Below are 110,537 nucleotides of genomic sequence, written 5' to 3' on the forward strand. Positions count from 1 at the left end.
GGCGGGAGCAGCCTTCTTCGCAGCGGGCTTGGCAGCAGCCTTGGCGGGAGCAGCCTTCTTCGCGGCGGGCTTGGCAGCGGCCTTAGCGGGAGCAGCCTTCTTCGCGGCGGGCTTGGCAGCGGCCTTAGCGGGAGCAGCCTTCTTCGCGGCGGGCTTGGCAGCGGCCTTAGCGGGAGCAGCCTTCTTCGCGGCGGGCTTGGCAGCAGCCTTGGCGGGAGCAGCCTTCTTCACAGCGGGCTTGGCAGCGGCCTTAGCGGGAGCAGCCTTCTTCGCGGCGGGCTTGGCAGCAGCCTTAGCGGGAGCAGCCTTCTTCGCGGCGGGCTTGGCAGCAGCCTTGGCCGGAGCAGCCTTCTTCGCGGCGGGCTTGGCAGCAGCCTTGGCCGGAGCAGCCTTCTTCACAGCGGGTTTAGCAGCAGCCTTCGCCGGGGACTTCTTGTCCTTGGCGGCCTCGGTCTTCGTCTTCTTTGCGGTTGCCATAAATAACCTCCTTCTCCAGGATCGAAAATTGGCTTTAAGACACAACGGACAAAACGAGATCCGCCCGGGAAAAGCACGGACCATTCATCGACCTTCCGGAGGAAGCGCCGGTTGAATACGGAGCGGCAACACGCGAACGAACTGAAGACGCGTGAGCGGCAATACGCAACGACGCCAGCAGGCGTCGGCAGAATAATTCGGGGAGGAGGCTGGACGTTGCCGCAGGTCGACGGCAACGGAAAGAACCGGGGACAAACGCGATGGGATGGAAAGGGCGGGGCGTCATTCTCGGCTCTTGGCGATTCACGGTCGCGGAGGGGTGAAGAAGCCGAGTCCCGCGCCAGTCTTGGCGTTCCGGGATTTGCTTTGCAGCTGTTTTGGCGTGCTTGCGTAAGTGACCACTAGATTTAGTGTGCCCATTGTGATTTGGGCCTAATTCTAGTAATGGGGTATTTCCTATGCAAGTGTTTTTTAACTCTTTTGCATGGCTGGAAAGCGCACGGTTGCGAACTCGCAACGCAATTGCTGCCAGTCGAAATGGGGGCCGGGATCGGTCTTGCGCTGAGGGGCGATGTGGCAATGCCCGGCCACCGCACTGATGGGGTAGTGCCGGAGAATGGCTTGCAGCAAGGCTTTCAGGGCATCGTACTGGGCCGGCTCGAAGGGCATGGCATCGCATCCTTCGAGCTCGATGCCGATGGAAAAATCGTTGCAGCGCTCCCGCCCCAGCCACTCGGAGACACCTGCATGCCATGCACGCTTGTCGCAGGAAACGAACTGCACCAGCTCGCCATCGCGACGAATCAGGAAGTGGGAAGAGACACGCAGATGGTGAATGGAGGCGAAGTAGGGATGGGCCGCCGGGTCCAGGGTGTTGTCGAACAGATCGAAAATCCAGGGGCCGCCGAAGTCGTCGGGCGGCAGGCTGATGGCGTGGATGACGACCAGGCTCGGCCGCTCTCCCTCGGGCCGCTCGTCCTGATTGGGCGACTCGCGCCGCACTGCGCCGGCCAGCCAGCCCTCGGCATCGAAGCGCTCCGTCATCACTCGATCCCCAGACGGGCCATGCGATAGCGCAGGGAGCGGAAGGTGATGCCGAGCAGGCGCGCCGCCGCCGTGCGATTGCCCTGGGTCTGAACTACCGCCTCCTGAATCGCCTGGCGCTCCAGACGGTCCAGATAGGTATCGAGAGACTCGCCGCCGCGCCCTTCGGAACCGGCATCGGGATGACCGTCATCGGCAAGGGAAAGCTGCAGGTCGCCTTCGTCGATCTCGCTGCCACTGCATAGCGCCGTGGCCCGCTCCAGAATATTCTCCAGTTCGCGGACGTTGCCGGGGAAGGTGTAGCGACACAGCGCCGCTTCGGCCGCGGACGTCAGCGGCAACGCCGACGCCTGATGGGCCAGACGGTCGAGACAGGCACGAGCCAGCTGGGGAATGTCCTCGGCCCGCTCCCGCAGCGGCGGCATGCGCAACTCGATGACGTTGAGACGGTAGTACAAATCCTGGCGGAAGGTGCCGGCCTCGACGCAGGCCTTCAGGTCCTGGTGGGTGGCACAGATGAGGCGCACATCCACCGCCTCCTCCACGGTGGCGCCCACCTTGCGCACCCGCTTTTCCTGGATGGCCCGCAGCAGCTTGACCTGCATGGACAGGGGCAGGTCGGCCACCTCGTCGAGAAACAGGGTGCCGCCCCCCGCTGCCTGGAAGAATCCTTCCCGATCCTGCTCGGCACCGGTGAAGGCGCCCTTGCGATAACCGAAGAACTCGCTTTCCATGAGGTTCTCGGGGATGGCCCCGCAGTTCACCGGAACGAAAGGCGCCTGGCTGCGGTTGCTCTGCTCGTGGATGAGGCGGGCCGCCAGTTCCTTGCCGCAGCCGGATTCGCCGGAGATGTAAACCGGCGCCTGGCTGCGGGCCAGCTTGGCGATGATCTCCCGCACCGTGCTCATGGCCCGGGAATCGCCGAGCAGCTGCAGAGCCTCGCTGCGGGGCGCCCCCTCGGCCGCGGATGCCACCGGCAGATCGATGGCCGACTTGATCAGGGTACGCAGCTGATCCAGGGCCACCGGCTTGGCCAGATAGTCGAAGGCCCCGGCCTTGAGGGCCGCCACCGCGTTCTCGGTGCTGCCGAAGGCGGTGATCACGGCCACCGGCGTCTCGCTGTACTGCTCGCCGATGAGGCGCACCAGTTCCAGCCCTTCCCCATCGGGCAAACGCATGTCGGTCAGGCACAGCTGGTAAGACTCCCGGGCAAGGAACTCCCGAGCCTCGGCCACGGTGCCGGCGCAATCCGCCGCCAGCCCCATGCGGGACAGGGTGAGGTCCACCAGTTCCCGGATATCCGCTTCGTCATCCACCACCAGCACCCGGGCCAGCGCCCCCCTGGCGCGGCGTTCACTTTTGGCCTGAGCCATGCCCTCTCCTTCCCGTTATTCTGAAATGGGCTCCACCGGCCCTGGACTCGCTCAACAACTCCAGCTGCGCCCCGTTGGCTTCGCACAGTTCCCGCGCAATGTGGAGCCCCAGGCCGGTCCCCTTGCCATGGGTGGTAAAGAACGGTTCGAACACCTGCTCCCGGATGGCTTCGGGAATGCCGGGCCCATCATCCTCCACATGCAGCTCCACCATGCCGCCATTGCCGTAGGCAACGCGTAGTTGCACGCTACCGGGTTGTTGCCGGCTGTGCCGCAATGCATTGCTGAGCAGATTCCACAGCACCTGGTGCAGATGGGTACGATCAAACTCCAGTTCGGCTCCGGCCAATCCTTCCAGGCACAGCACGCCGGGAGCCGCCTCCGCCTTGGACTGCAACTCGTCCAGATAGGCCGCCAATGCAGCATTGAGATCGATGGACTCCGGATGGCAGCGGTCCCGCCGTCCCAGCTCGAGTACGTCGCGCACGATGCGCTCCAGGCGCTGGGTATTGTCCAGGATGATGCGCACCAGTCGGGCATCCCCGCCCTTCGGGTCCGCATCTTCCCGCAGCAGCTCACCGGCATGGCTGATGGCGGACAGGGGATTGCGGATTTCGTGGGCGATATTGGCGGTCAACCGCCCCAGAGCCGCCAGCTTCATCTGGCGGGACTCCTCGCGCAGGCGGTCCATGTCCTCCAGCAGAATCAGGGTGTCACCGGCACTGCTCGGGGTCTCGAGAAAACGGGCAAACAGCTGCTTGCCGTTGCGCGGGACGTGGAAGACCAGGCCGCTCTCGTCCTTGCTGCCTTCCCGCCTCCGCCAGCGGAGAAAGTGCCCTTCCAGGGCCGGCGAACAGCGCTCCAGGTTGCCAGCCTCCCCCGCCGTCAATCCCAGGAGCGCCTCGGCCCGGGGATTATGCAGGTGCACCTCGCCCAGAGGGCTGACCAGCAGGACGCCATCCTGCATTTCCTCGATCACCCGCTGACTGACACAGACCTGGTTGGCCAGCGCTTCGCCGCGCTTGCGCGCCAACTCTTCGTTGGCCACCACGCGACGGGCCAGGAGACGGGCCGAAATCGCCGAGGTAAAAAAACCCGCCCCCAGCAGGCCGACCTGGAAAAAGGCGGAGGGGTCGAATTCGCTGCTCAAGGCCAGCAGCAACTGCTGGAACAGCATGGAAAGGGTTGCCAGGGCCGCATAGAAAAGCACCAATCGCCCCTGCCCGACCAGCCCCGCCCCGGCCAGCGAGACCAGGAGCATGGCCCCCAGGCCACCACGCAGCCCCCCGCTGGCATGCATCAGGACCGTCAGGGCCACCACATCCAGGAGCACCTGGCCCGACAACTGCAGATTGAAATGACGACGCCAGAAGGCCAGCAACAACACCGAGCAGGCAGTGGCCAGGCAATAGACGAAGGCCGTCCACGTATAGAGGGACTGATCGGTGGCCGGCACCAGCTCGAAGCTGGACGGATGCAGATAGGCCGCCCCATAGAGGAGGAAGGCGGCAACCAGGCGGTAGAAATTGAAATAGCGCAGCGACTTCCAGTGCGCTTCGGAAACCTCGACAGGCGGAACATTCAGGAACGACAAGGCACGCCCTCAGCCATCGTCACGAACAACATGCTCGGCGCAGCAATAGGGATTCCCCCGAACCACCAGAGCATCGCTTTCCGGCAGATAGACGCCACAGCCACGACACACCACCATCCGCTCCACCGGCGGGTTGACGGGGGCCCCGCCGCCCAATCCACGCGATACGCCGCGCCCCCTGAACCACCACCAGGCGAGGCCGACAAAGAGAATGAACAACAGAAACTTGGACATGGCATTCCGGCTGCACAAGCAATCAGAGCGACAGCATAGCAGAGGCTCCACCACGGCCACGAGGCCCGGGGCCGGCGAAGAACAGCTGCGCTCCAAGGGCCACCGACACCCGGAAAACAAAAAAGCCACTCGGATGAGTGGCTTTTCTGAAAATTGGTCGGGGTGAGAGGATTCGAACCTCCGACTCCTGCGTCCCGAACGCAGTACTCTACCAGGCTGAGCTACACCCCGACTCGCTCACTGCAACTTTCGGGAAAAGTCAGAAACTTCTCGTCACAGCGAAGACTGACAATTCTACCAGCGAATCTTTGTATTGAGAAGCCGGAAGCGCTTGCAGTGCGCGCACCGCCACTTCCGACTCAAGCTTGGCCTGCTTCAGGGTGTGCTCCAGAGCACCGGTGGCACGAATGGCTTCCAGCACGGCAGGGAAGTCATCCCGCCCGCCCTCCTCAATGGCGCGACGCACACAGGCAGCCTGCTCCGGAGAACCGTTCTGCATCACATAAATGAGAGGCAGGGTAGGCTTGCCTTCGGCCAGGTCGTCACCCAGATGCTTGCCGGTCTCGGCCTCGTCGGCGGAATAGTCCAGGACATCGTCCACCAGCTGGAACGCGGTCCCCAGATGCATGCCGTAAGCCGCCAAACCTTCCTCGACCTCCGGCGTCGCCCCCCCCAGGATTGCCCCCAGCCGGGCCGCCGCCTGGAACAGCTTGGCCGTCTTGTAGCGGATCACCTGCAGGTAGCGCTCTTCATCCACGTCCGCATCGTGGCAGTTCATCAACTGCAGCACCTCGCCTTCGGCGATGATGTTGGTGGCATCCGCCAGCACCTGCATGATGCGCATGTTGCCCACGGACACCATCATCTGGAAGGCGCGGGAATAAAGGAAATCGCCGACCAGCACACTGGCGGCATTGCCGAACAGGTTATTGGCCGTCTCCCGGCCACGACGCAGTTCCGACTCGTCCACCACATCGTCGTGCAACAAGGTGGCGGTGTGGATGAATTCCACCACCGCCGCCAATTCATGGTGATTGACACCCTTGTAGCCCATGGCACCGGCAGCCAGCAGCACCAGCACCGGACGCAGGCGCTTGCCGCCGCTGCTGATGATGTACTCGGCCACCTGACGAACGAGCACCACATCGGAATGCAGGCGCTGACGAATGACGGCATCCACCGACTTCATGTCGGGGCCGATCAGAGCATTGATTTTTTCGAGAGCCACGGGAACGTTTCGAGAGCGTAAAGGAAAGGACGGCCACAACAGCCGGAAAAGCAACGGCGGAGGCCTTCAGCACAGGCTCCCAGCCAAGCCGCTGCATGGTAGGCGCGCGCCCGAGGATGGTCAAGCCGCCCGGCCGGCGGACGCGGCGGCCAAAGAACGGAAGTCTTTGACGCGACGTCTAAAATCCGTATAATGCACGGTTCTTTGTTACACCCTTTGTTATCGGAGTCCCTATGTACGCGGTCATAAAAACCGGCGGCAAGCAATATCGCGTCGTCGCTGGCGAAAAACTTAAAGTAGAACAGATACCGGCAGACATCGGCGCACAAATCACTCTCGACCAGATCCTCATGGTAGGCGAAGGCGAGGCTGTGAAAATTGGCGCCCCGCTGGTTCAGGGCGCCTCTGTCCAGGCTACCGTGGTTTCCCACGGCCGCCACGACAAGGTCAAGATTTTCAAGATGCGCCGTCGGAAGCACTACCAGAAGCACCAGGGCCATCGTCAGAACTACACCGAGATCCGCATCGACGGCATCTCTGCCTGATCGAGGAGTTAATACACCATGGCACACAAAAAAGCTGGCGGTAGTTCCCGCAACGGCCGCGACTCGGAATCGAAGCGACTTGGCGTAAAGCGCTACGGCGGCCAACTGGTGGCAGCCGGTAACATTCTGGTTCGTCAGCGTGGCACCGAATTCCATCCCGGCGAAAACGTCGGCATCGGCAAGGACCACACCCTGTTCGCCCTCGTTGAAGGTCGCGTGCAATTCACCATCAAGGGTGAAAAGCGCCGCCGCACCGTGAGCATCGTTCCCGCCGCCTAACCCGCGCTTTAAGGAACCAAGGAGAGCCCTATCCTCGCGGTAGGGCTTTTCTGTTTATACCCTATGAAATTCATCGACGAAGCCAAGATCCTGGTCATCGCCGGCAAGGGCGGCAACGGCGTTGCCTCCTTCCGCCGGGAAAAATACATCCCCATGGGCGGTCCGGATGGCGGCGACGGTGGTCGCGGCGGCAGCATCTATGTCATTGCCGACCGCAACATCAACACCCTCATCGACTACCGCTACACCCGCAAATTCCTCGCCCAGAACGGCGAAAGCGGGCGGGGCGCCGATTGCTACGGCAAAGGCGGCGACGACATCATCATGCACATGCCGGTTGGCACGGTCATTAGCGATGCCGTCACCGGTGACGTACTGGCCGACCTGGACAAGGACGGCAAGAAGGTCCTGCTGGCCCAAGGCGGCCGTGGCGGCCTGGGCAACATCCACTTCAAGTCCTCCACCAACCGCGCCCCCCGTCAGTGCACCAAGGGTGAGCCGGGAGAGGAAAAAGAACTCAAGCTCGAATTGAAAGTGCTCGCCGACGTAGGCCTGCTGGGCTTACCCAATGCGGGCAAGAGCACCTTCATCCGCGCCGTATCCGCCGCCCGACCCAAAGTTGCAGACTATCCCTTCACCACCCTGCACCCCAATCTTGGCGTGGTGCGGGTCGATGACAACAAGAGCTTCGTCATTGCCGACGTCCCGGGCCTCATCGAAGGCGCAGCCGATGGCGCCGGCCTCGGAATCCGCTTCCTCAAGCACCTGGCCCGCACACGTGTGCTGCTGCACATCGTCGATATTGCCCCGATGGATCCGGACGCCGATCCGGTTGCCGACGCCATCGCCATCGTCGGCGAACTGGAAAAATACAGCCCCGAACTCGCCAGCAAGCCGCGCTGGCTGATCCTCAACAAGCTTGACCTGCTCCCCGAGGAAGAGCGCCAGGAACACGTGGGCGCCTTCTTGTCCGCCTACCGGGAAAGATCCGGTTTCGACGGGCCCGTATTCCCCATTGCCGCCATCAGCGGCGAAGGCTGCCGCCCCGTGGTCTACGCCATCCAGGCCGCCCTGGAGGAAATTAGGAAACAGGACGAGGCAGCGGAGGAGTCCGGGGAAAGCCCCCTCACCCCCTCACCAAGCGTAGACGAATGAGCCCAACCACCAGTCGTACGGCCAATGCCGGGCGCCTAGTCGTCAAGGTCGGCTCGGCCCTTGTCACCAACAATGGCGCCGGGCTCGACCTAGCCGCCATTCACGAATGGGCGCGCCAGATCGCCGAGCTCCGCCACAACGGCAAACAGGTGGTCCTGGTTTCCTCAGGCGCCATTGCCTGCGGCATGCAACGACTGGGCTGGCAGAAGCGCCCCAAGGCCGTGCACGAACTCCAGGCCGCCGCCGCCGTCGGCCAGATGGGCCTGGCCCAGGTCTATGAATCGGCCTTTAGCGCCCACGGCCTGCACACCGCCCAGATTCTGCTGACCCACGACGATCTGGCCGACCGCAAACGCTATCTGAATGCCCGGGCCACGCTGACCACGCTGCTCGAACTGGGTGTCGTCCCCATCATCAATGAGAACGACACGGTCGTTACTGACGAAATCAAATTCGGCGACAACGACACCCTGGGCGCCCTGGTCGCCAACCTGGTGGAGGCAGACTGCCTCATCATCCTGACAGACCAGCCCGGCCTCTTCACCGCCGACCCGCGCAAGGACCCTTCCGCCACCTTGATCACCTCAGCCCGCGCCGGCGACCCATCCCTGGAGGCAATGGCCGGCGGTGCCGGCACCCAGATCGGCACCGGCGGCATGATTACCAAGGTCCTCGCCGCCAAGCGGGCCGCCCGCAGCGGCGCCGACACTGTCATTGCCAGTGGCAGGGAAAAAAGCCCTCTCACCCGCCTTGCTACCGGAGAATCCGTCGGCACTCTGCTGGTCGCCGACACCCTGCCGATGACCGCCCGCAAACAGTGGCTGGCAGACCATTTGCAGCTGGCAGGAAAGCTGACGCTCGACCAGGGAGCCATCCAAGCCCTGCGCCAAGGAAAGAGTCTGCTGCCTGTAGGAGTACGGGAAGTTCACGGCGACTTCGAGCGGGGAGCCGCCGTAGCCTGCCTGGACGAAAGCGGCAGGGAGATCGCCAGGGGCCTCTGCAATTACGGCAGCAGCGAAGTTCGCCTCATCGCCAAGCACTCGTCCAGCGATATCGAGGACATCCTCGGCTACATGGAAGAGCCGGAACTCATCCATCGCGACAACATGGTCTGCCTGCACGAGAAATAGCGTTCACGACCTCAACAATAAAAAAGGCGCCCTGGAAGGCGCCTTTTTTATTGTCCACTCCCGGCGGCGCCTGGAATGAGCAAAAACAAAACGGGCACCCGAAGGTGCCCGTTTTAACAACAACTGCTTCAGGTCGTCGAAAGACGATTAGAAGGAGTGGTTGATACCCAGGTTGAACTGGGATTCGTTGTTGCCGGAACCACCGGAGGCGTGAGCCACGGTGTAAGCAGCGTTGTCGTCGTTGCTGATCTTGGAGAAAGCGGTGTACAGCTTGGTACGCTTGCTCAGCAGGTAGTCGGCACCGATAGCGAACTGCTTGGCGTCGGCGTTGTCGTTCAGCTTGTCCTTCAGGTTGTTGTAGGAAGCCTTCAGGACAACCTTGGCACCGATGGGGGCGGACACGCCGATCAGCCAGTTGCGAACCTTGTCAGCGTCGTTGCCGTTGGCTTCAACCTTGTTGGAGCCGTAAGCACCGGACAGGGCCAGCACGCCGAAGTCGTACTTACCAGCCAGGGTGTAGCTGCTCAGCTTGCCGTCAGAGCCAGCGCCGCCGATCAGGGCGTTGCCGTCCAGCTTCACCTGGTGGTAGTTCAGACCGACGGTCAGAGGACCATTGGTGTAGGTGGGAGCGATGGCGAACAGACGGTTCTGGTTGGAGGTGTTAGCAGCAGACTCCTGGTTGTCCAGGGAGTTGGTGCCGTAAGCAGCGGTCACGGACAGGCCGGAGAAGGAGGGGGACACGTAAGCAACGGTGTTGTTCACGCGGATCGGATCGTACAGACCAGCAGCGAGGGAGGAGGAAGCGAACAGGTTGTTAGCGCGACCAGCGGTACCCACGCCGAACGGATCGATCTGAGCCATCAGGGTGTAGTGGGGGGTGTAGATACGGCCACCGATCACGGTACCGAAACCACCGGTCAGCCCAACGTAGGACTGACGACCGAAGGTGCGACCTTGAGCGGAAGCGCCGTCGTCCAGGGTCAGACCCATTTCGAAGTTGAACAGAGCCTTCAGGCCGTTGCCCAGATCTTCGGTGCCCTTGAAGCCCAGACGGGAGCCGGAAGCGATACCGGAATCAAAACGGGTGTTTTGGCCGGTGGTGGTGCCGTTCAGAGCGGAACCGTTCACGGCCAGACCGAAGTCAGCAACACCGTAAACTTGCACGTTGGATTGAGCGAAAGCGGCGCCGGAAGCCAGAGCGGCAACGGCCAGAGCGATGAATTTCTTTTGCATCAGGTTTTCTCCTCTTGCAATTAGGAAAGGTAGCGTTCTTCGCCTACCCCTTTTAAATACCTCTCTTACGAGAAGTTGAGACGGATTGTGGCAAACCCACCTAGGGGGAGCAACGACAACGGCAGGATGCCGACATTCCCGCCTCAAAGTTGTTGTGTTTTTACAACACAACACTAAAAGCCAACGCCATCACCTACGCCCAAAGCCATAAGGGCCAGCCCTTCAGCCCTTGGCGAAGAGTTGTTGCAGGGCTTCCCCGGGGGACGGGCAGCGCATAAAGGCTTCGCCGACCAGGAAGGCTTCGACCTGGTTGGCTCGCATGAGGGCCACGTCCGCTGCACCCAGGATGCCGCTCTCCGTCACCACGATCCGCCCGTCACCGATCTCCGGCAGGAGGCCGAGGGTGGTCTGCAGACTGACCTCGAAGGAACGCAGGTTACGATTGTTGATACCCATCAGCGGAGTCTTCAGCTGCAAGGCCTGCTCCAGCTCCTGGCCGTCGTGGGACTCGACCAGCACCCCCATGCCCAACTCCATGGCCAGGTCTTCCATCTCCCGCATCTGCGGCAGGCTGAGGGCCGCCACAATCAACAGGATGGCATCCGCCCCCATGGCCCGGGCTTCATAGACCTGATAGGGGTCCACCAGAAAATCCTTGCGCAGCACCGGCAAAGCGCACGCGCCGCGGGCCGCCTGCAGGTATTCGGGCGCGCCCTGGAAATACTGCCGGTCCGTCAGGACCGACAGGCAGGCCGCACCGTGGGCTTCATAATCCGCTGCAATGGCGGCCGGATCGAAGTTCTCCCGGATGACGCCCTTGGAAGGACTGGCCTTCTTGATTTCCGCGATCACCGCCGATTGCCCGCCGGCAATCTTGCGGCGGATGGCCCCGACAAAATCCCGGGCCGGGTCGGCCTTGACCCGGGCTTCGGCAGCGGTGCGAACGGCGGCCAGAGGCATGGCAGGCAGGGCGGCAGCCACCTCTTCCCGCTTGGTGGCGAGAATCTTGTCGAGGATGTCGCTCATGGGGCTACCTCGGTAAAGCGCACGAATTCGTCCAGCTTGGCCCGGGCGGCACCGCAGGCAATGGCATCCAGCGCCTTTTCCACCCCCTGGGCCATGGAGTCGGCCAGGCCGGCCACATACAGGCTGGCTCCGGCGTTCAGGGCCACGATATCCCGGGCCGGACCGTGACGCCCCTCCAGGGCCGCCAGCACCATGGTCTTGGACTCTTCCACATTGCCCACCCGGATCACCCGGGGATCGTGCACCGGCAGGTTGAAATCCTCCGGATGGATCTCGTACTCATGGATGCGTCCATCCTTCAGTTCGCCAATCAGGGTGCGGCCGGAATTGGAAATCTCATCCAGACCATCCACGCCGAAGACGGTGAAGGCCCGCTGGGAACCCAGGCGCTGCAGCACCCGGATGAGGATGCCCACCAGATCGGCATGGAACACCCCCAGCACCTGGCGCTCGGCGCCGGCCGGGTTGGTCAGGGGCCCGAGGATGTTGAAGATGGTGCGCACCCCCAGTTCGCGTCGCACCGGGGCCGCATGCTTCATGGCGCCATGATGGTTGGGAGCGAACATGAAGCCGATACCCACCGTATCGATACATTCGGCAATGCGCTCCGGCGGCAGGTTGAGGTTCACGCCCAGGGCTTCCAGCACGTCCGCCGAGCCGCTCTTGGAGGAAACGGAACGACCGCCGTGCTTGGCCACCTTGGCCCCGGCGGCAGCGCAGACGAACATGGAGGAGGTGGAGACATTGAAGGTATGGGCGCCGTCACCGCCGGTGCCCACGATGTCCACCACGGCGGACGGGTCCCGCACCGGCACCTTGGTGGCGAACTCGCGCATCACCTGGGCGGCGGCAGCGATTTCACCGATGGTTTCCTTCTTCACCCGCAGGGCCGTGGTGATGGCGGCGATCATCACCGGACTCATTTCGCCGGACATGATCTGGCGCATCAGCTCCAGCATTTCGTCGTGGAAGATTTCCCGGTGCTCGATGCAGCGGGTCAAGGCTTCTTGCGGGCTCATTTGGCGTGCTCCTTGAGGAAGTTCTGCAACATGTCGTGGCCGTGCTCGGTGAGGATGGATTCGGGGTGGAACTGGACCCCTTCCACCGCCAGAGTCTTGTGCCGCACCCCCATGATTTCACCGTCGTCGGTCCAGGCAGTGATCTCCAGGCAGTCCGGCAGGCTTTCCCGCTCGATGGCCAAGGAGTGGTAACGGGTGCAGGTCACCGGATTGGGCAAGCCCTTGAAAACGCCCTGATCATTGTGATGCACGGGCGAAGTCTTGCCGTGCATCAGCTTCTTGGCATGCACGATGCGCCCACCGAAGGCCTCGCCGATGGACTGGTGGCCCAGGCACACGCCCAGCAGGGGAATCTTGCCGGCGAATTCGCGGATGGCCGCCAGGGAAACCCCCGCCTGCTGGGGCGCACACGGCCCCGGGGAAATCACCAGATAGTCCGGATCGAGACGGGCGATCTCGCCCAGGGTGATGGCGTCGTTGCGATAAACGCGCACGTCCTGGCCCAGCTCGCCGAAGTACTGGACGATGTTGTAGGTGAAGCTGTCGTAGTTGTCGATCATCAGCAGCATGGCAGCGCCCTCACTCGAAACGGGTATCGAGGCCGTTCTCGGCCATTTCCGCGGCCCGCAGCACGGCCCGGGCCTTGTTCTGGGTTTCCTGCCATTCGGAAGTCGGGTCCGAATCGGCAACGATGCCGGCGCCGGCCTGGACGTGCAGCTGGCCGTCCTTGATCACCGCGGTACGGATGGCGATGGCCAGGTCCATGTCGCCGTTGAAGCCCAGATAGCCGATGGCACCGCCATAGATGCCGCGCTTCACCGGCTCCAGTTCATCGATGATTTCCATGGCCCGCACCTTGGGTGCGCCGGAGAGGGTACCGGCAGGGAAGGCCGCCTTCAGCACATCCAGGGCCGAGAGACCGGCCTGGAGTTTGCCTTCCACATTGGAAACGATGTGCATCACGTGGGAGTAACGCTCGATGGTCATGCGCTCGGTCAGCTTCACCGAGCCGGTCTGGGCCACCCGGCCCACGTCGTTGCGGCCCAGGTCCAGCAGCTGCACATGCTCGGCGATCTCCTTCTGGTCCGCCAGCAGATCCTCGGCCAGGGCCGCATCCTCCTCCGGCGTCGCCCCCCGCTTGCGGGTGCCGGCGATGGGCCGCACCGTCACGGTATCGCCTTCCAGACGGGTGAGAATTTCAGGGGAAGCGCCCACCACATGGAAATCCTCGAAGTCGAAGTAATACATGTAGGGCGAAGGATTGAGGGTGCGCAGGGCCCGGTACAGGGACAGGGGGCTGGCGGAGAAGGGTTTGGTCATGCGCTGGGACAGCACCACCTGCATGATGTCGCCTTCGGTGATGTACTCCTTGGCCTTGGCCACGGCCTGCTTGAAGGGCGCCTCGCCGAAGATGGAAACCGCCGGCTGGGAAGTGGCCGGCTTTTCCTCGGGGATGGGCGCCGGGGTGCGCAACTGGGCCAGCAGTTCCTTGAGGCGTGCCCGGGCCTTCTGGAAGGCCCCGGGGAAGCCGGGCTCGGCATAGACCACCAGGGTCAGCTTGCCGGAGAGGTTATCCACCACGGCGATCTCTTCCGAGAGCAGCAGCAGGATATCCGGCGTACCCAGTTCGTCATGCTTGGCGCTCTTGGTCAGGCGGGTTTCCACATAGCGCACCGTGTCGTAGCCGAAGCAGCCCACCAGACCGCCGCAGAAGCGGGGCAGGCCGGCGTAGGGGGCGACGCGGAAGCGTTTCTGGTAGCTCTCGATGAACTCCAGGGGATTGGTGTCGTTTTCCCGCTCGGCAATGCGCTGGCCGGTGAGCACCATGACCTGGTGGCCATAGACGGCGATGCGGGTGGGGCTGGCCAGGCCGATGATGGAGTAGCGGCCGAAGCGCTCACCGCCCTGCACCGATTCCAGCAGGTAGGTGTAGGGGCCGTTGGCCAGCTTCAGGTAGATGGAAAGGGGGGTATCGAGATCGGCAAAGGTCTCGAGGGTGACGGGGATACGGTTGTACCCCTGCGCGGCAAGCGCGTTGAATTCAGTTTCGGTCATGGGGACCTCGCAAGTACGACAGGTTGTATTTCAATGCTTGCCCGGGAGTTTGGTCTCAACTCGCCGCCCGGGCCCGGACGGGTAATATCAATAATGGCGCGGCGAGCGCCACCAGCCACGCCAGCCCCAGGCGGCGCGGTTACCCATCAGGAAAGCATTGAACTTGCGGGTCACGGTGAAGTGTCGATTCGGAGTCGGTATCGATTTAAGCGCCGGCCGCCCAACGGGCCGCTGCGACGAGGTCCGATACTAGCGCATCGCAATCGGCGCTGTCTACGGGCCGGCCTTCGTTGTAGCCGTAGGGCACGCAAATCACCGGACAGCCGGCAGCCCGGGCCGACTCGATGTCGTTGAGGGAATCGCCCACATGCAGGTTGAGGCCCGGCCCGGTAGCCAGCAGAGCGCAGGCATGGAGCAGGGGCTCGGGCCGGGGCTTCTTGAAGGCCAGGGTGTCGCCGGCGATGACCACCTCGAAATAAGCGGCCAGGCCCATGCGCTCCAGCAGCGGCGCGGTAAAGGCGGCCGGCTTGTTGGTCACCACCCCCAGGGGCAGGCCGAGGGCGCGAAAGGCCTCCAGGCCGTCCACTACGCCGGGATAGACGGTGCTGGCCCGGCCGTTGATGTCGGCGTAGTGCCGGCGGAAAGCCGCGATGCCGGCTTCCAGCAGGGACGCTTCGGGGGCGGCATCCCAGGTCAGGCAGCGCTCCACCAGCACCGCCATGCCCTTGCCGACGAAACGATGGATGTCGTCATCCGTACGGGGCGGCTGGCCCAGCTCGGCCAGCATGGCGTGGCAGGCAGCCGCCAGGTCGGGGATGGAGTCGACCAGGGTACCGTCCAGATCGAAGGTGGCGGAAAGAAGGGGCATGGCGAATTTCCGGGGCAAGGCGGCGGCAAGGAGACGGATGAGGCGGGCGAGGCTGTCTAAAAGTCACCTCACCGGAGAAGCAACAGGGACGGAAACTCCAGGCATGCCATGCCGGAGACTGGCGTCCCTATTGGCTTGCAGCCTAGGCGCTGGCGAGCTGCTGGCGCAGGGCGGCGATGACCGAGTCGTAACGGTTGGGATCGCTGTCCTGGCCGGCGCCATAGACGGCGGAGCCGGCGACGAAGGTGTCGGCCCCGGCCCGGGCGATCTCGGCGATGTTGTCCACCTTCACGCCGCCGTCGATTTCCAGGCGGATCTGGCGGCCGCTACGGGCGGTGTAGGCATCGATCCTGGCCCGGGCTTGCCGCAGCTTGTTGAGGGTCTCGGGAATGAACTTCTGGCCGCCGAAGCCCGGGTTCACGCTCATCAGCAGCACCACGTCCAGCTTGTCCATGACGTGATCCATGTAGTGCAGGGGCGTGGCCGGGTTGAAGACCAGGCCGGCCTGGCAGCCGCTGTCCCGGATCAGGCCCAGGCTGCGGTCCACGTGCTCGGAGGCCTCCGGGTGGAAGGTGATGATGTTGGCGCCGGCCTTGGCGAAATCGGGAATGATGCGATCCACCGGCTTGACCATCAGATGCACGTCGATGGGCGCCGTGGTGTGGGGGCGGATGGCTTCGCAAACCAGGGGGCCGATGGTCAGGTTGGGGACGTAATGGTTGTCCATGACGTCGAAGTGGATCCAGTCGGCCCCGGCGGCGATGACCGAGCGGACCTCCTCCCCCAGCTTGGCGAAATCGGCGGAAAGGATACTGGGAGCGATGAGATGCATGGCGGCGGCCTTGTGGGGGTTGGTGTGACAGAAAGGTGATTTTATCGTGAACCCACGCCGAGGCCGGCTTGTCAGAGTGCACACAGTGATGTGCAATGAGACTTTCCACCCCACAGACCCGAGACCATGGCCGAAAGCAAAAAATACGAAATCGCCGTGACCACCGTGCCCCAGTACCTGGCCGAGCAGTCGGACCCGGACGCGGAGCGCTACGTGTTCGCCTACACCATCACCATCCGCAACATCGGCACCGTGGCCGCCCAGCTGATCTCCCGCCACTGGCTCATCACCGACGCCAACGAGGAGGTCCAGGAGGTGCGGGGCCTCGGCGTGGTGGGGCACCAGCCCCTGCTGCAGCCCGGCGAGAGCTTCGAGTACACCAGCGGCGCCTCCCTCAGCACACCCGTCGGCACCATGCGCGGCAGCTACCAGATGGTGGCGGAGGACGGCACCCAGTTCGAAGCGGACATTGCCGAGTTCGCCCTGGCCGTGCCCCGGGTACTGCACTGAGACGCCGGTGGGCCTGCAACACAGCTACGCCCTGATCGCCCCGTTCTACGATGCGGCCCTGGCGGCGGCAACCCGGGGAGCCCGTCGCCAAAGCCTGGGCGCCCTGCCCCAGCCCCCGTCGGACGTGCTGCTGCTGGGCATCGGTACCGGCCTGGATCTCCCCCACCTGCCCCGCCAGCACCGCTACACCGGGCTGGACCTGACCCCGGCCATGCTGGCCCGGGCCTGCCGCCGCAGCGACGGTCTGGACTTCGCGCCGGTCCGCGGCGACGCCCGCCGCCTGCCCTTTGCCGATGCCGCCTTTGACGCCGTGGTGCTGCACCTGATCCTGGCTGTGGTGCCGGAACCCCGCCTCTGCCTGCAGGAAACCGCCCGGGTGCTGCGCCCCGGCGGCACGGCCCTGATTTTCGACAAGTTCCTGCAACCCGGGCAGCGGGCGCCCCTGCGCCGGCTGCTGTCGCCCCTGGCCAGCCGGCTGGCGACCCATCTGGACGTGGTTTTCGAGACCGTGCATGAAAGCGAGCCGGCCCTGCAACTGGAGTCCGACAGGCCGGCCCTGGCGGCCGGCTGGTTCCGCCTGATCCGCCTCCGCCGCCGCTGACGGCCGCTCCTAGCGCACGTGCAGGTAGCTGGGGTTGTCGATCAGGCTGACGGCCTGACACAGGGCTTCCACCGCCTTGGGCCGGGTGAAGCCGACCCGCCAGGCCAGGGCCACCCGCCGCGACGGGGCCGGGGCCTTGAAGGGCACCACGCTGATGAGGTCAGTGGAATAAGGCTTGCAGAGGGCACCGGCCGGCAGTACGGAGAGGCCGAAGCCGGAGGCCACCATGCAGCGGATGGTCTCGATGGAATGGCCCTGCCGCACTTCCGTGTCGGAACCGCTGATCTGGGGACAGGCGTCCATCACCTGGTCGCGGAAGCAGTTGCCGGCCTTGAGCAACAGCACCTCCTCCGCATCCACCTCGTCCGAGGCGATTTCCTGCTTGTCCTGCCAGGGATGGCCCTGGGGCACCACCACCTTGAACGGCTCGTCGTAAAGGGGCCGCGTCACCACGCCGGGCAGCTCGAAGGGCAGGGCCAGGATGGCCGCATCCACTTCCCCGTGGCGCAGCATGTCGGCCAGGGTGGCGGTCATGTTTTCCTCGATGGCCAGGGGCATGTCCGGGGCGATCTGGCGCAGGGAGACGATCAGTTCGGGCAGGAGGTAGGGGCCGATGGTATGGATCACGCCCAGCTTCAGTCCGCCCTCCAGCTGGTTGCGTCCCCGGTGGGCGATCTGGCGCACCCGGTCGGCCTCTTCCAGGGCCCGGGCCGCCTGGGCCACCACCTGCTCGCCCACATCGGTCAGGGTCACCTGGCCCTTGCCCCGCTCGAACAGGATCACGCCCAGGTCCTCCTCCAGGCGCTGGATGGCAACGCTCAAGGTCGGCTGGCTCACGGAGCAGCGTTCCGCCGCCCGGGAAAAGCGCCCCTCCTGCGCCAGGGCGACGATGTAACGCAATTCGGTCAATGTCATGGCTGTCCTCCCAGAACTCAGCACGTTGGTCTTGCCCGGTATGTTCCGGACTATAGGCAACCGCTATGGCGGCAATAGACAAACCCTATATAACCCATTGATTTGTCGCCGCATTATACCCAGCCAAGGATGCCGAACCGGGCTCGTCTGGGCTTTGGTTGACCTAACGCAAAGAGGCCCGGCATCCGGTGCACGACGGCCCACCACAGACAGCACGACTCAAGTCCGCGCCCCGGCGGCCGTTAAAGAAACATAAGGACAACGGCGACAGACCACGGCGATGGCAGACAACCTGGAACGACTGGAACAATTGATCGAGAGCATCCTGCGCGGCGAGCGGGAAAGCAGCATGACCATCACCCAGCTCATGGAGCGCCTCTCCCAGCCCGTGCAATGCGAACGACTGCTGGAAGAAATGCACTGACCCAGGCCAGCCCTCAGCCCCGCCCCAACGGCCCGCCCCGGCGGGTTTTTTGTTGCCTGTCGCTGACTGCCGAAGCCCCCGCAGGCCCATAAAAAAAAACCCGCCGTGAAGGGCGGGTTTCTTCGACGCTGCTACAGCTGGCGTTCAGCTGCGGTAGTCGGCGTTGATCTTGACGTAGTCGTAGGAGAAATCGCAGGAGTAGATGCAGCCCTGGGCGGTGCCCCGGGCCAGATCCACCCGCACGGTGATCTCGGCATTCTTCATGATGCGGGAGCCGTCCTCTTCCTTGTAGGCGGCAGCCCGGCCGCCCTTTTCCGCCACCAGCACGGCATCGCTGCCGCTGGCCAGCCAGACACGGATCTGGCCCACATCCAGGTCGGTGATGCCAGCATAGCCGATGGCTGCCAGGATGCGGCCCAGGTTGGGGTCGGAGGCGAAGAAGGCGGTTTTCACCAGGGGCGAATGGCCGATGGCATAGCCCACCTTGCGGCACTCTTCCAGGTCCTTGCCGCCTTCCACTGCCACGGTGATGAACTTGGTGGCACCTTCGCCGTCGCGCACGATGGCCTGGGCCAGTTCGATGGAAACGGCGACGATGGCCGCCTTCAGGGGCGCCCAGGCGGGATCGGCGCCATCCTTGATGCGCAGGCCGCTCTGGCCGGTGGCCATGACGATGAAGGAATCGTTGGTGGAAGTATCGCCATCCACGGTGATGCAGTTGAAGGACTGGTCCGCCGCCTCCTTGGCCACCTGCTCCAGCAGATGCTGGGGAATGCCCGCATCGGTGGCGAGGAAGCCCAGCATGGTGGCCATGTTGGGCTTGATCATGCCGGCACCCTTGGAGATGCCGGTGATGGTGATGCTCTTGCCGCCGATCTCGACCTTGCGGGAGGCGGCCTTGGCCACGGTGTCCGTGGTCATGATGCCGTGGGCGGCCGCATGCCAGTTGTCGGCCTTGAGGTCGGCGATGGCGGCGGGCAGGCCGGCCTGCAGACGATCGACGGGCAGGGGCTCGAGAATGACGCCGGTGGAGAACGGCAGGATCTGGCGATCCTCATCCAGGCCGAGCAGGCCGGCCAAGGTGGCGCAGGTCTGCATGGCCGCCTGCAGGCCGGTCTCGCCGGTACCCGCATTGGCGATGCCGGTATTGATCACCAGGGCCCGGATTTCCGACTCGCCGGCCAGATGCTTGCGGCACACCTGCACCGGGGCTGCACAGAAGCGGTTCTGGGTGAACACGCCGGCCACGGTGGAACCGGGGTCCAGGGCGATCACGGTCAGGTCGCGCCGATTGGCCTTGCGGATACCGGCTTCGGCAGTGCCGAGGCGGACACCGGCAACGGGGAACAGGGCTTCGGGGGCAGGCGTGGCGTAATTGACGGGCATGAATCTCTCACCGCAGGGGATAAAAGAAAACGCAGAGGGTAGCAGGTCGCCCCCTCTGCGTCAGTTCAGTTTTTATTTCAGTTGAGCTTGCCGTGGCAGTGCTTGTACTTCTTGCCGCTGCCGCAGGGGCAAGGATCGTTGCGCCCCACCTTGGGACCAGCCTGGGCCGGCTGCTGGCCGGCTTCCTCGCCCTCGCCGTCCGCGGTGCCCAGCACCTCGTCGTAGTCGGCATGGTGGTATTGCACGTTTTCCACCCCGGGCTGTTCCACTTCGCTCACGTCCTCGGGAGAACGGACCTGGACGGTGAGGAGCAGCTTGGAAACCTCGTTGCGGATACTGTTGAGCAGGCCTTCGAACAGTTCAAAGGCCTCCCGCTTGTATTCCTGCTTGGGGTTCTTCTGGGCGTAGCCACGCAGGTGGATGCCCTGGCGCAGATGGTCGAGGGCGGCCAGGTGCTCGCGCCAGTGGCTGTCCAGGCTCTGCAGCATGACGTCCCGCTCGAACTTGCGGAAGACGGAAGGATCGGAAACCAGGGCCACCTTGTCGGCATAGGCCTGGTCGGCGGCGGCGATCACCCGGTGCAGCAGGTCCTCGACGGAGAGGGATGTGTCGGCCTGCACCCATTCGGCCACCGGCAGGGTGAGCAGGAACTCGGCTTCCAAAGCCTTTTCCAGCCCGGGCAGGTCCCACTGCTCCTCGACACTGTCCGGCGGCACATAGAGGTGGAACAGATCGGCCACCACCCCCTGGCGCATGGCCTGGATGGTTTCGGAAATGTCATCCACTTCCAGCAGGTCGTTGCGCTGGGCGTAAATCACCTTGCGCTGGTCGTTGGCCACGTCGTCGTATTCCAGCAACTGCTTGCGCATGTCGAAGTTGCGGGCCTCCACCTTGCGCTGGGCGGATTCCAGGGAGCGGGTCACCAGGGGATGCTCGATGGCCTCGCCCTCGGGCATCTTCAGGCGCTCCATGATGGCCTTGAGGCGGTCGCCGGCGAAGATGCGCAGCAGCGGATCGTCCAGGGACAGGTAGAAGCGGGAGGAACCCGGATCGCCCTGACGGCCGGCCCGGCCCCGCAGCTGGTTGTCGATGCGGCGGGACTCGTGGCGTTCGGAACCGATGATGTGCAGGCCGCCGGCGGCCAGCACCTGGTCGTGCACCGGCTGCCATTCGGCCTTGAGGGCGGCGATCCTGGCTTCCTTGGCGGCATCATCCAGGGACTCGTCGAGGCGGACGGCATCGATCTGCTTCTCGATGCTGCCGCCGAGGACGATGTCCGTACCGCGGCCGGCCATGTTGGTGGCGATGGTGATCATGCCGGGACGGCCGGCCTGGGCCACGATCTCGGCCTCCTTGCCGTGCTGCTTGGCATTGAGCACCTGGTGCGGCAGCTTTTCCTGGTCCAGCAGGCGGGACAGCAACTCGGAGTTTTCGATGGAGGTGGTGCCCACCAGCACGGGCTGGCCCCGCTGGTGACAGTCCAGGATGTCCGCCTTCATGGCCGCGAACTTCTCGGCGGCGGTGCGGAACACCTGGTCGTTGTGGTCCTTGCGCTGGGCCGGGCGGTGGGTCGGGATCACCACGGTTTCCAGGCCGTAGATTTCCATGAACTCGTAGGCTTCGGTATCGGCCGTACCGGTCATGCCGGCCAGCTTGCCGTACATGCGGAAGTAGTTCTGGAAAGTGATCGACGCCAGGGTCTGGTTTTCGTTCTGGATGCGCACGCCTTCCTTGGCTTCCACCGACTGGTGCAGGCCTTCGGACCAGCGGCGGCCGGGCATCAGGCGGCCGGTGAACTCATCGACGATGATGATCTCGCCGTTCTGCACCACGTACTGCTGATCCTTGTGGAACAGGTTGTGGGCGCGCAGGGCGGCGTTGAGGTGGTGCACCAGGATAATGTTGGCGGCTTCGTAGAGGCTGCGCCCCTCTTCCAGCAGGCCGACGCGGGCGAGGATTTCCTCGGCATGTTCGTGGCCCTGCTCGGACATGTGCACCTGGTGGCCTTTTTCGTCCACCCAGTAGTCGCCTTCGGAGTTTTCGTCGGCAGCCCGGGTCAGCAGGGGCACCACCTGGTTCATGCGCTGGTACAGCTCGGTGTGGTCCTCGGCCTGACCGGAGATGATCAGGGGAGTACGGGCCTCGTCGATGAGGATGGAGTCCACCTCGTCCACGATGGCGAAATTGAGACCCCGCTGCACCCGCTCACCGGCCGCATAGACCATGTTGTCGCGCAGGTAGTCGAAGCCGAATTCATTGTTGGTGCCGTAGGTGATGTCGGCGGCGTAGGCGGCCTGCTTCTGCTCGTGGGGCATCTGGGACAGATTGACCCCGACGGACAGCCCCAGGAAACGGTGCAGCCGGCCCATCCACTCGGCGTCGCGCTGGGCCAGGTAGTCGTTTACGGTAATGACGTGCACGCCCTTGCCGGAAATGGCATTGAGATAGGACGGCAGGGTGGCCACCAGGGTCTTGCCTTCGCCGGTGCGCATTTCGGCGATCTTGCCGTAGTGCAGCACCATGCCGCCGATCATCTGCACGTCGAAGTGCCGCATGCCCAGGACGCGCTTGCCGGCCTCCCGCACCACGGCGAAAGCTTCCGGCAGCAGGTCGTCCAGGGTTTCCCCCTGGGCGTAACGCTGGCGGAACTCGTCGGTCTTGCCGCGCAGGGCATCATCGGAAAGGGCGCTGATGGCGGCCTCGAACCCGTTGATTTTCTGGACGATCTGGGAATATTGCTTGATCAGCCGATCATTGCGGCTGCCGAAGATTTTCTTGAGGAGTCCGGGGATCATCGTGAGAGACGCTTAGGCGTCCGTTAGCGGGAAAGGGGCGATTCTACCACGCTAAGGAAGGCCGCCAATTTGGGGAAAATCAAAGGAAACGGGACGAAGGACTCGTCCCGCCGGGGATGCAACTAGTGACGGGACGCCAGCTGGGAACCCTGCTGCAGGAAGCGGGCCGGATTCTGGGCCACACCCTGGAAGCGCACCTCAAAATGCAGATGGGGACCGGTGGAACGCCCGGTATTGCCGGTGGCGGCAATCAGCTGGCCACGCTTGACCAGTTGGCCAACCCGCACGTTGATCTTGGACAGATGGGCGTAGCGGGTGGAAAAGCCGTTGCCGTGGTCGATCTCGATCAGGTTGCCGTACTGGGGATGCATGCTGCCCTCCACCACCACACCGCCGGCGGCGGAAACCACGGGCGTACCGACTTCGGCGGAGAAATCCACGCCTTCGTGCATGGCATTGACCCCGGCGATGGGATCGGAGCGCACCCCGAACCCGGAGCCGATGCCGGCGCCCTGGATCGGCAAGGTGGTCGGCAGCAGCACCTTCTTGATGCGCTGGTCCATCAGCTGGTTTTCCAGAACACGCATGAAATCGACGCGCTGATCCACCAGCGCAGCCATGCGGTCCAGTTCCCGATGCAGTTCGTCCGAGGACATGATGGAGGTGTCGCGTAGGGAAGTGGGCAGCAGGGGACCGCCCTGACCGCCGCCCTTGGCCACCGGCAACAACTGCCCCTTGTCTGCCGGCTTCATGCCTGCCAGCACGGAAAGGCGCTCGCCCATGGAATCCAGGTGCAGCAGCTGCGCCTGCATCTCGCCCAGGCGGCCAGCCATGACATTCAGATTTTCCCGCATGAACTCCTGGGTTTTCTGGTTTTCCTGGCGCTGTGCTGCCAGTACCAGATCCTGTACCAGGGGCAGGCGGAAGTGTACGGTGAGCCAGGAAAAGGCCATGGCAGCCAGCAACACCAGCACCATGAAGCCAGCCCCGAGGGAAAGGATCACCTTGGGGGTCAGACTGACGGTCTTGGTGGTTGCCAGGCGGTCAGACACCAGAATAATATGCACGATGCTTCTCCTCGAAGTGATCCATGCACGAACCAGTTGAAAATTATCTTGGCAGAGCGGACGGAGCGGCCTCGGTCCTGGCCCATGCCCGACTCTTGATGCGCGCCCAGCGCGCCTACGACAGCTTTGCTCCGGGCCCGCTAGCGCGCTCGAGCAGTGTCGCGAATATCAAGTTGGGGAATGTCGTTATCCACGCCGATAACGGCGCGGTCGCTGCCAAATTGCGTCAGATGGCGCAAAGTTTGGCCGGCGAATTCTTGAAAAGGGGCTTTGAGTGTAACGGCGTGACCATCAAAGTGCAAGCACGCCCCCCCGCCGTGGCGCTCCCCTCTTCCACCCTCAAACCCCTGTCGGCAAGCACCGGCAACGAGCTCAAACAGCTGGCAGCCCAGCTGCCGGATGACTCCCCCCTGAAACGCGGCCTGGAAGGATTCCTGGCCCGGGCGGCGATCAAAGCGGAATGACGGCCACCCGCTCCAGCACCAGGAGCGCGAATATCATCAGGGCCAACATCAGGGAATAGCGGAAGACCCGCCAGGAGAAATTCAGGTATCTGGCCTGGCGGGTGAACACATAGGCCACCACGCCCGCGGCCACGGCGATGACCGTGAGGACGGCCAGGATGCGCAGGAGGAACAAGGCGGCCTCCCGCGCCGGCTCAGGCCGCCTGGACCGGCAGTTCCAGCCAGCGGGCGACGCCTGCCGGAGCCTGGGACTGGTCTTCGAAGGTGGCCCACTCCCAGGACTCGCGCTCCTGCAGCAGCTGGCGGGCCAGCATGTTGTTCAGGGCATGACCCGACTTGTGGGCGGTGAAGGCTGCCAGCAGGGGATGGCCCAGCAGGTAGAGGTCGCCCACCGCATCCAGCACCTTGTGTTTGACGAACTCGTCGCCATAACGCAGGCCGTCGCTGTTGAGCACCCGGTATTCGTCGAGAACGATGGCGTTCTCCAGGCCGCCCCCCAGGGCCAGGCCGTTTTCCCGCAGCATCTCCACATCCTGCATGAAGCCGAAGGTACGGGCCCGGGCCACTTCCCGGGTGTAGGACTGCTCGGCGAAGTCGACGCTGACGGACTGGGCCGACTTGTCGATGGCCGGGTGGTTGAAAATGATGGAGAAGGTCAGCTTGTAGCCGTCGTAAGGCTCGAAGCGGGCCCACTTGTCGCCGTCCCGCACCTCGATGGGGCGCGTGACGCGGATGAATTTCTTGGCTGCCGGCTGCTCTTCGATGCCGGCCGACTGGATAAGAAAGACGAAAGGTGCGGCGGAACCGTCGAGGATCGGCACTTCGGCCGCATCCAGGTCCACGTAGGCATTGTCGATGCCCAGGCCGGCGAAGGCCGACATCAGGTGTTCCACCGTCCCCACCTTGACCCCATCCACCTCCAGGCAGGAACACATGCGCGTATCACCCACCAGCAGGGCGTCGGCACGGATTTCCACGGGCTGGGGCAGATCCACGCGACGGAAGACGATGCCGGTATCGGGCGCGGCAGGACGCAGGGCCATGGTGACCTTGACGCCACTGTGCAGACCGACGCCGGAGGCGCGGATCAGGGATTTGAGGGTACGTTGTTTCAACATGTCGGCAATCGTTTTTCCGCTTCAAAATCAAAGCGAAGACGGAACAAGGGGGGAGCCCGCATTCTAGCACGAAGGCGGGCTCCCCCTTAAGGAGGCGTTTTGTTACAACACGTTACCGCAGGTCTGGGCGACCGCCAGACGCCGGTCACCCCGGCGGGAGGCAGCGCCGTCCGCTTGCCCGTCAGACGGGCAGGCAAAGACGCCCGGCCGGTCGCCCCCGACCCTTAGTCCGCCTGCTTGCGCAGGAAGGCCGGGATGTCGTAACGATCGACGCCGCTGTTGGCCAGGGCTTCGACGGTGGCGTTGCGGCCCTTGCGGATAACGGCAGGCACGGCGTCCAGCTGGCCGTAGTCGATGGCCATGGGAGCGTCGTCGGTACCGGTACGCACGGCGGTGTTGATCACCTCGAAGGACTGGCGGCGGGCTTCCGCCTTGCCCAGGCCGGTGGCGACCACGGTGACGCGCAGCTGCTCGCCCATGGCTTCGTCGAACACGGCGCCGAAGATGATGTGGGCGTCCTCGGCGGCGAATTCCTTGATGGTCTTCATCACCTCGTTCACTTCCTTCATCTTCAGGCTGCGGGAGGCGGTGATGTTCACCAGCACACCGCGGGCACCGGACAGGTTGATGCCTTCCAGCAGGGGGGAAGCCACGGCCTGTTCGGCAGCGATGCGGGCCCGGTCCACGCCGGAAGCGTAGGCGGAGCCCATCATGGCCATGCCCATTTCGCCCATGACGGTGCGCACGTCTTCAAAGTCCACGTTCACCAGACCGGGGAGATTGATGATTTCCGCGATACCGCCTACGGCATTGCGCAGGACGTTGTCGGCAGCCTTGAAAGCCTCTTCCATGGACACATCGTCGCCCAGGACTTCCATCAGCTTGTCGTTGAGGATCACCACCAGGGAATCGACGTGCTTCTGCAGCTCGGCGATGCCGGCCTCGGCGGCCTTCAGGCGCTTGCCTTCGAAGCCGAAGGGCTTGGTCACCACGGCCACGGTGAGGATGCCCATTTCCTTGGCCACTTCCGCCACGATGGGAGCGGCGCCGGTACCGGTGCCGCCGCCCATGCCGGCGGTGATGAAGACCATGTTGGCGCCCTTCAGCTGCTCGGCGATGCGCTCCCGCTCTTCAAGGGCAGCGGCGCGGCCGGCTTCCGGCTTGGCGCCGGCACCGAGGCCGGAGGCACCGAGCTGCATCTTGTCGGCTGCCATGTTGCGGCTCAGGGCCTGGGCATCGGTGTTGGCGGCGACGAACTGCACGCCGTTCACCCCTTCACGGATCATGTGATCCACGGCATTGCCGCCGGCACCGCCGACGCCAACCACCTTGATCACGGTTCCGCTCGATTCTTCTTTATCAATAATTTCAAACATGGATCGCCTCCTTCAATTAACCACATTCAAACTTGCGTTGAACAAAACAGCTTGCATAGAAACTTTTTAGAAATTCTTCTCGAACCAGGACTTCATGCTGGAAAACACCTGCTTGACACTGCGCGTCTCCTGCACCTTCAGACCCCGCTTGCGCTGGGTCTGGGCCTCGATCAGCAGGCCGAAGGCAGTGGAGAAGCGCGGGCTCTGCACCACATCCGCGAGGGCGCCGGCGTACTTGGGTACGCCCAGACGCACCGGCATGTGGAATATCTCTTCGCCCAGCTCGATCATGCCGGGCATCACCGAAGCGCCGCCGGTGAGGACGATGCCGGAAGACAGCACCTCGTCGAAGCCGGAACGGCGCAGCTCGGCCTGAATCAGTTCGAACAGCTCCTCCACCCGGGGCTGGATCACGTCGGCCAGGGCGCGACGGGAGAGCTTGCGGCTGGGGCGGTCGTCCACCCCTGCCACCTCCAGCACCTCTTCCGGGTCGGCCAGCTGGGACAGGGCGCAGCCGTACTTGCGCTTGATGTCCTCCGCCTCCCGGGTGGGGGTGCGCAGGGCCATGGCGATGTCGTTGGTGACCTGGTCGCCGGCGATGGGGATGACCGAGGTGTGGCGGATGGCGCCCTGGGTCCACACGGCGATGTCGGTGGTGCCGCCGCCGATATCCACCAGGCACACGCCCAGATCCTTCTCGTCCTCGGAGAGCACGGCGAAGCTGGAGGCCAGGGGCTGCAGCACCAGGTCGTTCACCTCCAGGCCGCAGCGGCGCACGCACTTGACGATGTTCTGGGCGGCGGAGACGGCGCCGGTGACGATGTGCACCTTCACTTCGAGGCGGAAGCCGCTCATGCCGATGGGCTCGCGGATGCCGTCCTGGTCGTCGATGATGAATTCCTGGGTCAGGATGTGCAGGATCTCCTGGTCGGCCGGGATGGGCATGGCGCGGGCGGTCTCGATCACCCGGTCCAGGTCCATGGTGTTCACTTCCTTGTCCTTGATGGCCACCATGCCGTTGGAGTTGAAACTCTTGATGTGGCTGCCGGCGATGCCCGTATAGACGTTGGCCACCTTGCAGTCGGCCATCAGCTCCACCTCCTGGATCACCCGGGAAATGGCACTGACGGTCTCCTCGATGTTGACCACGACGCCTTTTTTCAGCCCCTTGGAATCCTGGCTGCCCATGCCGATGACGTTGAGACGCCCCTCCGGGGTGATCTCCGCCACCAGCGCCACGATCTTCGAGGTGCCGATGTCCAGGCCGACGACCAGTTCCTTGCTATCCCTGCTCATGATGTTCCTTTGCCTTCGCTACTTTTTGCATTGCACTCATTTCCCCGCGGCCGCCAGTCGCAGGGCGAAACCGTTGGGGTACCGCAAATCCACCACCTGGGGCCGGGGCGTGCGCTCCGCCAGCACCGTGTGATAAATCTCGATGAAACGTGACAGGCGCTGGCCCACCGGCGCCTTGGGCTGCTCCCGCCCCAGCTCCAGCACCATGCCGTCGTCCAGCTTCAGCTGCCAGGCCAGCCGGGGCGACAGCACCAGCTGCAGCGGCTGCCGCCCGGTGGGCTGCAACTGCCGGGAAAACTCGTCGAAACGGCGCAGCACGTCCGGAGCCGTGCCGATGGGGCCGTTCAGCTGGGGCAGCCCTTCCCCCCGGGACTGGGGCAGGCTGGCGGCGAACACTTCGCCGTAGGTATTCACCAGCTGGCCGCTGCCCTCGCCCCAGCGCGCCGCCGGACGATGCTCCTCGACCCGCACTTCCAGGCGGGAAGGCCAGGCCCTGCGCACCTCCGCCTTGCGCACCCAGGGCAGCTTTTCCAGGGCGGTACGCAGGGCATCCAGATTGACGCTGAAGAAATTGCCCCGCACCAGACCGGACAGGGCCCGCTCCACTTCGCCCCGCTGCACTTCGCGCAGTTCCTGGGCGAACACCACTTCCTTGAGGGGGAACAGGGGCAGGCGGGCGGCGCCCAGGCCCAGCGCCACGAGCAAAGCCGCCGCGCCCGCTGCAAGCAGCAGGTCGGCTACGGCCGTCATGAGCTGGGGCTTGTGCCACATGTCGCCTCGCTGTCCTTAGCCCAGGGTGGCGAGGGCCAGGACCCTCAGCACCAGCTGTTCGTAATCCATGCCCGCCACCCGGGCCGCCATGGGCACCAGGGAGTGGTCGGTCATGCCGGGGGAGGTATTCACCTCCAGGTAGTAGTGGTTGCCGGCCTCGTCCATGAGGAAGTCCACCCGGCCCCAGCCGCGGCCGCCGATGGCCCGGAAGGCTTTCAGGGCGCCGGCCTGGATCTCGGCCTCCTTCTCGGCGGGAAGGCCGCAGGGGCACAGGTAGCGGGTGTCGTCCCGCAGGTACTTGGCTTCGTAGTCGTAGAACTCGTTGGCCGGCTCGATCTTGATGATGGGCAGGGCCCGCATGTCGTCGCCCTGGCCGATGATGGCCACGGTGTATTCGCCGCCGGTAATGCCCTGCTCCACCAGCACCAATTTGTCGTGCTCGGCGGCGGCGGCGTAGGCGGCCTGCAGGCCGCCCTCGGTCTTGACCTTGGAAATGCCGATGGAGGAGCCCTCGCAGGCCGGCTTGACGAACAGGGGCAGGCCCAGCTCCTCTTCCACCTCGGCGAAATCACTGTGTTCGTTCACCATGGCATAGGCCGGCACCGGCAGGCCCACGGCCTGCCACATCAGCTTGGTGCGCCACTTGTCCATGCCCAGGGCGGAGGCCAGGACGCCGCTGCCGGTATAGGGGATGCCCATCAGCTCCAGGGCGCCCTGGATGGTGCCGTCTTCGCCGAAGCGGCCGTGCAGGGCGATGAAGGCCCGGTCGAAGCCCTTCAATTCGTCCAGGGAACGTTCCGCCGGATCGAAGGCGTGGGCGTCCACGCCCTGGTGCTGCAGGGCCGCCAGCACGCGGGAGCCGCTGTTGAGGGAAACGGCCCGCTCGGCAGACTTGCCGCCGAAGAGAACCGCCACTTTGCCGAAATCCTTGTTCATTGCTCTCTCACACACTCACTTACTTGGCCGCCGGCTGGGCGGCTAATTTGGCCGGGATGCCGCCGATGGAACCGGCGCCCATGGTCAGCACCACATCGCCGTCCCGGACGCAATCCAGAATGGTCTGCTGCATGGCGGCGATGTCCTCCACGAACACCGGCTCCACCTTGCCGCCCACCCGCAGGGCCCGGGCCAGGGCCCGGCCGTCGGCGGCGACGATGGGTTGCTCGCCGGCCGCATAGACGTCGGCCAGGAGCAGGGTGTCCACGGTGGACAGCACTTTCACGAAATCTTCGAAGCAGTCCCGGGTGCGGCTGTAGCGGTGGGGCTGGAAGGCCAGCACCAGGCGGCGCCCGGGGAAGGCGCCGCGGGCGGCGGCCAGGGTGGCGGCCATTTCCACCGGGTGGTGGCCGTAGTCGTCCACCAGGGTGAAGCTGCCGCCGGTCGGGCAGGCCACTTCACCGTAACGCTGGAAGCGCCGGCCGACGCCCTTGAATTCGGCCAGGGCGGTGACGATGGCTTCGTCAGCCACGCCCACCTCGGTGGCCACGGCAATGGCGGCCAGGGCGTTGAGCACGTAGTGGCGGCCCGGCAGGTTGAGGGTGATGGACAGGCGGGTGGTGCTGCCATTGACCCGCACCGCATCGAACTTCATCTGGCCGCCGGCCTCGACGATGTTCTCGGCGTAGACGTTGCAGGTGGCCGGGTCCAGGCCGTAGCGGATCACCTGCTTGGGCACCTGGGGCAGGATCTCCCGCACATTGGGGTCATCCACGCACAGCACCGCCACGCCGTAGAAGGGCAGGCGGTTGAGAAAATCGACGAAGGCGCCCTTGAGCCGGCCGAAGTCGTGGCCGTAGGTTTCCATGTGGTCGGCGTCGATGTTGGTGACGATGGAAATCACCGGCGACAGCAGCAGGAAGGAGGCGTCGGACTCGTCCGCCTCGGCCACCAGGAAATCGCCGGAGCCCAGGCGGGCATTGGCGCCGGCCGCATTGAGACGACCGCCGATGACGAAGGTGGGGTCCAGGCCGCCTTCAGCCAGGATGGAGGCCACCAGGCTGGTGGTGGTGGTCTTGCCGTGGGTGCCGGCGACGGCGATGCCCTGCTTCAGGCGCATCAGCTCGGCCAGCATCTGGGCCCGGGGCACCACCGGGATGTGGGCCTCCCGGGCCGCCACCACTTCAGGGTTGTCGGCCTTGACGGCGGTGGAGACCACCACGGCGTCGGCACCGGCGATATTGGCCGCATCGTGGCCCTTGATGACCTTGGCGCCCTGGGCGGTGAGGCGGGCCGTGGCGGCGTTCTCGCCCAGGTCGGAGCCGGACACCTGGTAGCCCAGGTTGAGCATGACCTCGGCGATGCCGCTCATGCCCGAGCCGCCGATGCCGACGAAATGCAGATGTTTGATCTTGTGTTTCATTCTTTGCTCGCAGCTTCCATGCATGCCTTGGCCACCATGGCCGTGGCATTGGGCTTGGCCAGCTCCCGCGCCTTCTCGCCCATCTGGGCCAGCTGGCTGCGGGGCATTTCCTTGAGGAGCGCCAGGCGCTCCGGCGTCAGTTCGTTCTGGGGCAGGAGGATGGCGCCGCCCACCTGGGTCAGGAATTCGGCATTGCCGGTCTGGTGGTCGTCCACCGCATGGGGATAGGGCACCAGGATGGCCGGCACGCCGGCGGCGGCCAGCTCGGCCACGGTGAGGGCGCCGGCGCGGCAGATCACCAGGTCGGCCCATTCGTAGGCGCCAGCCATGTCGTCGATGAAAGGCACGCAGTGGGCGGCGACGCCGGCGGCGTCGTAGCCGGCCTTGAGGGCGTCGATCATCTTCTCGCCGGCCTGGTGCACCACCTGGGGCCGCTCGGCCTCGTCGAACAGGGCCAGAGCCTTGGGTACCGTGTCGTTGAGGGCCTGGGCGCCCAGGCTGCCGCCCACCACCAGCAGGTGCAGATTGCCTTCCCGGCCTTCGTAGCGCTTCAGGGGGTCGCCCAGGGCGGCGATTTCCGGACGCACCGGGTTGCCCACCCACTCCCCGTTCTTCATCACGTCGGGGAAGCCGGTGACCACCCGGTCGGCGACGCCGGCCAGGACCTTATTGGCCAGGCCGGCGACGGAATTCTGTTCATGCACCACCAGGGGCTTGCCCAGCAGGGCGGCCATCATGCCGCCGGGGAAGGTGATGTAGCCGCCCATGCCCAGCACCACGTCGGGCTTGACCACGCGGATGGCGCGGAAGGCCTGCCAGAAGCCCCGCAGCAGATTGAGGGGCAGCAGCAGCTTGCGCAGCAAGCCCTTGCCGCGCAGGGCGCCGAACTTCACCGGCACCAGGGGGAAGCCGCGCTGGGGCACCAGCCGGGCTTCCATGCCCGCCGGGTTGCCCATCCACACCACGTTCCAGCCGGCCTCGTGCATGTAGTCGGCCACCGCCAGGGCGGGGAAGATGTGGCCGCCGGTGCCGCCGGCCATGACCAGCAGGGTCTTCTGGCTCATACCTTGCCTCCCCGCATCAATTGTCGATTCTCCCAGTCCACCCGCAGCAGGATGGCCAGGGCCACGCAGTTGGCCAGGACGCCGGAGCCGCCGAAGCTCATCAGGGGCAGGGTCAGACCCTTGGTGGGCAGCAGGCCCATGTTCACTCCCATGTTGATGAAGGACTGCACCCCCATCCAGATGCCGATGCCCATGGCCACCAGGGCCGGGTAGAGACGTTCCAGGGCCACCGCCTGGCGGCCGATGGCGAAGGCCCGCTGCACCAGCAGGGCGAACAGGCCCACCACCACCAGGACGCCGACAAAGCCCAGTTCCTCGGCGATCACGGCGAGGAGGAAGTCGGTGTGGGCTTCGGGCAGGTAGAACAGTTTTTCCACGCTGCCGCCGAGGCCGACACCGAACAGCTCGCCGCGGCCAAAGGCAATCAGGGCATGGGACAGCTGGTAGCCCTTACCGAAGGCGTCGGACCAGGGGTCCATGAAGCCGAAGAGACGGTCGCGCCGGTAGGGAGAGACGATGATGAGGATGGCGAAGGCGGCCAGCAGCACCACGAACAGCACGGCGAAGAGCCGGGCCCGCATGCCGCCGAGGAAGAGGATGCCGATGGCGATGCTGATGATGACGACGAAGGCGCCGAAGTCCGGCTCCTTCAGCAGCAGGCCGCCGATCACCACCATGGCCCCAGCCATGGGCAGGAAGGCCTTCTTCAGGTCGTGCATGTGGGGCATCTTGCGCACCGTGTAGTCGGCGGCGTAGAGCACGGCGAACAGCTTCATCAGCTCGGACGGCTGCAGATTGGCGAAGCCCAGGGGCAGCCAGCGGCGGGCGCCGTTCACGTCCCGGCCGATGCCCGGAATCAGCACCACGGCCAACAGCACGGCACCGGTCAGGAACAGCCAGGGCGCCAGTTCCTGCCACACCTTGACCGGCACCTGGAAGGCCACGGCGGCAGCCACCATGGCGACGCAGAGAAAGACGCCGTGGCGGATGAGGAAGTAGGCCGGCTGGTAGCCGAAGGCCTTGCTGCCCTCGGCGGTAGCGATGGAGGAGGAATAGACCATCACCAGCCCCAGGGCCAGCAGGCCGAGGACGGACCAGAGCAGGAGCATGTCCACTTCCGTGGGCTCCTGGCGCGGCTGATTGAGGGCCTGGACCATGCTCATGCCCGGCCCTCCAGCTGTTGCACCGCGTCGATGAAGGCCTGGGCGCGGTGGGCGTAGTTCTTGTACATGTCCAGGCTGGCGCAGGCCGGGGACAGCAGCACTGCGTCGCCGGCCTTGGCCTGGGCGGCCAGCCAGGCGACGGCGGCGGCCATGTCGGCGAAGGATTCAGTGGGCAGGCCGCAGCCGGCAATGGCCTGGCCGATGGCCGGGCCGTCCTTGCCGATCAGGGCCACGGCACGGCCGTGCTGCTGCAGGGCAGCCTTGAGGGGCGAGAAGTCCTGACCCTTGCCGTCGCCGCCGAGGACGATGGCCAGGGGCCGGCCCAGGCCCTCGATGGCGGCCAGGGTGGCGCCCACGTTGGTGCCCTTGGAATCGTCGTAGTAATCGACGGCGCCGATGCGGGCCACGTGTTCCACCCGGTGGGGCAGACCCTTGAAGGCCTTGAGGGCGGGCAGCACGGCGGCGGGAGCGACGCCCACCGCCTCCAGCAGGGCCAGGGCGGCCATGGCATTGGCGGCGTTGTGCAGGCCGGTCAGCTGCATCTCGGCCAGGGCCAGCAGCTTGTCGTTGCCGCGCATCAAGCAGCCGTCAGCAATACCGTAATCCAGTGCCCGGCCCGGCTGGTCCAGGCCGAAGGTGACGAAATTGCGGCCGCAGCGGCCCAGGCCCAGGCTGCGGTCGTCGTCCCGGTTGAGGATCATGGCGCCCTTGCCCTGGAAGATGCGGGCCTTGGCCTCGGTGTAGCGGTCCATGGAGCCGGCGTAGCGGTCCAGGTGGTCTTCCGAGACGTTGAGCACGGTGGCGGCGTCGGCGTTGAGGCTGTGGGTGGTTTCCAGCTGGAAGCTGGACAGTTCCAGCACCCACAGCTGCGGCAGGTCGTTGCCGTCGAGGGCATCCATCAGGGCGTCCAGGGCGGCGGGGGAGATGTTGCCGGCGACCCGGGTGTTAAGGCCGGCGGCGGCACCGAGGGCGCCGGTGAGAGCCGTGGTGGTGGTCTTGCCGTTGCTGCCGGTAATGGCGATGACCTTGGCGGCGGGGCTGTAGCGGCCCAGGGCCCAGGCAAAGAGTTCGATTTCGGAAACCAGGGGCACGGCGCCGGCCACGGCGCTCACCTGCTCCACCGGCACCCCCGGGGAGATGGCGATGAAATCTGCCCCGGCGAAGGTAGCGGCCTGGAACGGGCCGGTGACAAGCTCCGCAGATGGCACGGCGCTGCGGAAGGCGTCCGCATTGGGCGGCAGGGCACGGCTGTCGGCGACGCGCACCCGCGCGCCTTCCCGGGCCAGCCATTTGGCCATGGCCAGGCCGGACTCGCCGAGTCCCACTACCACCGCCTGTTTGCCTTGGACGTTCATTTCGTTCTATTGCCTTCGCTTAACGCAGTTTCAACGCAGCTTCAGAGTGGAGAGGCCGAACAGCACCAGCATGATGGTGATGATCCAGAAGCGGACCACCACCTGGGTTTCCTTCCAGCCCTTCTGTTCGAAGTGGTGATGCAGGGGCGCCATGAGCAGGATGCGTCGCCCCTCGCCGTAGCGTTTCTTGGTGTATTTGAACCAGCTCACCTGCAGCATCACCGACAGGGTTTCGACGACGAAGACGCCGCCCATGATCAGCAGCACGATTTCCTGGCGCACGATCACCGCCACGGTGCCCAGGGCCGCGCCCAGGGCCAGGGCGCCCACGTCGCCCATGAACACCTCGGCCGGATAGGCGTTGAACCACAGGAAGCCCAGGCCGGCGCCGCACAGGGCGCCGAGGAACACGGCCAGCTCGCCGGCGCCCGGCACATAGGGCAGGAACAGGTACTTGGCGTAGCCGGCGTGGCCGGCGACGTAGGCGAACACCGCCAGGGCCGCCGCCACCATGACGGTGGGCATGATGGCCAAACCGTCCAGGCCGTCGGTGAGGTTCACCGCGTTGGAGGTGCCGACGATGACGAAGTAGGTCAGGGTGATGAAGCCGATCACACCCAGGGGATAGGAGAAGGCCTTGAAGAAGGGAATGATCACTTCGGTCTGGGCCGGGCCGGTGGCGGAAAGCCCCAGATAGACGGCGGCCGCCAGGCCGAAGACGGACTGCCAGAAGAACTTCCAGCGGGAAGCCAGGCCGTTGGGGTCCCGGTACACCACCTTCTTCCAGTCGTCGTACCAACCCACGGCGCCGAAGCCCAGGGTCACCACCAGCACCACCCAGACATAGCGGTTGGAGAGGTCGCCCCAGAGCAGGGTGGTGATGCCGATGGCGATGAGGATAAGGACGCCGCCCATGGTGGGGGTGCCGGTCTTCACCAGATGGGTCTGGGGGCCGTCGGTACGCACCGCCTGGCCGATCTTCTTCGCCGCCAGCCAGCGGATGACGCCGGGACCGGCGACAAAGGAGATGAGCAGGGAGGTCATGGCGGCCAGCACCATGCGCAGGGTGATGTAGTTGAAGACGTTGAAGGCCCGGATATCCTGGCCCAGCCATTGGGCGATCAGCAGCAGCATCAGCTGTTCTCCTTGGAATTTTGGTTGGCGGCCGGCGCCGTCAGGGCGTCCACCACCCGCTCCATCTTCATGAAGCGGGAGCCTTTCACCAGCACGGTGGTATCGCCGGTCAGTTCGGCCTGCACCGCCTGCACCAGGGCCTCGAGGTTCTTGTAGTGGTGGCCGCCGGCGCCGAAGTTGCGCGCCGCCTGGGCCGCGGCCTCGCCCAGGCAGTGGAGCTGGTCCACGCCCTGGGACTTGGCGTAGCCGCCGATTTCGTCGTGATACTGGCCGCTCATGGCGCCGATCTCACCCATGTCGCCCAGCACCAGGATCTTGCGGCCCACGGTGGCGGCCAGCACGTCGATGCCGGCCCGCACCGAATCCGGATTGGCGTTGTAGGTGTCGTCCAGGATGACGGCGCCGGCGGCGGCCTGCTTCTGCTGCAGGCGGCCCTTGACGCCACGGAAGGACTCCAGCCCGCCGACCACGGCCGCCAGGGAAATACCGCCGGCCAGGGCGGCGGCAGCAGCGGCCACGGCGTTGCGGGCGTTGTGCAGGCCGGGCACCCGCAGGCGGATGGCGGCATTGCCCTTGGGCGAGATCAGGTCGATGCGGGTTTCCAGGCCGTGCAGCTGCACCTTGCCGCCCACGTCGGCGGGCTTGTCCAGGCCGAAGGTGACGACACGGCGACGCTCGTTCACGCCCTTCCAGTAAGCGGCGAAGGCGTCGTCGGCGCTGACCAGGGCGACGCCGCCGGGCTTCAGGCCGGCATAGATGGTGGCCTTTTCCTCGGCCACCTGCTGCAGGTCGCCCATGCCTTCCAGGTGGGCGCGCTGGGCGTTGGTCACCAGGGCCACGGTGGGCTGGGCCAGGCGGGTCAGGTAGCCGATCTCGCCGGGATGGTTCATGCCCATCTCGATGACGCCGGAACGGTGGGTGGTGCGCAGCTTGAGCAGGGTCAGGGGCAGGCCGATGTCGTTGTTGAAGTTGCCCTGGGTCGCCAGCACCACCATGGCCGGATCGTAGCCATCCAGCACGGCCTGGGCCTGGAGGATGGAGGCGATCATTTCCTTGGTGCTGGTCTTGCCGTTGGAGCCGGTGACGGCGATCAGGGGCAGGGAGAACTTGGCCCGCCAATAGCCGGCCAGGGCGCCCAGGGCCAGGCGGGTGTCGGCCACCGCCACCAGGGGCAGGCTGACCTTGCCCTGCAGCTGTTCCACCGTATCCACGGCCACCACGGCGGCGCAGGCGCCCCGCTCGCCGGCCTGGGCCAGGTATTCGTGGCCGTCGAAACGCTCGCCGCGCAGGGCGACGAACAGCTCGCCGCGGCCGACGCTGCGGCTGTCGGTGGAAACGCCGCCGAACAGCACGTTGCTGCCGTAGGCGGTGCCGTTGGTGGCCCGGGCCACTTCGAATAGATCCATCATGCTGCCATGCTCCCGGCGCGCTGTTGCAGGGCCCGCGCCACGGCCTCGATGTCCGAATAGGGGCGCCGCACCAGGCCGGCGGCACCCATGATTTCCTGATAGGGCTCGTGGCCCTTGCCGGCCACCAGCACCACGTCGGCCACGTCCGCCCGCAGCACGGCGTGGGCCACGGCTACCTCCCGCTCCGCCTCCAGCGCTGCCTCCGGCGCTCCGGCGCGGATCTCGGCCAGGATGGTCAGGGGATCTTCGCTGCGCGGGTTGTCGCTGGTCAGCAGCACTTCATCGGCCAGGCGGGCGGCGACGCTGCCCATGAGGGGGCGCTTGCCCTTGTCCCGGTCGCCGCCGCAGCCGAAGACGCAGTGCAGGCGACCGCCCCGGGCCTGGGCCACTTCCCGCAGGGCGGTCAGGGCGTTTTCCAGGGCATCGGGGGAGTGGGCGTAATCCACCACCACCAGGGGCAGGCCCTTGCCGCCAAAACGCTGCATGCGGCCGGCGGGCGGGGTCAGGCGGCACAGGCGCTGGCCCACCGTTCCCAGGGGCAGGCCCAGGGCCAGCAGGGCGCCGGCCACGGCCAGCAGGTTGGCCACGTTGTAGCGACCCACCAGGCCGGTTTCCACCTCCACCCGGCCCTGGGGGGCGAACAGGGTGAAGGCCAGGCCTTCGGCGCCATGGCGCAGGTTTTCGGCAGACAGAAGCCAGTCGGCCTCGGGCGCCTGACGGCCTTCCAGGGTGTAGCCGATGCGCAGGCTGGCGGTGGTCTGGGCCAGCAGCTCCCGGCCGAAGGGATCGTCCAGGTTGATCACCGCCTCGTTCAGCTCGGGCCAGGCGAAGAGCCGCTCCTTGGCGGCGCCGTAGGCGGCCATGGTGCCGTGGTAGTCCAGGTGGTCCCGGGTCAGGTTGGTGAACACGGCGACGGAGAAGCGGGCACCGTGGCAGCGGCCCTGGTCGAGGCCGATGGAAGAGACTTCCATGGCGCAGGCGACGGCGCCGGCAGCCTTGTACTCGGCCAGCAGGCGGTGCAGGGCCAGGGCGTCGGGCGTGGTGTTGGCGGCTTCGCCCAGGGCGTCGGGAAAGCCGTTGCCGAGGGTGCCGATGACGGCGCAGGGGCGGCCAGCGCCGCCCAGGGCCTGGGCGATCCACTGGCTGCAGGTGGTCTTGCCGTTGGTGCCGGTGACGCCCACCAGGGCCAGCTGCTCCGAAGGCCGGCCATAGACCAGGTTGGCCAGATGGCCGGCGAAGGACTGCAGGTTGTCCACGCCCAGCTGGGGCACGGCGGCCCAGGCAGGATTCCAGGCAAAATCCCGGGCTTCCCAGAAGACGCCGGCAGCACCCTTCTCCAGGGCGGCGGGGATGAAGCTGCGGCCGTCGGCGGCATGGCCGGGATAGGCGACGAAGACGTCGCCGGGCTGCACCCGGCGGCTGTCGTTCTCCAGCCGGGTGACGGCGGCGCCCTGGGCGCGCAGTTGGTCGAGAAGGGCCTGTGCCACGATGGCGCCGCTCACAGGGCCTCCTTGCCGGCGTTGGAGCCGGCCACCTGCAGGGCCGCATCCTGGGGCACGCCCAGGGTGCGCAGGGCACCGCTCATGATGTTGGCAAAGGTGGGACCGGCCACGTCGCCGCCGAAGTGCTTGCCGCTGGAAGGCTCGTCGATCATCACGGCGACGATCAGGCGGGGGTCGCTGGCCGGGGCCAGGCCGACAAAAGAGGCCACGTACTTGCGGGCGTAGACGCCGCCTTCCAGCTTGTGGGCGGTACCGGTCTTGCCTGCCACCCGGTAGCCGGGGATCTGGGCCTTGGGCGCGGTACCACCGGGCTGCACCGCCATTTCCAGCATGGCCCGGACCTCGCGCACGGTCTGGGGCGAGAACACCCGCTCGCCCTTCACCGGATTGCCGTCGCCCTTGAGCAGGGTCAGGGGAATCAGCTCCCCGTCCCGGGCGAACACGGTGTAGGCCCGCACCATCTGCATCAGGGAAACGGAAATGCCATGGCCGTAGCTCATGGTGGCCTGTTCGATGGGGCGCCAGGTTTTCCACGGCCGCAGGCGGCCGCCCACTTCGCCGGGGAAGCCGAGCTTGGGCGCCTGGCCGAAGCCCAGGTTGTCGAACATGGTCCACATTTCCTCGGGCGGGAAGGTGCCGGCCACCTTGGCGATGCCCACGTTGGAGGATTTCTGGATCACCTGGGCCAGGGTCAGCAGGCCGTGGGCGTGGGAGTCGGAAATGGTGGCGGTGCCGATGGTCAGCTTGCCCGGGGCGGTGTTGATGACCGAATCGAAACGGAACTTGCCCTTCTCCAGAGCCAGGGCCGCCGAGAAGGGCTTCATGGTGGAACCGGGTTCGTAGGTGTCGGTGACGGCCCGGTTGCGCAGCTGGGCGCCGGACAGGTTGGCCCGGTTGTTGGGGTTGTAGGTGGGCCAATTGGCCAGGGCCAGGATTTCGCCGCTGCGGGCATCCACCACCACGGCACCACCGGCCTTGGCGTCGTTATCGTCCACCGCCTGCTTCAGCTGGGAGAAGGCCAGGTACTGGATCTTGGAATCCAGGGCCAGGGTGATGTCCTTGCCGTCCTGGGGCGGCTTCACCGAGCCCACGTCCTCGACGATCTGGCCGCGGCGGTCCTTGATCACGCTGCGGAAACCGGGGCGGCCCAGAAGCTGGTCCTGGAAGGCCAGCTCGACGCCCTCCAGGCCCTTGTCGTCCACGCCGGTGAAGCCGACGATGTGGGCGGTCATGTCGCCGGAGGGGTAGTAGCGGCGGTATTCCTTGTTCTGGTGGATGCCCGGCAGCTTCAGGGCGGCGATGCGCTCCCCGGTGTCCGGCGGGATCTGCCGCTTCAGGTAGACGAAGTTCTTGTCCTCGGCCAGGCGGCGGTTCAGCTCGCGGCCGTCCATTTCCAGCATCTTGGCCAGGTTCTGGGACTGCTCCGGGGTCAGTTTGACGTCCGCCGGGATGGCCCAGATGGAGCGCATGGGGGTGGACACGGCCAGCACGTCGCCGTTGCGGTCGGTGATGCGACCGCGGGAGGCGGAGATTTCCAGCTCCCGGCGATAGCGGGACTCGCCCTTTTCCTGGAGGAAATCGTTGTTGATCACCTGCAGATAGAAGGAACGGCCGGCCAGAACGGCAAAGCCCCCGAGCAAGGCGAGGGCGGCGAGGCGGGAGCGCCAGGCGGGGAAAGCCAGCTGGAGCACCGGGCTTTCGGTGTAGCGGTGGCTGCGGGCCCGGGCCATCTCAGCGGCCTCCTGCGGGCACGTTGACCACCTTCGCCGGCTCCGGCGCATGCATGTGCAGCTTGTCCCGGGCGATTTTCTCGATGCGGGGATGGGTGGCCCAGGTGGACAGTTCCAGCTGCAGCTGGCCCCACTCCACGTCCAGGCTGCGGGCCCGCTCCTGCTCCCCTTCCAGCTCCTGGAACAGCTTGCGCGCCTTGTGCTGGGAGGTGACCACTCCCAGGGCACAGATCATGGCCGCCAGCAGCAGGAACAGGTTGAGGCGCAGCATCTCAGACCACCTTCCGGCTCAGGGGCACTGCGGTGCGTTCCGCCACGCGCATGATGGCGCTGCGGGAACGGGGATTGGCCGCCACTTCCTCCTTGGAGGCCCGCACCGCCTTGCCCACCAGCACCAGGGTCGGCTGGGGCAATTGGTCGGCACGCAGGGGCAGCCCCTTGGGCAGGTGACTGGCAGGCTCGGCTTGGTCACGCAGGAAATTCTTGACGATGCGATCCTCCAGGGAATGGAAGGAAATCACCGCCAGTCGGCCGCCGGGCTTGAGCAGCGCCAGGGCCTGGGAGAGGGCTAGCGAGAGCTCCTGGAGCTCTTGATTGATATGAATCCGTATAGCTTGAAAGCTTCGCGTCGCCGGGTCCTGACCGGGCTCGCGGGTCCGCACGGCTTCAGCGACGAGCGCGGCAAGCTGCCTTGTGGTTGCAACAGGCCGCTCGGACCGAGCAGCCACAATCTTCTTTGCAATCTGCTTAGCAAACCGTTCTTCCCCATAGTCCCTTATAACCTCCGCAATTTCCGTCTCATCGGCGCGGGCCAGCCATTCCGCGGCGGTTTCGCCCCGGGTGGTGTCCATGCGCATGTCGAGAGGGGCATCGAATCTGAAGCTGAAGCCCCGCTCTCCCTCATCGATCTGGGGCGAAGACACTCCGATATCCAGGAGCACCCCGTCCACCAGCCCGATTCCCTGTTGCTGCAACACCTCCCCCATCTCGCTGAAAGGGGTGTGATGCAGCGAAAAACGCTTGTCCTGGATCGCCGCCCCGGCCGCGATGGCCCGGGGATCCCGATCGAAAGCCACCAGCCGCCCCTCGGGCCCGAGGGACTCGAGGATCAGCCGGCTGTGCCCGCCGCGGCCGAAAGTGCCGTCCACATAGACGCCCCGCTGGTCAACGCGGAGGGCCGTCACCGCTTCCTGCAGGAGCACGGTGACGTGGGTACTACGTTCGGTGGTCACAGAACAATGCCCTCGAAACTGGCGAGAGCCTCAGGATCCTGGAGCGCCGCCAGGGCCAGCTCGTTCTGCTTGGCCCAGGAGTCCTCGCTCCAGATTTCAAAGTGGTCACCCATGCCCACCAGCATCACCTGTTTATCCAGCTTGGCCAGGGAACGCAGGGCGGGAGGGAGAAGAAGACGTCCGGTGGAGTCGGCTTCCTGGACGGAAGCGGTCCCCAGGATCACCCGGCGCACCGCGGCGGTGGCGGGATTCATGGTGGCGATCTTGGACAACTTGTCGGCGATGGGCTGCCATACCGACTCGGGATAGACCTTGAGGCAACCGTGGGGGTGGTAATTGACCACCAGGCGGCCGGCGGAATTGAGGGCGAGTTCGGGCCGGTGACGTGCTGGCACAGCCAGCCGCCCCTTCGCATCCAGACTCAGCGTATCCGCCCCTTGAAACATGACTTCCCCTGGTTTCCCCCGAGGTCCTTCGGCAGGCGGGAGGATTTCGCTCACTCCACAATTCACCACCGAACACCACGTTTCACCACTTTAGTGCACTCAAACCTTAGCGTCAATGGGGAAATGGCATTTTTTTCTTTTGCGACAAGGGCTTACAGCGCTTTCTGACAAAATTTTACAGAAAAAATTTCCTTAAAAATCAATATTGATACAAATCAAACTGAAAGTACTTTATTAGGAGTTGAAGGGCGCAATCCGCCCTCCGGGCATCCCATGCCATCGGAGTGACGGGCAAAACGACGAGCGCAAGAAAGAAGGATGGGGACAAGCTGAAAGAACGACGGGCGAACGCCTGCCGGCCCCGGCCACGGGCGGGGGTCTGGGAAATACGGGAAGGGATGTGAAGCTGGCCGATAAGCCGGGTTCTGTTGGGCGTTGGAGGCGAACCTCCGCCGCCTGGCAGCCATTCCTCTAGGCGCCGTGTTACCACGGCGCTCAAGCAGCCTACCCGGGAGCAGCGCGAGCCACGCCTGATGCTCCCCTATTTGGCCTTGCTCCGGATGGGGTTTACCGTGCCGTCTGTGTCGCCACAGCCGCGGTGGGCTCTTACCCCGAACCGGCTTGCGCCGGCCCGTCCGGACCTGAGGTCCGGCCACCGTTTCACCCTTGCCTGATCCCCGGTTTGCACCGGAGCCATCGGCGGTCTGCTCTCTGTTGCACTTTCCGTCGCCTTCGCCTTGCGGCTTATAGCGCCTGGCCGTTAGCCAGCATCCCGCTCTATGGAGCCCGGACTTTCCTCTCGGTACGAATACCCAGCGGCTGCCTGGCCAGCTTCACCCCGCCATTATACGGGCTTGGCGCGCCGCCCCGGACGGAATTGCCAGGTATCGGCGTAATAGTCCGGATTTTCGTTGTCCGGGGTCACCCCGGGCAGGCCCAGCAGCGGCAGGGGCTGCAGCTCCCGGGGCCGGCCGTGGCGGCCGGCGGCCAGCTCGGTCGCCAGGCGCGCATCCAGGGCCGAGAGGTCGCCCCGGTCCACCGCCGCCAGGGCTGCCGCATCCACCTCGTAGAGAACCGCCTTGGCCGTCAGCCCGCGGAAAGGGGCCAGCAGGGACTCATAGGTGGCGTGGCCGAACACCACCACCCGCAGGGAAACGGCCAGGTCCGCCCGGCGCTGCCAGAACAGTTCCTGCCAGCGGAACTCCCGCAGCAGCTGCAACAGGGAAGGATCGCTGGACAGCACCAGGGCGCCGCACTCGTCGAAATGGGTCATGGCATCCCGGGCGCCGCCGCGCCCACTCCCCGGGGCATCGTCCCCGGCTGCCGCCAGGGCCTGCAGGTGGCGGCCGTTGATGACCTGCTTGCTCAGGGGAAAGGCGCACCACACCAGGGCGTTGAAGAAGTCATGCCAGTTGTCGGGCCGGGTTTCCACCTGGCCGCTGGCGCCGATGCGTGCCTCGTAGCCCAGGCCGTCGTCCCGGGGCGGCGGAAAACTCAGGGGATGGCCGGTGGCCGAGCGCAACGCCAGACCGGCCGCCAGCGCCGTCAGGCCGGCCAGGGCGGCGGCATCAGGCGCTGTCGGCCAGGGCGGCTGCAGCCGCGCCAGCCAGGGAGCCAGAGGCGCGAAGAGGGGATTGGCGTAGGGAGCCGGCCGGCTCACTGCTGGGTCGGCGCGGGCGCGGCAGGAGCCGCTGCGGCGGGTTCCGTGACGGGGGCCGGCGCCGCTTCCGCCGCCGCAGCCGGCGGCGTGGCGGGCTTGGGTTCCGGGGTGAAGACGAAACGGTCGCCCTTCTCCTCGAACACGCCCACCTTGTCGCCCAGACCTTCCTGGGGGGCCGCCGCCAGCTTCTGGAAGCCTTTGCAGGTCTGGGTTTCGGTGAGGAAATAGGCCTCGCCCTGCTTCAGCACGAAGGTGCCGGGACCGGGCTGCCACAGCTCGACCCTGGTGTTGCGGGGAGCCGGATTGAGCAGGTGGATGCGCTGGCAGTCCGGCAGGCGGGCGGCGATGACGGCGAACTTCACCGTCTTCTCCCAGAAGAAGTTCTGCTCCCGGGAGACGCTGATGGCGTGGTCGCGGCCATCGATGCGATAGGCGGCGGCGTCATTGATGCAGCCGGCTAGCAGGGGCAGGGGCAGCAGGGGCAGGAGCAGCAGGGGCTTCTTCATGGCAGGCATCCTCGGGGAAGCGGTGGCGCGGTCAGGTCGTCAGGCGACGAAGGTCCAGGGCAGGCTCTCGCCGGCCCGCAGGGGGGTCAGGCTGTCGCCGCTCAGGTAGGCCAGGCTGGCAGGCACGGCCTGGGCCTTCTTTTCCAGGGTGATCTTGCCGCTGTTGCGCGGCAGGCCGTAGAAGTCGGCGCCGTGGAAGCTGGCAAAGCCCTCCAGCTTGTCCAGGGCGCCCGCATTGTCGAAGGCCTCGGCATACAGTTCCATGGCATGCAGGGCGGTGTAGCAGCCGGCACAGCCGCAGGCCGCCTCCTTGGCGCCGGTGGCGTGGGGCGCCGAGTCGGTACCGAGGAAGAACTTGGGATTGCCGGAGATGGCCGCCTGCACCAGGGCCTGGCGGTGGGTCTCGCGCTTCAGCACCGGCAGGCAGTACCAGTGGGGACGCACGCCGCCCTGGAAGATGGCATTGCGGTTGTAGAGCAGGTGGTGGGCGGTGATGGTGGCGCCGATGTTGGCGCCGCTCTCGGCAACGAAGGCCGCCGCGTCGGCGGTGGTGATGTGCTCGAACACCACCTTGAGGCCAGGGAAGTCCTTCAGCAGGGGAATCATGACGGTATCGATGAAGGCCTTTTCCCGGTCGAAGAGATCGATGGCCGGATCGGTTACTTCACCGTGCACCAGCAGGGGAAGGCCCTGCTTTTCCATCTCGGCCAGGGCTGCCGAGCACTTGGCCAGGCTGGTGACACCGGCGTCGGAATTGGTGGTCGCCCCGGCGGGGTAGAGCTTGACCGCCTTGACGAAGCCAGAGGCCACGGCGGCGGCGATTTCGCCGGCCGGGGTGTTGTCCGTCAGGTACAGGGTCATCAGGGGCTCGAAGCTCATGCCGGCCGGCAGGGCCGCCAGGATGCGCTGGCGGTAGGCGGCAGCCTGCTCCACCGTGGTCACCGGCGGCTTCAGGTTGGGCATGACGATAGCCCGGGCGAACTGGCGGGCGGTATGGGGCAGCACGGCGGCCAGGGCTTCGCCGTCGCGCAGGTGCAGGTGCCAGTCGTCGGGACGGGTGATGGTGATTTGCATGGAAGTTCTTCGTCAAAGGGCCTTGCGGCTGATAAACGTAATTTTAGCTGCCGCCCTGCCCCACTGTCTGTAGGGACTTGGCGGGCAGCTGCGGTCGCCTCAGCCGGCGTCCTTGAGGGCCAGGGCCTTCTGGTACAGCTCGTTCTTGGAGGCGCCGGTGATTTCGGCGGCCAGCTTGGCGCACTGCTTCACCGGCAGGCCTTCCGCCAGCAGCAGCCTGAGCACCCGCTCGCCGGCGCCGTCGTCCGCATCCTCCGGCGCGGCTTCCACCAGCAGCACGAACTCGCCGCGCTGGCGGTTGGCGTCGGCCTGCAGCCATTCCAGGGCCTCGCCCAGGGGACAGGCGTGAATGGTCTCGAACAGCTTGGTCAGTTCCCGGGCGAAGACGATGGTGCGTTCCGGGCCGAAGGCGGCGGCCAGGGCCTCCACCGATTCCAGCACCCGGTGGGGCGCCTCGTAGAAGACCAGGGTGTAGGGCAGGGCCGCCAGGGCTTCCAGTTCCTTCTGGCGCTGGCCGGCCTTGGCCGGGAGGAAGCCGTAGAAGAGGAAATGGGGCGCCATCAGGCCGGAGGCGGAGAGGGCCGTCACCGCGGCGCAGGCGCCGGGCAGGGGCACCACCTTGAAGCCCGCCTCCCGTACCCGGGCGACGATGCGGGCGCCGGGGTCGGAAAAGGCGGGGGTGCCGGCGTCGGAGACCAGGGCCACGGCCTCGCCGGCGGCCAGCTTGTCGATGACCCCCTGGGCGGCCTGTTCCTCGTTGTGCTGGTGGGCCGGCAGCAGACGGGCGCCGCTGCCGAAGTGGCGCAGCAGGGGCTGGCTGTGGCGGGTGTCCTCGGCGGCGACCCAGGGCACCGCCTTGAGCACCTCCACGGCGCGCAGGCTCATGTCCTGGAGATTCCCCAGGGGGGTGGGGACCACATACAATGCAGATTCAATTGTCATCAATACTCGCGAGCCGGACCGTGAACACAGGCGCCAAAGATACCACGGCAGCAGCCCCCTCCCCCGCCCGGGACCCGCGGCAGGCCGACGGCAGCCTGGCCGAGGCGCGGGCCGCCGCCTGGCTGGAGGGCCGGGGATTGAAGGTGCTGGCGCGCAACTACCGGGTCAGGGGCGGCGAAATCGACCTGGTCTGCCGCGACGGCCGCACCACGGTCTTCGTCGAGGTGCGCCTGCGCCGCAACGGGGATTTCGGCGGCGCCGCCGCCAGCATTACCCGGAAAAAGCAGCAGCGCCTGATCCTGGCGGCCCGCCACTGGCTGCAGGAACAGGGCGACAGCGCCTGCCGTTTCGACTGCGTGCTGTTGCAGGGCGAGGCGGCGAGCGCGCCCTTGGAATGGCTCAAGAATGCCTTCGACGCCGATTAGGACCTTCCTGCTCTCGTGCCTGCTGCTGGCGGCGCCGGTGGGGGCCGCCGAGGTGCGCATCCTGGTGCAGAGCTCGCCCCTGGCCGGCAGCCAGTATTACGGCAGCGACACCCTGTGGCCGGCCATGGCCGTGGGCGATCCCCTGACCCTGCACCGGGAGCCGGACAATCCCCACGATCCCCGGGCGGTGCGGGTGGAGTGGCGCAAGGCCAAGCTGGGCTACCTGCCCCGGGCGGAAAACGCCGCCGTGGCCGCCGCCCTGGACCGGGGCGAAGTACTGGAAGCCCGCATCAGCCGCCTCACCCGCCACAGGAATCCCTGGCGGCGGGTGGAGGTGCAGGTGTGGGTACGCCTGTAGCTGTGGCGAAAAGAAAGTAGGCATGGCCCGGGAGGCAGCAAAGACGGCCGTCCCCGGCATGCCATGCCGCCCAAGCCCATGCCTGCTGCCTCTCCAGGCACCCCCTGAAAACGACAAGGGCACAGACCCACCTTCCCGGCGACCTCTGTGCCCTCTGTGGCCAACGCTTTTAAAGCAGCGTCAGATCCAGCTCACCAGCCCGTACTGCTTCTTGCCCCGGCGCAGGATGGTGAAGCGGCCGAAGAGGCGCTCGCCTTCGCCGATCTGGTGCTCGATGCCTTCCACCTTCTGGCCGTTGATGGCCACGCTGCCGCTCTGGATGAAGGTGCGGGCTTCGGACTTGGACTTGGCCAAGTTGGCCGCCACCAGGGCGTCGATGAGGCCGCCCTGGGCCTTGTCGATGGCGACGCCGGGCATGCCGTCCTGGGCCAGCTGCTCCAGGTCGTTTTCCGTCAAAGAGGCCAGTTCGCCGGAGAACAGGCTGTGGGAAATGCGCTGGGCCGCCTTGAGGGCCTCGTCGCCGTGCACCAGGCGGGTGGCTTCCTCGGCCAGGATGCGCTGGGCTTCGGGCTTGCCGCCGCCGGCCTTGTCCGCCGCCTCGATTTCGGCGATGCGGGTCAGGGGCAGGAAGGTGAAGAATTTGAGGAACTTGTAGACGTCCGCGTCGCTGGTGTTGAGCCAGAACTGGTAGAAGGCGTAGGGCGAGGTCTTCTTCGGGTCGAGCCAGACGGCGCCGGATTCGGTCTTGCCGAACTTGGTGCCGTCAGCCTTGGTGATCAAGGGCACGGTCATGCCGTAGACCTGCTGCTGGTGCAGGCGGCGGGTCAGGTCGGTGCCGGCGACGATGTTGCCCCACTGGTCGGAGCCGCCCACCTGCAGGATGCAGCCGAAACGCTTGTACAGCTCGGCGAAGTCGTAGCCCTGCAGCAGGCTGTAGGAGAATTCGGTGTAGGAGATGCCCTGGTCTTCCCGCACCAGGCGCTGCTGCACCGATTCCTTCTTGATCATGGCGTTCACCGAGAAGTGCTTGCCGATGTCGCGCAGGAATTCCAGGCAGTTCATGCCGCTGAACCACTCGTAGTTGTTGGCCATGCGGGCGGCGTTGGGGCCGTCGAACTTGAGGAAGGGCATGACCTGGCCGCGGATCTTCTCCACCCAGGTGGCGATCACGTCGGGGGTGTTGAGCTTGCGCTCGGTGGCCTTGAAGCTGGGGTCGCCGATCATGCCGGTGGCGCCGCCCACCAGGGCGATGGGCTTGTGGCCGGCTTCCTGGAAGCGCTTCAGGATCAGCACCGGCACCAGATGGCCCAGGTGCAGGCTGTCGGCAGTGGGATCGAAGCCGCAATAGAGGGTCACCGACTCCTGGGTCAGCAGTTGATCGAGCGCCTGGGCGTCGGTCAGCTGGGCGATGAGCCCGCGATCGTGCAGATCCTGGATGAGGGGGGACTTGTACATTGCTATTTCTCCACGGCAGAACGGCTGGCCGCCCGGTGGCGGCCGCAAAGACGGGAGATTTTACCAGAGCCGGGGCGCCAGGCTGGCGCCGCCGGGCCGGTGAGAGAGAAAAGCGGGAAGCGGCGGAGCGGCCTCAGGCCACCTTGAGGGTTTTGCGGTAGCGGCTCAGGTCCTGCACCGTCTCGAAAGTCTGGTCGAAGAGGCTGGAGAGGTTGCGCAGGATGCCGCCCACCACCCGGGCTTCCCAGGTCTTGTCGAAACAGATCTGGGTGTCGAGCCAGCGTTCCAGCCATTCCGGGTCCGGCAGGCGGCTTTGCACCGTGTCGTTGGGGAAGAGGCTCTGGTTCACGTGCAGGTTGGTGGGGTGCAGGGGCTTGCCGGAACGGCCGCTGGCGGCCATCAGCATGCCCAGCTTGGCGAAGGCGGCCCGGGCGCTGTCGCCGAACTTGTCGATGGCCCGCTTCATGTACTTGAGGTAGGCGCCGCCGTGGCGGGCCTCGTCCCGGGAGATGTGGTCGTAGATGGCCTTGATCACCGGCTCGGTGTGCCATTCGCTGGCCCGGCGGTACCACTGGGTCAGACGCACTTCGCCGCAGAAATGCAGCATCAGGGTTTCCAGGGGCGGGGCCGGGTCGAACTCGAAGCGCACGGCGTGCAGCTCCTCCTCCGTCGGCACCAGCTCGGGACGGAAGCGGCGCAGGTATTCCTGCAGCACCAGGGAATGCTTCTGCTCTTCGTAGAACCAGATGGACATGAAGGCGGAAAAGTCGGAATCGTCCTTGTTGTCCCGCAGGAACATCTCCGTGGCCGGCAGGGCGGACCATTCGGTGATGGCGTTCATCTTGATGGTGATGGCCTGCTCGTCGGAGAGCAGGCCGGCGTCGAACTGGTCCCAGGGAATGTCGTCGGCCATGTTCCAGCGGGCTTTTTCCAGGCTGGTGAAGAGTTCCGGGTAGAGCATTTTTATGCTTTCTCTGTTGGAGTTGGGGGCGCGCAGCTACAGACAGCGCCAATGCCGCCCGGTTCCCTGCTTTTTTGCAGCATCCGCCTCCGTGCGGGGGCCTGGGCCGGGAACCCGGAGCCGCCAGTTGCTGTCTTGAGTAAGCCGGGCTGCTGGCCTGGAACCATCGACCTGCCCCTGTCCGGAGGATTCATGTCCCGACTTGCCGCCCGAGTTCTGCCCGCCCTCCTCGTCCTGTTCAGCCTGATAGGAACCGCCATGCCGGCCAGCGCCGCCGATTGCCCGCCCCTGCTGCAGCACACCTTCCCCGCCCTGCAGGACGAAAAGCCCCAGCCCCTCTGCCAGTACGCCGGCAAGGTGCTGCTGGTGGTCAATACCGCCTCCTACTGCGGCTTCACCAACCAGTACGACGGTCTGGAAGACCTCTACGCCGAACTGAAGGGCCAGGGCCTGGTGGTGCTGGGCTTCCCGGCCAACGACTTCGGCCAGCAGGAACCGGGCTCCAACCAGGAGATCGCCGATTTCTGCCGTCTCACCTACGGCGTGCGCTTCCCCATGCTGGCCAAGACCTCGGTGGTGGGCAAGGACGCCAACCCCTTCTACCAGGCCCTGGCCAAGGCCACGGGCCAGGTGCCGCAATGGAATTTCCACAAATACCTGATCGACCGCAGCGGCAAGACCGTGCTGTCCTTCGGCAGCCGCACCACGCCCAACGCCCCCCAGCTGCGCCAGGCCATCCAGCGTTTCCTGGCCCAGCCCTGAACGACAAAAAGGCGCCACGCCGCCCCCAACCCCACGGAGAGACGATATGAATGCACCGGACAAGATGTTCCACCTGCCCGATGTCCAGGCCACCCCGGATCAGCGCCAGCTGGCGATCCAGAAGGTCGGCGTGAAGAGCCTGCGCTATCCCCTGGCCCTGGCCACCGCCGACGGCGCCGTGCAGCACACGGTGGCCGAGCTGACCATGGCCGTAGGCCTGGCGCCGGAGGTGAAGGGCACCCACATGTCCCGCTTCGTCGAAATTCTCGAACGCCCCCGGGGCGCCCTGCAGGCGGCGGACCTGCCGGCCCTGCTGCAGGAAATGCTGGGCCACCTGCAGGCCGAGAGCGGCAGCATCGACCTGGCCTTCCCCTACTTCATCGCCAAGGCGGCCCCGGTTTCCGGCGTTTCCAGCCTGCTCGACTACGACGTGCGCCTGCAGGTGGAGCAACAGCCCGGCGCCCCGATCCGCACCACCCTGGCGGTGACCGCCCCGGTCACCAGCCTCTGCCCCTGCTCCAAGAAAATTTCCGAGTACGGCGCCCACAACCAGCGCTCCCACATCACCATCAGTGCCGAACTGCGCCAGCCCATGGCGGTGGAGGAACTGGTGCGCCTGGCTGAGGAGGAAGCCTCCTGCGAGGTCTTCGGCCTCTTGAAGCGCCCGGACGAGAAGTGGGTCACCGAACGGGCCTACGACAATCCCAAGTTCGTCGAGGACCTGGTGCGGGACATCGCCCTGCGCCTCATGGCCGAGCCCCGCATCGGCCGCTGGTCGGTGGCTTCGGAGAATTTCGAGTCTATCCACAACCACTCGGCCTACGCCGAACTGTGCGGCGAAAATGTCTGAGACCCGGTGCCTGAAACCCGGCGCCTGAGGCCCGACCGCCAAGACCCGGCGACCTGAGGCAGGGCAAGGGACTCATCCAAGCCCTGCCCTGAAACGCAAGAGGGGCGCCATTCTCCGGCATGCATTGCCGAAGAATAGCGCCCCTTCTGCTTTCGCGGGCACCCGTTGTGAGACGACGCCTCAGAACAGGAAGGGCTGTTTTTCCTGGGCCTGAGCCGGCGCCACCGCCCCCTCGCCGTTGGCGAAGACCTTGACCTGGCGCGGCTTCAGCCACACCTGCTGGCCGGCCGTCAGGCCCAGCACCTGCTGGCGTTCCCGGGTCAGTTCCACTTCCACCAGTTCGCCCTGGTGGATCACCTCCACCCGCACCAGGGGGCCGATGGTCTGCACGTAGCTGACCTTGGCCTCCAGGGATTCGGGCGTGGCCACGGTGTCGATGTCGATGTCGTGGGGGCGGATGAAGGCCACCGCCTCCTGGCCGGCGGGCACGTCGTCCCGGGCCACCTCGGCCCAGGCGCCATGGACCCGGCTGTGGAAGACGTTCACGTTGCCGAGGAACTGATAGACGAAGGGGCTGGCCGGGTTGGAATAGACCTCGTCCGGGGAACCCACCTGTTCGATGCGGCCCTTGTTCATCACCACCACCCGGTCCGCCACTTCCAGGGCCTCTTCCTGGTCGTGGGTGACGAAGACGGAGGAGATGTGCATCTCGTCGTGCAGGCGGCGCAGCCAGCGGCGCAGTTCCTTGCGCACCTTGGTGTCGAGGGCGCCGAAGGGCTCGTCCAGCAGCAGCACCTTGGGTTCCACCGCCAGGGCCCGGGCCAGGGCGATGCGCTGGCGCTGGCCGCCGGAAAGCTGGGTCGGGTAGCGGTCCGCCAGCCAGTCCAGCTGCACCAGGGAGAGCAGGTCCATGACCCGCTTGCGGATCTCGGACTCGCTGGGGCGCTCCTTGCGCGGCTTGACCCGCAGGCCGAAGGCCACGTTCTCGAACACGTTCATGTGGCGGAACAGGGCGTAGTGCTGGAAGACGAAGCCCACCTGGCGCTCCCGGGCGTGGAGGTGGGTGGCCTCGCTGCCTTCGAACATGACCTGACCCTCGTCCGCCGTTTCCATGCCGGCGATGATGCGCAGCAGGGTGGTCTTGCCGCAGCCGGAAGGACCGAGCAGGGCCACCAGTTCGCCGGTGGGAATGGAGAGGGAGACGTCGTCGAGGGCGACGAAGTTGCCGAAACGCTTGGCGATGTTGCGGATTTCGATACTCATGGCGGCAGGCTCAGTTGGTTTTCTCGGGGGGCAGTTCGGCGGTCAGCATCGCGGTCTCGGCCCGCATGCGCCACTCCACCAGGGTCTTGGCCACCAGGGTGACCAGGGCCAGGAGGGCGAGGACGGAGGCCGAGGCGAAGGCGCCGATGGCGTTGTATTCGTTGTAGAGAATTTCCACGTGCAGGGGCAGGGTGTTGGTCTCGCCGCGGATGTGGCCGGAGACCACGGAGACGGCGCCGAACTCGCCCATGGCCCGGGCATTGGCCAGGATCACCCCGTACAGCAGGCCCCACTTGATGTTGGGCAGGGTCACCCGCCAGAACATCTGGAAGCCGGAGGCGCCGAGGGAGACGGCGGCCTCCTCCTCGTCCTTGCCCTGGGCCTGCATCAGGGGAATCATTTCCCGGGCGACGAAGGGGAAGGTGACGAAGAGGGTGGCCAGGATGATGCCGGGCACGGCGAAGACAATCTTCACGTCGTGCTCGGCGAGCCAGGGGCCGAAATAGCCCTGGGCACCGAACATCAGCACGAAGATGAGGCCGGCGATGACCGGACTGACGGCAAAGGGCAGGTCTATCAGGGTGATCAGCAGGCTCTTGCCGCGGAACTCGAACTTGGCGATGGCCCAGCTGGCGGCAATGCCGAAGGCCACATTGAGGGGCACGGCGATGGCCGCCACCGCCAGGGTCAGGGTCACGGCGCTGCGGGCCTCCGGGTCCAGGAGGCCGTTGACATAGGCTTCCCAGCCGCCCCGCAGGGCTTCGGCGAAGACCGCCGCCAGGGGCACGCCGAGGAACAGGGCGAGGAAGGCGAAGGCCAGGGTCAGCAGGGTGTAGCGCACCCAGGCCGGTTCGGTATTGGCACGGCGCACGCTCATTGCTCGCCTCCGGTATTACGGTTGTTGTGTCGGTTGGCGGCCCACCACTGCAGACCGTTGATGGCCAGCAGCAGGACGAAGGAAATGCCCAGCATCACCACCGCCAGGGCGGTGGCGCCCACGTAGTCGTACTGCTCCAGCTTGGAAATGATGAGCAGGGGCGTGATTTCGGAAATGAGGGGCATGTTGCCGGCGATGAAGATCACCGAGCCGTACTCGCCCACGGCCCGGGAGAAGGACAGGGCGAAACCGGTGAGCAGGGCCGGGAAGATGGCGGGGAAGATGATGCGGCGGAAGGTCTGCCAGCGGGAGGCGCCCAGGGTGGCGGCGGCCTCCTCCACTTCCGGCTCGATGTCCTCGATCACCGGCTGCAGGGTGCGCACCACGAAGGGCAGGCCGATGAAAGTGAGGGCCACGACGATGCCCAGGGGCGTGTACGCCACCTTCAGGCCCAGGGGCTCCAGGTACTTGCCGACCCAGCCGTTGGTGGAATAGATGGTGGCCAGGGTGATGCCGGCCACGGCGGTGGGCAGAGCGAAGGGCAGATCGACGAAGGAGTCGATCAGGCGCTTGCCGGGGAAGTCGTAGCGCACCAGCACCCAGGCCACGATGAGGCCGAAGAAGGCGTTGATGACGGCGGCCAGGGCCGAGGCGCCGAAGGTGACGCGATAGGCCGCGAGGGCCCGCTCGGTGGTGGCGATGTCCCAGAACTGGGCGAAGGTCAGGGCGGTGGACTTGAGCACCAGGCCGCCCAGGGGGATCAGCACCAGCACCGAGAGATACACCAGGGTGTAGCCCAGGGCCAGGCCGAAGCCGGGGAGGACGTTGTTTTTCTTGGCTGACATGGGTTTCTCAAACGACGGCGCCGGGGAGCCTTGCAGGCCGGCCCGGCGCCGTGGGGGTCGGGGGCGGGGGAGGATTACTTCTGCACGTAGAGCTGGTCGAAGGAACCGCCATCGACGAAGTGGGCCTTGGCCGCCTTGCTCCAGCCGCCGAACACTTCATCCACGGAGAAGGTCTTGATGTTGGGGAACTGGGCGGCATACTTCTTCAGCACTTCCGCATCCCGGGGCCGCAGGTAGTTCTGGGCGGCGTTCTCCTGGCCTTCCTTGGACCACAGGTAGTCCAGGTAGGCCTGGGCCTGCTTGCGGCTGCCCTTCTTGTCCACCACCTTGTCCACCACGGCCACCGGGAACTCGGCCAGGATGGAAACGCTGGGATAGACCACCTCGAACTCGCCGCGGCCGAATTCCTTGGCGATCAGCTCGGCCTCGGACTCGAAGGTGACCAGCACGTCGCCCAGGCGGCGCTGCATGAAGGTGGTGGTGGCATCCCGGCCGCCGGCGGCGAACAGGGGAGCGTTCTTCAGGATCTTGCCGACGAATTCCAGGGCGCTCTTGTCGTTGCCGCCGGGCTGCTTGAGGGCGTAGCCCCAGGCGGCCAGGTAGGTGTAGCGGCCGTTGCCGGTGTTCTTGGGGTGGGGCACGATCACTTCGACGCCGGACTTGGCCAGGTCGGACCAGTCCTTCAGGGCCTTGGGGTTGCCCTTGCGCACGATGAACACCATGGTGGAGGTGTAGGGCGAGGCGTTGTTGGGGAATTTCTTGGCGTAGTCCTTGGCCACCAGGCCCTTGTCGGCCAGGTAATCGACGTCGGTGGCCTGGTTCATGGTCACCACGTCCGCTTCCAGGCCATCGGCCACGGCCCGCACCTGCTTGGAGGAACCGCCGTGGGACTGCTTCACCTCCACCTTCTCACCGGCCTTGGCCTGCCAGTGCTTGGTGAACATGGGGTTGTAGTCCTTGTAGAAATCCCGGGCCACGTCATAGGAGGCGTTGAGCAGGGTGACATCGGCCAGGGCCGGGGCGACCAGGCCGCCCGCCAGGAGCAGGGCGGCGAACAGGCGGGAAACGGGGGAAACGGCGTTCTTCATGGGGGTTCCTTCCAGCGATGGCTGACTCTTCAGAAGCGAACTCTAAACAAGGTGTTTAGAACCACAAAGCTTCTTTGGCTATTTGTTTATTTGAGAAAACGCATAAAGCAAAGGCCCGTACGGCCCTTGCCCGTCACACCGGCAGGCGGCTCTCGCTGCGCTGCCAGTCGCCCTTGAGCAGGGGAATCTGGTGCGGCGGCACCGGCTTGCTGAACAGGTAGCCCTGCAGTTCATCGCAATCCAGGTCGCTCAGCACCTGCCACTGGGCCTCGGTCTCCACCCCTTCGGCGACGGTGCGCATGCCCAGGCCGTGGGCCAGGAGGATCACCGCCCGCACCACGGAGCGCGCCTCCCGGTCGTCCAGGAGGCGGGAGACGAAGCTGCGGTCGATCTTCACCTCGTCCACCGGATACCGGGAGAGATAGGAAAGGGAGGAATAGCCCGTGCCGAAATCGTCGATGGAGACCCGCACCCCGGCCTGGCGCAGGGTGCTGAAGATGGCCAGTATCTGTTCCGGGTCATCGGCCAGGGAGCTTTCCGTCAGTTCCAGTTCCAGGCCGGCCGGGTCGATGCCGCTCTGGGTCACCACCTGCAGCACCTCCTGGGCGAAGTCCCAGCGCCGCAGCTGGCGGGCCGAGACATTCACCGCCACCCGCGGCACCGGCACCCCCTGCTCCTGCCAGGCCCGCAGCTGGCGGCAGGCGGCCACCAGGCACCAGTGGCCGATGGCGTCGATGAGGCCGGCGTTTTCCGCCAGGGCGATGAAGCTGTCGGGCATGACCAGGCCCCGGGTCGGATGGCGCCAGCGCACCAGGGCCTCGACCCCGGCGATGCGGCCGCTGCTGGCACCGATCTGGGGCTGGTAGTAGAGCAGCAGCTGCTCGCCCTCGACGGCCCGGCGCAGGTCGTTCTCCAGTTCCAGCCGCTCCAGGGAACGCTCGTTGTGGCTGGCGATGAAAAAGCGGTAGGCCGCCCGGCCGCCGTCCTTGGCCGCGTACATGGCCACGTCGGCATGCTTGAGCAGGGACTCCCCGTCCTCCCCGTCGGCCGGGTAGAGGGCGATGCCGATGGAGGTGGAGGCAAAAATTTCCCGCTCCCCGAGTCGCACCGGCTGGTCGAACTGGGCCAGCAGCTTGCCGGCGACGATGCTGGCATCCTCCGCCGACAGCACTTCGGGCAGCAGCAGGACGAACTCGTCGCCGCCCAGGCGGGCCAGGGTGTCACCCTCCCGCAGGCAGAGGCTGAGGCGGGCCCCCACTTCCTTGAGCAGCAGGTCGCCCTGGTCGTGGCCCAGGGTGTCGTTCACCGCCTTGAAGCGGTCCAGGTCCAGCAGCAGCACCGCCAGCTTGCGCCGGGAGCGGTGGGCCTGGCGCAGGGCGTTTTCCAGGCGGTCGTAGAAAAGGCGGCGGTTGGGCAGGCCGGTGAGGGGGTCGTGGTAGGCCAGGTGGTGGATGTGGGCCTCGGCCTGCTTGCGGTCGGTGATATCGGTGAACAGGCCCACGTACTGGCTGACCTGGCCGGCCCCGTCCTTGATGGCGGTGATGGACAGCCACTCCGGATAGGTCTCGCCGGACTTGCGCCGGTTGATCACTTCGCCCTGCCACTTGCCCTGCTCCTGCAGGCTCTGCCACATCTGGGCATAGAAGGCCGGATCGTGCTGGCCCGAGGCCAGGATATGGCCCGGCGCCCGGCCCCGGGCGTCCGCCTCGGAATAGCCGGTGACCTCGGAGAAGGCCGGATTGACCGACTGGATGCGGCCCCGGGCATCGGTCACCACCATGGCCTCGCCCAGGCTGTCGAAGACCCGGGCCGCCAGATGCAGGCGGGCCTCGGCCTGCTTGATTTCGCTGATGTCGCGGAAGGAGGCCACGTAGCCGGCCTGGTCGGCGTCGCCCTCGCCGCCCCGCAGGGGCGCCCCCAGCACGGCCACCGGGAAGGCACTGCCGTCGCTGCGCACGAAATCGTCCTCGCCCTCGAACACGGCGCCGGTGGCCAGGGCCCGGGCCAGGCCGGAAACCTCGGCCGGCGCCGCGCCGGGCCACAGCACCGTGGCGGCATCGCGGCCGAGCAGGCCGCCCGGCGCCGCCCCCAGCAGGGCTTCGGCCCGCTGGTTGGCGAAGGTGATGCGCCCGCCCCGGTCCAGGGCCAGGATGCCTTCGGCCAGGGTATTGGCGATGTTGTCGAGGAAGGCATGGCTGTGGCCCAGCTCCAGGGCCGACTTCTTCAGCTCCACCATGATGTAGACCACGGTGGCGATGAGGAACAGGGCAAACAGGGCCAGCAGCAGGCGGTAGCTTTCTGCCTGCTTCAGGTCCTGGCGGTAGATTTCGCTGTAGTCCCGGTAGGAGGCCTCCAGGCTGCCGGCGAAGGGACTGCCGGTGAGTTCGTTGAGCAGGCTCTCCACGTCCAGGCGATGGCGCAGCACCTGCTGGCCGTGGGCCGTCATCAGCAGCACCTGGCGCCGCACCTCCAGAGGCCAGCCGACGACCTGGTCCTGCAGGGCGGAGAGGTCGGCGGCCACCGCCGGCATGTCGTCGGCCTCGCCGCGGATGAGGAACTCCATGATTTCCCGCCCCACCGTCGCCAGCAGGGCGCTGTGGGGCACGCTGCCGCGGCCGTCCGGGCTGTCGCTGGCACGCAGGAGCTGGCTGGAGAGATTGAGGAAGTGGTCCTGGGAATTGCGCAGCAGGGCATTCTGCTGCTTGAAGCGCTCCAGTCCTTCCCGCTTTTCCTGCCACAGGGCCAGCACCGGGGTCATGGCCTCGCTGCCGTGGCGCTGCAGTTCCGCCTGCAGGCGTTGCAGCAGGGCGGAAATGCGCTCGTCCGCCGCCGCCACCGCGTCGTAGTCCTGCAACTGGCGGTGGCGCAGCTTGAGCAGGTCCTGGTTGAGGCGGGCGTCCAGGGCGACGATCTCATGCACCAGGGCCTCGACCCGGGCCTGCTCGGCGACGTCGGCACCGGTGCTGCGCTGGAACAGCCCCACCAGGATGACGGTGAGGATCAGCACCAGCAGCCAGGGGGCGGCACCCTTCCAGGACGGCAGGCGGGTCATGGCCGCACGTCCCCGTTGAGGGACTGCAGGAAGGTGACGATCAGGGTTACATCCCGGGCCGGCAGTTCCACGCCCAACTGGTAGCGCCCCATGAGGGCCACCGCCTCGTCCAGGGAGGAAGTGGCGGCATCGTGGAAATAGGGGGCGGTGAGCGCCACGTTGCGCAGGGTCGGCACCTTGAACACATGCCGGTCCTCGTCCCGGCCGGTGACGTTGAAACGCCCCATGTCGGCGGCGGTCAGGGCCTTCTTGTTGGCGAAGTAGTTGTCCATGACGCCGAAGCGCTGGAACAGGTTGCCGCCCACATTCACTCCCTGGTGGCAGGAAGAGCAGCCGTGGCGCTTGAACAGGCGGTAACCGGCCTTTTCCTCGTCGGACAGGGCGGTGTCGTCGCCCCGCAGCCAGCGGTCGAAACGGGAGGGGGTGAGCAGGGAACGTTCGTACTCGGCAATGGCGTGGCGCACCGTGGCCGCCGTCAGCCCGGCCGGGTAGGCACTGGCGAAGCGGCTGCGCAATTCCTTGTCGGCCTGCAGCTTGGCCAGCACCTGGTCCCAATCCGCCGCCATTTCCAGCGGATTGTGCACCGGGCCTTCCACCTGTTCCTCCAGGGTGGCGGCGCGGCCGTCCCAGAACTGGCGGAAATTGAAGGCGGCATTGAGCACCGTGGGGGCATTGATGCCACCCTTCTTGCCGTCCACGCCGCGGGATACCGGCAACCCGTCGGCACCACCCCGCTGCAGGTCATGGCAGCCGGCACAGGCCAGGGAGTCGTCGCGGGAGAGGCGGGGATCGTTGAAGAGGAGGCGCCCCAGAGCCACCTTGGCCGGGTCCACCGGCAGGCTGTCGGGCAGGGGCAGCAGGGGCTCGCCGGGGCGGATCGGGGTGGTCGCCAGCAGGGCGGGCATGGGTTCGACCGCGGCATCGGGCGAGGCCGCCAGGCGCGGATACAGCAAGGCCCCCACCGCCGTAACGGCCAGTACGCAGATCACTGCGAACAGGCGCAAATTGGGAAGACCTGCCGGCTTCGCCATGGACGTGCTCCAACCTCGTTGAACTCGGCGCTTCCGGTCTGATGCCGGAATCCACCCTTAACCGACAGCATAAAACAAAAAAGGGACAGGCTCGCGCCTGTCCCTTTTTATCGAATCTTGGTGGTGTAGTTCCCCGTTACAGGAAACCGCCCTGCCTCATCGGCGAGGACACCGTAGGCGAGATTATATACGATGCGGAGGTCCGGGTGGACTTTGGCTGTCTCCGCGCATTTCCGACCGTCGATAGCTTGCACTGCCACGATCAGCGCCCGGGGTTCTTGACCTTCAGATGGCGGCATGAATAGCGCTGCTGGCCCCAGGACACGGCGAAGGTTTCGGAAACCTCGTACCAGTTGCCGCCTGGATGGCCACCGCCGTGGTTCTCCCCCATGCAGGAGCATTCGCAATGAAAGCCCGACGCATTCCAGCACGCCGGAGCGCATTTTTGGTGCTCCCGGTACAGCTGGATCACATAGACCTCTTGGTGTCGTCTCAGCGCAAGTTTGATCACGCTGTCAAACCACGCAGTCGGAATTTCCCAGGCCTTGAACTGCGCACACCAATCGGGCTTCGAGCGTCGGCCATCCCGCAGCCACTCCATGTTCCCCTCGGCGAACGGAATGCGCGCCAGGACCGGGAGTGGCTTATTGCGCTTGAAGATGACCGGGATTTTTCCCTGACGCCAGAGATCCTTCAGTTGCGAGTCGCTCAGATCCTGTGACATGAGGGACTCGACTCCCTGCCTCAGCGCTGCTTGTTGGCTTGGGACAGGACCGAGGCCGCCAGCTCCTTCGTCTCTTTGGCGTATCGGTCGCTGGCCAAAACGCGTGCGGCCTTGTCTTCCATCTGGGCGCCGGTCTGTTTGTCGCCACTGCGCTGAGACAGTGCCGAAGCGGCCAGACTCTTGGCCACTTGCGACGAACTGCTGCTTTGCAGCGTTTCCGACGCCAGCCGACCGATTCGTGAGGACGTCTGCTTTGTGTTCTTGGACATCGCTGTTCCTTTCACATCAGGACTTGGAGACGGGCCGGAATGGCACCACCTTATTGCCTTGGGCTGGTTGGTCATCAACCGGCTTCTGGGTTGCTTTCAGTCGCGCAAACTCCACGACATTGGTTTTGCCCTGGAAGTAGCCTTCGGGCAATCCGGCGAGTGCTTCCACGTCGCCCGCAGCCAGTCCGATGTGCCTCGGGATGGCTTCCAAAGGCATGACCTTCTCTTCGACCAACAGATCGATGGTGCGACGAAGCAGACGTGGCTGCTCTGGTCGACGATCCTCGTCTCCGGGTTCCGATTTCGCACCCCACCGAGCAGAGCGACGCTTGAAAAGCATCAGAGCGCCATCTTCATCCAGCATCTCAAGCGCCTTCAGCCGCATGATGATCGCCGCCGCCGACACGCCCCAACGGCGCTTCAGCAGCAACAAGTCATCCAGAGTCGGTGGCACGCGAACTTCGCTGGCGAACGTTTCGGCGGGCAGCAAAAAAGCGCCTGCGAAGCGGTGTGCCTGTTGCTCCATCAACTTGTGGCGTGCGCTGTCAGTCGTGCGTTGAATGTGACGATGCAGAACAAGATGCCCGATTTCGTGGGCAAGGTCGAAGCGACTGCGATAACCATTGTCCTTGTCGGCGGACAAGAGGATCAACGGTCGGCCCAGCACCTCGCTCCAAGCCGACAGCCCTTCAATCTGGGCAACGCCGGTTTCTTCCCGAACGAGGATGACCCCAGCACCTTCCACGGCCAGTGCCAAGTCTTGAATCGCCGAGCGGCCCAGACGCCACAGATCCCGGCATTCGCAGGCGGCCTTCTCGATGTCCTCGTTGGTGATCTGTTCCGGCTCGGTGTAATCGCGAGATGGCAAATTGACATCAGGGTAGTCGACGTATTCCATCAGTGCGGCGGCCACGTCCTGGGCCCACTCAAGGCGGGCCTCCAGCATGGCGCGTGCAGCGACGTGCGCTGACGCGTTGCTGCGAAAAAGCGGCAACGACAACTTCGCCCCGGGCGCACGCGTAAACCATTCCGGCGTGACGTTCACCACGCCAGCAAGGCGTTCAAGCGCGTCACGCTCGGGCGCTTGCGTTCCTGCGCGCCATTTACTGACGGTCGCCGGAGACACGTCGACCATTGAGGCCAGCTGGACTTGAGTCAGACGACGGGCCGCAAGAATTTGGCTAAGTCGATCTTTCTGAAATCCTTGTACACCACCCCTACTCATGATCCTGTTCCGTCTTTGTCTTGTTGTTTGCCAATGTTCTTCTTCAGCTTCGGCACAGCCAAATCGTCCTGGCCTGCTGTCGGCTGCTGGTCGTAGCGCTTGATGAATGCGTCAATGGGTTCCCGGAAAAGCCAGCCTTGCATGTGGCGATCAGGAACCGCGATTTCGATGGAGACGGGTGTGTCCGGCTGGCTGTGCAGCGATCCTGCAAAGCAGGCCACGACGAACACAACCGCTTGGGATGGCTCCACGTAGCCTGAAAAGAGTCCGGGTTGAACCAGTGGCTCGATGGCTGCGTTCGCCAGGGACATCTGTTTTCGGGTTTCGCTACGCCGCCCGCTGTTCCAGACCCCATACTTGGTGTTGAACCGTGCCAAGGTGAAGATCCCAGACCGGCCTGTGACGATCTGATTGCCGCGTAGCGGTGAGGGAGATGCGTCTGCAACGGCGAGAGCGCGATGGAAGGACTCGTTCATATGGAAGTGGCGCAACTGCCCCACCACGCTGGGCAAGTGCCCGTCATCCATCCCTCGCGCCGCAGCATAGGCACGTTGAGCGCCGACCAGCTTGGCTTCTTCGAGGCCCATGACAAGCTCACGCGGGATATTCCTCACAAGCAGGTCATGGATCGTTTCTTGGTTCGGCTGGGCCATTGGCAACTCCGTCATCGGATTTCGTTCAAGCGGATTCTATCATAAAATAATTTCGCTTAAAAGGTTTTCGTGTAGGAGATGCTTCGATTGAAGCGGTAACACCCCCCCGATTTGTAGCGCGCCCAGCGCATCGTCTGCCAGCAGCGATACCGGGAGAACGTGGGCTAAATGTTTCGTTTTATCTCCCAGAAGTTGCATTCGACGAAATAACGGAACATACTCCACCCATGCTCTCCAGTACCCACAATCAACGCGTCCTCGATCTGGCCAGCCAGAAGGGGCTACTGCGCGCCAGCGATCTGGACGCCATCAGTGCGCCTCGGGTCGTTCTGACGCGCCTGACCGCTGCGGGTCTACTAGAGAAGGTGGGGCGTGGCCTGTACCGTCTGCCGGATGCACAGGTTTCGGAATTCGAGAGCCTTGGCACCATCGCCACCAAGGTACCTCAAGCGGTGTTCTGCCTGCTTACAGCGCTGCAGTTTCATGAGCTGACCACACAGCTGCCGCGTCAGATCTGGATCGCCATGCCTCGGGGCAGCCACCCGCCCCGGGTCGACTACCCGCCCGTCAAGATGGTGCAGTTCACGGGTGATGCCTACTCGGCAGGGATTGAGGAAGTCGAACGCGACGGTGTCAGGCTCCGGGTGTACGGCGTGGCCAAGACCGTGGCGGACTGCTTCAAGCACCGCAACAAGATCGGGCTGGATGTGGCGCTGGAGGCGCTGAAGGACGCTCGGGCGCGCAGCAAGGCCTCCGTCGACGACATCTGGCGTTTCGCCAAGATATGCCGCGTGGCCAATGTGATGCGCCCCTACCTGGAGAGTGTCGGATGAGTGCGGCCACCCCAAATGTCGCGGCATCCGTCCGTGCGCGTCTGCTCAATGTCGCCAAGGCGCAAGGCGTCGATTTCAATCAGGTGCTGGTGCGCTTCGCCTTGGAGCGCATCCTCTATCGGCTGACCCAGTCGCCGCACGCGGACCGTTTTCTGCTCAAAGGTGCGCTGCTGTTCACGCTCTGGTACGACATGCCACACCGGGCCACACGCGACGCCGACCTGTTGGGTTTCGGTGCTAGTGATCTGGAGTCAGTGGCCCAAGTATTCCGGGACATCGCAGCTGTACCGGTCGACGACGGCATCGTGTTCGACCCAGCCTCGGTCACAGTCGAGGAGATCCGCAAGGAAGCTGGCTACGGCGGCGTTCGCGTGATGATTGCGGGCGATCTGGCCAGAGCACGTTGCAAGACCCAAATCGATGTCGGTTTCGGCGACGCCGTCACCCCGGCGCCTGTTGATTCGGTCTACCCAGTACTGCTGGAGGAAATGCCCGCGCCACGGCTGCGGGCCTACCCAACGTACACCGTCATCGCGGAAAAGCTCCACGCCATCGCATTGCTGGGCATGACCAACAGCCGCCTGAAGGACTACTTCGATCTGTCGGTGCTGTTGGAACGAGAAACTCTGGACACTGATCTGCTGGCCCAAGCGATCAAGGCCACATTCGAAAGACGCGGCATGGCGGTTCCTGACGCGCTGCCAGTCGGCCTGACGGACGAGTTTGCGCACGACGCTTCGCGCCAGGCGCTGTGGCTGGCATTTCTCAAGAAGAACGAACTTCCGCCAGAACCCTTGCCCGCCATCGTTGGCCGCTTGAGCGTGGCATTGGCCCCCGCGCTGAACGTCGTCGCTCGTTGAATACCCCTTCATAGGGCAGCCGCTTCGCGCCCTTCGCCACGGTCAGTGGCGGTCTCCATACGGACTTTGCATGGAGACCACGATGACTACTCGACTTTGCGCACACTGCGGCCACCCCTTCGAACCCCGCCCACAGGTTCCCGACCAAGCGTTCTGCTCCGCCCCTGAATGCCAGCGGGCTCGCAAGCGCGAATGGCAGCGAGCAAAACTCCAATCCGATCCTGACTACCGCATCAACCAGCAGGCGGCCCAGCGCGCGTGGTCACAGCGCAATCACGACTATTGGCGCAATCACCGAGACGCACAACAGGTCAACGGCGATCAAGGGGAGCAACCTACCACCGCCCATCGGCAGCCAGTCATCGATCCGGTAAAGATGGACGTGTCAGTGCTGCCTTCCGGTACCTCCGGCTGAATTCGCCGCCCAGCACCGCAACGCCAACCCAACAACCACCAACGCAGGATCAGTTAACCTACAAACCCCTGGACCTCTCTCCAACTGATTGGTATGGCTGGAGGGGGCAGGTCATTTCAACTCTGGAATGTATGAACGGGCGCCATGCAGAATGGCAAATCCATGGGTATCCACGTCACCCCAGTAGATGCACCTCGCACGGGCAAGCCAAGGTAGCCGGGCCAACACGTCGACGTTATAGCCTAGGCGCATGAACACGACAGCGCCCGGCATGTCGGACATTGCCAGTCCCGTTTGAAGGTTCTCAACAATGAACACATGCGAGACAGGCCACGCGATCGCATTCTCAAGCTCACCGAGCAGGAGTTCGTGGATGCCGTTTCCCGAGTGCACGCGATCCGAGACCACGCCATCAAGCAGGAAAACGAGCACTTGGGCTTGCCTGACCGACCGCAGGCCGGCGACGACAAGGTGGAAAAGTTCGGCGAGTGGCTCTGGCGGCAGCGATCCCGCGAAGGGCGGACGGTGCTTGAGCTGTTGAACTACGTTGTCTGGGGCAACGGCAGTGTTTCAGCCCGGCTCTGGAACGCGATCCGCAGCGACGACTGGGCAATTCCGCACATTGGTCTGAGCAGCCTCGGGGAAATCGTCGGCTGGGCGCGCCCGGATGAGTTTCCGCCAAGGAACATGCGGACGAGCAAGGGGCTGCGGGCGCTCGGTTACAACGTGAGGATCGGTGTGTGAATTGCTCGTACCACTTGGTTATGGCCTGTTTCCTTACCTCCGTCGGCGGTCCTCTTTCGCGCGAATGGCACACTGCGTATCGACGAGATCGATATCCGCGGCGTTCCGGAGACGAGCAAAAGCCTGGCACCGCATCGGTGTGGCGCGTCCTTAACATCGCAGGCAGTACGCCCTTGAGGCCACAGCAAGTCTAAGAGCCGCGCCTTTGCCTTCCAAGATCGACGCTGATTCCCGTCAACACCCAACCTGCCCGGGCAGGCTAGGCGGCTCTGTGAACCCCGCGCGAGCCTCGTGCGTTTCGATATCAACACCCGTCAGGGCACAGATCGGCCGTCTGGCATGTATCCGTGTGAACGGGAAGAACATCTATGCCTTGTGCCCTTGACTTTTTTGCTGTCCGGAGCAAACTTTGCAAAGACTTGCAAGATTTCCGCAATCATCGCTCAGATGAAGGAGCGTGGAGAAGATGCGATGAAAGCCGACCATCTATTGATCCTTACGCTTGATGAGTTGGCCGCCTATTTGAAGATCGGTAAGCGAACACTGTATGGACTCACCGCGAAAGGGGAGATTCCCGCTTTCAAAGTGGGTGGTGTATGGCGATTTCGGAGAGGCGAGATTGATCAGTGGATTGCCGATCAGACGCAAGCCAGCACGAAGAAGGAGGTGATGCGCAAACGTTAACAGCAGAGATCAGCCGAACCGGACTTGTCGCGGCCGCGCAATGTCCGTCTCAACAGGCGAACGAGTTAACTGAATCTTCTCTATTTGGAGGTGTGACATGGATATTGACTTCAAGAAGTTGGCACCCTGGAACTGGTTCAAGAAGGAGCAGGAGGAGCAGCAAACCGCCTCTTCCGCTCTGCCTGTGCAGCGCAATGATGTGCCGGTGACAGCTGGTGCGGTCAGTCCGATTTTGCAGTTGCATCGCGAGATTGATCGTCTGTTCGATGATGCATTTCGGGGGTTCGGATTTCCTGCACTGGCCGTGCAGCGCTTGCCAGCCGACTGGCCGGGCATGCTAATGCCGGCCCTGGACATCCAGGAAGCCGACAAACAGTACAAGATCGCTTTGGAACTTCCCGGTGTGGAGGAAAAGGATATCCAGATCACCCTCGACAGCGACGTGCTGGTAGTACGCGGCGAGAAGCGTCAGGAGCAGGAAAAGAAAGAGGGTAGCTTTCACCGCATCGAACGCTCCTATGGCAGCTTCCAGCGTGCCCTGAATCTGCCAGATGATGCCAACCAGGATTCGATCAAAGCCAATTTCAAGAATGGAGTGCTGACGATCACCATGGACAAGCGAGAGGTCAGTGCACCAAAACGGGGGCGTTCGATACCGGTCAATAGCTGACGTCCTCAACCAACTCTTTCATATCGAAAGTGATTAAACCATCGGCGCGGCACCGTGACATACGGTGCCTCGCTGCCTCTCTAAGTTAAGGAGTGTCAGCATGGCCAGAAAACAATGCCAAGTCTGCGGCCAGCCCGCCACGGTGCGGGTGGAAGCCAATCTCAATGGTCGTCACAGCACCATGCTGCTCTGTGACGATCATTACCGCCACCTCGTGCGCCAGCAGAAGCGCACCGTTTCTCCGCTGGAAGCCTTGTTTGGCGCGCGCAGCGGTCTGTTTGAGGACTTTCTGGGCAGCGACTTTTTCCGTATTGGTGACGAGTCGGCGACGGTTGCGGCCGATGCAGATGATGTGGTCGATGCCTCATTTGGCGAACCGGCTTCGGCGGGGGCAGGCGCACCGCGCCGTCGAGGCGGCGGCGGACTGGCTAGCCGTATCAGCGAGCAGTCAGAGGCGTTGCTACAGGAAGCCGCCAAGCATGCCGCCGAGTTTGGTCGTCCGGAGGTCGATACCGAACACCTGCTGCTGGCGCTGACCGACAGCGATGTGGTCAAAACCATCCTGGGTCAATTCAAGATCAAGGTTGATGACCTCAAGCGACAGATCGAATCCGAAGCCAAACGCGGTGATAAGCCGTTCGAGGGCGAGATTGGCGTGTCGCCGCGCGTCAAGGATGCACTGAGTCGTGCTTTCGTGGCGTCCAACGAACTGGGTCACTCGTATGTCGGCCCGGAGCACTTCCTGATCGGCTTGGCAGAGGAAGGCGAAGGATTGGCCGCCAACCTGCTGCGCCGATACGGCCTCACGCCGCAGGCGCTGCGTCAACAGGTGAGCAAGGTGGTCGGCAAGGGGGCCGAGGACGGGCGCGCTGAGACGCCGACCAACACACCCGAACTCGACAAGTACTCGCGTGATCTCACCAAAATGGCGCGTGACGGCAAGCTCGATCCGGTCATCGGCCGCGCACAGGAGATTGAGACCACCATCGAGGTGCTGGCCCGGCGCAAGAAGAACAATCCGGTACTAATCGGCGAGCCGGGGGTGGGCAAGACGGCCATCGTCGAGGGGCTGGCGCAGCGCATGGTAGCCGGCGAAGTGCCTGAGACATTACGCGACAAGCGCTTGGTGGAATTGAACATCAACGCCATGGTCGCGGGGGCCAAGTACCGGGGTGAATTCGAGGAGCGTGTGCAGAAGGTGCTCAAGGAAGTGACCGAGCACCAGGGCGAACTCATCTTGTTTATCGACGAGGTGCACACAATCGTTGGCGCCGGCCAGGGTGGCGGCGAAGGCGGGCTCGACGTGGCCAATGTCTTCAAGCCGATGATGGCGCGCGGCGAACTCAACTTGATCGGTGCCACCACGCTCAACGAGTACCAGAAGTACATTGAAAAGGATGCCGCGCTGGAGCGCCGCTTCCAGCCGGTGATGGTGCCCGAGCCGACGGTAGCACAGACCATGATGATCCTTCGCGGCCTGCGCGACACCTTCGAAGCGCACCACAAGGTCAGTATTACGGAGGACGCGATCATTGCGGCCGCTGAGCTCTCTGACCGGTATATCACGGCACGCTTTCTCCCCGACAAGGCCATCGACTTGTTGGATCAGGCCGCCGCGCGAGTGAAGCTGTCGGCCACGGCGCGCCCGGTGGCCGTGCAGGAGCTTGAATCCGAACTGCACCAATTGCGCCGCGAGCAAGACTATGTGGCGTCGCGCAAGCAGTACGACAAGGCTGCTGAACTTGGCAAGCGCATCGAGGCCAAGGAAGCCGAACTCAAGAAACTCATCGAAGACTGGGAGCGTGAGCGTGCTTCGGGAAGCGCCGAGGTCAAGGCCCAGCACGTAGCGCAGATCGTGTCGCGGCTCACCGGCATTCCGGTCAACGAGCTGACCGTGGAGGAGCGCGAGAAGCTGCTGCACCTGGAGCAACGGCTGCACGAGCGCCTGGTAAGCCAGGACGAGGCCGTGCGGGCTGTGGCCGACGCGGTACGCCTGTCGCGGGCGGGCCTGCGCGAAGGCAGCAAGCCGGTGGCGACCTTCCTGTTCCTGGGGCCGACAGGGGTTGGCAAGACCGAACTCGCCAAGGCTCTGGCTGAAGCCATCTACGGCGATGAGGGTGCGCTCTTGCGCATCGATATGTCTGAGTACGGCGAGCGCCATACCGTGGCACGTCTGGTCGGCGCACCTCCGGGCTACGTTGGTTACGACGAGGGTGGGCAGCTGACCGAGAAGGTGCGGCGTAAACCCTACAGCGTTTTGCTGCTTGACGAGATCGAAAAGGCACACCCCGACGTCTACAACATTCTGCTGCAGGTCTTCGACGATGGACGCCTCACCGATGGCAAAGGTCGGGTGGTGGACTTCACCAACACCATCATCATCGCAACATCCAATCTCGGCTCGGACATCATCCAGCGTCGCTTGAAGGCACGCGGTGCTGCAGGCGAGGAGTACGAAAAAACCAAGGCCGAAGTGATGGACGTGTTGCGCGGACACTTCCGTCCGGAGTTTCTCAACCGCATCGACGAGATCATCGTATTCCACGCCCTGGGCAAGGAGGAGATTCGCCATATCGTCGGCCTGCAACTTGACCGTGTGGCGCGCAACGCGGCCAGCCAAGGGGTAACGCTGACTTACGACCAGACGCTGATCGACCACTTTGCCCAAGAAGGATACAAGCCCGAGTTTGGGGCACGTGAGCTCAAGCGATTGATTCGCAGCGAGTTGGAAACCGCGCTGGCGAGGGAAATGCTCGGTGGCGGCATCGGCAAGGACGATCACGCCAATGCACGCTGGGACGAGAAAGCTGAGCGCGTGAGCTTCGAGCGCAAGGAGCCGCCGGAGGCCCAGGTCGGGACGGAGAAACCCGACGAAGCCAAGACCGCCGAGGAGCCGCAGAGCGATACGGGCAAGACGGCGCGCAAGAAGAAACCGTCGAGCGGGCAAATATGATGCATCGGGAGGCCCTCGTGGCCAACTCTAGCGCAGGGCTGGTACGGGTTGTCTCCCTTTCATCACTCGCGGCCACTGTCACCAAGGCGACGGGACATTGCACCCTCGTGCAGTGGGTGGTGCGGCTCCTTACTGGCGGGTGCTTGCGCATGGAGTCAGCCTATGCGAGCGCCTGGGAGCGCTGCGTACGCCCGCTTACGATCCGGTTGGGCAACGGATTGGCTCGTCTGTTCACACCCAATCCTTAGCGACTCGATTCTCGAGGGATACCGATTATGGAGAAGAAAGATCAATGGAATATCGGTTACTGGATCGTCGCGATCCTCTTGCTGCTGATGTTTCAGAACTATTGGCAGGCGGCGAAGACGGTCGAGCCCGTGCCGTACAGCGAGTTCGAGAAAGCGCTGGCCGAGGGGCGCGTCGCCGATGTGGTGGTGGCGGACCGCACGGTGACCGGGCGCCTGAAATCGCCGGACAGCCGGGGCAAGACCACCATCGTGGCCACCCGTGTCGAACCCGACCTGGCCGAGCGGCTGTCCAAGTACGACGTGCCCTATGCGCGGGCGGTGGAAAATACCTGGCTGCGTGATGTGCTCTCCTGGATTCTGCCGGCGGTGGCCTTCTTCGGCGTCTGGTTCTTCCTGTTCCGCCGCTTCGCCGAGAAGCAGGGCATGGGCGGCTTTCTGAGCATCGGCAAGAGCCGCGCCAAGGTATTCATGGAGAAGAACACCGGCGTGACCTTTGCCGATGTCGCGGGTGTGGATGAAGCCAAGGCCGAGCTGGTCGAGATCGTCGATTTCCTCAAGAATCCGCAGGAGTATGGACGGCTTGGGGCGCGCATTCCCAAGGGCGTGTTGCTGGTGGGCCCGCCCGGCACCGGCAAGACATTGCTGGCCAAGGCTGTTGCCGGCGAGGCGGCGGTGCCCTTCTTCTCCATCTCCGGATCAGAGTTCGTCGAGATGTTCGTCGGCGTGGGTGCAGCGCGCGTGCGCGACCTGTTCGAGCAGGCCCGCGGGCAGGCGCCGGCCATCATCTTCATCGATGAGCTCGATGCGCTGGGCCGCGCGCGCGGCGTCGGCGGCCCCATCGGCGGCCACGACGAGCGCGAGCAGACCCTCAACCAGCTGCTCACGGAGATGGACGGCTTCGACAGCTCGGTCGGGCTGATCATCCTCGCCGCCACCAACCGCCCCGAAATCCTCGACCAGGCGCTGCTGCGCGCCGGTCGCTTCGACCGTCAGGTGCTGGTGGACCGGCCCGACAAGAAGGGACGGCTGGACATCCTGAAGGTGCACGTCAAGAAGGTTACCCTGGCCAGTGATGTTGATCTCGAACAAGTCGCGGCGTTGACGACCGGCTTTTCTGGTGCCGACCTAGCCAACCTTGTTAACGAAGCGGCGCTGGCTGCCACCCGGCGCAAAGCCCGTGCGGTCAAGCTGCAGGACTTCACTGCAGCGATCGAGCGCATCGTCGCCGGCTTGGAGAAGCGCAACCGTGTCCTCAACCCGAAGGAGCGCGAGACGGTGGCCTATCACGAGATGGGCCATGCCTTGGTGGCGCTGGCGCTACCAGGCACAGACCCGGTACACAAGATATCGATCATTCCGCGCGGCATCGGCGCACTGGGCTACACGCTGCAACGCCCCACCGAGGACCGGTTCCTGATGACGCGCGCCGATCTGGAGCACAAGATCGCCGTACTGTTGGGCGGGCGCGCCGCAGAGAAGTTGGTGTTTGGCGAACTGTCGACCGGTGCCGCAGACGATCTGGCGCGAGCCACCGACATCGCGCGCGACATGATCACCCGCTTTGGCATGGACGAGGGGCTCGGCTACATCGCGTTTGAGGCGCAGCGGCCGCGTTTTCTCGACGTCCCCGAGCTGGCCCACGGCGGCTGCCGTGTGGCCGAATCGACCCAGGCGCGCATCGATCAGGCCATCCGCGACATCGTGATGGGCGTGTTCGAGCGCGCCTACCGGATCCTCGACACCAACCGCGCGGTGCTGGAGCGTTGTGCGCGCGAACTGCTGGCGCGGGAAACGCTCGACGAGAACGACATCCTTCAATTGACCCAAGGACTTGTTCTTGATGGAAACGAAAAGTAGTAGGCGCTATTCAGAGTGAGCCGGCGGCTCTGTTCGGTGCGTCATCCAATTCGCCGGCATTGTTCAAGGAGAACCGATATGTCTGCATTGACTCCGTGGGACCCCTTCCGGGAACTGGATGAATTGCAAAACCGCCTGGCGACGATGTTGGGACGGACACCCCAGCGACAGGGTGCCCGTACCGGCAACGAAGCCATGACCACGGCGGACTGGGCACCAATGGTGGACATCAGCGAGGATGAGAACGCATTCCTCCTCAAGCTGGATCTGCCGGAGGTCCCCAAGGATGCCGTGCGCGTCAGCGCGGAAAACGGCGTGCTCACCATCAGCGGCGAGCGCAAACTGGAAAAAGAGGAGCAGGGCAAGAAGTTCCACCGCATCGAACGTGCGTATGGCCGCTTTGTGCGCAGCTTTGTCTTGCCTGACAACGTTGATCCGACCAAGGTGACGGCTTCGATGAAAGACGGCGCGCTGGAAGTGCGGCTTGTCAAGGCCGAGCAAGCCAAACCGAAACAGATTGAAATCTCAGTCAACTAACTTTAATTAGGAGCCCAAGATCATGAATATCAAACAGCCCCAATCAACCTTCTCCGCACTTGCCCTGGCGGTCGTCGTCGGACTGAGCGGACCGGCCCAGGCCCAATCGGCGGCAGGTTCTAGCCCAGGTGCTGCAGCACCCTCTGCCGCATCCAAGGCGGCGCAGCCACAGGTAGATGACAAGGCCGCCCGGGAAGCCGAAAAAAAGCGTGCTGAGCTCACTCAGGACGCCATCACGGCGCTCACCAAGACCCAGGAGGCTTTGACACTTCTTGATGCAAAGAAGACCAAGGAGGCGCTCGCTGCGCTGGAACTGGCCAGCGGAAAGCTGGAACTGGTATTGGCACGCGACGCCAAACTTGCTTTGGCGCCGGTCAATGTACGCGTCATCACCCGCGATATCCACGCCAACGTGGAAACGGTGAAGAAAGCGGTCAAGTTGTCTCGGGAGTTGTTGGGTGATGGCGAGGTGCAAAAGGCCCGGCCCATCGTCGCCAATCTGGCCAGCGAAATCGTGATCGAAACCGACAACCTGCCGATGGCAACGTACCCGGCAGCGATCAAGTCGGCCGCACGGCTCATCGACAGCGGCAAGATCGACGATGCCAAGGCGGAACTCGCCCGAGCACTGAACACGCTGGTGGTGACCTCGGTCGCCTTTCCTCTGCCCGTGCTACGGGCTGAAGCCGCGATGGCAAAAGCTGAAAAGCTGGCCGAGACCGACAAGCGCGATGCCAAGCAGAACGAGGAGCTCAGCACCTTGCTGTCGTCCGCGCGCACGGAGATCGAAATGGCGCAGATCCTGGGTTATGGCAAGAAGGCGGATTTCAAACCCATCTTCGATCAGGTGAAGTCCATTGAGCAAAAGTCGGCTGGTGGCAAAAGCGGCAAGGGATGGTTCGACGAGTTGAAGACGCGCCTCCAAAAGCTGTTTTGAGGTGATGAAGGGGCCGACTGTTCGGTCGGTCAGTCTCGCGATGTTCGCAGTCAGCCCCAATAGATTCGCCTATTTTCACTAACTCATACGAGGCATATCATCATGAATGAGCAAACATCGAATCCCAATGCGACGAACAAAGAAATAAACGAACAGGCCGCGGTAAGCAGCCTTCCTGTCAGTCCACAGGCCAAGCCTGAAGTCGTCACGGAGGTACAGCCTGAGGTTCAGAAGGAAACGGACTCGCAGGCTGCAGACAAACGTAAACAAGTCCTCGATGAGGCCGTCTCGGCCTTGGCGCTGACCAAATCAGCGCTGGCCGCACTTGACGGCAAGGACGCTGCACGCGCATTGGCAACGCTGGCCGAAGTGACGGGAAAGCTGGAGCTGATCGTTGCGCGCGAACCCACGCTTGCCCTGGCCCCCGTTGATGTGCGCACCATCGTGCACGACTTGTTCGCCAACACGGAAACCATTGAGGCGATGACCGACGAGGCGCTGGATGCCCTCAAACATGGCGAGGTGCAACAGGCACGTCACGTGCTGGCTTTGCTGGCAAGTGAAATCGTGATCGCGGTCACCAACATCCCTCTGGCGTCCTATCCCGCAGCCGTGAAGTCAGTCGTGCCGCTGATCGATCAGGGCAAGATTGAAGAAGCCAAAGCCGCGCTGCAGGCAGCGCTCAGCACGCTGGTCGAGACGCGCAGCGTGCATCCGCTGCCCGCCCTGCGCGCCAGGCTGCTCCTGAAGCGCGCCGAGACCTTGGTAGAAGATGGTCAGCGGAGCGAAGCGTCCGATAAGCGCCTGGAGACATTATTGAACGAAGCGCGGCAGCAGTTGGAAATGGCAGAACTGCTGGGCTATGGAAAGAAGAAGGACTTTGAGCCCCTGTATGCTGAACTCAAGAAAGTCAAGCAAAAGACGGCTGGGGGAGGCGGCGGAAAAGGCTGGCTCGATGAAATCAAGGCAAAGCTGTCCAAGTTGTTCTGAAACCGCTGGATAGGGCGTAAGAGGGGCGCGTCGCGCCCCTCTCTTGGCTCAGGAGTGTTTGCTTTTTCACCCCATTAGATCTTTAGGAGATATAGCATGAATACAGACACCATCACCGATTCCAGTGCGGATGAGCCCACCAAAACACTGTGTTCATTGACCGAAAATTGGTGGATTTTTGCGTTGCGCGGTGTCTTGGCATTGATTTTCGCAGCCCTTGCGTTCTGGATGCCACAATCGGCTCTGTTGGCCATGACCTTAGTGTTCGGCGCATTTTCCTTGGTCAATGGCGCTTTCAACTTGGTTGCAGCGGTGCGCCATATCCAGAAAAAAGAGCGCTGGGGCTGGCTGCTGTTCAGCGGCATTGTCGGCATACTTACCGGCGTCGTCGTCCTGGTTGCTCCTTGGGTCGCCACGATGGTCATGGCTTCTTTTTTATGGGCTAGCGTGGGGTTCTGGGCGATTTTCACCGGTGTGCTGGAGATATCCGCCGCCGTTCGGCTGCGTCAAGAAATCAAGGGTGAAATCTGGCTTGCCTTCAGTGGACTGCTCTCGATTGTCCTTGGCGCTATCGTCTTGTGGATATTTTTTTCCCGTCCGGTCGAGTCATTCCTGGCCGCAGGCTGGCTGTTGGGCTTCTATGCGGCAGTCTATGGTGTCACGCTTTTGTTCTTGAGTTGGCGTCTTCGCAAAACGCGCCAGGGATAAGAGCGGGTCAAACTAAATTCTATGGATATGAGCATTTTCGGTTCGTGCCTCCATAGAAATGACATTAAAGGAGTCATACATGCAGATGCAATATAGCTATCGAGCTATCGACAAAGAGTTTCATGAACCATGGCAGAGAGCTTTGGGAAATGTGATCGAGCACGCCCTCAAGCCATTGCTCGACAAACACACTAAAGATTCAGTGCGACTTCAAATCGTCCTTGATCGCGACAAGACCAAGCGGCAATTTCTGGCCAGTGGCTATATGCACCTGCCCGGCAAAAAGATTGTCAGCGTTACTGCATCACATGACGAGCTGACGCCCCTCGCGCAGATGCTCGCACAGTCGTTGTTCCGTCAGGCCAAGAAGCATTTTGACCGGCTGCATGCTCAGGACCAAATCAAGCGCAAAGCACGACGCGAGCGCTTGCGCGAGCTCAAGGTGCGAATTGCCGCAAAACCCGCGTCAGCCGCCCATGAGGCCAAAGTGAACCGAATGCCTCTACTGTCGAAACTTGAGGCTGTCGCAAGGCGTGAGCTGGCTTATCTGCGTGCCGTCGGCGATTTACCGCGCGATTATCCGACGCTGCGCGACGTGGTGGATGAAGCGATTGTCCAAGCTGAGGTGGAATGGCAATCCGTGCCGGAAGAAAAAGCGGCTTACTTCGGTCTTCTGAAGCATCTGTTCGCCGTCCTGGATCACGAAGTGGCAAACAGCCGGCAATTTGGCGAATTCGTTTCTCTGGACGCGCCGGTCGAAGCGGATGCCCAGGACGTCGCCGAGGCCATGGTGGAAGAGGAAGTCTTCGAATTTTATCAGCCCGATGACACACTCAGGCTGGCCGATATCATCGCTGACAGTCAGCATCCCGATGCCGCAACGATCGCGGAACAGCAGGAGCTAGTTGATCGGTCGAGCGAGTTCGCTTTTGCATTCGACCTGCTGAAGGACATGCCGCGTTTGTGGCGGCGCATTTTTCTGCTTATCCGTGTGGACGGGCTGGATGCCAGCAGCGTCTCTGAAATCCTGCTGATTCCTAGTAAGGAAGATACTGTCCAAAGGTGGCTCATGCAGGCCGAAGCGTTCATCGCTGCTCATTTGGAAGAGGCCGGAGTAAGCAAAGACGGGAACGATTGGCTCCAAGGCGTTGATTGGTCGGCATTGTCTGTGACCCGAAGCGCGGCAGCCTCACTGTGGTCCAAGGAGGCGAACCATGAAGAATGATCTTCACCTCGTCTGTCCGCATTGCCAGTCCATCAACCGCGTACCGACTGCGAAGCTATCGGAACATCCCAACTGCGGCCGCTGCCAGCAGCCCTTGTTCACGGGCGAACCCATCGAGTTGACCACGGCGACGTTCTCGCGCCACGTGGAGCGCAGCGACCTGCCACTGTTGGTCGATTTCTGGGCACCTTGGTGCGGGCCGTGCAAGATGATGGCCCCGCAGTTCCAGCAAGCGGCGCGCCAGCTCGAACCCAGGGTCAGGCTGGCCAAGGTCAATACCGAGGCAGAACCCCACCTGGCCGCGCAGTTCGGCATCCGCAGCATTCCAACCCTGATTTTGTTCCGAGGGGGACATGAGGTTGCACGTCAGGCGGGCGCCATGGGCGCGCAGGACATTATGCGCTGGGTGACATCCCGCTTGCCGCAATGACCCGGCGCGAACCACCCTGCTTATCAGTTGTTCGATCCTTGAAGAAAGTGCGTAGCCGCGATGCATAGCGACCCAACCACACAATCTTTGACGAAATGCGTTCCCAGTTGCAGAAACTCTGGAACCTCTGTTTCACCCATAAGGAGCGTCACCTTTGAACGAGACTCCTCAAATCTCAGCCCGACACTGTGGCCAGATTAACCAGAATGCCCATTTTGGCAGTTGGCATCTCGATCTTGGCTCGCAACTCCTCACTTGCTCCGATGAAGCCTGCCGCGTGCTCGGCCTGGATGTTGGTGCGCCAATAGCCTTCGAGCGATTCCTGCAGTGCATTCACCCTGAAGACCGCCCCCTCTTCGATAGGGCATGGGATGCTGCCATGTGCGGAAAGTCCCTTGATCTGCGGTATCGCATCGTCAGCGGAGGGCAGGTTCGCTGGATACACCTGCGGGCAACATTCAAGGGCGACGCCTCTGGTCGGCCCAGAGCGGCAGACGGGACGGTAGAGGACATCACCGATCTCAAGAGGGTCGAGCAGGCGCTGAACTCCATGCGCCTACAGCGAGAAGAGTTGGCCAGCCACGTTCCCGGTATGCTTTACCAATACCGTCTTCGTCCGGACGGCAGCTCGCACTTCCCTTATGCCAGCGCGAGGATACAGGAAATATACGGGGTTGCACCGGAGGATGTTGTTGAAGATGCCACTCCTGCGTTCGCTGCGCTCCATCCTGAAGACCGCGACCGTGTGCATGAAACCATACAGGCGTCGGGGCAGTCACTCGCGCTTTGGCATGACGAGTACCGAGTGCAGTTTCCAGACGGTCGGGTGATCTGGGTCGAAGGCGAGGCGTCGCCTGAAGCCATGCCTGATGGGAGCATCCTCTGGCACGGCTATATCCATGATGTCACCTCACGCAGAAGATCTGCGGAAGAGCTTCGCCTTGCGGCTAAAGTTTTTGCGCACACAGGAGAGGGCATCCTCGTTACCGACGCTCAGGCCCACATTGTCAACGTCAATCGGGCGTTTTCCGTGATCACTGGTTATGCGCGGGAGGAAGTATTGGGCCAGACACCCCGTCTGCTCGAGTCCGATCGCTATGACGATGAGTTTTATCAGACCGTTTGGCAGGCTCTGCTTGAGCACGACTACTGGCACGGAGAGCTCTGGTGCCGACGCAAGAACGGCAGCCAGTTTGCCGCGCTGCTGACGATCAGTGCAGTCCCGGATATGCAGGGCCATATCGAGCATTACGCAGCCATGTTCTCCGACATCACGGCGCTGAAGGAGAACCAGCAACAGCTTGAACGCGTTGCTCATTACGACCTGCTCACCGGCTTGCCCAATCGACTATTGCTGGGAGACCGCCTTAAGCAGGCCATTCGTCAGACACGTCGGCGTGGCATGCACCTGGCGGTTGTCTTCATCGATCTGGATGGATTCAAGGAGGTCAACGACCAGCACGGCCACGCAGTCGGCGACAAATTGCTGTCCGTCCTGTCCAGGCGTATGACGCAGGTGTTGCGCGAAGAGGATACCTTGGCCCGTCTTGGTGGCGATGAGTTTGTCGCCGTTCTGGTCGACCTGCCGGAAAACTCCTTCAGCCTACCAATTCTTGATCGCCTGATCGAGGTAGCGGCACAGCCCGTACCGATTGGTGACGCACTGTGCGAGGTGAGCGCGAGTATCGGTGTGAGCTACTACCCGCAAGGCGAAGATATCGACGCCGACCAACTGCTGCGGCAGGCAGATCAGGCTATGTATCGCGCCAAGCAAGCCGGCAAGAATCGATATCACGTTTTCGATTCGGAGACGGATCATCAGCTGCGCAACCGTTATGAAGGGTTGGACAGCATAGCGAATGCCCTTGCCAATGGGCAGTTTCTGCTTTACTTCCAACCCAAGGTCAACATGCGCACCGGTGAGGTGCTGGGCGCCGAAGCCTTGATCCGCTGGCAACATCCGGCGCGTGGCTTGTTATCTCCTGCCTCCTTCATACCCATCATTGAGAACCATCCGCTCGGGATTGACGTGGGGAAATGGACCATCGAGGCTGCGCTGACCCAGATCGAAGTTTGGCGCAAGGCCGGCCTTCATGTCCCGATCAGCGTAAATATCGGTGCGCGGCACTTGCTGCAACCGGACTTCATCATGCATCTGCGGGGTATGTTGTCACGACATCCCGGCGCCCAGCCGCAAGACCTTGAACTGGAAATCCTCGAAACCAGCGCCGTGGAGGACTTCGTTCAAGTGTCTCAGTTGATGGCGCTGTGCGAGAGGATGGGATTGCGTTTTGCCCTCGACGATTTCGGCAGCGGCTATTCATCGCTGACCTATCTGAAGCGCCTGCCCGCGCACCTGCTCAAGATCGACCAAGGTTTTATACGCGACATGCTCGAGGATCCGGACGATATCGCCATCCTGGATGCGCTACTGGCACTGGCAAGGTCGTTTGGCAGGAACTGCATCGCGGAGGGAGTCGAATCCATTCAGCATGGTGAAATGCTGCTGCGTCTGGGATGCGAGTGGGGCCAGGGTTATGCCATCGGGCAACCGATGCCGGCGCATGAATTCGAGCAATGGCTACACACCTGGCAGGTACCCTTATCCTGGAAGGGATTCAAACCTGACAGTCGCTCCGCGCTGCCCGTGCCGTTCACATACGCCGACCACCGGGTCTGGATTTCCCAGATGATCGACTATCTGTCAGGCAAGACCCAAGTGCCCCCTCAATCCGAAACACTCCAATACTGGCGGGATCAAAGTGGTCGCCCTACGTTCTTCGGCAAGGATCCTGATGATCCGGTCGATGTCCTGCATCAGAGCATTCAGCAGATGGCTCACGCCCTGAGTGAAATGAAAAAAGCCGGCCGTGACGAGGCATTGAGGGCTGGCATCGACAAGTTGCAACATTTGCAGGCGGATCTGCTGGGATTGCTGCCGCCGGACCAGAAGCCGGATTGATGCCATGCATGGGACGAATGGTTGACGTGCAAGAGGCTGATCCACCCATCGGCGGCGCCACGGGCGCGCAGGACATTATGCGCTGGGTGACATCCCAATTGTCACGATGAGCCCGGAACTGATGCTCATTTTTGGAGAACCATTCAATCCTGAAGAAAGAGAAGAGTGCCCATGCAGAAAGATCCTAACCGAACAATGCTCGACGACATGCGCGATCAGTGGCGTTTGATGACCTTCTATGAACGTTTCGAACAGGTCGTTGCGCTCGTCTTGTCGGCAGTGATCGCCGTAATCATCGTGGTTTCGTTACTCCAGCTTGTCTCAATCGTATTCACCCTGCTGGTTCTGGATGCGTTCAATCCCTTGGATCACAAGGTGTTCCAGACTGTTTTCGGGATGATCATGACGCTGCTGATCGCCATGGAGTTCAAGCATTCCATTGTGCGCGTGGCGCTACGCCGTGACACCATCATCCAAGTGAAGACCGTGATTCTGATTGGACTGATCGCGTTGGCGCGCAAGTTCGTGGTCCTCGATCCCGAAGCCAGCCCGGGCAAGGTTGCAGCGCTTGCAGGCGCTACGCTGGCCTTGGGCATTACCTATTGGTTGCTGCGGGAGCGTGACGATCAGATGACCGAGAAAGCCGCGCATGACCCATCGTGACCCCGACAATCCATGCGATGCCTTTTCACGGCACCGTTGGCTAAATCGCTTGCAAACGGGGCTGCTGGGTTTGACCTTGTTAGGGATCGCCGCCGCTGCCGGCAGCCTGCTGTTCGGCGAGAACGGATTCTGGCTGGCACTGACAGTATGCGCATTGACCTTTTTGATCGAGCCGTTAGCCACCACGACGCTGACCTTGCGATTGTATGGCGCGCACGTGCTTCATCCGCACGAGGCTCCTGCGATCTGGTCGATGCTGCGAGATCTATCCACTCGCGCCGGTTTGTCAGCCACGCCAACACCTCACTATGTGCCCACCGCCGTCGTCAATGCCTTCGCTATCGGTTCGAAGCGCCATGCCGCCATCGCTCTCACAGATGGCTTGTTGCACAGCTTGAGCGAGCGCGAGCTGCGAGGTGTGCTCGCGCATGAGATCGCGCACATCGCTCAGGAAGATCTTCGTGTCATGGGGCTGGCCGATTCCATCAGCCGGCTCACGAATCTTCTGGCGCTACTGGGGCAGATATCGATCCTGTTCAGCTTACCGGCGCTGATGATCGGCGCGGTAGAGGTCAATTGGCTGGGGTTGCTGTTGCTGGCAGCCTCACCCCAACTCGCATTGCTCGCACAGCTCGGCTTGTCGCGCGTACGCGAGTTTGACGCCGACCGAATGGCCGCGGAGTTGACAGGCGATCCGCAGGGACTCGCTTCGGCGCTGGCGAAGATCGAGCGGGTGAGCCGTTCGTGGCGTGCTTGGCTGTTGCCCGGATGGGGCAACCCCGAACCTTCATGGTTGCGCACGCATCCGCCAACGGCGGAGCGCGTCGCGCGCCTGCTGGCGTTCGCGCCACAGCCTTCGTTGGCGCCACTGTTCCCCGCAGATCCATTCGCTCCGAAGCCCCTCGCCCCAATGCGCCCGCCACGTTGGCGGCCGGGCGGCCTTTGGCGCTGACCTACCCGACAGGAGACTCATCATGCCTTACCCAGACCCTCATCAGCGCAGCGTGCCGAATCAATTCGTTCGGCGCTGGCTCATCATGACCGCGTGTGTTGCCGCCCTCATGCTGTTGTGGCAGTTCCTGCCCGCAATCGAAGCTTGGCTCAGTCCGCACGAAGCCGCCGAGCGCACCATCACGCCGCGAGGTGATCTAGCCGCCGACGAAAAGAGCACCATCGAACTGTTCGAGAGATCGCGGGCCTCGGTGGTCTTCATCACCACGGCGCAGTTGGTGCGCGATGTCTGGACCCGCGATGTCTTTTCTGTTCCGCGCGGCACGGGCTCGGGTTTCATCTGGGATGATAGTGGTCACGTCGTTACCAATTTCCATGTCATCCAGGGGGCTTCGGAGGCCACGGTGAAGCTGGCCGACGGTCGCGACTACCAAGCCGCGCTGGTCGGAGCGAGCCCTGACCATGACATCGCCGTGCTCAAGATCGGCGTCGGCTTCAAGCGCCCGCCGGCCGTGCCGATCGGCATGAGTGCCGACCTCAAGGTCGGACAAAAGGTGTTCGCCATCGGCAACCCCTTCGGCTTGGACTGGACACTCACCACCGGGATCGTGTCTGCGCTCGATCGCTCACTGCCAGGGGAAACGGGCAGAGCAGCCATCGAACATCTGATTCAGACTGATGCCGCCATCAACCCCGGTAATTCGGGGGGGCCGTTGCTTGATTCGGCAGGCCGCTTGATCGGTATCAATACCGCGATTTACAGCCCTTCCGGCGCATCGGCCGGGATCGGTTTTGCAGTACCTGTGGACACCGTGATGCGCGTGGTGCCACAGCTCATCAAGACCGGCAAGTACATCCGCCCGGCACTTGGCATCGAGGTGGATGAACAGCTCAATGCTCGCCTGCAAGCGCTGACTGGCCTCCAAGGTGTGTTCGTTTTGCGCGTCACCCCTGGTTCTGCAGCGCAGAAAGCCGGTCTTAGCGGTGTTGAGGTCACTGCCCAAGGCATCTTGCCGGGAGACCGAATTTCCAGCATTGACGGCGTTGCTGTAGCTGACGTTGCCAAGTTGCTGGCACGGCTCGACGAAAGGAAGGTTGGTGATGTCGTGGTGTTGTCGGTAGAACGGGCTGGCAAATCGCGCCAAGTGCGCGTGGAGTTGCAGCCAGGCGTCTGATCTGGAGTTGGGAATACTCGGCGAGTTGCCGAATGTGGATGGGAAACGCAGGTTTTCGCCCAGGGTTGGAGTCGACATGCCCAGCGCCGGAAAAGACGTTGCCATTCGGCATCTGGTCATTGGCAAGGAATAACGATGGGATGTAGAAGAATTCGTGCCCCAGAAACTCGATGCCCTACTCTTTGGTGAGCAGTAAGGAAATCTCAGCCTCTCGTCGCGCGAAAAGGCCCGGTAGTACTTTCCCACCACCATAGACCCAGCGCCTTAGCTCCGTCGCCACACTTGCCCAGTCCCGCTGATTGACTCGCCGCCGCAACGTCGAGGTCTGCAACCGCCCCGGGCCAAGGTTAAACGTGAAATCCACGATTGCCGCGAGCCTGCTCTCGGGTTCAGTGGCCAGCACTGGGCAGTAACGTAGCGTTGCGGCGAGCGCTGTTTGCAGATCGCGCACCAAATAGACCTCGGCTTCTGCCTCCGTGATCGGCGGGTGCTTGGGATCGCAAAGGTGGCCGTACCCAATTGTCCAGAAACCTGCGGGGCAGATATAGGGAACAGCAGTGATCTCGATTCCGCGTTTCACCTTGCGCTCGAATCCCTCGAAGCGCTTGGCCAGATCAATGGCCGCTTGAGGCATTTCGATCATGGCCGTACCCGGTCAAACACGCGCCCGAGGAACCAGAAGTTCAGCACCCCGGCCCACAGCGCCTGATCGGCCTCCGTCCATGCGTGCAGGATGGCAACACCCCAGCCAGCACCTGCAGTCACTGCCGCCGCGAAAGCGGCTGTCTTGGCGGCGCAGTACAGGGCCATGAACCAGTAGGTGATGACGGGGCGCACGCTGATCGACAAGGCATCGGCCCAGCGAACCCCGGTTTTCTCGCCCTGAGTCCGAACTGCTTCCCGCAAGGTTTCGATGGCACCGACGTTCCATGCCGCGTCGGCACCCGCGCCGATTTCCGACATTCGCTGCGCGCCACGAATCTTCTCGAACTCCAGCGCCTTGTCCTGCATTGCCAGTTCGTGGCCACGCTCACCCTTGCGGTCGAGCCATTTGAGGATTTCAGGTGCGAGACGGAAGGCCCCTCCGAGGAGACCACCGAGCAGTGTCTCGATCATTGTGGGCCTCCCATCAGTTTCAACTTGATGGCAGCACCAACCAGCAGTGCGGCCAGAATGCCGGTGGTGATGACCTTGACGGTGGTCTGCCACGCGGTACGCCGGGCATCTCGCCAGGCTTCCAACAGGTCGCGTAGTTCGCGGATGTCGCGTGCTGCGTGGCCGTTTTCCAGGCCAAGGTGGGTCAGGACACGCTCGGCTCCGCGTTCAGCGGCCCGATCCAGCAGTTCGTCGAAGTCCTCGCGGCGCAAAAGGAGCATGTTCTCGACGAGCGCAGGCTGTTGTTGTTCGGGTTGGGTCATTGCAGTCTCCAGAAATGCGAAACCCGCCCAGTGCGTGAACACCTGGGCGGGTTTCTGGTGGGTACGAAGATGGGAAATCAGATGGCGATGCCTGCGCTCCAGCCGGTGGACTTGTAGGCCGAGAGCTTGGCCTCGTCCTCAATGTAGCAAAGCCAGCCGATCTTGGGCGAGTGGTACTCCCAGGCATCGGCAATGCGCACCGCGATCTGGTTGGTTTTTCCCGCCCACACACCCGTGGCAGCGGCAGGAATGAGGTAGCGGTCGCCGTTGGCGGGGCTGGCAGGTGGCGTGGTCAGGTCGCGGTCTTTCACGGACAGGCCGACCACAGCGCCGAGGCGCTTGAGGTTGGCGTCCATGCCGGTGTCCCAGCCGCTCTCGCCGAGCGTCCAGCCGTAGTTGAGTCCAAGGTTCGGGTCGGTTGATGACATGGTCTATCTCCAGAGATTCGATGCTTGGCGAATGCGCCGGACTGCTTCCGGATCGCCGGTGCGATGACTTTGTTGCGGGTGCTGCCGCCAATGACGCCCGACGATGGGCAGGTACAGCACACCGCCACGCTTGGCCACAAGCAGGGTCAGCAGCCAATCAGCAAAGTTGTTGAGGTCAGTGGTTTCCTTGAGCACGGCTTCGACGACGGAGCGTCGCATCACGATCAGGCCGTGCACGTGGCTAGCGCTGTTTGCGTGTTGCCAACGGCTGTAGGCCAGACGCCTCACGGCGATGTCCTGGCCGTTTTCGTCGGTCAGTGCTTCGTCGGTGTAAGCCATCACGGCCTGCGGGCAGGCATCCAGCGCATCGGCCAGTTGTGTGAAGGCACTGGCTTCGTACAAATCGTCGGGATCAACAAAGGACACCAGCGGCAGCGTGCCTTGTGCATAGCCTGCCGCGCGTGCCTCGCCGATACGCCCCGGAATGCCGGGCAAAACGTGCAACTGGATCGGTGCGTCCTCGAGGCTGGCGATGCAGGCCTCACGCCATTCGGCAGGCTCGTTCAGGGTGAGCAGATGAACATCGATGCGCGGCTCCATCACACACCTCCCCAATACTGTCCCCAGCGCAGGCCGTAGCCCGCGCGATCCATGACCCGCACCTGCGGCTGCCAGCTACTCAAACCATCGCGCACGGCACTGATCTCCGCCGTGATGCGGTCGCCCAGCGCACCGGCATCCAGCGCGGCCACTGCTGCCGTCCAGATGTAGGCGGTGCCGAGCAGCCCCGTCTCAGTACGAACCAGCACGTTGTTGCGATTGCGGATGTGCACCGTGTAGGTCACGCCCAGTTCTGGCCCGATATCGCCCTCGTCTTGCTGCACTAGATAGGCGGTCTGCTGTGTGCGGTCGCGATGGGCCCACGCGAAGGTGAGGTCACCGGCCACTACGACAGGCTCGGTCTGGCCATTGAGGCGGATACGACCGGGTGGATACGGCAAAGCCTGCCGACCGGCCAGCACCATCGGCTGCCCATTCGCGGCCAGCACTGGATCACCCTGATCGGTCGATGTGCGAGGAATCGCGCCCACGAACACCGATTCGCCCGGGGCCCGCTCCGCGCCTTCGGATGCCAGCCATTCGCCGACACCGATCAACCGAGTCCCCGGGGCATGTGCTTGGGGTGTGGTGTCGAGCACGCCGCGTGCGAGATCGATGGTCGCGTTGGCGGTATCGAAGGCCAGGACGACAACGGCCTCTGCAATCGCCCCATTGGCAGCCACCAGATACGCGTAGTCGCCCACGGCCAGTCTCTCCGGCTGGCTGATGGCCGTCACCGGCACACCGATGGCATCGACCTCGCTGGCAGGCAAGGCCACATCGAGCGTCAGCAGTGGTGCGTAGTCTTCGCCCACCACGGCAGTGAGGTCGCCGCCGGACGCGCCCGTAGCCAGTTGCCAATTCAACTGCCCGGTGCCACCGGCGGCGGCCAGCGCGCCGAGATAAGTGTCCGTATCGGTCAGGTAGGCCAGATCTGCGCGCGACAAGCGCCGGGCCAGTTCCCAATACGGCACCTCGACGGCCAGCACCACGGCGGGCGGCAACGGTTCGATGGTCGGCTCCTCGACGTGCGGTGGCGGGGGCGACAGCACGGTGTTGCTCATGCCGAACACATCTTCCATGGCTTCGATGCGCCACTCGGGCGCTCCCAAGGTGCCGGTGTCGATGCCGGTGACGCGCACCACCATCTGATCCACACCCAAGCGTGGCCAGTTCAGCAGGAACACATCGCCCGGCAGAGGCGCACGTTCCAGGGTGTCGCGTGCCACGGTCAGACTCATTCGGGCCAACGGCGAACCCAAGGCGCGCAGGTCACGCAAGGCCAGCCGCGCGGCCAGTGGCCCGTAGTTAACACCCGGGTAGTCGCGGCGTTGATTGATCACGCCGCCCTGCAACTGGATGGCGGCCAGGTTCTCGACCGTAACGGCGGCATCACCGCCGGTTTGCCAGTCGGTGTAGACGACGGTCAGTTCATTGGGTAGCTCGCCCCACTGGGCACGCTCGAAGCGTTCCAGCCGCACGATTTCGTCAGGCCCCAACTGTGGCAGGCTGTCGATCCAATAGTCGTCGCGCAGCAGCTTGAGCTCAAACGTGCCTTGCTCCGGGTCGGTGTAGAGGATGCCGCCAATGTGATCGATGACCTGGCCGATGAAGCTCTCGATGGGCTGCTGCCGTGTCCAGATCAGATTGAGGCCGAAGCCCTCACTCGACAAAGCCCATGCCGCGTTCCAGAAACTCCAGCCGATGGTGCTCTGCGGATAGCCCATACCCCAATGCGGATCGGTGAGGCACTGCACCAGAATGTGCGCCGGGTTCATGCCGACGCTGATCTCACGGCCTTCGTCCTCATCCCAGCTGCGGACTTCGGCATTCCATTCCATCCATGGCGCATCGAACCAACCCTCCGTGAAGCGCCGGACGCGCACTGCCCACGGTTTGATGTAGGGGTTGTTGGCTGCGAACAGGATCTTGTGTGCCACCAAGGACAGCACGCCCCGAAATGCCGGAATGGAACTGCCGAGGCGACTCATCAGGTAGTCGTTGCGTCCTTGTCCGGCATGACCAGAAAGCACATCGATGGTGCCGACCACGCCGCCTTCGCGCTCGTCGCCGCCAAACAGCGTGGGCTTGTTGATCGAGAGGCTGGTCAGCCCATGCCCGTTGGACAGCGGCGCGCGGTCGGCATCACCCCACGCGGTACGGTCGCCCATCTGGATTTCCTGCACGGCATCGACGGGCCCCTGGCACAAGGCCAGATGCAGCCCCATCCGGTAGCGATAACCGACGGTTTGCTTCTTGCTGCTGCCACCCATCAGCCTTGCCCCCGCTGGCTGGATTGATTGCGGGCGTGCTCGACCACACGCTGTGCCATTGCATCGCCGGTGGCCAGCAAGGTTTCGGCGTCACAGCCTTCACGCAGGAAAGCGCGGAAATCCAGGTCGTGACGCGCAAACCACGTACGCGTGCCGTTCACGCACAGGCCCACGGCGCGCACGTGATCGATGGTGATGACGGTCTGCGTGGTCATTTCTTGCCACCTTTCTTCTTGATCGGATCGGCTTCGAGATCGCCATACCAGACGACGTTGGAGCCGCGCAGCAGCACGGTGCCGAACACGACCGAGATCGGTCGGCCTTCTTCTGCGGTGGGGGCATCGACGTCAGACAGGGATGCCGGTTTGGGTTCGGGCGGTTTCGGCGCGAGCGCGACCGAAACCAGCGCCGCCACCACGATGACGACGAGGTACCACATGGCGATTTCTCCAAGAATTCAGAACACGCCCGTCGAGAACGGGTTTTTGCTCGGGATGGCGGGAAAGCCGCCGTAGTTGTCGAGGTTGCCGAAGCGCGACTCGCACGTGGCCGTGCTGTGATCGCAGCCGACCGTCAGCAGAACCTCGGTGCCGACTTCAATGGCCACCGGATAGAGCAACTCCACACCACCACCGTAGTCATTGACAATCATGTGGCGGGCACCTTCCGGGGTTTGCAACCAGCCACCGGCCAAGCCGCCACTGACACTGCCGGGCGTGCCACCGTCGAGATCGACGTTGCGGCCATTGCTGTTGCTCACCAAGGCGCTGGCAGAAATCGGTGAGGCACCACAGGCAGCCGAATACAGCACATGGGAACACTTGCGGCTGTAGAGCCGCCGCAACCCGATGCGCTTGAGACTGACTTGCGCCGACTCGCAGCGAACGCGAGCCACATCGTCGGCGACTTCGACACCCAGCACCCGGCCCATCCAGCGCGTTCCAGAGATCCACCAGTAGTCGCCCCAGGTGTCGCGCCGTCCGATACGCAGAGTGATCGAGGTGGTGTCACCGGTCAGAGAGTTGGCGAGCAGATGGCGCACCAAATCACAGTTCGGCGGCAGTTTCAGATCCAAGCCAGCCTTCGCAGCTTCAGCACCCAGCGCCAGTTCGTTGCGCTCCAAGGCCAGGCTCTTGTAGAGGTTGCCATCCAGATCAACATCGAATTCGTGCGGCGTCAGATAGAACTGCGCGCTGTTGCTGGCGAAGGCGTATAGCTCGACTTCCAGCAATGGGTTCTGGCTCATCGCGCTTACGCTCCCTCGTAGGTTTGACGGTCATTGCCGCGCGGTTCGGGCAACTGGCGCGCGGTCAAGGTGATCTCCAGCAGCGTCGGGCTGTGCCAGTACAGATCGACGGCGTCGTGGTCGAGGCGGCAGCGCACGAGGCGAATGACGCGGCTGCCTGCGGGCACCCAGTCGTCGAAACCCGAGCGCAGCACCAGCACACCACCTTGATCCAGATGGCAGGTCGCAGTCAGGGCGTACTGCCGATAGCCGTCTGGGTGCACGATCAAGCAAGCGGCAGGGCGATGCCAGAACGCCGAGATGTCTTTGCCATCCATGCGCAGGAAGCCATCCTCGGGATCGGCTTCGACGGTTACCCACAGGATCGGAGCCAAGCCATCGGGCAGCCAGAAGGCTTCCAGACGGCCTTGGGTGCGCCACAAGCGCGCCCGCCAGATCTCGACTTCATCGAGTGAGCTGGCCAGATAGCGCCGCTGCAAAGTTGTCGTCGCCCACGGATCGTCCCGGCGCATCCACGGATCTGCAGGCGAGAAGTCTTGGCGGGTGATCGTGGCTTGCGCGGCGGCCGTTGGATCGTCACGCCAGTTGCCATCTGGCCAGACCGGGATCTCGTCGAGCCATGGGTCATCGAGGACATCATGGTCGGGCAATGGCGCAGGCTGGATCTGTGTGGGGACGTTGCCGCCGACCATACCGGGTACCCACTGCGTGAGATCCGCCGGGTCAATGGCTTTGCCCCACACCAAGGGCATGATGGTGCCGCCCACGGCTGCGGCGCGTGCCAAGGGCTCCGTCAGCCACAGCAGATCGCTTTCCACTTCGCTGAGTTGGGCGATCTGCCAGCCATCGGCGGTGATGATCAAAATCCAGCGGCCATTGTTCTCAGTTTCCTGCCAGCCCTGCACCCCGTCGTAGGTCAGATGCACATTGGCCGAGAGTGGCCCGAACTGTCGCCCATCTGCCTCCGTCACATTGAGTGCCAGTGCGCCACGTTCGCAGGACTCGGTCAGGTGCACCGCGTACTGCGGCAGCGGCCACAGCGCCATTTGACCGAGATGATCGGCCAGCCAGTCGGCCACCAGGGCATCGGTCTGCCGGGCGTTGCCCACCTTGTAGGTGAGCCAGCGCCGAGGAACGCGTCGGCGTGCCTGCCGGGATTCGTTGCCACTGGCCAGCCGCGTGACGCTGGTCTGCCACTCCAGTCGTTCCACGAGGGGCTCTATCCAATCATGGCGGAAGGCAAACACGCCGCGCTGCGCATCCGGCCAAGGCTGGTCGCCAAAGGCATCCATACCGGTGGCGACGATGGCGCTTGAGGCCGTATCACGGCGCAACACTTCGACCAGAAAGGTTGGTGCATCGATGGGTGGCCAGGGCCCCGCCAAGGATTCCGCCAACAGGCTGGCCGCCAGATTGGGCGGCAGCGGAGCGACAGCTGTTTCCGGCGTGAAGCTGGCTGCGCTCGCCCCGAAGGTGGCGCGCGAGAGCACTTCACCCTGGAAGGCGGGCAGTTCGCTTCCAGGCGTCGGCTTGCTGGAAACCTCCGCGAGGTCTTGAACGACGACGCGATCCGTCATGCCGACTCCACGCCGAACTCAGCGGCATTGAAGGCTGCCTCCGTCCACTGCACGTTGCCGTTCGGATTACGCTCGAACAGCGTGCTCTGCCACGCCAGTTGCTCCTGCAGAACGATGTCAGTGCTGACGGCGGTCTGCGCGCCACTGACTACGAGGCCTTTGACCTTGCCCAGACCGGCGTCGGTCTTGCGGGCCAGCATCGTGAGCTGGACGCCATAGATGGCGGGCGTGGCCATCACCGGCAACGGCTCGACATCGAAGGACTGGCGCAACCCCACGTTCGGTGCATTGATCGCCGTAGCTTCGTCCTCGTCGCTCACGGCTTCCCATGCGGCGGTACCGACCGGGCTGGCCGTCCACTGGTTCAGGCTGCCATCGGCCTGTGCCTGCAAGGCATCGACGCGCACATCACCGAGGAAGGTGTTGTTGATCGTGCCGCTGGTGTCGGCGATGTAGAAGTCGTCGACGTCGATGGTGAGCGGACAGCTCTGGCCGGGCACGGCACCCACAAATGCCGTGAGCAGTTGGCCACCGCCCTGGATGGTGTTCTGCGCAGTCATCTGGATGGCCAGGATGCCGTTGATGCGCACTGACAGAATCCCGTTGCTCGTGCCCTGCGTGACCTGCAACTCGATGTAGTGCCAGCCGCGCGCCGGAGCGCTGGCAACTGAGACAGAGATCAACTGGTCATAGCCGTATTGCCAGCGGTAGAGCTTGAGCCGACCGTCCTCGCCGATTTTCACGAGATGCGCAACCTGCGAGTTGGCATCGCGCACGCCCAGGAGCAGTGGCTCGGTGTAGGTGTTTTGGTACGGCACCACACGAATGGCTGCCCCGACGATCAGGCTGGCCTTGGTGGCGTCGAGGTTCTTGACGTAGCCACCACCCGAACCTTCTGGCAATCGCAGGGCATAGGAGGACGGACGACGGCCATTGATCCGGGTGGCCTGAGGCGAGAGATACGCTGCCTTGCCACGTGCCAGCCACGGATCGCCAAAGCTGTCCACGGCCTGTGGGTCGTAGTGATCGAAACCGTCGATGAACAGAAGTGCCATTGGACTTTCCCCTGAAATTCAGCCTTGCAGCGCCGCACGGATGGCCCGTGCATTGCGCCCGATGATGTTGACGATGACTTTCTCTCCGGCAGGCGACTGCAGGTGGTCGTGGGTGACACCCGGATCGACCGCGTTGACGATGCGCACGGCCTGATTCATCTGCGGCTGCGCGGGCGGCACTTTCACCTCCGGTACCAGTCCGCCCGCTGCGAAGGCCAATTCGCCACCCTTGAAACGCGGGCCTGCCGACAAGCCGTTGAGCGAATCGAGGAAGGCCACACCGACCTGGCGCACGGCGGCAGCACGCACTACGTACTCGCCTGCTGAGAGACGCGCCGGGATCGAATCCGATGTAGCGCTGCCCGGCCCGGAGACCAGACCGCCGCCCGCGAACTTCTTGATGCCGCCCAAGAGCGCCATGACCGCGGCGACCATCGCCACCATTGCGGCAATGGCCAGTCCCGGGCCAACGATGGGAATCGAGGCTTGCGAGGCTGCCGCCCCGGCTCCTGCCTTGGCTGCATCCATCGACACCACGGCGGTGGTTTCGGTGGTCTTTTGCGCGACCTTGGCGGCGCTGGCCGCCGCATCGACGGTCTGCTCCTGCTGGATGAAGCCGAGCTTGAGCGCCAGCATCCGCGCCTGCATGGCGATCCACTGCTGGAAGGGCTGGATCACGATTTGCTGCAGGAAGGCATCGGCCACCTGCTGAAAGATGCTCGCCAAGGCACTGCGCCAGGTCTGCGCGCCGGTGATCATCCCGTTGAGCGCACCGCCGAAGCTCTCGCCGATGCGATTCCACAGCGGGGCCATTTCATCGACGGTGAGCTTGGTGCGATCCAGCTCGTTGCGCCACGCCTGCACGCGAATCACCGCATCCGGCCCGATGGCCTGCGCGGCTTGCTGCATGGTCGGCAACAGGCGCTCCATCTCGGTGGCCGATTGCTGTTGCAGGGCCACGATCTGCTGACGCGCCTGTGCTTCGGTTAGCAGCCCAGCTTGCTGCTGGGTCTGGATGGCCTCCTGCGCATTGCGCAGACGCTCGGTGACCTGCCGCCATTGGGCTTCGAGCGCCGCCAGATTGGCCTGCGCCGCCTTCACGTTGATCAGTCGATCGACTAGCGACACACCGTCGGCGTCGCTTTCTGCCGCCAGTCGTGCCCGAAGATCACGGTAGCTGCGCTCGATGGCGGCTTGTCGGTCAGCATCGGTAGCCGTGCCGGTGATCTGAGCCAGTTCCTCACGCGCCTGCGCCAAGGCATCGGCCAGCTCACGCTCGGCTTGCGCGGCCTTACGCGCATTTGCCTGCTCGATGTCCGTGCGCCGATTGTTGAGCGTGATGAGGTCGGCTTCCGCCTTGGCCACTTCGGCCTTGGCACGCAGGCGGTCGTTTTCCGATTTGCCCGTAGTGGCGACTTGCTGACTGCGGGCCAGCTCCTGCTGCTTGCGGGCAATCTCGGCATCGACCTCGCGTTGCTCGATGGCTGTTTTCTGCGTGTAGTAGTCGCGCACCGAAACCAGACGGTCTTCGAGTGCAGCGTCCAGCGCAGTTTGTTGCCGGGTCAGACCGTCCCTGAGCAGGGCGAACTCGGCGTCCAGCTGCGCTTTTATCAGCGTGGTTTGCGCGCCGGTCGTGTCCTGCGCAGGCTTGGCGGCCTTGGGCTTGGTCAGGCGTTGAAGCAGTTCCGGATCGGCCTGGATCTTGGGTGCCTTGACCTCGATGGGCTTGGGGTCGAACAGGCTGTCACGGAAGGACGCCAGTTCATCCAGCCGTTTGACCAGATTGCCTTTGAGGTCGGCAATGATGGCCTTGGCCCCATCGGTGTTGCCCTTGAGCGCCTCGACCGCCGCCGCCACACCGGCACCAATGGCCTCGCCCAAGGCGACGAAGGCCTTGCCGACGGTGGCGGCACCGAGCGCCAGGGTCTTGAGCACCAGCACCACGCCATCCAGGATCGCGCGCAGTGTGCCGCCTTGCTTGGCCGACTCGACCATGCCACCGGCCATATCGTTCAGGGCGGGCAGCAAGGACGCGATGATCTGGTTACCGATGCTGGTGGTGGCCAGTTTCAGCTTGTCGAGCGCATCGTTAAAGTTGCCCGCCTGCGCCGCAGTCTCACTACTCATCTGCACGCCGAGCGCCTGCATCTCGGCGGCGAGCTCATTGATGCCGTCGCGCCCCTGATTCAGAAACGGGATCAGCTCGGCTCCCGACTTGCCGAACAGTTGCACGGCCAGGGCGGTTTTCTCCGCGCCATCGGGCATGGCCTTGAAGCGCTCGGCCAGATCGAGCAGCACCTGATCGGTGGCTCGCAGGGTGCCGTCCTGGTTCTTGAACTCGACACCCACGGCGGAGAATCCGCGCGCGGCATCTTCCGACCCAGTCGCGGCTTCCAGCATCGTGGTGGACAGCTTGCGCAGCCCCTTCTCGAACGATTCGCCGGACACTCCGGACTGCTCGGCTGCCGGTTTCCATACCGACAGGGTCTCGACGCTGACACCGACACGTTGCGACATCTCGTCCAGCGCATCACCAGTGTCGATGGCCGATTTGACCATCGCGGTCAGACCGGCCACAGAGACAGCCACGCCGAGGTTGGCCAGCACGCCATTGACGCTCTTGGCGGTGTCGGTCAGGCCACCCAAGCCCCGCTTGATCGAGTCGAAGGCGGTCTTGGTCTGGTCGACGGCACTGATCAGGATTTGGGCACGATTGCTTGCCATCAGACTTTGTCCAGTTCTTGTTGAATCGCCCGCGCCAAGGCAGGTAGTGCGCGTTGCACGCCACCCGCCAGATTCAGTCGTCGTTTGAGATCGACGCGCTTGACCAGCACGGCGATGGGAATCTCCTGGCCACGCTTGATCTGCTTGGCCCCGGTACGACCACGCTCGGCACGCTTGAAGCGGCCCAGCTGCCCGGCGTTCTCTTTGATGTTCTCGGCCATCAGCAGCACGCGTCCGTTCTTCTCGATGAAGAAGGCATTGCCCGAGCGCATCAGGCCATCGATGACCGCCTTGAAGCGCTTGGGGCCGATGCGCCCGGGCAGCAGCGGTATCAGCAAATTGCCGCTCACCGTGCCGCCTTTTTCATGCAGACCGAGCCAAGGAATCTTGCTGCCGACCAGCAAGGCGGGCAGCAGTTCGGGCTTCTTGTCGAACACCTTCACGCCCATCGAAGAGATGAATCTGTTGCGCTTGACGGTGAAAGCACTGCGCATCTCGGATCGCGCCGCATCACGCACTTCACGCCCGCCCGATTGCATGCCCTTGGCGACAGCGGTGTGGATGGCACGACGCCGCTCGGTGCTCCACGCCGCCAACTGGCGCGGGTCCAACAAGCCGGTGGTGGTGAGCGAGAGGCGCATGGGTCAGTCCTTGAGCAGATCGCGTTGCAGTTGTTCGATGCCTCGCTTCTCGCCCTGTGCTGCCACGGCATGAATGCCGAGCAGCTGGGCAAGTTGCTGCCGTTCGATCTGTCCGTCGGCATCCAGAAAGGCTTGCGCCTGCGTGAGCGTGTAGGCCATCACGTCGCCCAGGCGGTGCCCGGTGCGGATCAGGCGGGCGACGGCACTGTCCCAGCCGAGGTCGTCAGTGAACGCAGCGTCGGCGCGAGTCGCTGGGCCGCACCCTGAATCGCCGGGACGACATGCGCCACGAAAAAATCCGCGTTCACCTCGAACACGGCGGCGGCCAGTTGCACAGCGTCCTCCAGCGACAGGTCGTTGATCCACGCGCGTTCACGCCGGGTGGTGATGGCCAGCAAATCCAACACGGCATCGCCATGCCGTCCCAGCAGCGCCATCCAGTCCGGATCACTGGTGATTTCCTCGGCCAGCGGGCGCACCACGGCCAGCAGCCGTGGCAACTCACCCAGCCGGATCGGCGTCAGTTCCAGCGCGGTGCCGGACAGCGTCACGACCACAGGCTCAGGGGGGAATGTCTTGAAGCCGTCCATCACAGCAGCACCAGACGGCCGAACTGACCGAGATCACCACCGACTGGCTTGGTCAGATCCGCCAGTACCTGGCCCGACAGCTCGAACTTCAGCAGTTCGTCCGTGATGATCGAGAGTTCCTTGGCCGGGTTGATGGCCACGCGGTAGAGGTCGATCACCACCTCGCGGTTGCCGTCGGCGGTGTTGAGCCCCTCGAAGCGAATCCAGCGCTCGGGCAGTGGCTGGGTGAACATCGCCGTGCTCTGCGCCGCGCCATAGGCGTAATCGACGGTGAACGGCTCGGTGTACGGGCCGCCCGACGTGGCATCCAGCACCACCAGTGAACCGTGTTTGGCATTGACGCTGTAGTGGCTGACCGGGAGCGTCTTGGGCGTGACGTCCGAGTCCTGGATCTGCACGGCGGACACGTTCTGCATGGCCAGCGGATACAGACTGCCCGGGGTGACCGGGTTGGGCAGCAGTTCACCGGTCACCGTACCGGGGGTGATCGTGGTCGTGGTGCCGTAGAGCGCGAGCGCAAGATTGGTGGCGATCAGTTCTTCCAGCGTGCAGGCGAATTCACCTTTCTTGGTCTTGATGAGCTGCAGGTCGGTCAGGCGCTGGCCCGACTGCGCTTCCTGGTGCTCGATGGTGTCTACTGACAGCGAGACCTTCAGCTCGGGCACGTTGCCGACGAAAGTCAGTCCAGCCGGGTTGCCGAATTCATCGCGTGCGCCGATGTAGACGCGGCCTTGTCCAGAAAAGTAAGCCATGTTCAGTCTCCTTGGGTGGCTGCAGTTGTGGAAACACCGGACGTGGCATCACGGCGGGTGGGTTTGGAATCAGTGGCGGGGGTGGCCGCTTTGGCCGTGCCTTGTGCGATCAGCCAACGGGCGCTGGCGTCATTCAGATCAAGGCGATCACCTACGAAGAGGCGCTTGCCTGCGTGGGTATGGGGTTTCAGTAGCTCGATGGAGAGGGTTTGCATAAGGTGTTCATCCTGTTTGGGTGAGATCGATGGCGTGGGTGCGGTAGCGGATTTCGTAGCGGGCGGGCAGCGCGACGGCCCCGGCGTCGGCGTCGTCGAACTCCCATTCGCAGTCGATCTCGCGCACGGCGATGGCCAGACCGCCCAGATTCGGGTCGGCGAGCATTGCCGCGTGGGCCGCGACCAGCGTCTGGTCGGCGACGTCGAAGGCATCCGCACCGCGTGCCACCACGGCAAGCCGGACGATCAGCAGCCGGTCGACCAGGTGGTTGGCGTGGGCGGTGATGCTGTCGCCATCGACGAACAGCAGCAGCGCTGGACTGGCCTCGCGGGTGACCGGTACGGCAGGCATGCGTAGCACCGGTGTCGGGGCAATCGCAGATGCCAGGCGCGTGACGATCTCCCGCAAGACGCGCTCGCGGACGGAGTTCATGGGGAGTTCCTCAGAGTTGGGAGAGCGAGGCGCGACGCTCGGTGCCGTCGCCGATGGCGCGCACGTCGCGCACCTGATAGGTATTGCCTGCCACCTCGACGGTGTCCCCGGCTGCCAGCGTCAGCCAGGACGCCGGGTAGTCGATCTGGTAGTCCCGCGACAGCGCAAAACCATCCAGCACGGTTTCGTCGGGGGCACGGAAGGCGCAGTGCACGGTGCTGCCCGCCACCGTGACGGCGGTCAGCAGTCCTGCACTTCGGGCCGCCTCGTACAACGTCGCGACATCCATCAGGCAGCAACGAGCTTGATCAGCACGCCAGGGCGATGGCACATCGGCAGCGGGTTGCTCTGCGTGTGCAGATCAGTGCCCCGGTCGAACTTGCGTGGCTCCTGCTTGGCATACAGTGGCTGGCCGATGGTGTTCACGGTCTCGTTGAAGTCCGCTGGCGCGAAGTAGGTCGCGAAGGTATCCACCGTGCCGACCGGGAAGGCATGGGCTTCCCCTGCGGCAATGAAGCGGCGCGACCCCAGCGTGCCGTCGGCCTGCACAAAGGACGCCTGGCCACGGTATTCCTCGAAGGTGATGCCGCTGTAGCTGAAGCCCGAGCGCATGTCGTTGATCAGCACTGCGCCCTGCTGCCAGTTCTGGTAGGCGGTCTTGACCTCCTTGTGGGTGGTCAGTGCCCGGAAGAACTCGGTCGAGCACAGCACATGCACGCCGGTCGAGAACTCGCCAGTGAGCCCATCTTCCATGAGGCCCAGCAACTCGAGGCAGGCAGTCTTGATTTGCCCGTTGTCGGCCGCCGTCGAAAACTCGAAGGACACCGATTGCGCAGTGATGTCGAACTCGTCGAACAGATCGACGAGCTCACTGCCATCAGCGTCGAGGATCTTGCCTTTGAGCGCACCCATGCGCAGATGCTCCAGGGTGATCGCGTGCTTGTTGCGCATGGTCTCCAGATGGCGGGCCATGACACCGCCGATGGCTTCCATTTCGGTTTCGGAACCGAAGGCGCGCAGTCCTTGCACTTCCTCGGGCAGCACCACGTCGTCGTGGGGGATGTGCGGGATCACGAAGGAGCGCAGGTTGCGCTTGCCACGCTCACCCACCGTGCCGGGCGAACCGGGCGCCCGGGTGGGCAGCAGATTCAGACGACCGGCGTACTCCTCGACGATGATCTGCCGGGTGCGCACCGGCTTGGCCGGGAACAGGTTGAGTTGCTCCAGCCGCCCATAGCGGTTGGGCAGGAGGTTGATGGCGGCCGTCAGGCTGGCCATCGAAAAGCCGGGGTTTTCAAAAGGGTTCTGCATTTGGGATCTCCAGAAATGACGAAACCCGCCAGCGGCGGGTTTTGGGGGGAGTGAAACGGAGCGTTGGAAGTGCGTCAGGCGCGGGTTTTAGGCACTCTCGCGGGCCAGGACTCCACGTTCTGCGAGTTGCTTGATGGCAGCCACTTTGTGCGCAGTGCTGATGCCGGTCGGCCAGACCAATGCGCCGCGCGCGACGATGGCGTGGCGGGCGATCAGGATCGCGTCCTCACGGTCGATCAGCGTCGCATCGACGTCATTGCCGAGCACGCCAACGGCGGTTTCCGTGCCGTCCGAGGCGCTCGGGTCGAGGGCCTTGAGCTTGGCGGTAGCCGTTTCGCGACCCACCACGGTGCCCAGCGACAGGTTCTGCGCGGCCGCGACGGTGTCCTGGTCACGCGAGTAGAGATTCGGCGCTTCGTACTTCAACAGGTCGCCGAGATTCTTGGGTTGAGAGACAGTGGGCATGGCTTACTCCTTGGCGGTGAGCTTCTTGACGGCAGCGACCACCGGACTGTTTTCCGGGCGCTGAATGGTTCCTGCCTCTGCGGTGATGCGCGAGGCGATTTCGGGTTGGTCGGCACGGGCGTCGAGCAAGGCGCGGCGCACCTGCGCTTCCGAGAAGCCTGCTGCGAGGAATTCCGCCGTGCGTTGGGATTGGCCCGCGATCAGGCACATCTCTGCAATGGCCTGAGCTTGGCCGCGCCCGCTGGCGAACGACTGCGCCAATGCGGCTTGGGCGGCAGGCGTCGGTTCAAGATCGCTGTCGGTCTGCGACTGGTCGCCCTGTGGGTCGGTGTCGGCCGGACGCTTAAGGTTTTCGTGGTCGTCTTTGGGGTCGGTCATGGTGTTCTCCAGGGTGAAAGGTTTGCTTCGGGGCGGGTTTGAAATGGATTGAGTGGACAAGCTTCGCGGCGAGGCGCGGGCCACGCCAGGCTGCGCCAACCGCTGCTTGGCCGCCAACGCGTCGGTGAACTCGGTCATCACCGCATCAAACGGCATCACCGCGTCGGCGAGGCCTGCTGCCACCGCCTGCTCGCCATAGAACAGCCCCGCCTCGGTGGCGCGCACGGCATCCGGATCGATGCCGCGCATCTGTCCGACCTGATTCACGAAGATGTCGTAGAGGCGATCCACCTCGGTCTGCAACGCGGTGGTGGCCTGGGGGGTGAGTGGCTCGTGCGGGGAGAAATCGTTCTTGTGGCTGCCCGCGAAGACAGCGGTGTAGTTCAGGCCGTCCTTGGCGTCCTTCACCGACTGGTCGACGTGTAGCGCGATCACGCCAATCGACCCAACGCCAGCGGTCTGCGACAGCGTCAGGCGTTGGCAGGCAGCCGCGATGGCAAAAGCCGCCGAGTACGCGGCATCGTTGGCGTGCGCCCAGATCGGCTTGATGGTGCTGGCGGCGCGGATGCGCTCGGCCAACTCGAACACACCCGAGGCCTCGCCCCCGGGCGAGTCCAAATCGAGCAGGATGCCCGCCACCTGCGGGTCGGCCAGCGCGGCATCCAGTCGGGCTTCGATCTCGCCGTAGGACATCAGGCCAGAGGCGGCTTCGATACCCATCGAACGTCTGACCAGCGTGCCGACCACCGGGATGACGGCAATGCCCGCCTGACCCGATGTGGCGTTCTGGCGCGGCATGGGCAGCGGCATCGCCATGTCCAGATCGGGCAAGCCGATGCGGGAACCCAGCACGGAGAGGATCACGTCGAGTTTGGGACGCGCAATGAGGAGCGGCGTCCCGTAGAGGCGGGACGCCAGATGAACGAGTTGCATGTCAGTTGTCCTGTTGGTCTTGCGGCACGGCCACTGTGGCGGCCGCATTCATGGGCGCGCCCAATGTCGATGGTTGGGGCGCTTTGTCATGGCGCGGGTCGGAGTCGAAGACCAGACCGAGCGCATCGGCACGCTGGTTGTCGGCGGCGATCTCGCGGTCGATGTCCTCGGCGTCGTAGCCGAAGGCCGAGATGGCTTCCGAGCGAGACAGCAGCCCGGCGCGAATGGCGGTCAGCATCGCGTCGAATTCCTTCTTGGGATCGACCCACTGCCAACCCTGTGGAATCCATTTGGCCGCGAAGTAGTCGCGCTTCTTCTCGGTGAACTGCGGCAGCGCCAGCGCGCCTTCAAGTAGCGCCTGCTCCATCCAGGCACGCCAGATCGGGCGGCACAGCTGGTGGACGATCACGCCGTGCTGGATGGCCTCACAGCGGCGGCGAAATTCCAGCAACCCGGCCCGGATCGACGAGTAGTTCACTTGCGTCAGGTCGCCGGTCAGCATCTCGTAGGTGATGCCCATCGCCGCTGCCACCGCCCGGAACTGCATGCGCAGGAATTCGGCGTAGCTCGCGCCAACGTCGGCAGGCTGACTGAACTTCACGTCCTCGCCGGGCTCCAGGATCTGCATCGTGCCCGGCTCCAGCCCGGCCAATGCTGCACCACTGGCATCCGGCAGTCCCTCACCCATCAGGTTGTCCTCAGGTGACAGGCGCGTGATGAAGCCCGCGAACATCGCGGCGGTTTTCTTGCGCACGAGCTCGGCGTCGTCGTACTGGTCGAGTTCGTTGAGCTTGACCAGTGCGCGCGCCAGCCACGGTTCTCCCCGGATCTGTCCGGGCCGCAAGGGACGAAACAGGTGAATGATTTCGCTGGCCGGGACACGCACTGTGTCGAGACCGCCCACCACGCCACCAGTGCCCGACATCGGAGCCAGTGAGCCATCACCCGGGTGTGAGCGATACAGGTGGTAAGCCACCCGCCGTCCGAGCTTGTCGAATTCGATGCCCGCACGGATCACATTTCCCGAAGCCAATTCCTGATTCAGCGTGGCTGGCAGGTGTTCGGGTTCGAGCAACTGCAATTGCAGGCCCACCGGCAGGCCATCTTCCGGGCGGCGATAGCGCAGCCGCACCAGACATTCCCCGCCTTCGAGCATGGCGCGACAGGCCAAGGCCTGCAGTCCGTAGAAATCAGTCAGTCCGGCGGCATCGGCCTCCTCGCACCAGTCCCACCACAGGCTATGAATGGCTTCACGCAAGGGCTGATCAGCCAGCATGCTCTGCGGCTTGATGCCGGTGCCGATGGCGTTCGAGACAAAGGCCTCGACGCCTGCCGCTGCCCAGGCATTGCGGCGTACCAGATCGCGGCTCTTGGCGCGCAATTCGTTCTGGGTGAACGCCAGCGCTGCAACCGCACCGGGATTGCCAATCTGCCACGCCAGGGCGCGACGGCCACCACCGATACCGTCATAGAACGGGGTGCCGCCAAGCAGACTCATGCCGACGCGTCTACGCATTCGGTCAAACCATCGCATGTTCAGAACCCTTTGCCGGTGGTGACCCGGATCTGGCGTGGCGCGCCAGGCCACAGTCCGGTGTCCACGGCCTGCTCGAAGAGGTCGCGCTTGACCGCCGCAATGGCAGCCTGGAGTTCATCGACGCTGCGGTACTCGACGGTCTTGTCGCCAAAGGTCACGCGCTTTTCGCCCTTGACAAGCGCCGCTTCCAGTGCGTCGAGGTGTGCTTGTGTGTAGGCCATCAGCGGAACACCGTAAGGTTGATTTCGGAGGAGTCGTCGAACGATGCGGCCGTGGTGGCGCAACTGATGTCGACGTACTGGGCGGTCTTCAGGTCGGTGCTGGATCGCACGATGGCAATGCGCTGCGTGCCACTGTTGGTGCTGCTGCGGGCGAGTGCCGTCCAGCAATAGTTGGCGTCGGGCATGGCAACGGTGAAGGTCACGCGGTAGCGACCCGCCGCCGTCCGGGTCACGCTGGCCACGTTGTGCGACGACCGCACGACGATCTGGTTGCCGACGTAGCCGAAGCACACCCACGCCCGGGCCAGACCGGGGTGGGTTGCGTCGATCTTGGTCTTGACCTCGAGCCCGACACGACTGGCCAGCGCACTGATGCGCGATGCGAGGCTCATCAGACAAGCACCCCCACAAAGACCGCGACAAAATCGGTGTCGGTGTTGCCGACATCACTGGCCGCGACGGCACCGATGTTGCTGCGCGCCTGGAGTTGTTCGGCGACGGTCAGCGACTGCGCCGCATCGAAGCGCACGCGGTTGTTCACGGCAGCGAGCAGCGCATCCAGACCACTGGTGCCGTTCTGCAGCAGTTGCTGGATTTCCACCAGCGTGTCGTACGCGGCATCGGCACCGCCCAAGATCTCGGTCTTGAGCGCATCGAGCAGCGAGACGATTTTGTTGGACGAGTACGTGGTCGTGGCCGCGACGTGCGCATCGTCGATCACCGCCGACGACACCACGGCGGCTTTCAGTTCGTTGATGGCCGCGACCAGATTCGACTTATCGGTGGTGGTGAGGTTGGCCAGGTTGCCTGCCTTGGCGCGGACGTCGTTGAACTCCTGCGCGACGCGGATGACCAGACTTTCGATACGGGTAGCAAGACTCATGTTTTCTCCTTGATGTGTCAGGACAGCCAGCGGCTTTTGATCACGCGCCGACCGGTGTTACGGTTGCCAGAAACAGCGAGGCCACCGCGTTGGGTGGCCTCGTTGATCGATTCAGTAGGTGTTTCAAGGGCTGGCGGACTAGACAGCCCCAGTTGTCGCTCCAGTTCCCGCCAGTGGCGTTCCTCGAAGCGATCCAGTCCCGCCGCCGATGCAGCCGCGCGGGCGTAGACGTAGCAGTCGAGCGCCTCATTGCGCTCACGCATCTTTTGCCACTCACGCACCGGGAAGCCGTTGCGGTCGCGGCGGGTGATCAGTTGTTCCGCGCAGAGTTGCTGGATGAACTCAGCATCGATCTTGGGCAGATGGACGAACCCGGCCGGGAACACCGTGGTCAATCCGTCCTCGCCAACATCGGCGCTCTTGCGCAGGTTGTTGTAGAACTCGAGCTTGGCGATGCTGACCGCCACCGAGTACACCTTGATGCCCCGGCGCAGCTTCTTTCCACCCTGCGAGACATCGATGGCGGTCGGCGTGCCGATCAAGGCTGCACCACGAGGTACCCCCTTGACCGCCATCACACGCGAATCGCGGCAAGCCCGCACAAAGGCGTAGGCCTCCTGCGTCGCAAAGCCGGTATCCAAGGCAAAACGCACCAGCGGCATCGCCGCGCCGGAGGCGTGTGTCCAGGTTTCGGCCAGCATTTCAGCAAGGCGCTTCCATACCGCGTCGCGGGCGGTGTCACCCATCAGCACGCGGTGCTCAACCAGCCAGGACTCCTTGCCGCGCCCAAAGGCCCAGACCGACGCCTCGATGCGATCTTTCTGCACGTCGGCCGCGCCGACCAAGAGCAGACCGCCTTGCGGCACGCTGCCGACGCGGTAGTCCTCGCGGCGTTCGACCAGTCGTTGCCAGTCCGGCGCTTCGCCTTCCTCGACCCAGGTTTCACCCAACTCGGTGTTCTTGAAGGTCTTGATGGCGGCGGCCGATCCCGACTCTTTACTGACGGCGGCCTCCCACGCAGCGGCGATCTCTCGCCACGAACGCCAGCCCACCGGGCTGTACAGCGACGACAGGTGGAAGCCTGCCGTCTTACCCGCGCCATCGGTGATCATCGCGCGCCACTCGCCGTGCTCCAGCATCCACGTCTTGTGGTGCTCGGCAATCGCGGTGTCACATGACTCGCAGATGTAGGCGGCGGTCTCCGGTTGCCCTCTGTCCCAACGCAGCTGCTCGAAACGCAGCCACTGACGGTGGGAGCAATGCGGACACGGCACAAAGTAGCGACGTTGGTCACTGGCCTCGTACTCGCGCTCGATAGCCGATGCCCCTGAGATCGTCGGCGTCGAGACGATGAAGATCTTGCGCCGCGCGAAGGTGCGTGTACGCGCCTCGGCCAGCGAGATCGCATCCCCTTCACCCTCAACGTCCAACGGATAGCCGTCGACCTCGTCGAGAAACAGATACCGCACCGGCATCGAGCGCAGTCCGACCGCGCTGTTGGCCCCAGTCATCACCAGCACGCCACCCCGGAACTCCTTGGCCAGGATGGTGTTGCCGGAATCCCGGCTGCGCGCCGGTGCAATCAGTTCGGCCAATGCCGATGACTCTTCGATCAGCGGATCAATCCGCTGCTTGGAGTTGCGCTTGGCCATCTCTACTGTTGGCCACACCGCCATCATCGGGCCCGGCGCGTGGTGGATCACGTAGCCGATCCAGTTCGATCCCATCTCCGTCGCGCCAAGCTGGGCGGCTTTCATGAACACGACGCGCTCGACCGGGGAGGTCGGCGACAGGCAATCCATGATTGCTTTCAGGTACGGCGTGCGGCTGGTGCGCCAGCGCCCCGGTTCGGCAGATGCCTTACTGGAGAGCATCCGGTGGCGATCTGACCATTCGGACACGGTGAGCAGCGGGTCTGGAGTCAGCCCTTCGCGCCACGCGCGTTCGATTTCTGCCGCGCCTTCGTAATCCATGTCCATCAATCCACCCTCGGGCGCATCTCGCCCAGTTCCTGCAGGTGCTCACGCACCGCCGCCTCCAAGGCGATGTGCATCGTGTGGGGATCGACGCCGAGCTTGGCTGCCATTTGTGCCGAGATGCGTGCGGGCCAGTTGAGCCACGCATCGCGTTCGGAGCGCGCCAGCTTGAAGACATGGGCGATGGCCTGCGGCCGATCCACCAGCTCGCCCTTGAGTCGGGCCAGACGCACCTTGTTGGTTTGCGCCTTGACCACTTCGTTGACCGTCCGCGCTTGCAACAAGGACGTGCCACCTGCTGCGGATGTTGCCAATGAGGCTGCTTGCCCGTCTCCTGTGGCCCCGCTGGATTCCTGGACGGCGACCTTGACCGCGCGGGTGGCCGTGCCATTGCGCGGTGCATCGGAATTGCGCGCCCACTCGCGGTCGACGCGCTCGGCATCAATCGTTCCGTCTGCCTCCGGCGTGATCCGCCCAGCAGCGATGGCCTTGCGCACCGCTGCATCGGACACCCCTCGGTGGCGTGCGTAGGCACGAATCGAAATACCCATATTTCCCCTTCGGGGCACCTTCAATCATTTGTTCGTCATTCATGCGAATTGAGCTTGGCTTCCATCTGGAACAGCGCGTTCATACGTTCGTCATCAACACCATGAAAGGACACGGACATGAGCAAGCTCGAACAACTCCTGACCCAGATCGCGCAAAACAAGCTGGGCATCGAAACCCTGGAAACCCGCCGCTCAGACAGCCTCGATTTCCACGATGTGGCGGTCTGGTGCCTACGCGATGCGCTTGAAGCCGCCTTCAACGCGGGTCTCGAGCAGGGGCGCAATGCCAACCCGCCAGACAAGGCCAACACCTGATTGCGAAGCGAAGAAGCCAAGCAAAAAGCGCTTGGCTTCACTTGAGAACAGCGCGTTCATCACATCACCGTCCACCACATCGAAGGAGCAAAACATGACCACCACTCAACTGACCCCTGCCCAGCACGCGATCCTGGCCCACGCGGTTGAACACACCAGCGGCAAGATCGACTGGTTCCCCGACAACATCAAAGGCGGCGCACGCAAGAAGGTGCTCGACGGACTTTTCAACCGCGCACTAATCACAACCGACGGCACCAACTGGTTTGTCGCTGCGGAGGGCTACGACGCCCTGGGCATTCCGCGTCCCGACGTGAACAGGAAGGGCATCGGTCAGTTCGAAGCCAATCTCGACCGGATCATCGCCAACGCTGAAGGCGCGCCTGCGGCCGCGAGCGATCCCGAACTGGAAGCCGCCGTAACCGCCGCAGAAGCAACGTGGGTCAAGCCGCGCACCCGCGAGAACAGCAAGCAGGCCGAAGTGATCCGGATGCTGCAACGCCCCGAGGGCGCAACCATCGGCCAGATCTGCACCGCCACCGGTTGGCAGGCGCACACGGTGCGCGGCACCTTCGCCGGAGCCTTCAAGAAAAAGCTCGGCCTGAACATCGTCTCGGACAAGCCGAAGGGTGGCGAGCGGATCTACCGCATCGCCTGAAAACGAGCACAGCGAGTTTCGGCGAAGCCAAAAAGATGGCGAGAGGAGCCATGAATAGCTTGGCTTCTCTCCCCACCAGCGCGTTCATACAGATGTCGTGATTGACGACGCCAAACCAGGAAAACCGCCATGAGCACCATGACCATCACCATCGAACGCACCCCACGCACTCTGCAGTTCGCAGGCCAAAGCCTCCAGGTCGAAGAGTTGAGCATCCGCCTACCGTTTGCACGCAAACCTGCCGACCTCGGCGAACCGGGCGGGAGCGACCAGCACAATGTCTACGTCACCGAGACCAAGGAGCTCACCCCTGCCGAATTCGACGCCTTTGGGCGCAGCCTGCTGGTGTCACGCGACTGGCTGCGTGGCAAGGGTGGCGGCACTGGCGACGGCTACCTCTGCGTCGAGGTCACTGCTCCCGGACGCCCTTACCTCTACGTCAATCCCGAGGGCGGTGATTACGCCCGCTACGTAGCCCGTCTCGGGTAAGCGAAATTGATCGAGAAAGAGGCCAGGAACAGCTTGGCTTCTCAATCGAACAGCGCGTTACTACAGGTGTCGCAACGATCAACCCGGAGAAGACACCATGACCACCAACCAGATCCCCACCACCCAGAACGAAGCCTGGGGTTTTTGGGGCACGATGAACGAACACGCCAGCGCCGCATGGCCCCTGGCCATGAACGCCATTTCGGACGCCACCCACCAGCCCCTCGAATCGGTGCGGACCTTCCTCGACAGCCGTCACGGACGCCACTTTGCCGACGACGTCCAGAACGGCTTGTACCAAGGCCAAGCCTTGCAGGATGCGATCAAGGCCGCCACCCAACGTTGGATGGGCTGGACGATTGGCCGCCAGACCAGCAAGCAGTACGGCATCCCGCGCGGCCTGCCTTACCTGACAGGCTTTGTGATCCACTGCGAAATCTGCGAAGAGCTGGCTGCCTGATGAAAACGCCCGCCACCGAACGGGAGCAGGCACTGCGTTGGCTGACTGCCAACCGGCGTCCAGACATCTCCATCGAGCAGGCTGTGCTGGTAATGTGCATTGCACTGCCCTGAGATCTCAGCGCGGTTATCCGTAATCTGCGATTGATTCGTGCTTTTGCAATGCTGTATCGAAACGGCCTAGTAGTATTGCCTGCTCCAAATGACTGCGTTCGGCCAGAAGCAGACATTCGTTTTGCTATTTATATTCTATTGAGCCTAAATCCGGAGAATGGAGAATCAAATCTGCAAGGCTTGCCACCGGACCGCTTAACGAAGTTTCTGAGCGATGTACGAGATAAAGATCTTTGTAAACATCTTCTTCAATCGGAATTGCATGTAACCATCCGCTTGCCTGTTCATGCTTGACCGCGCTTTCCATCACAAGCGAGATTCCTAGCCCTGCGTGGACCGCGTGTTTGACCGCCTCGGTGCTACCTAACTGCATACCCACTGTGAACTCTGCCGAGTCGGCACCGGCATATTGTTGTAGTAGGCGCCCAGTTCCGGTAGCCGCTTCGCCTCCAAGCAAGTTCTGGGATTTTAACCACTTAAGTGGAATGGTCGACTCGGCAGCCCAAGGATGGCCGGGGCGAACAATGACAACCATCCTCTCGCGCCGCCATACTGTTGAGACGAACCCAGGACGTGAGTCCCACCACTCCATTACCGCTACATCCACTTCAAGCGTTTCCAGCAAAGCGGCAATCTCGATATTTTTGCCGATCCTCACATCGATCTTGTTTGCTAATTTATCTTGGAGCGCCTTGATATAGGGTTGTAAAAGATAAATGCCGATATTGGAGCTTGCACCAACGACCAGGCTTTTATTGTGGAGGGCTGCCGTAGCCTTATGGCTAGTACGGAGCAATTGTTCCGCATAGGGGAAAAAAATCTTTCCCTCCAATGTCAGGCTTTGCGGCATTGTTGCGCGGTCAATCAGCCGGGCCTGCAAAGACTGCTCCAGCCGCTTGATATGCTGCGTTACTGTTGGCTGGGACAATCCAGTTTGCTTCGCCGCTTCGCGAAAGCCCCCGCATTTGACGACGGCAATGAACGTCGCCACACGCTCCAGATCTATCACGCCGCCTTTACTCCCGGATACGGCAGATTAATCGCGCCCATCGGTTTTTCACCAGCGAGTGCCTGGATGATGTTCATCGCTGCCTGCCGCTCGATTTCAAGCCGAACTTCCTTGACCGCCGATCCCAAATGCGGCGTAAAAAACGTTTGTGCCGTATTGTCGAGCAGCGCCTTGGGGATAGCCTGCGGGCGATCAGCGCGTATCCATTCTTCCATCTCGAAGACATCGGCTGCATATCCAGCTAGTTTTCCAGACGCCAGTGCTGCTATCACCGCATTCTCATCCACGACCGAGCCGCGACATGCATTGATCAGGTAGCTACCGGTTTTCATCTTGGCCAACGCGGTGGCATCGATCAGATGCAGTGTCTCTGCGGCCATCGGAACCATCGGCACGACATAATCACATTTTTCGAGCAGTTCATCGAGCGTGACGCGCTGTACGTGCCAAGCCTTTTCTTGTTCGGCATTGAGCGGAATCGGATCGCAATACAAGAGATTCATTTCAAAGCCAGCCAAGCGCTGGGCGATTGCACGGCCGACCGCCCCCATACCAATGATGCCAAGCGTTTTTCCTGTCAAACCAGAGCCATATAGTGTCGGCCGCCAGCCTTGGAAGTGTCCGCTACGGATTTGCCTATCGCCTTCCAGCATATGCCTTGTCAAACCGAGAAGAAGGCCGATAGTCAGTTCAGCGGTCGGGATCGTAAGCAAATCCGGCACAATCGTAAGCCATACACCGTGGCGTGTGCAGGCGTTGACATCGAAGTTATCATAGCCTTTAAGCGCGGCGCCGATGACACGCAGCTTTGGACATTCCTCGAGAAACGCGCTGTCGATGCTGTCCGGCATGAAAGCCATGAGTGCATCCGCATCTTTGGCTCGCGCAATTACCTCAGAACGCGGCAAGGTTTCCCGTGTGGTGTTGGGGATAACATCGGCGCTAGCGGACAACAATTCGATGATTTCCGGGTGCACCCAGTGGGTGAGGACGACTTTGGGCTTCATAAAAACCTTTGTAAGCTTTGGGAGTTATTTGAACTTGCGACGCAGGAAGGAGCTGAAGGCGTCGACGAGGGTAACCATGCCTAAAATAACCAGCAAAATAGCCGAGACATCCTGGTATTGCATGATGCGCAGAGAGCCCATCAGCTCGAACCCGATTCCACCGGCGCCGACCATGCCCATCACGGTCGAAGCACGGAAGTTGTATTCCCATCGATAGATCGCGGTATCGGCCATTTGCGGAAGCACTTGGGGAAAGATCCCATGAAAAATCACCTGCAATGGCGTGCAGCCCGCTGCATGCGCGGCTTCTACCGGTGCCGGATCGGCATGTTCGATCGATTCCGAAAAAAATTTGGCGATCATGCCAACCGAATGTAAGCCTAGGGCTAAAACACCCGGCAATGCGCCGAAGCCAACGGCTGCCACGAACAGGATGCCCATGATCAGTTCGGGTATCGATCGCAAAGCGTTTAACAGGCCGCGTGTGGCTTGATACACGAGTGGATGAGGGCTAGTATTCCGCGCGGCGAGCACTCCTAAGGGAATGGATAGCAATACCGCGATTGCCGTGCCGGCGATACTCATGGCCAAGGTATCCAGTACCGGTTTGACCCAGGTGCCAGCCTGCGAGAAGTTCGGTGGGAACATCTCGCCGGCAATTTTTACCAGGCTTGGCATGCCATCCTTCAATCGCTCGGCATCAAATAGGCCGACGTAATACCAGCAACCGATCACAATCGCCAGCACAACGGCAAACTGCAGTATCGTGCGGTTCCATACGCGCTGGCGCTCGGCCAGAATCAAACCAAAATCAGCTTGCATGCTGTCGCTCACTTAGAACTTCGACAGATCGAGCTTGAGCAGTGTGCCAAGGCTGCGCACCACGTCATAGTCTTTGTCGCTGATCGGGCCGAAACCATCGGCTTTGAAAGGTTTCAGGACTTCCGGATCTTTGAGATTCAAGAAGGCTGCACGGATCTTTTCCTTCAGTTCCGGCTTCAGATTGCTGCGCATGGTCCACGGGTATTGCGGATATGGCTTCGATTCGGCAAGAACTTTTACTTTGTTGGGATCGACCAGTCCGCGCTGAACCAGGGATTCAAAAATCGGCTTACTCAAGCCGCCAGCCTGCGCGTGACCGTTTTGCACGGCCATGGCCACCGCGTCATGCGCACCGGCAAAGTGTTCGCGATAGTTTTCGCCGGCTTTCAAACCGTTTTCCGCCAATATCGACTTCGGAATCAAATGGCTGGAGGTGGATGCCTTATCACCGTAAGCGACATTCTTGTTGACGATATCACTGATTTTGGCGATGCCGGCGCCAGTATTGGCGATCAATACGGACTGGTAGGTAGTGCTACCCTTTTGCTTCATCGCTGCGAATGGCTCGATGTCGCTCTTTTGCTTAGCCAGCACATACGACAAGGGGCCAAAATATGCCATGTCGATACGGCCGTGACGCATGGCTTCGATCATTGACGAGTAATCAGTGGTAACCACCAGCTCAATTTTCTTTCCCAGCTCTTTTTCCAGATAGATTTCGAGCGGCTTGTTGTTTTTAATTACGGTCGATGCGTTTTCGTCCGGCAGCAGCGCAACTTTGAGCGTTTCTGGATCGGGATTGGATGATGCATGGCCAATGCTGCAGACGGCGGCAAGCAAGACAGACATTAATGCGGATGCGAGTTTTTTCATAATCAATCCTTTACGGTAGCAAGTTGCATGGGAAATGAAGTATCGATAAGCCGTTCCTCTCGAGCGTCTTGTGGAACGCTCAAAGAAGAACGGGGTACTTGTTCATACAGCGTGTCGTAACTGGCTTGATCCAAAGTCTGCGGGGCGGCATCAAAAATGACTCGGCCATGGGACAGGCCAATAATACGGTCGGCATAACGTTGAGCGAGGTCTACCTGATGCAGGCTGACGACCGCCGAAATCCCGTCCTCTTTACAAATGCGGTGCAGCAGACTTAGCACTCGCTCTGCAGTAGCAGGATCGAGGCTGGCTACCGGTTCATCAGCCAACACCAGTTTAGGTTGCTGAGCCAGAGCCCGGGCAATACCGATGCGTTGCTGCTGGCCGCCGCTCAATGCGTCGACACGGCTTAAGGCTTTGTGCAATAAGCCGACTCGGTCCAGACTTTGCAGGCATATGGATTGATCCTTCGCCGGGAGGGGGAATAGACTGCGTAATGCCGTGTGGTAGCCC

At 63.6% G+C, this 110,537-nt stretch carries 116 protein-coding genes, 1 tRNA gene, 1 other RNA gene and 2 pseudogenes (1 of these 120 running past the window's edge); 34 read left to right on the top strand and 86 right to left on the bottom strand.

Annotated elements, in window-relative coordinates:
* The 7 genes and pseudogenes from OEL49_RS12390 to ispB all read right to left on the bottom strand — a co-directional run.
* Nucleotides 1-477: pseudogene (locus tag OEL49_RS12390) on the bottom strand (hypothetical protein); the annotation flags it as partial.
* A 471-nt stretch (nt 478-948) separates the two neighbouring features.
* Nucleotides 949-1,521: a 1,6-anhydro-N-acetylmuramyl-L-alanine amidase AmpD gene (gene ampD / locus OEL49_RS12395; RefSeq protein ID WP_014235259.1), complete on the bottom strand. Its 573-nt coding sequence runs from the start codon at nt 1,519-1,521 to the stop codon at nt 949-951.
* Entirely contained in the window at nt 1,521-2,894 is a 1,374-nt protein-coding gene (locus tag OEL49_RS12400; protein WP_014235260.1) for a sigma-54-dependent transcriptional regulator, read from the bottom strand. Before OEL49_RS12400 ends, ampD begins: the two co-directional genes overlap by 1 nt.
* Nucleotides 2,875-4,488: a two-component system sensor histidine kinase NtrB gene (locus OEL49_RS12405; RefSeq protein ID WP_014235261.1), complete on the bottom strand. Its 1,614-nt coding sequence runs from the start codon at nt 4,486-4,488 to the stop codon at nt 2,875-2,877. The genes OEL49_RS12400 and OEL49_RS12405 overlap by 20 nt, the downstream gene beginning before the upstream one ends.
* A gap of 9 nt (nt 4,489-4,497) precedes the next feature.
* Nucleotides 4,498-4,722, bottom strand: a complete 225-nt coding sequence (locus OEL49_RS12410) for a PP0621 family protein (protein WP_014235262.1) — start codon at nt 4,720-4,722, stop codon at nt 4,498-4,500.
* 154 nt (nt 4,723-4,876) lie between these two features.
* Nucleotides 4,877-4,953: transfer RNA gene (locus OEL49_RS12415), tRNA-Pro, on the bottom strand.
* Nucleotides 4,954-4,981: 28 nt separating this feature from the next.
* Nucleotides 4,982-5,911 carry an octaprenyl diphosphate synthase gene (ispB, locus tag OEL49_RS12420; protein ID WP_412784075.1) on the bottom strand — a complete coding sequence of 310 codons (930 nt, stop codon included), beginning with the start codon at nt 5,909-5,911 and terminating at the stop codon, nt 4,982-4,984.
* A gap of 272 nt (nt 5,912-6,183) precedes the next feature.
* Here ispB and rplU point away from each other — a divergent pair, with 272 nt between their 5' ends.
* From rplU to proB, 4 genes are all read left to right on the top strand, one after another.
* Nucleotides 6,184-6,495 (top strand): 50S ribosomal protein L21, encoded by a 312-nt coding sequence (rplU, locus tag OEL49_RS12425; RefSeq protein WP_014235285.1) that lies wholly within the window; start codon nt 6,184-6,186, stop codon nt 6,493-6,495.
* An 18-nt stretch (nt 6,496-6,513) separates the two neighbouring features.
* Nucleotides 6,514-6,774, top strand: a complete 261-nt coding sequence (gene rpmA, locus OEL49_RS12430; RefSeq protein WP_014235286.1) for a 50S ribosomal protein L27 — start codon at nt 6,514-6,516, stop codon at nt 6,772-6,774.
* Nucleotides 6,775-6,837: 63 nt separating this feature from the next.
* Entirely contained in the window at nt 6,838-7,929 is a 1,092-nt protein-coding gene (gene cgtA / locus OEL49_RS12435; RefSeq protein WP_014235287.1) for an Obg family GTPase CgtA, read from the top strand.
* Complete coding sequence (gene proB / locus OEL49_RS12440) at nt 7,926-9,059, top strand: glutamate 5-kinase (RefSeq protein WP_014235288.1); 1,134 nt, start codon at nt 7,926-7,928, stop codon at nt 9,057-9,059. The genes cgtA and proB overlap by 4 nt, the downstream gene beginning before the upstream one ends.
* A 147-nt stretch (nt 9,060-9,206) precedes the next feature.
* On the opposite strand, the gene OEL49_RS12445 is transcribed toward proB, so the two are convergent.
* The 7 genes from OEL49_RS12445 to rpe form a co-directional block, all read right to left on the bottom strand.
* Nucleotides 9,207-10,292, bottom strand: a complete 1,086-nt coding sequence (locus tag OEL49_RS12445) for a porin (protein ID WP_014235289.1) — start codon at nt 10,290-10,292, stop codon at nt 9,207-9,209.
* A gap of 222 nt (nt 10,293-10,514) precedes the next feature.
* The gene (trpC, locus tag OEL49_RS12450; RefSeq protein ID WP_014235290.1) at nt 10,515-11,318 is read right to left on the bottom strand and encodes an indole-3-glycerol phosphate synthase TrpC; all 804 of its coding nucleotides are present in this window, start codon (nt 11,316-11,318) and stop codon (nt 10,515-10,517) included.
* The gene (trpD, locus tag OEL49_RS12455; RefSeq protein WP_014235291.1) at nt 11,315-12,337 is read right to left on the bottom strand and encodes an anthranilate phosphoribosyltransferase; all 1,023 of its coding nucleotides are present in this window, start codon (nt 12,335-12,337) and stop codon (nt 11,315-11,317) included. The genes trpC and trpD overlap by 4 nt, the downstream gene beginning before the upstream one ends.
* Nucleotides 12,334-12,906, bottom strand: a complete 573-nt coding sequence (locus OEL49_RS12460; RefSeq protein WP_152089806.1) for an aminodeoxychorismate/anthranilate synthase component II — start codon at nt 12,904-12,906, stop codon at nt 12,334-12,336. Before OEL49_RS12460 ends, trpD begins: the two co-directional genes overlap by 4 nt.
* A gap of 10 nt (nt 12,907-12,916) precedes the next feature.
* A complete protein-coding gene (gene trpE / locus OEL49_RS12465; protein WP_152089807.1) occupies nt 12,917-14,392 on the bottom strand; it encodes an anthranilate synthase component I in 1,476 nt (491 codons plus the stop codon).
* Nucleotides 14,393-14,597: 205 nt separating this feature from the next.
* Nucleotides 14,598-15,260, bottom strand: a complete 663-nt coding sequence (locus OEL49_RS12470) for a phosphoglycolate phosphatase (RefSeq protein ID WP_287874902.1) — start codon at nt 15,258-15,260, stop codon at nt 14,598-14,600.
* Between the two features lie 142 nt (nt 15,261-15,402).
* Complete coding sequence (gene rpe / locus OEL49_RS12475) at nt 15,403-16,092, bottom strand: ribulose-phosphate 3-epimerase (protein ID WP_014235343.1); 690 nt, start codon at nt 16,090-16,092, stop codon at nt 15,403-15,405.
* Nucleotides 16,093-16,218: 126 nt separating this feature from the next.
* Between rpe and apaG the strand changes: the two genes are divergently transcribed.
* Nucleotides 16,219-16,602 (top strand): Co2+/Mg2+ efflux protein ApaG, encoded by a 384-nt coding sequence (apaG, locus tag OEL49_RS12480; protein ID WP_014235344.1) that lies wholly within the window; start codon nt 16,219-16,221, stop codon nt 16,600-16,602.
* A gap of 7 nt (nt 16,603-16,609) precedes the next feature.
* Nucleotides 16,610-17,203 carry a class I SAM-dependent methyltransferase gene (locus tag OEL49_RS12485; protein ID WP_014235345.1) on the top strand — a complete coding sequence of 198 codons (594 nt, stop codon included), beginning with the start codon at nt 16,610-16,612 and terminating at the stop codon, nt 17,201-17,203.
* 9 nt (nt 17,204-17,212) lie between these two features.
* Here OEL49_RS12485 and OEL49_RS12490 read toward each other — a convergent pair whose 3' ends face one another.
* Nucleotides 17,213-18,118 carry a LysR substrate-binding domain-containing protein gene (locus OEL49_RS12490; RefSeq protein WP_014235346.1) on the bottom strand — a complete coding sequence of 302 codons (906 nt, stop codon included), beginning with the start codon at nt 18,116-18,118 and terminating at the stop codon, nt 17,213-17,215.
* Between the two features lie 280 nt (nt 18,119-18,398).
* Between OEL49_RS12490 and OEL49_RS12495 the strand changes: the two genes are divergently transcribed.
* Nucleotides 18,399-18,542, top strand: coding sequence for a hypothetical protein (locus OEL49_RS12495; RefSeq protein WP_014235347.1), 144 nt, complete (start codon nt 18,399-18,401; stop codon nt 18,540-18,542).
* Between the two features lie 144 nt (nt 18,543-18,686).
* On the opposite strand, the gene argJ is transcribed toward OEL49_RS12495, so the two are convergent.
* The 3 genes from argJ to OEL49_RS12510 form a co-directional block, all read right to left on the bottom strand.
* Nucleotides 18,687-19,928, bottom strand: coding sequence for a bifunctional glutamate N-acetyltransferase/amino-acid acetyltransferase ArgJ (gene argJ / locus OEL49_RS12500; RefSeq protein ID WP_287874906.1), 1,242 nt, complete (start codon nt 19,926-19,928; stop codon nt 18,687-18,689).
* Nucleotides 19,929-20,005: 77 nt separating this feature from the next.
* Nucleotides 20,006-22,723, bottom strand: coding sequence for a preprotein translocase subunit SecA (gene secA / locus OEL49_RS12505; protein WP_287874908.1), 2,718 nt, complete (start codon nt 22,721-22,723; stop codon nt 20,006-20,008).
* 122 nt (nt 22,724-22,845) lie between these two features.
* Nucleotides 22,846-23,790 (bottom strand): M23 family metallopeptidase, encoded by a 945-nt coding sequence (locus OEL49_RS12510; protein ID WP_287874910.1) that lies wholly within the window; start codon nt 23,788-23,790, stop codon nt 22,846-22,848.
* 23 nt (nt 23,791-23,813) lie between these two features.
* On the opposite strand from OEL49_RS12510, the gene OEL49_RS12515 reads away from it, so the two are divergent.
* Nucleotides 23,814-24,254, top strand: a complete 441-nt coding sequence (locus tag OEL49_RS12515) for a DciA family protein (RefSeq protein ID WP_014235351.1) — start codon at nt 23,814-23,816, stop codon at nt 24,252-24,254.
* Here OEL49_RS12515 and OEL49_RS12520 read toward each other — a convergent pair.
* The 22 genes from OEL49_RS12520 to rsmI form a co-directional block, all read right to left on the bottom strand.
* Nucleotides 24,241-24,429, bottom strand: coding sequence for a hypothetical protein (locus OEL49_RS12520; RefSeq protein WP_287874913.1), 189 nt, complete (start codon nt 24,427-24,429; stop codon nt 24,241-24,243). The genes OEL49_RS12515 and OEL49_RS12520 overlap by 14 nt on opposite strands.
* Nucleotides 24,430-24,448: 19 nt before the next feature.
* Complete coding sequence (gene lpxC, locus OEL49_RS12525) at nt 24,449-25,372, bottom strand: UDP-3-O-acyl-N-acetylglucosamine deacetylase (protein WP_130459170.1); 924 nt, start codon at nt 25,370-25,372, stop codon at nt 24,449-24,451.
* A gap of 224 nt (nt 25,373-25,596) precedes the next feature.
* Complete coding sequence (ftsZ, locus tag OEL49_RS12530; protein ID WP_014235354.1) at nt 25,597-26,748, bottom strand: cell division protein FtsZ; 1,152 nt, start codon at nt 26,746-26,748, stop codon at nt 25,597-25,599.
* Between the two features lie 66 nt (nt 26,749-26,814).
* Entirely contained in the window at nt 26,815-28,047 is a 1,233-nt protein-coding gene (gene ftsA / locus OEL49_RS12535; protein WP_414635387.1) for a cell division protein FtsA, read from the bottom strand.
* A gap of 33 nt (nt 28,048-28,080) precedes the next feature.
* Nucleotides 28,081-28,815 carry a cell division protein FtsQ/DivIB gene (locus tag OEL49_RS12540; protein WP_014235356.1) on the bottom strand — a complete coding sequence of 245 codons (735 nt, stop codon included), beginning with the start codon at nt 28,813-28,815 and terminating at the stop codon, nt 28,081-28,083.
* Nucleotides 28,816-28,830: 15 nt separating this feature from the next.
* Nucleotides 28,831-29,751, bottom strand: coding sequence for a D-alanine--D-alanine ligase (locus OEL49_RS12545; RefSeq protein ID WP_014235357.1), 921 nt, complete (start codon nt 29,749-29,751; stop codon nt 28,831-28,833).
* A gap of 19 nt (nt 29,752-29,770) precedes the next feature.
* The gene (murC, locus tag OEL49_RS12550; RefSeq protein ID WP_287874918.1) at nt 29,771-31,174 is read right to left on the bottom strand and encodes a UDP-N-acetylmuramate--L-alanine ligase; all 1,404 of its coding nucleotides are present in this window, start codon (nt 31,172-31,174) and stop codon (nt 29,771-29,773) included.
* Nucleotides 31,171-32,238, bottom strand: coding sequence for an undecaprenyldiphospho-muramoylpentapeptide beta-N-acetylglucosaminyltransferase (gene murG, locus OEL49_RS12555; protein ID WP_287874920.1), 1,068 nt, complete (start codon nt 32,236-32,238; stop codon nt 31,171-31,173). Before murG ends, murC begins: the two co-directional genes overlap by 4 nt.
* Entirely contained in the window at nt 32,235-33,401 is a 1,167-nt protein-coding gene (ftsW, locus tag OEL49_RS12560) for a putative lipid II flippase FtsW (RefSeq protein ID WP_014235360.1), read from the bottom strand. The genes murG and ftsW overlap by 4 nt, the downstream gene beginning before the upstream one ends.
* A complete protein-coding gene (murD, locus tag OEL49_RS12565) occupies nt 33,398-34,756 on the bottom strand; it encodes a UDP-N-acetylmuramoyl-L-alanine--D-glutamate ligase (RefSeq protein ID WP_014235361.1) in 1,359 nt (452 codons plus the stop codon). Before murD ends, ftsW begins: the two co-directional genes overlap by 4 nt.
* A gap of 30 nt (nt 34,757-34,786) precedes the next feature.
* Nucleotides 34,787-35,890, bottom strand: coding sequence for a phospho-N-acetylmuramoyl-pentapeptide-transferase (gene mraY / locus OEL49_RS12570; protein ID WP_014235362.1), 1,104 nt, complete (start codon nt 35,888-35,890; stop codon nt 34,787-34,789).
* On the bottom strand, nt 35,890-37,299 hold the full coding sequence (locus tag OEL49_RS12575; RefSeq protein WP_287874924.1) for a UDP-N-acetylmuramoyl-tripeptide--D-alanyl-D-alanine ligase: 1,410 nt from the start codon (nt 37,297-37,299) through the stop codon (nt 35,890-35,892). Before OEL49_RS12575 ends, mraY begins: the two co-directional genes overlap by 1 nt.
* Nucleotides 37,296-38,801 (bottom strand): UDP-N-acetylmuramoyl-L-alanyl-D-glutamate--2,6-diaminopimelate ligase, encoded by a 1,506-nt coding sequence (locus tag OEL49_RS12580; protein ID WP_287874926.1) that lies wholly within the window; start codon nt 38,799-38,801, stop codon nt 37,296-37,298. Before OEL49_RS12580 ends, OEL49_RS12575 begins: the two co-directional genes overlap by 4 nt.
* Nucleotides 38,798-40,531: a peptidoglycan D,D-transpeptidase FtsI family protein gene (locus OEL49_RS12585; RefSeq protein ID WP_130459178.1), complete on the bottom strand. Its 1,734-nt coding sequence runs from the start codon at nt 40,529-40,531 to the stop codon at nt 38,798-38,800. The genes OEL49_RS12580 and OEL49_RS12585 overlap by 4 nt, the downstream gene beginning before the upstream one ends.
* A 1-nt stretch (nt 40,532) precedes the next feature.
* The gene (ftsL, locus tag OEL49_RS12590) at nt 40,533-40,802 is read right to left on the bottom strand and encodes a cell division protein FtsL (protein WP_287874930.1); all 270 of its coding nucleotides are present in this window, start codon (nt 40,800-40,802) and stop codon (nt 40,533-40,535) included.
* 1 nt (nt 40,803) lies between these two features.
* The gene (gene rsmH, locus OEL49_RS12595) at nt 40,804-41,763 is read right to left on the bottom strand and encodes a 16S rRNA (cytosine(1402)-N(4))-methyltransferase RsmH (RefSeq protein ID WP_287874932.1); all 960 of its coding nucleotides are present in this window, start codon (nt 41,761-41,763) and stop codon (nt 40,804-40,806) included.
* Entirely contained in the window at nt 41,760-42,209 is a 450-nt protein-coding gene (gene mraZ / locus OEL49_RS12600) for a division/cell wall cluster transcriptional repressor MraZ (RefSeq protein WP_014235368.1), read from the bottom strand. Before mraZ ends, rsmH begins: the two co-directional genes overlap by 4 nt.
* Nucleotides 42,210-42,607: 398 nt before the next feature.
* An RNA gene (gene rnpB / locus OEL49_RS12605) (RNase P RNA component class A) lies at nt 42,608-43,044 on the bottom strand.
* 9 nt (nt 43,045-43,053) lie between these two features.
* A complete protein-coding gene (locus tag OEL49_RS12610) occupies nt 43,054-43,869 on the bottom strand; it encodes a DUF3025 domain-containing protein (RefSeq protein WP_287874935.1) in 816 nt (271 codons plus the stop codon).
* Nucleotides 43,866-44,375: a hypothetical protein gene (locus tag OEL49_RS12615; RefSeq protein ID WP_287874937.1), complete on the bottom strand. Its 510-nt coding sequence runs from the start codon at nt 44,373-44,375 to the stop codon at nt 43,866-43,868. The genes OEL49_RS12610 and OEL49_RS12615 overlap by 4 nt, the downstream gene beginning before the upstream one ends.
* A 39-nt stretch (nt 44,376-44,414) precedes the next feature.
* Nucleotides 44,415-45,449: a dihydroorotase gene (gene pyrC / locus OEL49_RS12620; RefSeq protein WP_287874939.1), complete on the bottom strand. Its 1,035-nt coding sequence runs from the start codon at nt 45,447-45,449 to the stop codon at nt 44,415-44,417.
* 99 nt (nt 45,450-45,548) lie between these two features.
* Nucleotides 45,549-46,391: a 16S rRNA (cytidine(1402)-2'-O)-methyltransferase gene (rsmI, locus tag OEL49_RS12625; protein WP_287874941.1), complete on the bottom strand. Its 843-nt coding sequence runs from the start codon at nt 46,389-46,391 to the stop codon at nt 45,549-45,551.
* Nucleotides 46,392-46,411: 20 nt separating this feature from the next.
* Here rsmI and OEL49_RS12630 point away from each other — a divergent pair, with 20 nt between their 5' ends.
* The gene (locus OEL49_RS12630; protein ID WP_172974727.1) at nt 46,412-46,816 is read left to right on the top strand and encodes a YraN family protein; all 405 of its coding nucleotides are present in this window, start codon (nt 46,412-46,414) and stop codon (nt 46,814-46,816) included.
* A complete protein-coding gene (locus OEL49_RS12635; protein ID WP_152089823.1) occupies nt 46,797-47,174 on the top strand; it encodes an HIRAN domain-containing protein in 378 nt (125 codons plus the stop codon). The genes OEL49_RS12630 and OEL49_RS12635 overlap by 20 nt, the downstream gene beginning before the upstream one ends.
* Nucleotides 47,175-47,354: 180 nt before the next feature.
* On the opposite strand, the gene tyrS is transcribed toward OEL49_RS12635, so the two are convergent.
* Nucleotides 47,355-48,629, bottom strand: a complete 1,275-nt coding sequence (gene tyrS, locus OEL49_RS12640) for a tyrosine--tRNA ligase (RefSeq protein ID WP_014235375.1) — start codon at nt 48,627-48,629, stop codon at nt 47,355-47,357.
* 133 nt (nt 48,630-48,762) lie between these two features.
* A complete protein-coding gene (locus tag OEL49_RS12645; RefSeq protein ID WP_014235376.1) occupies nt 48,763-49,590 on the bottom strand; it encodes a ferritin in 828 nt (275 codons plus the stop codon).
* Between the two features lie 192 nt (nt 49,591-49,782).
* Here OEL49_RS12645 and OEL49_RS12650 point away from each other — a divergent pair, with 192 nt between their 5' ends.
* Together OEL49_RS12650 and folE2 are read left to right on the top strand one after the other, a co-directional pair.
* On the top strand, nt 49,783-50,352 hold the full coding sequence (locus tag OEL49_RS12650; RefSeq protein ID WP_287874947.1) for a glutathione peroxidase: 570 nt from the start codon (nt 49,783-49,785) through the stop codon (nt 50,350-50,352).
* A gap of 46 nt (nt 50,353-50,398) precedes the next feature.
* The gene (gene folE2 / locus OEL49_RS12655) at nt 50,399-51,202 is read left to right on the top strand and encodes a GTP cyclohydrolase FolE2 (protein ID WP_287874949.1); all 804 of its coding nucleotides are present in this window, start codon (nt 50,399-50,401) and stop codon (nt 51,200-51,202) included.
* 180 nt (nt 51,203-51,382) lie between these two features.
* Here the strand turns inward: folE2 and OEL49_RS12660 are convergent, their stop codons facing one another.
* The 10 genes from OEL49_RS12660 to OEL49_RS12705 all read right to left on the bottom strand — a co-directional run bounded on the left by OEL49_RS12660 (nt 51,383) and on the right by OEL49_RS12705 (nt 62,229).
* Nucleotides 51,383-52,465: a sulfate/molybdate ABC transporter ATP-binding protein gene (locus OEL49_RS12660; protein ID WP_130459187.1), complete on the bottom strand. Its 1,083-nt coding sequence runs from the start codon at nt 52,463-52,465 to the stop codon at nt 51,383-51,385.
* A 10-nt stretch (nt 52,466-52,475) separates the two neighbouring features.
* A complete protein-coding gene (gene cysW, locus OEL49_RS12665; protein WP_014235380.1) occupies nt 52,476-53,342 on the bottom strand; it encodes a sulfate ABC transporter permease subunit CysW in 867 nt (288 codons plus the stop codon).
* Complete coding sequence (cysT, locus tag OEL49_RS12670) at nt 53,339-54,187, bottom strand: sulfate ABC transporter permease subunit CysT (RefSeq protein ID WP_287874951.1); 849 nt, start codon at nt 54,185-54,187, stop codon at nt 53,339-53,341. Before cysT ends, cysW begins: the two co-directional genes overlap by 4 nt.
* Before the next feature lie 74 nt (nt 54,188-54,261).
* Nucleotides 54,262-55,275, bottom strand: coding sequence for a sulfate ABC transporter substrate-binding protein (locus tag OEL49_RS12675; RefSeq protein WP_014235382.1), 1,014 nt, complete (start codon nt 55,273-55,275; stop codon nt 54,262-54,264).
* A 133-nt stretch (nt 55,276-55,408) separates the two neighbouring features.
* The gene (locus OEL49_RS12680) at nt 55,409-58,327 is read right to left on the bottom strand and encodes an EAL domain-containing protein (RefSeq protein ID WP_014235383.1); all 2,919 of its coding nucleotides are present in this window, start codon (nt 58,325-58,327) and stop codon (nt 55,409-55,411) included.
* Entirely contained in the window at nt 58,324-59,358 is a 1,035-nt protein-coding gene (locus OEL49_RS12685; protein WP_287874954.1) for a cytochrome-c peroxidase, read from the bottom strand. Before OEL49_RS12685 ends, OEL49_RS12680 begins: the two co-directional genes overlap by 4 nt.
* 262 nt (nt 59,359-59,620) lie before the next feature.
* A complete protein-coding gene (locus OEL49_RS12690; RefSeq protein ID WP_150982218.1) occupies nt 59,621-60,082 on the bottom strand; it encodes a hypothetical protein in 462 nt (153 codons plus the stop codon).
* A gap of 20 nt (nt 60,083-60,102) precedes the next feature.
* Entirely contained in the window at nt 60,103-60,351 is a 249-nt protein-coding gene (locus OEL49_RS12695) for a hypothetical protein (RefSeq protein ID WP_020200504.1), read from the bottom strand.
* Between the two features lie 16 nt (nt 60,352-60,367).
* The gene (locus OEL49_RS12700; RefSeq protein WP_150982219.1) at nt 60,368-61,576 is read right to left on the bottom strand and encodes an XRE family transcriptional regulator; all 1,209 of its coding nucleotides are present in this window, start codon (nt 61,574-61,576) and stop codon (nt 60,368-60,370) included.
* Complete coding sequence (locus tag OEL49_RS12705) at nt 61,573-62,229, bottom strand: hypothetical protein (RefSeq protein WP_046432185.1); 657 nt, start codon at nt 62,227-62,229, stop codon at nt 61,573-61,575. Before OEL49_RS12705 ends, OEL49_RS12700 begins: the two co-directional genes overlap by 4 nt.
* Before the next feature lie 227 nt (nt 62,230-62,456).
* On the opposite strand from OEL49_RS12705, the gene OEL49_RS12710 reads away from it, so the two are divergent.
* The 3 genes from OEL49_RS12710 to OEL49_RS12720 all read left to right on the top strand — a co-directional run bounded on the left by OEL49_RS12710 (nt 62,457) and on the right by OEL49_RS12720 (nt 64,337).
* Nucleotides 62,457-63,062: a type IV toxin-antitoxin system AbiEi family antitoxin domain-containing protein gene (locus tag OEL49_RS12710; RefSeq protein WP_062794306.1), complete on the top strand. Its 606-nt coding sequence runs from the start codon at nt 62,457-62,459 to the stop codon at nt 63,060-63,062.
* Nucleotides 63,059-63,922 (top strand): nucleotidyl transferase AbiEii/AbiGii toxin family protein, encoded by an 864-nt coding sequence (locus tag OEL49_RS12715; protein WP_150982220.1) that lies wholly within the window; start codon nt 63,059-63,061, stop codon nt 63,920-63,922. Before OEL49_RS12710 ends, OEL49_RS12715 begins: the two co-directional genes overlap by 4 nt.
* 70 nt (nt 63,923-63,992) lie before the next feature.
* Nucleotides 63,993-64,337: a hypothetical protein gene (locus tag OEL49_RS12720; RefSeq protein ID WP_287874971.1), complete on the top strand. Its 345-nt coding sequence runs from the start codon at nt 63,993-63,995 to the stop codon at nt 64,335-64,337.
* A 111-nt stretch (nt 64,338-64,448) separates the two neighbouring features.
* Here the strand turns inward: OEL49_RS12720 and OEL49_RS17420 are convergent, their stop codons facing one another.
* Nucleotides 64,449-64,769 (bottom strand): Wadjet anti-phage system protein JetD domain-containing protein, encoded by a 321-nt coding sequence (locus tag OEL49_RS17420; protein WP_223505876.1) that lies wholly within the window; start codon nt 64,767-64,769, stop codon nt 64,449-64,451.
* Between the two features lie 39 nt (nt 64,770-64,808).
* On the opposite strand from OEL49_RS17420, the gene OEL49_RS12730 reads away from it, so the two are divergent.
* The 15 genes and pseudogenes from OEL49_RS12730 (at nt 64,809) to OEL49_RS12800 (ending at nt 82,071) form a co-directional block, all read left to right on the top strand.
* Complete coding sequence (locus OEL49_RS12730; protein ID WP_201764134.1) at nt 64,809-65,081, top strand: hypothetical protein; 273 nt, start codon at nt 64,809-64,811, stop codon at nt 65,079-65,081.
* 471 nt (nt 65,082-65,552) lie between these two features.
* A pseudogene (locus OEL49_RS17345) lies at nt 65,553-65,834 on the top strand (helix-turn-helix domain-containing protein).
* 28 nt (nt 65,835-65,862) lie between these two features.
* The gene (locus tag OEL49_RS12740; protein WP_150982221.1) at nt 65,863-66,435 is read left to right on the top strand and encodes an Hsp20/alpha crystallin family protein; all 573 of its coding nucleotides are present in this window, start codon (nt 65,863-65,865) and stop codon (nt 66,433-66,435) included.
* A gap of 100 nt (nt 66,436-66,535) precedes the next feature.
* A complete protein-coding gene (gene clpK / locus OEL49_RS12745; RefSeq protein ID WP_287874976.1) occupies nt 66,536-69,388 on the top strand; it encodes a heat shock survival AAA family ATPase ClpK in 2,853 nt (950 codons plus the stop codon).
* 275 nt (nt 69,389-69,663) lie between these two features.
* Entirely contained in the window at nt 69,664-71,493 is a 1,830-nt protein-coding gene (gene ftsH / locus OEL49_RS12750) for an ATP-dependent zinc metalloprotease FtsH (RefSeq protein WP_287874978.1), read from the top strand.
* A gap of 78 nt (nt 71,494-71,571) precedes the next feature.
* Nucleotides 71,572-72,030: a small heat shock protein sHSP20-GI gene (gene hsp20-GI / locus OEL49_RS12755; RefSeq protein ID WP_014236586.1), complete on the top strand. Its 459-nt coding sequence runs from the start codon at nt 71,572-71,574 to the stop codon at nt 72,028-72,030.
* Between the two features lie 22 nt (nt 72,031-72,052).
* Nucleotides 72,053-72,967 (top strand): heat resistance protein YfdX1, encoded by a 915-nt coding sequence (yfdX1, locus tag OEL49_RS12760; RefSeq protein WP_014236587.1) that lies wholly within the window; start codon nt 72,053-72,055, stop codon nt 72,965-72,967.
* Nucleotides 72,968-73,069: 102 nt separating this feature from the next.
* A complete protein-coding gene (gene yfdX2 / locus OEL49_RS12765) occupies nt 73,070-73,957 on the top strand; it encodes a heat resistance protein YfdX2 (RefSeq protein ID WP_014236588.1) in 888 nt (295 codons plus the stop codon).
* A gap of 96 nt (nt 73,958-74,053) precedes the next feature.
* Nucleotides 74,054-74,665, top strand: a complete 612-nt coding sequence (gene hdeD-GI / locus OEL49_RS12770) for a heat resistance membrane protein HdeD-GI (RefSeq protein ID WP_003285392.1) — start codon at nt 74,054-74,056, stop codon at nt 74,663-74,665.
* Between the two features lie 79 nt (nt 74,666-74,744).
* Complete coding sequence (locus tag OEL49_RS12775) at nt 74,745-75,890, top strand: hypothetical protein (RefSeq protein ID WP_014236589.1); 1,146 nt, start codon at nt 74,745-74,747, stop codon at nt 75,888-75,890.
* Entirely contained in the window at nt 75,880-76,320 is a 441-nt protein-coding gene (gene trx-GI / locus OEL49_RS12780; protein WP_014236590.1) for a heat resistance system thioredoxin Trx-GI, read from the top strand. Before OEL49_RS12775 ends, trx-GI begins: the two co-directional genes overlap by 11 nt.
* Before the next feature lie 154 nt (nt 76,321-76,474).
* A complete protein-coding gene (locus OEL49_RS12785) occupies nt 76,475-79,282 on the top strand; it encodes a sensor domain-containing protein (protein WP_287874999.1) in 2,808 nt (935 codons plus the stop codon).
* Nucleotides 79,283-79,453: 171 nt separating this feature from the next.
* Nucleotides 79,454-79,945, top strand: a complete 492-nt coding sequence (locus tag OEL49_RS12790; protein ID WP_150981261.1) for a phosphate-starvation-inducible PsiE family protein — start codon at nt 79,454-79,456, stop codon at nt 79,943-79,945.
* Nucleotides 79,932-80,897: a zinc metalloprotease HtpX gene (locus tag OEL49_RS12795; protein ID WP_150981262.1), complete on the top strand. Its 966-nt coding sequence runs from the start codon at nt 79,932-79,934 to the stop codon at nt 80,895-80,897. Before OEL49_RS12790 ends, OEL49_RS12795 begins: the two co-directional genes overlap by 14 nt.
* Before the next feature lie 22 nt (nt 80,898-80,919).
* Nucleotides 80,920-82,071: a S1C family serine protease gene (locus tag OEL49_RS12800; protein WP_150981263.1), complete on the top strand. Its 1,152-nt coding sequence runs from the start codon at nt 80,920-80,922 to the stop codon at nt 82,069-82,071.
* A gap of 175 nt (nt 82,072-82,246) precedes the next feature.
* Here the strand turns inward: OEL49_RS12800 and OEL49_RS12805 are convergent, their stop codons facing one another.
* From OEL49_RS12805 to OEL49_RS12940, 28 genes are all read right to left on the bottom strand, one after another.
* The gene (locus OEL49_RS12805) at nt 82,247-82,714 is read right to left on the bottom strand and encodes a lysozyme (RefSeq protein WP_211922741.1); all 468 of its coding nucleotides are present in this window, start codon (nt 82,712-82,714) and stop codon (nt 82,247-82,249) included.
* Nucleotides 82,711-83,187, bottom strand: a complete 477-nt coding sequence (locus OEL49_RS12810; RefSeq protein WP_150981264.1) for a hypothetical protein — start codon at nt 83,185-83,187, stop codon at nt 82,711-82,713. Before OEL49_RS12810 ends, OEL49_RS12805 begins: the two co-directional genes overlap by 4 nt.
* On the bottom strand, nt 83,184-83,489 hold the full coding sequence (locus OEL49_RS12815) for a DUF6127 family protein (protein ID WP_150981265.1): 306 nt from the start codon (nt 83,487-83,489) through the stop codon (nt 83,184-83,186). The genes OEL49_RS12810 and OEL49_RS12815 overlap by 4 nt, the downstream gene beginning before the upstream one ends.
* A gap of 77 nt (nt 83,490-83,566) precedes the next feature.
* Nucleotides 83,567-83,917, bottom strand: coding sequence for a DUF2793 domain-containing protein (locus tag OEL49_RS12820; RefSeq protein WP_150981266.1), 351 nt, complete (start codon nt 83,915-83,917; stop codon nt 83,567-83,569).
* Nucleotides 83,918-83,920: 3 nt separating this feature from the next.
* A complete protein-coding gene (locus OEL49_RS12825) occupies nt 83,921-84,517 on the bottom strand; it encodes a hypothetical protein (RefSeq protein WP_150981267.1) in 597 nt (198 codons plus the stop codon).
* Nucleotides 84,517-86,790 (bottom strand): phage tail protein, encoded by a 2,274-nt coding sequence (locus OEL49_RS12830; protein ID WP_150981268.1) that lies wholly within the window; start codon nt 86,788-86,790, stop codon nt 84,517-84,519. Before OEL49_RS12830 ends, OEL49_RS12825 begins: the two co-directional genes overlap by 1 nt.
* Nucleotides 86,790-87,005, bottom strand: a complete 216-nt coding sequence (locus OEL49_RS12835; protein ID WP_211922742.1) for a hypothetical protein — start codon at nt 87,003-87,005, stop codon at nt 86,790-86,792. The genes OEL49_RS12830 and OEL49_RS12835 overlap by 1 nt, the downstream gene beginning before the upstream one ends.
* Nucleotides 87,002-87,229 carry a hypothetical protein gene (locus OEL49_RS12840; RefSeq protein WP_150981269.1) on the bottom strand — a complete coding sequence of 76 codons (228 nt, stop codon included), beginning with the start codon at nt 87,227-87,229 and terminating at the stop codon, nt 87,002-87,004. Before OEL49_RS12840 ends, OEL49_RS12835 begins: the two co-directional genes overlap by 4 nt.
* Before the next feature lie 18 nt (nt 87,230-87,247).
* The gene (locus tag OEL49_RS12845) at nt 87,248-88,036 is read right to left on the bottom strand and encodes a DUF2163 domain-containing protein (protein WP_150427996.1); all 789 of its coding nucleotides are present in this window, start codon (nt 88,034-88,036) and stop codon (nt 87,248-87,250) included.
* A gap of 5 nt (nt 88,037-88,041) precedes the next feature.
* A complete protein-coding gene (locus OEL49_RS12850; RefSeq protein ID WP_150427997.1) occupies nt 88,042-89,613 on the bottom strand; it encodes a hypothetical protein in 1,572 nt (523 codons plus the stop codon).
* The gene (locus tag OEL49_RS12855; RefSeq protein ID WP_150427998.1) at nt 89,610-90,668 is read right to left on the bottom strand and encodes a hypothetical protein; all 1,059 of its coding nucleotides are present in this window, start codon (nt 90,666-90,668) and stop codon (nt 89,610-89,612) included. The genes OEL49_RS12850 and OEL49_RS12855 overlap by 4 nt, the downstream gene beginning before the upstream one ends.
* 18 nt (nt 90,669-90,686) lie before the next feature.
* Nucleotides 90,687-93,392 carry a phage tail protein gene (locus OEL49_RS12860; RefSeq protein WP_150427999.1) on the bottom strand — a complete coding sequence of 902 codons (2,706 nt, stop codon included), beginning with the start codon at nt 93,390-93,392 and terminating at the stop codon, nt 90,687-90,689.
* The gene (locus OEL49_RS12865) at nt 93,392-94,033 is read right to left on the bottom strand and encodes a DUF6441 family protein (RefSeq protein WP_150428000.1); all 642 of its coding nucleotides are present in this window, start codon (nt 94,031-94,033) and stop codon (nt 93,392-93,394) included. Before OEL49_RS12865 ends, OEL49_RS12860 begins: the two co-directional genes overlap by 1 nt.
* Before the next feature lie 3 nt (nt 94,034-94,036).
* The gene (locus tag OEL49_RS12870) at nt 94,037-94,192 is read right to left on the bottom strand and encodes a hypothetical protein (protein WP_009521710.1); all 156 of its coding nucleotides are present in this window, start codon (nt 94,190-94,192) and stop codon (nt 94,037-94,039) included.
* Between the two features lie 29 nt (nt 94,193-94,221).
* Nucleotides 94,222-94,623 (bottom strand): hypothetical protein, encoded by a 402-nt coding sequence (locus OEL49_RS12875; RefSeq protein WP_150428001.1) that lies wholly within the window; start codon nt 94,621-94,623, stop codon nt 94,222-94,224.
* Complete coding sequence (locus OEL49_RS12880; protein ID WP_150428002.1) at nt 94,623-95,375, bottom strand: hypothetical protein; 753 nt, start codon at nt 95,373-95,375, stop codon at nt 94,623-94,625. The genes OEL49_RS12875 and OEL49_RS12880 overlap by 1 nt, the downstream gene beginning before the upstream one ends.
* A gap of 2 nt (nt 95,376-95,377) precedes the next feature.
* On the bottom strand, nt 95,378-95,590 hold the full coding sequence (locus OEL49_RS12885) for a DUF7210 family protein (RefSeq protein WP_150428003.1): 213 nt from the start codon (nt 95,588-95,590) through the stop codon (nt 95,378-95,380).
* Nucleotides 95,591-95,597: 7 nt separating this feature from the next.
* Nucleotides 95,598-96,023: a hypothetical protein gene (locus tag OEL49_RS12890; protein ID WP_029043079.1), complete on the bottom strand. Its 426-nt coding sequence runs from the start codon at nt 96,021-96,023 to the stop codon at nt 95,598-95,600.
* A 10-nt stretch (nt 96,024-96,033) separates the two neighbouring features.
* Entirely contained in the window at nt 96,034-96,312 is a 279-nt protein-coding gene (locus tag OEL49_RS12895; RefSeq protein ID WP_009521715.1) for a head-tail joining protein, read from the bottom strand.
* Nucleotides 96,312-97,334 carry a major capsid protein gene (locus tag OEL49_RS12900; protein WP_020200538.1) on the bottom strand — a complete coding sequence of 341 codons (1,023 nt, stop codon included), beginning with the start codon at nt 97,332-97,334 and terminating at the stop codon, nt 96,312-96,314. Before OEL49_RS12900 ends, OEL49_RS12895 begins: the two co-directional genes overlap by 1 nt.
* Before the next feature lie 87 nt (nt 97,335-97,421).
* Nucleotides 97,422-97,799 (bottom strand): head decoration protein, encoded by a 378-nt coding sequence (locus OEL49_RS12905; protein ID WP_020200539.1) that lies wholly within the window; start codon nt 97,797-97,799, stop codon nt 97,422-97,424.
* A 3-nt stretch (nt 97,800-97,802) separates the two neighbouring features.
* Nucleotides 97,803-99,110 (bottom strand): S49 family peptidase, encoded by a 1,308-nt coding sequence (locus OEL49_RS12910; protein ID WP_020200540.1) that lies wholly within the window; start codon nt 99,108-99,110, stop codon nt 97,803-97,805.
* Between the two features lies 1 nt (nt 99,111).
* Nucleotides 99,112-100,608, bottom strand: coding sequence for a phage portal protein (locus tag OEL49_RS12915; protein WP_020200541.1), 1,497 nt, complete (start codon nt 100,606-100,608; stop codon nt 99,112-99,114).
* Nucleotides 100,609-100,646: 38 nt separating this feature from the next.
* The gene (locus tag OEL49_RS12920) at nt 100,647-100,868 is read right to left on the bottom strand and encodes a phage head-tail joining protein (protein ID WP_009521720.1); all 222 of its coding nucleotides are present in this window, start codon (nt 100,866-100,868) and stop codon (nt 100,647-100,649) included.
* Nucleotides 100,868-101,260 (bottom strand): hypothetical protein, encoded by a 393-nt coding sequence (locus tag OEL49_RS12925; protein ID WP_020200542.1) that lies wholly within the window; start codon nt 101,258-101,260, stop codon nt 100,868-100,870. The genes OEL49_RS12920 and OEL49_RS12925 overlap by 1 nt, the downstream gene beginning before the upstream one ends.
* Entirely contained in the window at nt 101,260-101,751 is a 492-nt protein-coding gene (locus OEL49_RS12930; protein ID WP_020200543.1) for a hypothetical protein, read from the bottom strand. The genes OEL49_RS12925 and OEL49_RS12930 overlap by 1 nt, the downstream gene beginning before the upstream one ends.
* 17 nt (nt 101,752-101,768) lie before the next feature.
* A complete protein-coding gene (locus OEL49_RS12935; RefSeq protein ID WP_223879478.1) occupies nt 101,769-103,724 on the bottom strand; it encodes a phage terminase large subunit family protein in 1,956 nt (651 codons plus the stop codon).
* 5 nt (nt 103,725-103,729) lie between these two features.
* Nucleotides 103,730-104,278 carry a hypothetical protein gene (locus tag OEL49_RS12940; protein WP_029043081.1) on the bottom strand — a complete coding sequence of 183 codons (549 nt, stop codon included), beginning with the start codon at nt 104,276-104,278 and terminating at the stop codon, nt 103,730-103,732.
* Between the two features lie 117 nt (nt 104,279-104,395).
* Between OEL49_RS12940 and OEL49_RS12945 the strand changes: the two genes are divergently transcribed.
* The 4 genes from OEL49_RS12945 to OEL49_RS12960 all read left to right on the top strand — a co-directional run bounded on the left by OEL49_RS12945 (nt 104,396) and on the right by OEL49_RS12960 (nt 106,200).
* Nucleotides 104,396-104,593, top strand: a complete 198-nt coding sequence (locus OEL49_RS12945; protein ID WP_020200546.1) for a DUF6900 domain-containing protein — start codon at nt 104,396-104,398, stop codon at nt 104,591-104,593.
* Between the two features lie 94 nt (nt 104,594-104,687).
* On the top strand, nt 104,688-105,251 hold the full coding sequence (locus OEL49_RS12950) for a DUF3489 domain-containing protein (protein ID WP_020200547.1): 564 nt from the start codon (nt 104,688-104,690) through the stop codon (nt 105,249-105,251).
* 129 nt (nt 105,252-105,380) lie between these two features.
* Entirely contained in the window at nt 105,381-105,740 is a 360-nt protein-coding gene (locus tag OEL49_RS12955; protein WP_020200548.1) for a hypothetical protein, read from the top strand.
* Between the two features lie 97 nt (nt 105,741-105,837).
* A complete protein-coding gene (locus OEL49_RS12960; protein ID WP_020200549.1) occupies nt 105,838-106,200 on the top strand; it encodes a hypothetical protein in 363 nt (120 codons plus the stop codon).
* Nucleotides 106,201-106,437: 237 nt separating this feature from the next.
* Here the strand turns inward: OEL49_RS12960 and OEL49_RS12965 are convergent, their stop codons facing one another.
* The 5 genes in view from OEL49_RS12965 to phnC are tightly spaced (at most 24 nt apart) and all read right to left on the bottom strand, a layout consistent with a single transcriptional unit that may run on beyond the window.
* Nucleotides 106,438-107,322, bottom strand: coding sequence for a LysR family transcriptional regulator (locus tag OEL49_RS12965; protein ID WP_004629222.1), 885 nt, complete (start codon nt 107,320-107,322; stop codon nt 106,438-106,440).
* Nucleotides 107,319-108,329: a phosphonate dehydrogenase gene (locus OEL49_RS12970; RefSeq protein ID WP_029043082.1), complete on the bottom strand. Its 1,011-nt coding sequence runs from the start codon at nt 108,327-108,329 to the stop codon at nt 107,319-107,321. Before OEL49_RS12970 ends, OEL49_RS12965 begins: the two co-directional genes overlap by 4 nt.
* A 24-nt stretch (nt 108,330-108,353) precedes the next feature.
* Nucleotides 108,354-109,151 carry a phosphonate ABC transporter, permease protein PhnE gene (gene phnE, locus OEL49_RS12975; protein ID WP_009238668.1) on the bottom strand — a complete coding sequence of 266 codons (798 nt, stop codon included), beginning with the start codon at nt 109,149-109,151 and terminating at the stop codon, nt 108,354-108,356.
* A gap of 12 nt (nt 109,152-109,163) precedes the next feature.
* The gene (phnD, locus tag OEL49_RS12980; protein WP_004629229.1) at nt 109,164-110,024 is read right to left on the bottom strand and encodes a phosphate/phosphite/phosphonate ABC transporter substrate-binding protein; all 861 of its coding nucleotides are present in this window, start codon (nt 110,022-110,024) and stop codon (nt 109,164-109,166) included.
* 2 nt (nt 110,025-110,026) lie between these two features.
* Nucleotides 110,027-110,537 carry the 3' portion of a phosphonate ABC transporter ATP-binding protein gene (phnC, locus tag OEL49_RS12985; protein WP_370452114.1) on the bottom strand. 398 nt of this gene lie beyond the right edge of the window, so 511 of the gene's 909 nt are visible here — the last part of the coding sequence; the start codon falls outside the window, past its right edge — the gene reads right to left on this strand; its stop codon occupies nt 110,027-110,029.

The sequence above is a fragment of the Azospira sp. genome, assembly GCF_030247495.1.
Taxonomy (GTDB): domain Bacteria; phylum Pseudomonadota; class Gammaproteobacteria; order Burkholderiales; family Rhodocyclaceae; genus Azospira; species Azospira oryzae.

What these genes read in the sequence shown, in the direction of transcription:
- ampD (WP_014235259.1), bottom strand. Translation starts at nt 1,521, where the DNA reads ATGACGGAGCGCTTCGATGCCGAGGGCTGGCTGGCCGGCGCAGTGCGG.
- OEL49_RS12400 (WP_014235260.1), bottom strand. Translation starts at nt 2,894, where the DNA reads ATGGCTCAGGCCAAAAGTGAACGCCGCGCCAGGGGGGCGCTGGCCCGG.
- OEL49_RS12410 (WP_014235262.1), bottom strand. Translation starts at nt 4,722, where the DNA reads ATGTCCAAGTTTCTGTTGTTCATTCTCTTTGTCGGCCTCGCCTGGTGG.
- ispB (WP_412784075.1), bottom strand. Translation starts at nt 5,911, where the DNA reads ATGAAGTCGGTGGATGCCGTCATTCGTCAGCGCCTGCATTCCGATGTG.
- rplU (WP_014235285.1), top strand. Translation starts at nt 6,184, where the DNA reads ATGTACGCGGTCATAAAAACCGGCGGCAAGCAATATCGCGTCGTCGCT.
- rpmA (WP_014235286.1), top strand. Translation starts at nt 6,514, where the DNA reads ATGGCACACAAAAAAGCTGGCGGTAGTTCCCGCAACGGCCGCGACTCG.
- cgtA (WP_014235287.1), top strand. Translation starts at nt 6,838, where the DNA reads ATGAAATTCATCGACGAAGCCAAGATCCTGGTCATCGCCGGCAAGGGC.
- proB (WP_014235288.1), top strand. Translation starts at nt 7,926, where the DNA reads ATGAGCCCAACCACCAGTCGTACGGCCAATGCCGGGCGCCTAGTCGTC.
- OEL49_RS12445 (WP_014235289.1), bottom strand. Translation starts at nt 10,292, where the DNA reads ATGCAAAAGAAATTCATCGCTCTGGCCGTTGCCGCTCTGGCTTCCGGC.
- trpC (WP_014235290.1), bottom strand. Translation starts at nt 11,318, where the DNA reads ATGAGCGACATCCTCGACAAGATTCTCGCCACCAAGCGGGAAGAGGTG.
- trpD (WP_014235291.1), bottom strand. Translation starts at nt 12,337, where the DNA reads ATGAGCCCGCAAGAAGCCTTGACCCGCTGCATCGAGCACCGGGAAATC.
- OEL49_RS12460 (WP_152089806.1), bottom strand. Translation starts at nt 12,906, where the DNA reads ATGCTGCTGATGATCGACAACTACGACAGCTTCACCTACAACATCGTC.
- trpE (WP_152089807.1), bottom strand. Translation starts at nt 14,392, where the DNA reads ATGACCGAAACTGAATTCAACGCGCTTGCCGCGCAGGGGTACAACCGT.
- OEL49_RS12470 (WP_287874902.1), bottom strand. Translation starts at nt 15,260, where the DNA reads ATGCCCCTTCTTTCCGCCACCTTCGATCTGGACGGTACCCTGGTCGAC.
- rpe (WP_014235343.1), bottom strand. Translation starts at nt 16,092, where the DNA reads ATGCATCTCATCGCTCCCAGTATCCTTTCCGCCGATTTCGCCAAGCTG.
- apaG (WP_014235344.1), top strand. Translation starts at nt 16,219, where the DNA reads ATGGCCGAAAGCAAAAAATACGAAATCGCCGTGACCACCGTGCCCCAG.
- OEL49_RS12490 (WP_014235346.1), bottom strand. Translation starts at nt 18,118, where the DNA reads ATGACATTGACCGAATTGCGTTACATCGTCGCCCTGGCGCAGGAGGGG.
- OEL49_RS12495 (WP_014235347.1), top strand. Translation starts at nt 18,399, where the DNA reads ATGGCAGACAACCTGGAACGACTGGAACAATTGATCGAGAGCATCCTG.
- argJ (WP_287874906.1), bottom strand. Translation starts at nt 19,928, where the DNA reads ATGCCCGTCAATTACGCCACGCCTGCCCCCGAAGCCCTGTTCCCCGTT.
- secA (WP_287874908.1), bottom strand. Translation starts at nt 22,723, where the DNA reads ATGATCCCCGGACTCCTCAAGAAAATCTTCGGCAGCCGCAATGATCGG.
- OEL49_RS12515 (WP_014235351.1), top strand. Translation starts at nt 23,814, where the DNA reads ATGCACGAACCAGTTGAAAATTATCTTGGCAGAGCGGACGGAGCGGCC.
- lpxC (WP_130459170.1), bottom strand. Translation starts at nt 25,372, where the DNA reads ATGTTGAAACAACGTACCCTCAAATCCCTGATCCGCGCCTCCGGCGTC.
- ftsZ (WP_014235354.1), bottom strand. Translation starts at nt 26,748, where the DNA reads ATGTTTGAAATTATTGATAAAGAAGAATCGAGCGGAACCGTGATCAAG.
- OEL49_RS12540 (WP_014235356.1), bottom strand. Translation starts at nt 28,815, where the DNA reads ATGTGGCACAAGCCCCAGCTCATGACGGCCGTAGCCGACCTGCTGCTT.
- OEL49_RS12545 (WP_014235357.1), bottom strand. Translation starts at nt 29,751, where the DNA reads ATGAACAAGGATTTCGGCAAAGTGGCGGTTCTCTTCGGCGGCAAGTCT.
- murC (WP_287874918.1), bottom strand. Translation starts at nt 31,174, where the DNA reads ATGAAACACAAGATCAAACATCTGCATTTCGTCGGCATCGGCGGCTCG.
- murG (WP_287874920.1), bottom strand. Translation starts at nt 32,238, where the DNA reads ATGAGCCAGAAGACCCTGCTGGTCATGGCCGGCGGCACCGGCGGCCAC.
- ftsW (WP_014235360.1), bottom strand. Translation starts at nt 33,401, where the DNA reads ATGAGCATGGTCCAGGCCCTCAATCAGCCGCGCCAGGAGCCCACGGAA.
- murD (WP_014235361.1), bottom strand. Translation starts at nt 34,756, where the DNA reads ATGAACGTCCAAGGCAAACAGGCGGTGGTAGTGGGACTCGGCGAGTCC.
- mraY (WP_014235362.1), bottom strand. Translation starts at nt 35,890, where the DNA reads ATGCTGCTGCTGATCGCCCAATGGCTGGGCCAGGATATCCGGGCCTTC.
- OEL49_RS12575 (WP_287874924.1), bottom strand. Translation starts at nt 37,299, where the DNA reads ATGATGGATCTATTCGAAGTGGCCCGGGCCACCAACGGCACCGCCTAC.
- OEL49_RS12585 (WP_130459178.1), bottom strand. Translation starts at nt 40,531, where the DNA reads ATGGCCCGGGCCCGCAGCCACCGCTACACCGAAAGCCCGGTGCTCCAG.
- ftsL (WP_287874930.1), bottom strand. Translation starts at nt 40,802, where the DNA reads ATGCTGCGCCTCAACCTGTTCCTGCTGCTGGCGGCCATGATCTGTGCC.
- mraZ (WP_014235368.1), bottom strand. Translation starts at nt 42,209, where the DNA reads ATGTTTCAAGGGGCGGATACGCTGAGTCTGGATGCGAAGGGGCGGCTG.
- OEL49_RS12615 (WP_287874937.1), bottom strand. Translation starts at nt 44,375, where the DNA reads ATGAAGAAGCCCCTGCTGCTCCTGCCCCTGCTGCCCCTGCCCCTGCTA.
- pyrC (WP_287874939.1), bottom strand. Translation starts at nt 45,449, where the DNA reads ATGCAAATCACCATCACCCGTCCCGACGACTGGCACCTGCACCTGCGC.
- rsmI (WP_287874941.1), bottom strand. Translation starts at nt 46,391, where the DNA reads ATGACAATTGAATCTGCATTGTATGTGGTCCCCACCCCCCTGGGGAAT.
- OEL49_RS12635 (WP_152089823.1), top strand. Translation starts at nt 46,797, where the DNA reads ATGCCTTCGACGCCGATTAGGACCTTCCTGCTCTCGTGCCTGCTGCTG.
- tyrS (WP_014235375.1), bottom strand. Translation starts at nt 48,629, where the DNA reads ATGTACAAGTCCCCCCTCATCCAGGATCTGCACGATCGCGGGCTCATC.
- OEL49_RS12645 (WP_014235376.1), bottom strand. Translation starts at nt 49,590, where the DNA reads ATGCTCTACCCGGAACTCTTCACCAGCCTGGAAAAAGCCCGCTGGAAC.
- OEL49_RS12650 (WP_287874947.1), top strand. Translation starts at nt 49,783, where the DNA reads ATGTCCCGACTTGCCGCCCGAGTTCTGCCCGCCCTCCTCGTCCTGTTC.
- folE2 (WP_287874949.1), top strand. Translation starts at nt 50,399, where the DNA reads ATGAATGCACCGGACAAGATGTTCCACCTGCCCGATGTCCAGGCCACC.
- OEL49_RS12660 (WP_130459187.1), bottom strand. Translation starts at nt 52,465, where the DNA reads ATGAGTATCGAAATCCGCAACATCGCCAAGCGTTTCGGCAACTTCGTC.
- cysW (WP_014235380.1), bottom strand. Translation starts at nt 53,342, where the DNA reads ATGAGCGTGCGCCGTGCCAATACCGAACCGGCCTGGGTGCGCTACACC.
- cysT (WP_287874951.1), bottom strand. Translation starts at nt 54,187, where the DNA reads ATGTCAGCCAAGAAAAACAACGTCCTCCCCGGCTTCGGCCTGGCCCTG.
- OEL49_RS12675 (WP_014235382.1), bottom strand. Translation starts at nt 55,275, where the DNA reads ATGAAGAACGCCGTTTCCCCCGTTTCCCGCCTGTTCGCCGCCCTGCTC.
- OEL49_RS12680 (WP_014235383.1), bottom strand. Translation starts at nt 58,327, where the DNA reads ATGACCCGCCTGCCGTCCTGGAAGGGTGCCGCCCCCTGGCTGCTGGTG.
- OEL49_RS12685 (WP_287874954.1), bottom strand. Translation starts at nt 59,358, where the DNA reads ATGGCGAAGCCGGCAGGTCTTCCCAATTTGCGCCTGTTCGCAGTGATC.
- OEL49_RS12690 (WP_150982218.1), bottom strand. Translation starts at nt 60,082, where the DNA reads ATGTCACAGGATCTGAGCGACTCGCAACTGAAGGATCTCTGGCGTCAG.
- OEL49_RS12695 (WP_020200504.1), bottom strand. Translation starts at nt 60,351, where the DNA reads ATGTCCAAGAACACAAAGCAGACGTCCTCACGAATCGGTCGGCTGGCG.
- OEL49_RS12700 (WP_150982219.1), bottom strand. Translation starts at nt 61,576, where the DNA reads ATGAGTAGGGGTGGTGTACAAGGATTTCAGAAAGATCGACTTAGCCAA.
- OEL49_RS12705 (WP_046432185.1), bottom strand. Translation starts at nt 62,229, where the DNA reads ATGGCCCAGCCGAACCAAGAAACGATCCATGACCTGCTTGTGAGGAAT.
- OEL49_RS12710 (WP_062794306.1), top strand. Translation starts at nt 62,457, where the DNA reads ATGCTCTCCAGTACCCACAATCAACGCGTCCTCGATCTGGCCAGCCAG.
- OEL49_RS12715 (WP_150982220.1), top strand. Translation starts at nt 63,059, where the DNA reads ATGAGTGCGGCCACCCCAAATGTCGCGGCATCCGTCCGTGCGCGTCTG.
- OEL49_RS12720 (WP_287874971.1), top strand. Translation starts at nt 63,993, where the DNA reads ATGGAGACCACGATGACTACTCGACTTTGCGCACACTGCGGCCACCCC.
- OEL49_RS12740 (WP_150982221.1), top strand. Translation starts at nt 65,863, where the DNA reads ATGGATATTGACTTCAAGAAGTTGGCACCCTGGAACTGGTTCAAGAAG.
- clpK (WP_287874976.1), top strand. Translation starts at nt 66,536, where the DNA reads ATGGCCAGAAAACAATGCCAAGTCTGCGGCCAGCCCGCCACGGTGCGG.
- ftsH (WP_287874978.1), top strand. Translation starts at nt 69,664, where the DNA reads ATGGAGAAGAAAGATCAATGGAATATCGGTTACTGGATCGTCGCGATC.
- hsp20-GI (WP_014236586.1), top strand. Translation starts at nt 71,572, where the DNA reads ATGTCTGCATTGACTCCGTGGGACCCCTTCCGGGAACTGGATGAATTG.
- yfdX1 (WP_014236587.1), top strand. Translation starts at nt 72,053, where the DNA reads ATGAATATCAAACAGCCCCAATCAACCTTCTCCGCACTTGCCCTGGCG.
- yfdX2 (WP_014236588.1), top strand. Translation starts at nt 73,070, where the DNA reads ATGAATGAGCAAACATCGAATCCCAATGCGACGAACAAAGAAATAAAC.
- hdeD-GI (WP_003285392.1), top strand. Translation starts at nt 74,054, where the DNA reads ATGAATACAGACACCATCACCGATTCCAGTGCGGATGAGCCCACCAAA.
- OEL49_RS12775 (WP_014236589.1), top strand. Translation starts at nt 74,745, where the DNA reads ATGCAGATGCAATATAGCTATCGAGCTATCGACAAAGAGTTTCATGAA.
- trx-GI (WP_014236590.1), top strand. Translation starts at nt 75,880, where the DNA reads ATGAAGAATGATCTTCACCTCGTCTGTCCGCATTGCCAGTCCATCAAC.
- OEL49_RS12790 (WP_150981261.1), top strand. Translation starts at nt 79,454, where the DNA reads ATGCAGAAAGATCCTAACCGAACAATGCTCGACGACATGCGCGATCAG.
- OEL49_RS12795 (WP_150981262.1), top strand. Translation starts at nt 79,932, where the DNA reads ATGACCCATCGTGACCCCGACAATCCATGCGATGCCTTTTCACGGCAC.
- OEL49_RS12800 (WP_150981263.1), top strand. Translation starts at nt 80,920, where the DNA reads ATGCCTTACCCAGACCCTCATCAGCGCAGCGTGCCGAATCAATTCGTT.
- OEL49_RS12805 (WP_211922741.1), bottom strand. Translation starts at nt 82,714, where the DNA reads ATGATCGAAATGCCTCAAGCGGCCATTGATCTGGCCAAGCGCTTCGAG.
- OEL49_RS12810 (WP_150981264.1), bottom strand. Translation starts at nt 83,187, where the DNA reads ATGATCGAGACACTGCTCGGTGGTCTCCTCGGAGGGGCCTTCCGTCTC.
- OEL49_RS12815 (WP_150981265.1), bottom strand. Translation starts at nt 83,489, where the DNA reads ATGACCCAACCCGAACAACAACAGCCTGCGCTCGTCGAGAACATGCTC.
- OEL49_RS12820 (WP_150981266.1), bottom strand. Translation starts at nt 83,917, where the DNA reads ATGTCATCAACCGACCCGAACCTTGGACTCAACTACGGCTGGACGCTC.
- OEL49_RS12825 (WP_150981267.1), bottom strand. Translation starts at nt 84,517, where the DNA reads ATGGAGCCGCGCATCGATGTTCATCTGCTCACCCTGAACGAGCCTGCC.
- OEL49_RS12830 (WP_150981268.1), bottom strand. Translation starts at nt 86,790, where the DNA reads ATGGGTGGCAGCAGCAAGAAGCAAACCGTCGGTTATCGCTACCGGATG.
- OEL49_RS12835 (WP_211922742.1), bottom strand. Translation starts at nt 87,005, where the DNA reads ATGACCACGCAGACCGTCATCACCATCGATCACGTGCGCGCCGTGGGC.
- OEL49_RS12840 (WP_150981269.1), bottom strand. Translation starts at nt 87,229, where the DNA reads ATGTGGTACCTCGTCGTCATCGTGGTGGCGGCGCTGGTTTCGGTCGCG.
- OEL49_RS12845 (WP_150427996.1), bottom strand. Translation starts at nt 88,036, where the DNA reads ATGAGCCAGAACCCATTGCTGGAAGTCGAGCTATACGCCTTCGCCAGC.
- OEL49_RS12850 (WP_150427997.1), bottom strand. Translation starts at nt 89,613, where the DNA reads ATGACGGATCGCGTCGTCGTTCAAGACCTCGCGGAGGTTTCCAGCAAG.
- OEL49_RS12855 (WP_150427998.1), bottom strand. Translation starts at nt 90,668, where the DNA reads ATGGCACTTCTGTTCATCGACGGTTTCGATCACTACGACCCACAGGCC.
- OEL49_RS12860 (WP_150427999.1), bottom strand. Translation starts at nt 93,392, where the DNA reads ATGGCAAGCAATCGTGCCCAAATCCTGATCAGTGCCGTCGACCAGACC.
- OEL49_RS12865 (WP_150428000.1), bottom strand. Translation starts at nt 94,033, where the DNA reads ATGCGCCTCTCGCTCACCACCACCGGCTTGTTGGACCCGCGCCAGTTG.
- OEL49_RS12870 (WP_009521710.1), bottom strand. Translation starts at nt 94,192, where the DNA reads ATGGCCTACACGCTCACGCAGGCGCAAGCCTTTCTGGATGCCGACGGA.
- OEL49_RS12875 (WP_150428001.1), bottom strand. Translation starts at nt 94,623, where the DNA reads ATGGACGGCTTCAAGACATTCCCCCCTGAGCCTGTGGTCGTGACGCTG.
- OEL49_RS12880 (WP_150428002.1), bottom strand. Translation starts at nt 95,375, where the DNA reads ATGGCTTACTTTTCTGGACAAGGCCGCGTCTACATCGGCGCACGCGAT.
- OEL49_RS12885 (WP_150428003.1), bottom strand. Translation starts at nt 95,590, where the DNA reads ATGCAAACCCTCTCCATCGAGCTACTGAAACCCCATACCCACGCAGGC.
- OEL49_RS12890 (WP_029043079.1), bottom strand. Translation starts at nt 96,023, where the DNA reads ATGAACTCCGTCCGCGAGCGCGTCTTGCGGGAGATCGTCACGCGCCTG.
- OEL49_RS12895 (WP_009521715.1), bottom strand. Translation starts at nt 96,312, where the DNA reads ATGGATGTCGCGACGTTGTACGAGGCGGCCCGAAGTGCAGGACTGCTG.
- OEL49_RS12900 (WP_020200538.1), bottom strand. Translation starts at nt 97,334, where the DNA reads ATGCAGAACCCTTTTGAAAACCCCGGCTTTTCGATGGCCAGCCTGACG.
- OEL49_RS12905 (WP_020200539.1), bottom strand. Translation starts at nt 97,799, where the DNA reads ATGCCCACTGTCTCTCAACCCAAGAATCTCGGCGACCTGTTGAAGTAC.
- OEL49_RS12910 (WP_020200540.1), bottom strand. Translation starts at nt 99,110, where the DNA reads ATGCAACTCGTTCATCTGGCGTCCCGCCTCTACGGGACGCCGCTCCTC.
- OEL49_RS12915 (WP_020200541.1), bottom strand. Translation starts at nt 100,608, where the DNA reads ATGAGTCTGCTTGGCGGCACCCCGTTCTATGACGGTATCGGTGGTGGC.
- OEL49_RS12920 (WP_009521720.1), bottom strand. Translation starts at nt 100,868, where the DNA reads ATGGCCTACACACAAGCACACCTCGACGCACTGGAAGCGGCGCTTGTC.
- OEL49_RS12925 (WP_020200542.1), bottom strand. Translation starts at nt 101,260, where the DNA reads ATGAGCCTCGCATCGCGCATCAGTGCGCTGGCCAGTCGTGTCGGGCTC.
- OEL49_RS12930 (WP_020200543.1), bottom strand. Translation starts at nt 101,751, where the DNA reads ATGAGTCTTGCTACCCGTATCGAAAGTCTGGTCATCCGCGTCGCGCAG.
- OEL49_RS12935 (WP_223879478.1), bottom strand. Translation starts at nt 103,724, where the DNA reads ATGGATTACGAAGGCGCGGCAGAAATCGAACGCGCGTGGCGCGAAGGG.
- OEL49_RS12940 (WP_029043081.1), bottom strand. Translation starts at nt 104,278, where the DNA reads ATGGGTATTTCGATTCGTGCCTACGCACGCCACCGAGGGGTGTCCGAT.
- OEL49_RS12945 (WP_020200546.1), top strand. Translation starts at nt 104,396, where the DNA reads ATGAGCAAGCTCGAACAACTCCTGACCCAGATCGCGCAAAACAAGCTG.
- OEL49_RS12950 (WP_020200547.1), top strand. Translation starts at nt 104,688, where the DNA reads ATGACCACCACTCAACTGACCCCTGCCCAGCACGCGATCCTGGCCCAC.
- OEL49_RS12955 (WP_020200548.1), top strand. Translation starts at nt 105,381, where the DNA reads ATGAGCACCATGACCATCACCATCGAACGCACCCCACGCACTCTGCAG.
- OEL49_RS12960 (WP_020200549.1), top strand. Translation starts at nt 105,838, where the DNA reads ATGACCACCAACCAGATCCCCACCACCCAGAACGAAGCCTGGGGTTTT.
- OEL49_RS12970 (WP_029043082.1), bottom strand. Translation starts at nt 108,329, where the DNA reads ATGAAGCCCAAAGTCGTCCTCACCCACTGGGTGCACCCGGAAATCATC.
- phnE (WP_009238668.1), bottom strand. Translation starts at nt 109,151, where the DNA reads ATGCAAGCTGATTTTGGTTTGATTCTGGCCGAGCGCCAGCGCGTATGG.
- phnD (WP_004629229.1), bottom strand. Translation starts at nt 110,024, where the DNA reads ATGAAAAAACTCGCATCCGCATTAATGTCTGTCTTGCTTGCCGCCGTC.